The sequence below is a fragment of the Microbulbifer mixtoriginis (SeqCode) genome (assembly GCF_052466865.1).
Window position 1 is genome coordinate 4637929 of record NZ_CP174293.1, and the last position, 115343, is coordinate 4753271.

Sequence of the window (115343 nt, forward strand, 5' to 3'; positions counted from 1 at the left end):
CATATTCCTCCTGTATTTTTCTTTTCACCAGGCTCTTTAATAATTTTAGCAACTTGTGGATAACCCTCTGAGTGACCTTGAAAGAAGAAATAGTTCTGCTGAAGCTCCCCAAACAAGCTGCAGAACCTAACAAATGCCTGAGTATCCAGGTCCATATCTCGGATAACTAAAAGTTCATGTTCATGCCATAAATTTTTTAATGTTTGCTTAGTGTCCAGATCTAATTCAGAAATTTCTTTAGCGGAAATCTCAATACCAAAATTTCCTGTTAAATAGTTAAAATTCATAGAATGCTCTCTAATTGAGATGTTGTATATTGGGGCCAATTCACTAATTTTAATGCTTCTGGCAAATCGCCACTTGAACGCATTATTGCTGCCCTAGCTGAGCAAAAAGTCGCTGCTCGAATAATTTCCCTTAAACTATCCAGTTGGTCGCTGACATTATTGAGAGCTGTCATTCCGCAGGGAACCAAGTCCTGATTATTTCCTTCACACGAGAAACTCATCTGACGCACAGGTGTCGATCTGGCTTTTATTTCCTGGAACAGAGCCGACGATAACTGATGAATCCCTTTACAGTGGTTAAACGATTCAGCATTTAAATTATCCGGCAGTCCTCCATTCAAGCGATGATCCATCAAAATCAATATTTGTCGATCAAGCATTTCGGCTAAGCGATGGATAATTTCCTGCATAAATTCGGCAGAAGCTGCCAATCCAATCGCATAAAACAATCCACCATGCCATGGGCCTGACTCAAGAATTAGAGGGTTATCTGCAACAGCAGTGGCTTCGGAACGAATTTTTGCCTCTGAATAATCCAATAGATCAAGGCAGTGGCCTAATATCTGGGGAGCACAGCGAACAGAATATCGGGCTTGTAATAAGCTTTTTTCACCCTCAATAACTCTTGAGGAGCGCAGGTAATCACGTCGTAACTGGGTAAGTAATTGGCCAGCACGTGCATAACTGCCGTGCACCTCTCCGTAGCTCAACCCTTCGGAGAAGTGTTCATCTCCCGCCCCTATGGCCATGGAGGTTAATGCCACGGATTTGAAACAATCTCTTAATAGCTTTCTTAGCTGATAATCATGTTCAATAGCCCAGGAAGCCATCATAGCATTGGTATTTACAAGCCCAATGACATCACGGGGGCCTCTTGGCCCTTGTTCAAATAGTGGTGAAATAGCATGGGCCATGGAAATCAAATCACCACTGGCTCCAAGGCTCCCTTTTCGAGGTACCCTCGGAAGCGTTTCACTGTTGGCCAGCTTAAGAAGCGCTTGATAAGTGGAAGGATGGATACCAGATAAGCCGTGCGCTGTTTTTAGAGCCTGTAACTTTAATGCACGCCTGACTACCGATTTCGGTAATGGCGCACCAACACCAACTCTTAAGTACTCCAGAAGATTGACTTGTGTCTCTTTCCACTGATTTGGATCTAAGCGATTGCGTTCATTCTCTCCATAACTTGTGTGCAAACCGTAGATAGGGTTTCCATCATCTCCAAGCTGTTCCTGCAGTAATGCATAGGAGTGTTTAACTCTAGAAAGGTCTATGTCACTCGCAGTAATTGGATTATGTAAGTATCCCCACTCATACCAAGCATGTAGAGGAAAAGTTAAAACTGAATTGAAATTAGTTTCATAAGTTACCGCACTACCATTCGCTACCGCCGGATAGCTTAGAGATGATGTAGACACCCTGACTCCAGAAATAATTTGAATACTAGGAAGGCGAAGAAATTAGCATGGGAGTTGAAACTTGAAAAATAGATGTCGTCGCTGGTTGCCATAGGCAATATCTATGGCAACAAAATAAATGTCGATGTAGACTCAACTTAAACACACTGGCTTTTTAAGTGGCTAAATAAGTTATACCTATGTTTCCACACGCTGATGAACTCAATTATTTTATTGAAGTTGCTAAAACAAAAAATATCTCAAGAGCTGCAGAGAGATTAGGGATTCGGCAGCCGAGTTTAAGCGCGGCTATCAAGAGGCTGGAAAGACAGCTTGGTACAGAAGTTATCATACGAGAAAAAACTGGTGTGCAATTGTCTCGTGCAGGGTTAAGACTATTAAAAAGTGCTCAACAGTTACTTGATGATTGGGATGAGGTAAAGTACTCAGCGCTGCGCGAAAACAAAGAAGCCGTTGGTCACTTCACTATCGGGTGTCACAGCTCCATCTCTCTACATATGCTGCCTGAAAGGCTAGCCGGATTCATTGCTCAAAATCCAGGTATCGAATTAAGCTTCCAACACGCGCTTTCTCGGGAAATTGTCGAATCAGTGATCAGCTGGAAAATTGATATCGGCATCGTGGTAAATCCCGTATCCCATCCTGATTTGATAATAAAGCACCTCTGTCATGATATGGTGAGTTTTTGGCATAACCCTGAAAAAATACAATCTAGGGACGTATTAATTTATGACCCAGCGCTGATGCAAACAGACTGGCTGCTAAAAAACATGGAAAAAAATAACAAATATAAACAATATATTACTTCCTCTAGCCACGAACTGATCACAAATATGACACTTGAGGGAGTCGGGGTCGGTATTATTCCTGGTCGAGTTGCTCAAACAATTGGAAGAAATCAGCTTCAATGGGTTAGTAAAGACCAACCAGGCTTCAAAGATGAAATCTGCTTGGTGTATCGAAGGGAAATAACCCATAGCTTAGGTGCAGAGAAGTTAATTAAAGAATTTAAACTTACAAATTACAAAAAATTTGGTTAACAGAAGATATATTTAAACTACAAATTCAATTATTTTTGAACTTCATTTTAAGTTTATTCGCGATAAAATATTGCCAACCATACCGTCGCCTCATCAGAGGATGTCTCAATCACCCGGTGCTTTCTTCCAGCCTTTATCAATAAGCAATCACCAGACTTCAGCTGGCATATCTCCCCGCAGTCAAACTCCACCACACCATAACCACTCAGTACAAGCACCCATTCGTGTTCACTCTGATCATACCAACCTTCCTCCGGTGAAGACTGGCCGTATGAAACAATTCTTTCAATTCGTATAGCATCACTTTTTACAATGTCCTGGAAGTGCTCAACCTCAGTATTTTTCGGGAGGTTTTCTAGAATATTTATCATATTTACTCCTGCCAGCTAGAAAAGTGATCCATTAGATAATCAATGGCCATTCTCGCTCGTATTGGTAAAAAGCGGCGATTCTGATACACAATCCAGCTACTGGCTCCGCGCCCCCAAAAAGGCTCCAGTACGGGCTCTAATAGCTGTGACTCTATAGAGCGGTTAAAACTGCTTTTTGGCATATAGGCAATACCTAGGCCTTTTTCACATGCGTTAACCACTGTATGGGCATTATTACTTCTCCAGCGTCCATTAACGCGAATAGACTCCTCGGTGCCTTCTATATCAAATATCCAGTTCTCATTATTCGCAACAATACAACTGTGCGACTTTAAATCCTGTGGGTGGATTGGCCTGCCGAATTGATCAAGATATTCCGTACTGGCAACTGCCATCATCTGGCGGCCAGCCAGCTTGCGGGCCACCAGCCCAGAGTCCTCAAGGCGGCCATAACGGATCGCAAAGTCGATACCATCCTCTACAAAATTGGCCATTCGGCTGTTGAAATCGATATCGATCTTTAAGTCAGGGTGTTGTAAGGCGAAATTCATCAGTGCTGGAGCTACATACTGTTCAGCAAATAAACCAGCGCAGCTCACGCGCAACGTGCCACTCAGCTCATACTGCTGCAGGCTTAGCTGTTCATTGGCCTGCTGCAAACCCACAACCAGCTCTTTACAGCGCTGGTAATAAACAGCCCCAGCCTGAGTCAGACTGACCAAGCGCGTTGTTCTAGCCAAAAGAGCGCTCCCCAGGCGCTCCTCCAAGCGAGCCACCTGCCGGCTCACATGGCTGGTACTGCACCCCAACTGTTTGGCGGCCGCAGAGAAACCCTGGCATTCAGCTACAGCAACAAATTCGACTACACCGTCAAATGTATCCACACTTCACCATTATTGCTATTTAGCAAAAGTATTTCACAGAAATCTCATATTATCATCTTATCAGGGACAACCTAGAATCCTCCCCACTGAATGCTTAACACAGAGGACAGATTCATGAAGAAAGTACTTATTCCCGTAACCAACCATGCAACCCTCGGGGAAACCGACCAAGCTAATGGCACCTACTCCCCTGAGCTGACTCACGTCGTGCATGTACTTAAAGAAAATGGCATTGATTACGATATTGCCTCTATTAAAGGTGGCAAAGCACCACTCTACGGTACAGATATTGAAGGAGATGAGGTCAACAGCCAGGTATTGGCCGATGAAGACTTCCAGAACCGTGTCAACAACACTATTCCAGTAAACCAGCTGAATTCTGCTAGTTATGATGCGGTGTTCTACCCAGGTGGGTTTGGTCTACTTTCCGACTTAGCAAGCAATGAGGACTTTGCCAAGTTATCTGCAGAGCATTATGAAAATGGCGGCGTACTTGCTGCCGTGTGTCACGGACCAGCTGGCCTGCTGCCTATCACTTTGAGCAATGGTGAAAGCTTACTGGCAGCTAAGTCTGTGACTGCATTTACCCGGGAAGAAGAAATCGATTTTGGTACCATTGAAGATATCCCCTTTCTGCTTGAAGAGGCTATCAGCAGAAAATCTGCTCGATTTAACAAAGTGCAACCCTGGCAGGAATTTGTCATCGAGGATGGCCGTGTGATTACCGGTCAAAATCCAGCCAGTGCACATGCTGTTGGTAAAGCGATCGTTAAGCAGTTAATAAACTAGCCGTTAATAACGCATCAATAATGCTGGCGCAAACTGATGTTCCTGCGCCAGCTTTCCAAAACCTTTCAGCTTTCATTGTGGGCCAACACAACTCATCTACATGAGCAGTTATAGCCTTAAAACCCCTTCAGTGAGGTTCCAGCAGTGCCTAGCTCAATTCTTTATCCGTCGCTAATGTTAATTGCCGGAATCGGCATCCCGGTGATGGCCACGTTAAATAGCGGTCTAGGTGTGAAGCTTGGCAGCTCTGCTCTCGCTACGACGATTTTGTTTTTTGTCGGACTGACCATCTCTATTATTTACTTATTTAAAACTGAAGGTTTCCAAGTAGCCGGTTTTCACAAAGATATCTCCTGGCACCTTTATCTCGGCGGGATATTAGTTGCTTTTTACGTACTCAGCGTCACCTGGGTTTCACCAAAATACGGTGTTGGCAATACTATATCCTTTGTGTTACTCGGCCAGCTCTTTGCTATGGCCACCATCGACCATTTTGGCCTCTTTGGCGCACAACAAACCAGCCTGGACCCCAAACGAATCATTGGATTTATTCTAATGATTACAGGCATCTTACTAGTGGTAAAACGCAATTCATAAATATATCTGGAGATCAGACAATGCCCAATCTATATGTAATGGCAAAAGTGAAGTCTAAACTTGGAGAAACACAGAAAGCTAAGAACATTCTGACAAGACTGGCAGCGAACTCTGAAAAGGAGAGCGGATGTTTGAGTTATCAGATTTTATATTCGAGTGAGGAAACAGATACCTTTATGACGTTAGAGGTATGGGATTCAAAAGAAAGTGAAAGAAAACACTGGGATGAGCCCCATTTAAAAGAATCATTAAAAGAGTTAGAACCAATTTTAGCTAAAGAACCAAGAATCGAAAAATATCAGCATACTTCCGATTAAAAACATACGATTTTCTCCAGCAGAATAAATAATCATAGGCCCACAACAAAATTAGTGTGGGCCAAGGAGAATATTCAGAAAGTAACATGAGATACTTGAATCATAAAAGGGCAGTACATTTATAATGTTTCATCAGCAGTGAAAAAAAATCTATTCCCACTGAATTAAAAAACTATAAGGACCACTCCCCCCAAACGCTTGTGTCATTACTCAGGAAAATCAAAAACAGGATTGGTGGTCAACATTTCCGACCAACTAACACGCTCTGCTCGGTAAATCGTGCTATCGTACACTTTTAATTCCCACGCAGTTTCCGCTGGGCTAGTCGATGTTACCTCTATCAAGTAAGCATTGCGATCACTCCCCGTACTGATATCCGATGGGCCACCGGCACATAGTAATATATTTCCACCGGCAAGCTCATCAACATCACCCAATGATTGAGTATACTTGGGCGCTATGTATTCCCAGGTTTGCTCAGCACTCATTGTCGATGTATTGAGCAGAAACTTTACTGCACGGCTATTGTAGATATTGCCACTCAACTCAGCTTCATTTCTGTTATCGTAAATCAGAATTTCATGATTACTTGTCAACATTGGCGCATGCTGCGAAGCCATCCAGGAACCAGTATGTAGTGTAAAGAATTTATCCTTCAAATCGCTCTCAATATCTGAATCCCTCCCCATTATCCAATTTACCGCACCAGACTGATGATCAATACTGACCACCCAGCTCTGAGAGCGGCTAGAAAGTAAAATGGAATTATCCTGAGGAACATAATGCAGTGCATTAGAGTGGCTCCAGTCAAGGGCTCCGTTATCCAAAACCCTACTGGCCAAAGCACCGGGGAAACGGCTGGTATCCAAGTGATCAAATGCTGACCATCGCCAAACTGTGTTCCCTTCAGTATCGATTTCCAAAATGGCATCTCCTTGTAAAAAATGCTCACCAAACTGGCCCGTTTCATTGGTTAACACCAACAGATTGCCATTCTCCAGCAAATGGACATCGTGGTGATAACTCGGCAATTCGAAAGAGGACAACACCTCTCCGGAGAAGGAGATTACTCGGGCCTCCCCACTGAGTAATAAAAGTAAACGCCCATCCTGTAGGTTTCTCGCTACTGGGGCACCAGTTAATGGGACATCACCGTGCAGATACCAAACAACCTCTCCCTCTTCATCAAATCCCCAGAAAGTACTATCCCTCTCCGCTGATGGCGCGAAGATAGTGATGCCCCCCTCGGACTTAACCGTTTTCTTCAAAAGCTCAACAGCGGGGGCCCCCTCAGGCACCGACCCGGTTTTAAACTCTACGATTTCACTGTGAACAACCTCACCACTATCTAAAAGTGCAACCGCAGTAAATCGATAGGTAGTATCAGCGCGCAGGCCGACGACAGTTACTTCGTGGTCTGTGCCTGGCTCACTATAAGCTGTACGTCTTCGGCTGGTATCTGCAGATTTAAACCTTATTGCCACTCTCGCCGCTTCCGCAGTAATCACGCTGGCATTCACCATCAGATGGTTCTCTGGGTGAGCGCTGAGTACTAATTGAACAGCATCATCTTCCTGCGCAAAAACCTTAGGGACAATACCTGTTAAAAACAGTAAGAATACTGATTGAAAAACAGCCAACCTAATATATTTACTCATAGAGGGTCTCACAGTTTGTTATGAATACAACTGTTTAACGCAACCATTGCCTCCTGGTTTACAGAGAAATTGACTTTTCAAGAGACTGTAATCGATAGTAATGGATAATTATTGACTAAGCGCACCTAATGCTGCACTATGCGCCAAAATTGATAACTGGTACGCATTTACCAAACTTCAAAAAATGCATTACAGAATTTGATACTTCACCTCTCTGCCAATTCATCACCACAAAATACTCACCGCTGCCGACTTATCCAGGTAGGTGATCTTTTATATTGATGTAAGGATATCCTTTGAAAAGATTTATTCTCAGCTCCGTTATCGCTCTTTCCGCATCCAATACTATGGCAATGGAAAACAGCTTCTACCTTAAGTCATCTTATGGAAAGGTAGATACAGATGTTTCTTCACAAGAAGCTCAGGAGCTGTTCGGAACAAAACTCTCAGATCCTAACGGCTGGTCTTTAACACTGGGATACCGCTTCAATAATTTTCTTGCCATCGAAGGCGGCTATGCAGACTTAGGCGAGGCTGAAGCTAAGAAAAGTGATAATGATGTAATTCCTGACATGAACGGAACTTACTATTACGACTATAGCTATAAGGCCGTACTTAACGCCCAAACTAAAATGCTGGGCATGTTCCTCTCCACCGATGTCAGTAAAAATTTTTATGCTGGCATTCGTGCTGGATATCAAACATGGGATGCAGAATTAAAAAGAAAGGGAAATTTCAATGCAAAATATGAATGGAATGATGACTTCTCTCAAGTCTTTGATGATATTTCTTATAATGAAAGTTTAGCTAATAGTGAGTCTACTGATGGTAGCGACCTCTATTATGGTGTTTCCGCTGGTTGGAACTACAACAACTGGAGCCTAAGCCTGGAACACACTATTTTCGAAATGGATGAGCAAAAACCCAGCCTCTCCTCCCTGGGACTGACTTACAATTTCTAAAGACCGCTCTTACTTTTTCAGCAGCCATATTGGCTGCTGAATTTCTCTCTTAAAAATTCTAAAGCTACTTTATTCCAGAAAACAATACCTCAAACCAACGCAAGTCCTCCGGCCCCAATTGAGCCTTTTTGGCCAGTTTCTTATCTCGATACACACCCTTATATACATGATAAACTGCTCGCTCGGTCAACTCGCGCCAGTGTTGGCTATTTAGCTCAGGGATTGAGCCATCGGCTAAATTGGGATCGGTCAATGGGTCGTGCTGGGCTTCAGTGGTTCTCAGCGCTAATTCCAATTCTTGTAGAATCGGATTGATCACCTTGAGGGTATTCGATTCGGAAAATTGCTTGGCGACATCTTCCTCAGCTTGACGGAGTATTTTTTTACCTTGTAATTCCGATAGCTTTTCCCCGGCTGGGCGCAAGCCGAATTTATTGACCAGGCCACTCATACCGGGCAGCACCGCCTTGGCTGCCAGCCCGGCACCGATCAAGGGATTAAACACTGCGGCAACACCCCCAACTAACAGTATACCAACGGTCAATTTTCTATCGAGTTTGTCGATATCATCCGCCAGTCTTTCGAGAGAACTCTTTCCAGAATTTCCCCTTTCCAAGGATAACTCTACGGCGCTCTCCACCATAAATTTACGTAAACTCCCCTCATAATGGGAGTTGGGAAAGTGAAATATTCGGCGTTTGGGTAGATCATTTACCTCTGGGGCATCATCAGGCAAACAACGCATTGTGTGCAGAGTAAAGCCAGTTTGTGAGAGCTTATAGGGAATCACAAAGTAGTGCTTTTCATCGTATCTCTGCACAAAATTCTCACTGCGCTCCGCAGAAGAAAATATTGGCAGTCCGGCAACTACTTCTTGAAAAACTTTTAAACTGCCGGTGATTTCAGCTGGCACTTTACGGGAAAGGTCAACCAGGCCCTTCTTGCCTTTATCGAAATATTGTTTCATATCTATTGATTCACAGAGAAATCGAGAAAAACCTGGTCTGATCTGCAGTATCCGCATCCCCTCGGCCATCCCCCCCTGTGAAACACCTCCCTATGCCCTCTAATAAAAGCTTAACTACCTTAGTAAATGACGTCTTTAGTTTGCCTCAGCATAAATCCAGGCTTCTATACCAGATTTCAATTTGGCGGCAACCCGCTGATAGGCATCCACTTCATAGGCATCAGACTGAGCAAGCTCTTCGGCAGAGATTTCAAAAACTGTACCCTCAACCGTATCAAAAGAACGCCCTGTGTACTTCAGTATGGGGTGAAACTCCTTGCCGCTAGTTTGCACAACTTGTGGATCTATAATTCTTATTTCAGAAAGCTGGTAACCAATTAAAGTATCCTCAGATCCTTGTAACTTACGGCCAAAAGTCTCCAGTTGTACATTCTCTTGCTGAAGAGTGCCGTAGGAAAATAAACGCTCCATAAATTAACCCCTGATCCCGCTAGTGAATAGTTCACTAATGTGGCAAATCCGCTGGTACTTTATCGGCTAAAGACCCCGCTAAAGAAGTCTCTTTAAGATAATTCCTCAGATTGGAGCTCTAACGCCTATCAATCCCTTCGCAAACCATTCTTGCAAATGTCTGTGAGATTAATAACCAGCAATTCACTTATTCCTTTTTGATGTGACTGGCCCAAGACACGGACCTTACCATCCCTTGGACCTGCATTGGTGAAAACTTGTGCTAACCCATCCCGCAGCTGAGGCCGAGTATACGGGGAGCTGCTTTGGGGAAATCTCTGACCTGCGCCGTGCTCCTGATTGGGTGCTAGGGATATCGCACCCTGGCAGGCAATGGTTAGGCTCTAAATCCATGGTTGTTTACACGGCCCACTGGCAATAGAGAGGTGTGTAATGCATAACCGACCTTCGCTGCAAAACCATCAAACTATACCTAAACGACAGAAATCATCCCTACAAAAAGTACAAGGAGCTCTACGTAAAAACGCTTCGTTCGCCGCTGCGCTAATGGTTGTTGGATCGGCAATATTGGCCCCCCTGGCCTATGCTGCGGATTATTCCAATCCCTATTCCCGCCAGGGCTCAAGGTATGTCGCTCATCAGGGGCATGGAGGGCATTATGACCGGCACTCCAGATATAGCAGAGATTACAGGTACCGGAGAGAGTATAGGGGACACTCCCGATACAATAGGAATCAAAGGAGCTACTCTCGATACAGCAGGAACCAAAGGGCATATTCTCGATATGGCAGATACCAACAAGCTCAACCACAAAATAGCCGGCATATGTGGTTTAAAGGCCATGTACAAGGTACACCGCGTATTGTGATCGACTTAAGTGACCAGATGGCCTACTTCTATAAGGGAGGACGTCTCGCCGGCATGTCCCCGGTCTCTACCGGTAAACCAGGCCATCGAACTCCTACTGGTAACTTTCGTATTTCACAGAAGAAATACAGCCACCGCTCCAACCTGTACGGTCACTATATAAGCTCTCGTGGCCAAGTACTGCGCAGTAATGTGGATGTACGCCGCCATCGCAAGCCTGCCGGGTCTCGCTTCCGCGGAGCCTCAATGGATTACATGATGCGGATTAATGGCCCAGTCACCATGCATGCCGGTTATGTACCCGGTTACCCGGCCTCCCATGGCTGTATCCGCATCCCCTGGCATATGGCGAAGATTTTCTACCGCCACGCCAGAGTCGGCACAAAGGTATCTGTTGTGCCTTAGGTAAAATCTAGACACTTGTGAAAAGGCACCATAAAAAAGGCGGACTATTAAGTCCGCCTTTTTCTTTGCCTGGAAAAACATCTGCTATTGAGAGGCCTCTGCCCCCTCCCGCTTTGCGACTTCCATACGGGTGAAATACGCATGCGCTGCACGGTTTACATGCCGTGCCAGCAGTAATGTGGAAACCATAGTGGGCACAGCCATTACGGCGTACATGCCAATAATAATGCTGTTGACCGCGCTCAGAGAAGCCACCGCACCCAATACAATCAGTATCATATAGAGCCCGGTATAAAGGCCCTGCCAGCGGCCGCCAAAAAGAAAAACATAGCACTTCATACCGTAATACCAGCAGGTGACGATGGTGCTAAAAGCCAGTGGTAGGACCATTAGCAGTAGCAAAATTGGACCAAACTGCCCAAATACCTGAGAAAATGCCTGTGCAGTCAGGGTAACGCCGGCAATATCCCCTTCCTGCTGCCAAGCGCCAGTCAGTAGTATCACCAGGGCAGTGCAAGTGCAGATAACCAGTGTGTCTACAATGGGGCCCAGCATGGCAACCACGCCTTCTCGAACGGGCTCACGGGTTTTCGCTGCACCATGGGCTAAAGACTCTGTGCCTATACCCGCCTCATTAGAAAATGCGCCCCGGCTCACCCCTACTGTGATTACCGAACCCAGAGTACCTCCAGCAATAGCTTGACCGCTGAAAGCATCGGAGAAAATTAGCGCAAATGCTGCCGGTACCTGCTCCCAGAAGCTGGCAATTACCACAAGGGTCATGCCCAAATAAAGCAGCACCATGCCCGGCACTACTCTTGCGGAGAATTTACCGATACGCTGGATACGCCCGGCAATAACGTAGGCCGATGCAACAGCAATTAATAAGCCAATAACAAAATCAAAAGTGAGTGAACCTCCGGGTGCTACCCAACCCAAGGGCTCAGCAAAAGACTCGCGCAGTAGCTGCGTGGTTTGATTGGACTGAAACACCGGCAACATACCGCAGAGTCCCGCCACGGCAAACAGTACTGCCAGCGGCATCCAACGCTGGCCCAACCCCTCGCGAATAACATACATGGGGCCACCTTGCAGTTCCCCGGAGGCATCGCGACCGCGAAACATCACCGCCAGCGTCGCTGTATAGAACTTGGTAGCCACCCCCACCAGGGCGGTTACCCACATCCAGAAAATCGCCCCAGGCCCACCAATCGTAATTGCGATGGCAACCCCGGAAATATTGCCAAGTCCCAGGGTTCCCGAAAGCGCTGTGGATAGCGCTTGGCTGTGATTCACCTGGCCAGGGTCATTGGGGTCATCATATCGGCCACTTAAAAGCCCAATACTGTGCCCAAGATGGCGGTAGGGACGGCCACGAGAATAGATTAATAGCGCGAGGCCGCCACCAACGAGTAGCACTAATAAAGGGGGACCCCAGACAAAACTGGCAAAGGCCTCTAATGCCTGATCAATAGCAGGGAATATCGACATAATTTAATTCATTTCCGGTGAGATCCGCCCAGTCTAGGTACGCTCACACCAGACTGTCAAAATACAGCCATAAAACTCTGCAGCCCCATAAATGCGAAAAATTTAGAAAAACCTGGAATCCCGGCAATAAAAAAGCCCCAAATAGGGGCTTTTCTAACGATCTTTTACAACTTTTTATCAAGCTGTAGTAGTTGCCTTTAATGCGGGCTCGGGTTCTGAACTCTCCCTCACCAGCGCCACCGATATAGCGCCAAGCAACATACACACCCCCGCCAAAACAATGATGTAAATTGCCTGGTTTTCGAAAACTGTTTTCAATATCAAGCCAGCTACCAGGGCGGAAACAATCTGCGGGGCTGCGATAGTGAAATTAAAAATCCCCATATAAACACCAGTCTTATCCGCCGGCAGCGAGTCGGAGAGGATCGCATAGGGCATCGCCAGAATAGCGGCCCAGGCAATGCCCACACCCACCATCGGTAGCAATAATCCCAGGGCTCCACTGGGTACGGAAACTTCTGTAATCAACAGATTCACCTGTGTGGGCTCCCCCCCCTGGAAGAACAGGAAGCTGATGTATCCCAAACCGCCCAATGCCAGCGATAGAGAATAAGTGAGCTTACGCCCCAGCACCTGAGACAAACGGGCCAGGACAATAGAGAAGGTCGCTGCAAACAGGGAGTAAGCAGCAAAAATAATTCCTACCCAGTCACCGGCAGCACCCTTGGCGGCAGCGATATGCGCGGGAATTTCTTTGACGCTTTCCAGATAGGCGGGATCAAACCACTTGGCTTCCACTCCCCAAACGTGCTGAGTGATCGCGGGCGTTGTGTAAACCCACATAATAAACAGGGCAAACCAGGAGAAGAATTGCACCAGGGCCAGCTGGCGCATGGTGCGCGGCATTTTAATTAGCAGCTGGAAAAAACCGATCAAGCGCTTTGCCAGTGGGGCTTTTTGCTGTCTCTCCCGCTCCAGTTGCGCGGAGTCGAGACCTTTATAGGCATTGTACTGCTCCGGCGGATACTCCTTGGTGCGCAGCACAGTCCACAACACACTACCCAGCAGCACTGTGGCGCCGATATAGAAAGCCCATATAACGGAGGGCGCCACCTCTCCCGCACGGGCAGTATTTTCCAGACCAATCACATTGGTCAGAATAAATGGCAACATGGAGCCGAAGATGGCGCCAATGTTAATCAGCAAAGACTGTATCGAGTAACCCAGGGTGCGCTGCTCTGATGGCACCATATCGGATACCAGGGCGCGGAAAGGCTGCATGGTCACGTTAAAGGCCGCGTCCATCAGGGCCAACATAACGCCGCCAAAGATAATGGGGGCCACTATCGCCACCACAATCCCGGCATTGGGCATAAACGCCATCCCCAGGGCTGCGGCGATGGCACCAAAAAGGATAAAGGGGTTGCGGCGACCGAAGCGACTCCAGGTTCGGTCCGAGGCCGAGCCCACGATAGGTTGCACAATAAGTCCCATGAGCGGCGCTACTATCCAGAACAGGGAAAGAGAGTGCAGGTCCGCTCCCAGATCTGAAAGAATCCGGCTGGCATTGGCATTTTGCAGGGAAAAGCCAAACTGCACACCGAGAAAGCCGAGACTGACATTCCATACCTGCCAGAAGGGCAGACGGGGCTGTTGAATAGGATTGGGCTCTGATTGGCTCATAGGGTCACCGCATCTCTCGTTATGCTTATTTTGCCATTCTGACACGCCCACCACAGACCTCCATCCTCCCCCCAGCGGGGAGGATGCGGGCCAGATTCTGCGCTTTAGGATAAACTCAGGCCCAGCGTACGCGTCGGGCCAACACGAAACTGTGAATCCTAATCAAGCAACTGAAGTCCCGCGCGATGACCCTAAAACTCCCACTCCTGCGCCTGGCGTGCCTCGCAGCTACACTCTGCCTGAGCTCTCAATCCCTGGCCGCTGAACAGCGCAACTACCACGATCACACCATGAGCGAAGACTCACTAACTGTACAGACGAGTGAGGGCGAGGTCACCCTCACCCCGGTTGGTCCGTCAGCGCTATCGGTGCACTATCGCCGCGAAGGCCTGAAGCAGTTGCCCTCATTTGCGTTGACCACCGATTCTGCCGACCGATCCGAGGCGACGCTGGAGCAACAAGGGGACAAGCTCGTTTACCGTACTGGCTCGCTTACTGCGGTCATCCACAAATCTCCCTTCCGAATCGAGTACTTGCGCGGTAGCGAACAAATCCTGAGTGAAGAGCGTGGCTTCTTTGCCACCGAGACGATGCGCGGATTCCGCTTCGCATTATCGCCAGAGGAAAAACTGCTGGGCGGTGGAGAGCGGGTTATGGGGATGGACCGTCGCGGTCAACGCCTACCCCTGTATAACCGTGCCCATTACGGGTACACCACCGAATCCAACCAGATGTATTTTTCCCTGCCAGCAGTACTGTCCAGCAACAAATACATTCTGCTGTTCGACAACTCTGCCACCGGCACCCTGGATCTGGGCGCAAACGAAGAAGATATCCTGCAATTTGAAGCCGTAGCCGGGCGAACCGCTTACATCGTGGTAGCCGGTGAGACTTATCCACAGTTGCTGGAAAATTATGTATCCACCACCGGCAAACAGCCCCTGCCACCCCGTTGGGCCCTGGGTAACTTCGCCTCCCGCTTTGGCTATCACAGCGAAGCTGAAGTCCGCGCAACCGTGGATAAGTTTGCCGAAGAAGATTTCCCCCTGGACGCCCTGGTGTTGGATCTCTACTGGTTTGGCCCAGATATAAAAGGTCATATGGGCAATCTTGCCTGGGACAAGGAAGCCTTTCCCGAACCAGAAAAGATGATGGCCGACCTTAAAAAACGCGGCATCAATACCATCCTGGTGACAGAGCCTTTTGTCCTCTCCACCTCCGAACGCTGGCAGGAAGCCGTGGCGAATAATGCCCTGGCCAAAAACCTGGCCGGAGAACCCAAGCGTTTTGATTTCTACTTCGGCAATACCGGGCTGATCGATGTCTTCTCTGAAGATGGCCGAGACTGGTTCTGGAATATTTACGACGGGTTATTGGAACAGGGCGTAGCCGGCTGGTGGGGCGACCTGGGTGAGCCGGAAGTTCACCCCTCCGATACCGTTCACGCAATCGGTATGGCCGATGAAATCCACAATGCCTTCGGCCACGCCTGGGCGCAATTACTGCACGAACGCCAAACGGCAAAATATCCAGAGCGCCGCCCCTTTATTATGATGCGCGCCGGTTTTGCCGGCTCCCAGCGCTACGGCATGATCCCCTGGACCGGCGACGTCGCTCGGGAATGGGGTGGCTTACAGCCCCAGGTGGAATTGGCTCTGAGTATGGGCTTGCTGGGCTTTGGCTACACCCATTCAGACCTGGGAGGCTTTGCCGGCGGCGAGAAATTTGACCGCGAACTCTACATCCGCTGGTTACAGTACGGCGTATTCCAACCGGTTTATCGCCCGCACGCCCAGGAGCATATTGCCTCTGAACCGGTTTTCCACGATCGCCGCACCCGCGATATCCTGCGCGAGTATGTAAAACTGCGCTATCGCCTGCTGCCCTACAACTACACCCTCGCCTTCGAAAACAGCCAGACCGGCATGCCACTGATGCGCCCGCTGTTTTTCGAAAACGAAAGTGACCTATCTCTCCTGGACTACAAGGATGCCTACCTTTGGGGGCAGGACTTCCTCATTGCCCCAGTCGTGGAAGAAGATGTGGATGAGGTCGCGGTAAAACTGCCCGGCGGCACCTGGTTCGATTACTGGACTGATGAACAATATTCTGGCGATCAGGCCCAGGTAGAAGTGGACCTGAAAACTATTCCTGTGCTGGTGCGGGCCGGCGCCATTATTCCCACCATTGACGATGTCCACAGCAGTCGTGATTACTCCAGTAAAAACCTGACCCTGGACTACTACGCGCACCCATCAGCAGCAAAGTCCGAGCGCTATGTTTATGAAGATGATGGCGCTACCGCGCAGGCTTTTGAAAAAGGCAAATACGAGAAGCTGCATTTCTCAGCTGAAAACAAACAGCAGGGTTTAACCTTCGCCTTCAATCGAGAAGGAGACGGTTATACCGGTATGCCGGAATCCCGCAAGGTCAATTTAAAAATCCACAACTGGCAACAAGTGCCTGCGCAGCTCGATGTTACCGGCGAATCCCTGCCTATTTTCGACAGTGAAAAAGACTTTGCTCAGGCACCCCGTGGGGCCTGGTACAACAAGCGCAAGCAGCAACTGCTGGTTAAATTTGAATGGCACAAAGAACCGCTGAATTTAATGCTCAAAAATCAATAATTCAGCAAACCGCTGTTCACTGACAAAAAAATTTAAAGTCATCAGGAAACAATGAAGAAGTTACATTCCCTGTTTATTGCCAAACTCCTTTCGGCTTCCCTACTATGTGCTGCTCTATTCGGCACTGCCGGCTGCAGCCAGGAGAGCAGCCCGGAACAAATACAGCCCGCTGAAAAAGTTGCGGAGAAAAAAGCCGTTATCTACCAAGTGCTGCCGCGCTTATTTGGGAACACTAACAGTACCAACAAACCCTGGGGCACACTCGAAGATAATGGTGTAGGTAAGTTCTCCGACTTTACCCCAAAAGCACTGAATGAAATCCACGCGCTGGGCGCCACCCATATCTGGTACACCGGCGCCCTGCACCACGCGCTCGTTGGCGACTATACGGAATACGGTATTAGTAACGATGATCCAGATGTGGTCAAAGGCCGCGCCGGCTCTCCCTATGCCATCAAGGATTACTACAGCGTAAACCCAGACCTGGCCAATCACCCCGCAGAGCGATTACAGGAATTCCGCGCACTGGTGGAGCGCAGCCACGCGGCCGGCCTGAAAGTGATTATCGATATAGTGCCTAACCATGTAGCCCGCGCCTATCATTCTCTCGATAAACCCCAAGGCGTGCAGGATTTTGGAGCTGGCGACAACACCCAGGTCACCTACGCCCGCAATAACAATTTCTACTATGTGGTGGGCAAAGACTTCCGCGTGCCCGTTGCAGAGGACAGCTACAAGCCACTCAATGGCGAAGCTAATTATCTTGTCGATGGGCAATTTATAGAGAGTCCAGCCAAATGGACCGGTAATGGCGCGCGCAGTGCACAACCTGCCATGCACGACTGGTATGAAACCGTCAAAATTAATTTTGGCGTTCGCCCCGATGACAGCAAGAATTTTTCTGAGCTACCCCAGGAATATGCCAAGCGCGACTACCGGGCCCACGCCCAGTTTTGGGCAGACAAGAAAGTCCCGGACACCTGGGAAAAATTCCGCGATATCGCCCACTACTGGCTGGACTTTGGCGTCGATGGATTCCGCTATGATATGGCCGGTATGGTGCCGGTAGAATTCTGGAGCTACCTGAATTCCTCCATCAAAATGCGCAACCCCAACACACTGTTACTTGCCGAAATCTATACTCCGGAGCGCTACCGGGACTATCTGCACCTGGGCAAAATGGATTACCTCTACGATAAAGTCGGCACCTACGACGCTATTCGCGCGGTCATGGAAAACAAGGGCAGTACAGATAAAATCGCAGAGGTGCAGGCAGGCCTGGTAGATATTTCCTCTCATATGTTGCGCTTTATGGAAAACCACGACGAGCAGCGTATTGCCAGCCCACAATTTTCTGGCAACCCAGAGGCAGGCAAACCTGCAATGCTGGTATCCGCCGCACTCTCTCCAGCCCCTACCCTGGTTTACTTTGGCCAGGAGTTGGGAGAACCCGCCAACAAAGATGCCGGCTTTGGTAAAGCCAGCCGCACCACCATTTTCGACTACTGGTCAGTACCCAGTGTGCGCCGCTGGAATAATGAGGGCGCTTTTGACACTGCACTGCTGACAAAAGAAGAAAAAGAGCTGCGCAGCTTCTACCAGCGCCTGCTCAATTTCTCCAAGCAGAGCCCGGCCTTACTTGGCGATTATCTGGACTTGCACAGCTACAACCGCAAACAGGATAGCGGCTATGGGGAAAAACAATTTTCTTTTGCGCGCTGGAATAAAACGGAAAAACTCTTGATCGTTGCAAATTTTGATCGAGAGGCCAGCAAATTCGAACTGCTGATCCCCAATGAGCTACTTAAACAGTGGAAACTGAAAGACGGCAGCTATGCATTAGAAGGGCAGATCAGCAATGCGAAGCAACAGCTGGTTATCCAAAATGGCCAGGGGCGAATAACACTTAATCTTCCCCCCTTTGAAGGCCATATCTTCAAGCTTGACAGTTGACTAGCAAATACAAACTTTTATTACAGAAAACCCGGCTCAAAGCCGGGTTTTCTGTATCAATACTAGATAATATTCACTGGGCTACCAGACTATAAATCAAGGTCTGATCATTCATCTGCACCTTATAGTTCCCTGTAACAGAGGTGTAAATATCAGAACCACCCTGCTCCAAAGTTCCATCAGAGTCACTATCACCATAGTTTTCACTCCAATCGCCACTCACATCAAACTTAAAACGCTGCTGGGATTGACCATCGAAGTTAACTGAAATTTCCCAAAGGTTGTCCGCCACTAACTGCATAGCCTCAGCTCCCCAGTTATTTGGCGTTCCACGGAAGTGTAGAGAGGCAAAATTAGAGGTATGACTGCCGCAATCCACACAAGTCAGGGTATAACTAAGTGTTTTATCATTCACTTCAACAAGATAAGTACCAGCCACATTGGTATAAATATCATCGCCACCCTGTTCCAGAGAACCATCGGCATTGTTGTCCCCGTAATTTTCATCCCAGTTAGTGCTTACATCAAATTTAAAACGCTGGTTGCTACTGCCATCAAATGCCACTGTAGTACGCCAGATATTATCCGCTATCAGAGTCATGGCCTGGGTGCCCCAGCTATTGGGCGTTCCCCGAAAATGCAGTGCCGCGAAGTTCTGTGCATAACCTCCGCTGGGATCAGTCACAGTAATGGCCGCAGTGGCACTGTCAGTCAGGCCATCGTTATCCGTTACCGTTACGGTTTCTACATAGGTTCCAGCGTTGGCAAAACTCAGGGAAGTACTAGCGTTGCTGCCACCACTACTCCAGCTATAAGACACCACACTGCCATCGGTATCGTTAGAAGCGCTGGCATCCAACGTGATACTTTCATTGACCGCAACGGTTACTGCTGAGGGAGTGACAACCGCAACCGGTGCCTGCTGTGAGGAAACTTCAGTTAGGCTATAGCTCAGGCTCTGGTCGTTGACTTCGATTCGGTAATTACCGCTCACAGAAGTATAAATATCTGCACCGGTCTTATCCAAAGTACCATCGGCACCATCATCGCCGTAGTTCTCTGTCCAATCACCATAAATATCCAGCTTAAAGCGCTGGTCCGCCTGACCATCAAAGTTCACAACTAATTGCCAGGTATTTTCACTCACTTGTTCGAATGCTGTACTACCCCAGTTGTTGGCGGTACCGCGAAAGTAAAGGCTGGGAAAACCAGGTTCAGCACAATCGTCACAAGGCGTCGCCAATTGCCCACCATGAATTGCCGCGGCAGAGTTAGCAGTGACATTAAAGGTGGCATAGCCGCTACCATCTACAGTAATCACATCGCCACTGCACTCGTTATCGCCCGCCAACACATTGCAATAATCCCCTGCAGGCATGCCGGTGTATAGCGTCTGGTTCAGAGAGCCCCCCTCATTATTGATCACCACAAACCCTTTATCGCCACGGCCAAAGGCAATCTGGTTGTTGTCATTGTCCCACCAATTATTCATGGCAGTGCCATTGGTATAGTTACGAAAACCTACCATGTTGGCGATATTGCCCCAGCGATGCTGGCAGACCCAGGCACCATTTTGACAGTTATTCGGGCCACTGCTGGGAGGGCCAATGTCGGTATCGGTAAAGTTATACCCGGACATTACCTTGGGGTAGCCATAGGGATGAGCCAGCATAAAGACATTGGCCAGATTATATTTGGCTCCATCGTGATAAGTCAGATTCCCACCGCCACCATGGCCCCGCTCGCGATCGTGGTTATCAATAAAATGAACGGCATCACTGGAGGAGAGCAGTCCCCAGCTTTCACCAATAGTGGCAAGATTTTTAATCTGACCGTTAAAGTTGCTGGCTACATCGGTGCCATATTTAAATTCAGTAACCCGGCCTAGAAAGGTATAATTGTAAGGCTGGATTTCTGAGGCCTCACCGGCAGCACCAATAACCTCGGAAAAGACCCAGGGGTTGCCAGCCTGATTCACAATTGCCTGTAAATCACCGGGGGACATGTGCTTGACGGCATCAATACGGAAGCCATCAACTCCCATGCCTTTTAATTTACTCAGGTAACCAGCAAGTTTTCCCTGCACATAACTGGAGCCAGTATCCAAATCTGGCAAACCACTCAACCGACAGCTCCACACATGATTGGCATCATTGTAGTTATTAATGGTGCAATCGGAGTGATAGTCGTTATCAGAAAACTCCGGATGGTCCAGCAAGGTCCACTGAGTGCCTCCCCAACCGGTGCCACCGCCATTCCAGGCCGCCGTATGGTTAATTACCGCATCGGCGTAGACTTTTACACCTGCTGCATGACAACGATTGATCATGCTTTGCAGTTCCTGCTCAGTACCGCTGCGACTGGTTAAGTTGGTATAAGTCACTGGCTGATAGCGCGCCCACCAGGTGGACAGGCTGATATGCTCGTTGGGTGGAGATATTTGCACCGCATCAAAACCCTTAGGCCCGAGAAAGTTCTCACACTCACTGGCAATATCATTCCAGCTCCACTCGAATAAATGCACAAAAGCGGTACCGGCATTAACGTGGGCACTTGATAGTGTACCAAGTACAAGGCCTGTACTGGCCAGTAGCCTTTTTAGGGGAAATGAACTGTTCATTATTGCTTTCTCTTAGTCATCTTTTCGCTGTTATTTTTTATAAGCCAGGTATCTGCGCCCTCAATCACACAAACAGCGGATCAATGGGACTAGATTTCCTGAATTTGAATACCAAAGTCACCGATTGAGAAATAGCAAGCTCTGAAGCTGAGAAAGGTTCTTCCAACAAAGGTAAAAGAAGCCAAGGGCACAACAGTCAATATGAGGTTCAAATTGCCAGGCATCACGGCTAGGCTCAGCAGCCGGATACATCCAAGCGAAAAGCTGGTATCCCTGTGAGCAAATGACTGCCAGAGAATGACAGGCAAGGAAATAGATCAACCTAGTTATTGTTGTTATACCTAACTCAAAGAGTGCTTCTAACCTAGCGACTCTGACACAAGTGCCCACCCTCTCTGGGGTGTGACCTATTGCAGAGTAAAGAAATGGTACTAACGCACACATCCCCCTTCAGGGGGGGCGTAGTAGTTTTATCTGCAGGGATTTGAACTTAGTGACATGAGAAGCAGTGCGGTGCTCAAAAAAACAACAGAATTAATTTTTGGTGGCAGCTATTAAGTTAATGATGAATCAGTGAGGATGGAGGGCTTAAAACCCAGCATTTAAATCAAGTGACTTAAGCTGGTAGAAATCAACTTATGATAGCCAAAGTAATTATAGCCCTAGTTACACAAGGTTTGTTGTAGTCTCAAGCAGTATAGGGCTCTAACCTACCGCTTGTAGTCAGCCCCCAAAATCTTCAATTCTCTCTTTTTCAAGACCACCCTTCCTGCTTAATAATAACCATTGCTGTAGCACCTGAATAACTCAGATCCTTTTCACATAAGCGATCAATTTGACCAAGATTTTTAGCTCTTTGTGGCTGTTATTTCTGGATCAAGCCAGATACAAGAAAAAATAATTGAGATCAAAATCTTAAGCCAACAAGTAATTATTGGGGTAGCGGTCACTATAACTACCACTTCAAGTGTGACATTAGTGCCAATTTAATGTAAGTCACTGATTTAGCTCACTTTCCAGAAAACTGATGTAAAATTGCCCCCGGAATAATAATCAGGATAATGTGGTCGTGATTATCACTATATAAATCTTAAATTTCATTATGGTTATATTCGCTGTTACAAGAAAAGGCTACTTAGAATTAGAGCCGATAATTAAATCAGCCCTATATCCAGTATGGGTAGGGGGTGATGTGCTGAATGAACAGGAGCTAGATTCGCTACGTTCAAGTAATATTGATCTAACCAACTTCAGTTACACGATTGCCCCTTGCGATGATAGAGCTCTAGATGAGGCATTAATCACGATTGCAGAGCATCATCCGAATGAGCGGGTTTGGCTAGAGTGTTTGCCTAAAATTTAAAAAGCGGTTGAAGTTTCTGCATAATACGAGGCTGGCATGGCTTACGCTATGCTCCAGCCGCCCCTAACCCGAACGCCATAAATCATGAACAGGCTCAGCACACAAAACACCTAGAAATCTAACAAGTAATAGTGTAATCATGATCACTAGTTATCTAACAATCATAAGAAGTAGGTCGCTCATAAAATCACACCTCTGCTTTAAGGGGATATGATGCACGATGAGTAAATTTAAGTCGACTACCATCGCGATTTATGGCGGTGCTTTAGCATTAGTAATTGGACTCATTGCCTTTGCGTTAAATTGGAATGTCTGGGGCGGCGGTATGCCTGGGTACAAGATATTTCTATTTCCAGGAAACTTGACTCTTGTATATGTTTGGCACCCACTGCTAACTGAGGAAATAGATTTTTGGCCGAAACTCTTTCTCCATTCGCTAGGTCAATTTACAGTAGCATCTGTTATTGTTTGGTTAAATACTGTTACGATAAGAAAACTACTCGCTATTCGTTCCTTGTAATGTGCAGAAGTAACTTCGATCTTACAGGCCTGTACTCACTACGTTACAGTGGGTGTTTTACTCAAGTAGGGAAACATGAGAAAACTAATCTCCTCAGGTTCTCACCTGGAAAAGCCGATAGGCTTTTCAAGAGCGTGCCGAATTGGAAACCTAATTTCTGTTTCTGGTACGGCACCTATCAAGGATAGCCAGACAGCTTACATTGGTGATGTGTATGCTCAAACGAAGTACTGTCTGGAGCTTTCGATGAAGGCCATACTAGAAGCAGGTGGAAAACCGACGGGTATCATCAGAACCCGTATCATGCTTACCGATATATCCCGCTGGGAAGAAGCAGCAAAAGCACATGGAGAGCTATTTTCTACAATAAAGCCTGCTTGCACATTTGTTGAGGTAAGTCGCTTTATAGATCTGGCGTGGCTTGTGGAAACAGAAATGGATTGTGTATTGGGCCAGATATAAAAATTCGCTGAAGTACGCTCCACCCGTCAATGAACAAGTTTACGACGCGTTAATATTACCCGAACCGTCACCTTACCCCTGTATTAAGATTTTATATGAACTGGAAAGCACTAATAGAATTCGGAGCCCCTAGGCAATCTCATCAGCCGCCAATTATCAACTTGCTGATAGCTTCAGGTATATTTTTAGGGCTAATTCCTTGGCTTGTGCTGGATGGAAAATTCCTCCTAACAAAGGGAAATTTCCGTCCAGAAGAAATTCTTTTAACAGTCAAAGATCAACCTGTCTTTTTTTGGATTCTAGCCTTCTTCGCCTTCATTTGCGGTGTTGTGTGCTTGCTGTCTAGCGTCGGAGATTACCAACTGAATGTTAGAGCACAAAAACTTAATAATCGCAGGCAGTAAATTGGAGTTCTTACTGGCTCCTTGAGGACTGCTCAGGCAGCACCAGCGGTGAAAATTATAATGAGGAATGGAACTCTTGTATTAATTTGTTTGGCTCCACTTATAATAGTAGCCTCATATGTATTTTATGAGACAAATGACTGTATCTCTGAATCAAAGGCTGAAACCATCTATAATCTTGCACTGTAAAAGAAAGCCAAGGAAATTATCGCGAAGCCTATTAGCTATTCAAACAAATTGACATACATGCTTGTGATAACTACGAGTTGAGAAGTAAAGCTTTCGATAAAGCCAAGTGCCTAAGAATGTATTTAGACCATAGAACGGCAGCTAGTGATTCAAGTAAATCTCGAGTGTAGAAAAGAGGCACTCACTGCTCTGTGCTCCATTTCTATAAATTAATATTATCCTCCCCATTGTTTATAAAAAGGATTTATATCATTGAATGTTAACTTACGAGAAATAACAAGAGATAACTGGGTCGATATGATTGACCTTGACATCAAAAAAGAGCAGGAAAACTATGTAGCTCTTCCATCAGAAGCTATTGCCGCATCCAAGTTTTATGATCATTATATCAATCGAGGCGTTTATCTTGGAGACAAGCCCATTGGCTTTATCCAATATTACCCAAATCATGAGGATGGTAAACCAAACGAAATTTTTATAGATCAATTATTGATTGACATCAGCTTTCAAGGTCAAGGCTACGGTTCAGAAGCAGTGAAACTCGTATTAGCAGAAATAAAAAAACTTGAAGGCTTTGATTCTATATCCATTTGTTATGTTGAGGGACATGATATCATGAAACCTTTTTTCGAGCGTTTTGGATTTAAAGTCGTAGATCAGGATGAGTTCGATGAAACGATTATGGAGCTCCATTACACTTAAGGGCACTTCTTCGATATATATTTCAGATTGCGGCAGGGTTCATATTTAGCAGGTTAAACTGCTTAATGATTTTATAAACTGTTAAGGTATGCTGACTGGCCTATCAGTGTCAGATACATATTTTTATTTATAAAATATACGATAAAACCACTATGTAGAAGACTTCATATTTTAAATTCTAGTAGTTAGTAGACCATGAATTTATCCAAAAAATGTATCATCACTTATGGCACAGTAACTATTAAGAGAAACTCTTACTATGTTATCTTTATTGTTTTAGCAGGATTAAGCTTGCTAACTTTATATATCGCTAATATCACGCTGGATCTTGATCCTGAGTGGGTTGTTCTCTGTGTATCTTCTATATTGCCCTCCACCTTAATTGGCCAAAGGGGACAGCTCTTCCCTGTGCAGACAAAAATAGACTTTAATAGAGAGATAGTGTTCATGAGAAGACTAACCCCATGAAAATGGAAGCCCATGTGTAGATTAAAATGGGGCCTAAAAGACCTATATATTTCAAGCTATATTATAAACACTAAGCACACACCAGCCGCAAAATTTAATACACTCTGTCTCAAAGCAGGATTGCGCGAATATGTGTTATTTGAAAACATGGATGATTCGGCCATAAGAATAAAAGACAATATTTACGAGAATTCCCCCAATAAGAAAAAGCGTAAATAAACCCACATGGAATAACTTATCTGCCCACTAGTTAATCTCTGGAACACCTATAATAAACACCCCCAAGCACGCACAGCATAAGAAAAATGCTGCCTGCGTAGACCATTACTTCCAGAGGGGTTGGTGTTGCTTCGTAACCAGCTATAGCAAAGAGTAGCTGCCCGGGGATTGAGTCCTCCCTTAATAGTTGGGAGCTATCCCAAAGGGGCTCTTGCCCAGGCAGTAAATTTGCTTGAATAAATAATTGCGCGGCCTGTAGGATCATTCCGGCAGCCAAGATAATGAGTAATATACAGGAAATCCCCAAAGAATATTTGGCTGGCAGGCTACATAAAAAATAATAAAGCAATGCACCTAAGCTATAGCCGATACCAGCACCTAGCAATGCTCCGATTATTACGGAGGGTAAGAGTGATGGGTGCAGCCAAAAGGAAGTAAGGTAAACATAAACTTCTGACCCCTCTCGCATAATCGCGAGTGTGACAGCCAGTAGCATAGCGCCTAGTATGATGGATAAATGGTATTGCTGCTTACGCCAGTTAAGTAACAACAAGGCGGTGACTATTATTAATAATATATAGATTATGATTAATATTCCGGCATTCACCAGTTCCTGGCCTGTACCACTTATTGCCTGGGAGACTCGCGCAAGGTTTTCACCATAGACGATTGCAGCCAATCCACCGAGCAATAGCGCGATATAAAACCAGCGGGCGCGAAGATCCAGCATTCGGGTAGTTGCCAATAGCACACTGAGCAGTATCGCCACCTCCAACACTTCCCGCAGTACTACCATTACAGAGGTTAATAACATAAGCCTTTCGCTACTGTGCGATAATTTTCCCCTGAGCCGTTATGGGATGGAATTCACCAAAAAACAGATATTCACCTGCTGGCAAAGGACCAATAAATAGTACTGCCTTGCTATTGCCCATGATCACTTTCTTTCGGTTGAGCTGGTAACTCTCAAATTCTTCTGGGGAGGCATCTCGATTGTAGATCACCAGTTTAATCTCCGTATCAGCGGGTACTATCAGCTCTGAAGGGTTAAAAAGATGGTTGTGGATTTCTAATTTCACAGTGGGTTTATTAGTATCTGGAGCGCAGGCACTGAATAAAATTGAAACCAAAATCCAAATGCCGGCAGCCAAAGCACCGCTCTTTTCCTGCTTGTTATAGCTTTTTTCTCGCCTTTGTAAGCAACTAAGCATCCTTGCTCTCCCTTGCTTTTTTAAAACGCACAGTTATTGAAAGCCCATGGCCAAAATGCGACTGGCCGAGTTCGATTGAAGCTCCGTGAAGCCGTGCGATATGCTGCACAATGGAAAGGCCCAATCCGCAACCGGGGGCAGTGCTCTGGTGGCGGTCGCCCCCCACTCGATAGAACCGTTCAAAAACCCTAGGGTACTCTTTCTCTGGAATCCCCGGCCCGGAATCCTCCACTTGTAGAAGAATATCCCCTCTGATTAACCGGGTACTCACTTGTACATGGCCCTCCTCAGGAGTGTATTTCGCCGCATTGCGCAGGAGATTTTTTAAAAGAATAGTCAGTGCGAAACGGTCGCCACGCAGAAATACCCTACCGCCCAGCAGTTCTACCTGTTGCTTTCTCTGGGCAAAGATCGGGTATTCCTCTGCCAATACCTCTCGTGCCAGGGCATGAAGATTGAGTATTTCAAAGCGCGCCGGGTAGTGTTCCGGTGTAGTGCGGAATAAATCCAGCATTTGCTCTACCAGGTGCGCCATACGCTGAACACTATCTTCCAACTTAACCAGACTCTGGGGCATTACTGTTTGCCCTGCCCCCTCAAAATCATTCTCCAGATTATGCGCGTGTACCTGTATGGCGGCGATGGGCGTGCGCAGTTCATGGGCAGCATCGGCGGAAAAACGTCGCTCGCGCTCAAAAGAGGCCTGCAGGCGCGCGAGTAACGCATTAATGGATTGCACCACCGGGAGCAGTTCCTGTGGGGGGCTACCCTCTGACAGTGGTGTCAGGTCTTCGGCGCGTTTGCTATGCAGGTCTTCGGCGAGTTTGCGCAAACTGGAAAGGCCGCGCCCCACTACAAACCAAATCAGCAACCCGGCAATCGGTAGGCCCAACAGTATCGGTAGTACTGCGGCAATCGCCAATTTTTCTGCCAGTTGGTAACGCAGGTCAGATCTCTCGGCAACGATAATCCAGTGGCCATTATCGGGAAAGTATTCTGCGAGACTGCGCCAACGATAGCCCGAGAAATTTATTTCCTTAAAGCCAACGGCAAATTCACTGAGGGGTTGCTTCGGGGCATCGGCGGAGCGCACCAGTAATTTCTTATCCTCCGACCACACCTGCATCACCATAGCCTCGGGCTGGGCCACCACCCGCTCGGCCCCTGTTGCCACCGGCATATCTGCCAATAACCTGGCGGAGGCGCTTAATTGGCGGTCAAACAGACGCTGCGCTTCCGCCATGGTATCGCGGTAGCCGTGCAGCGCCGAGACAAAATTGACCAGCATGATGATGCTGAGCAACGCGATCAGCAGAAAAATACGGATAGATTTCATGCGCCGCCAGTCGCTTCCAGTTTGTAGCCAACGCCGCGAATGGTCTGAATAAACTCTGGATAGATTTTTTTGCGTAAATTGTGGATATGCACATCCACAGTATTGCTGGAAACCTCCTCGCCCCAGCTGTACAGCTTATCTTCCAGCTGTTCGCGACTGAGAATATGGCCCGGGCGCTCGGCCAAGGCGCGCAGCAGGCTGAATTCCCGTCGCGACAGTTTTATTTCCTGCCCAGCCCTGGCCACGGTATGGCTGGATAAATTAATGGCCACATCGCCAATCAGGATTTCCGCACTGAGACCGCTGCCACTGCGCCTTTCCAGAGCACGCAGGCGCGCCAGTAGCTCGTCTACCGCAAAGGGCTTGGTTAGATAGTCATCGGCACCGGCATCCAGGCCCTGCACTTTAGAGGGGAGATCATCGCGGGCGGTGAGAATCAATACCGGCGAGCGAATCGATTTTGCCCGCAACCATTTCAACACCTCCACACCATCCAGGTCGGGCAGGCCCAGATCGAGAATAATCACATCCGGTATCGCCGCCTGTGCCAGAGCAATGCCCTCACTGCCGCGGGCCGCGTGATCAACGGCATAGCCCCCTCTCTGCAGGGCGGTGACCATCCCCTCGGCCAGGGATTGGTTATCTTCGATCAGCAGGATGCGCATTGGCCTGGGCTCTTCAGCAATGAAAACAGGTAAGGAGAGCGCGGGCAACGCCCTCCCCCACCGCCAGAGCATAGTGCCTTTGCCGGGGCAGTGGGTGGCGTGGGAGCGGTTGTTGAATTGGTTGTTGAATGAGCAGGCCGGCGCGCTCAAAGCGCGCTGGGAGCCGTCTTATCCTGTACTGTTGGCGGAGTTTCCCCGCGGGCAAATTGGCGAACCAGGGGCAGTTTCTTTGCCAGCGCGCTATCTACCAGAGAGGGCAGGAGCGCATTGACCTTGATAAACAGGCGTTCGGGCCAGCCGATAAAGCGTCTGCGGGCGTGTTTACTCTGGAGCAGACGCAGACATTGGGCGGCGACAAATTGTGGCGAGTCGGACTTGTTACCGAGTGCCCGATTCAAGTCGTTGACTGCGTCACTGTTGAGAGGGGTATCCACCGCCCTGGGCGCCAGGTAGTGCACACGTACCTTACTGTCCGCCAACTCCCGGCGCAGGGTTTCAGTAAAGCCGTGCAGCCCCGCTTTACTGGCACCATAGGCCCCAAAGCCCGGATGACCGATATGACCAAAGGCCGAGCCGATATTAATAATCGCGGCGCCTTCGCTACGTTGCAGTATTGGCAGCAGGTCGCGGGTCAGCGCCATGGGCGCGATCAGGTTGGTATGCAGCAGTTGACTGAGTTCCGCGTCACCAATATCGCTGAGCAGGGAAAAGGATGCGATACCGGCATTGTTGATCAACACATCCACACCAGCCGGTAATTGCTTGCAGCTGCGCAACAGCTCGGCGCGAGCGGCCCCGTCACACAGATCGGCTACCAACACCTGGTGCCGGTCACTGTGAGGTAGCTCCGCTTTTATCTGCTGCAGGCGCGCGGCATTGCGCCCCTGCAGTAGCAGCCGGTGGCCCTGCTCGGCGAGCAGACGACTGATGGCACCACCAATTCCGCCGCTGGCGCCGGTGACCAGCACCGTGAGCGTTTCTTTTGCTGTCATATCAAGCGGCCTCCTGCACGTTAAAGGGGTTGTCCAGTTCGCGGAAAATATCCCCATACAGGCGGTACATAACCCGCGAGCAGTGTAGGATCGCGGCCTGGTCATCGGGATTATCGATACGATTCATCAGCCCCTTGAAGAAGTCCACATGGCCGATATCCAGATCGCCGTGAGAGAGCAGATAACTGAACGCTTTGTTTGGCAGTCCGTGGGTTTTCTGAATGGCGCGCGCGGCTTTAGTGGCCACGGCGGTACTGGTGCCTTCAAGCACATGCACCATGCCGAAAAAGCTGAGAGGGTTGCCGCGGGCGATATTGTCATAGGCGTAGGACACCATCAGTTCGGTACTCAGGTTGGGGCGGCCGTTGCGCACCGCTTCCGCATCGCCGCCACAGGCGGCAATATCGTTGAGCACCCACTCCTGGTGACCGGTTTCCTCCTCGATATATTCCGCAACCGCCTCGCGCAACCATTCCTGGTGCTGAGTCAGGCGACTACCACAGGCCATCAGCAGAGGCACCGTGTGCTTGACGTGGTGATAGGCCTGAGTGAGGAAGGCCACATATTCCTGCAAGGCAATCTCACCCCGTGCGGCGCGCTGGATAAAAGGTACCTCCATCAGAGACTGGCGGGCGTCGGCAGTTTGCTGTTCAAGAAGATTGTAAAAACTCATGAGGAGATACCTCCATAAAGGCTATCGATAGAATTTTGGAACTGCGCGGCGATACGATCGCGTCGCGGGCGGCCGTTGGCGGTGAGCAAGCCATCGGCAAACGTTAATGGCGCCGGCAGTGCGGTCCAGGTGCGCACCTGGGCGTAATCCGGCAATTTGCGATTCACCGCCTGCAACCAGCTGTCGAGCTGCTCGCGGCTGCTGCCGGGACGTGCAAAAATCAGGGCGGCACAGTGGGGGCGAGCGTCGCCGACCACCACGCACTGTTGCACTATCGGCTCCAGCAGTACCTCGCTCTCAATCCACTCCGGCGAGATATTGCGCCCAAAAGCGCTGATCAGGATGTTCTTGCAGCGCCCGGTGATGTGCAGAAACCCTTCTGCGTCTAACTCCCCCAAATCACCGGTGGCGAGCCACTGGCTTTCACCACCCTCGGCACTATCCAGGTAACCCAGGTAGCGGGGACCACGCACCATCACCTCGCCATCGCGAATGGCGATATCACAGTGAGACAAGGGCCTCCCCACACTGCCTGGGCGATCGGCGCCGGGCACGTTCAGCGCAACCACCGAGCCACATTCGGACAAGCCGTAGCCTTCATAAACCGGCAGGCCAAGACTGCGCGCCTGCAACAACAGCCGGTCCGAGACCTTACCGCCGCCCACGGCGACAAAGCGCAGTGAGCTCGGCGGCTGCCAGCCGTTGCGCTCACTGTGTTCCAGCAGCGCTTTCAGCATCTGCGGCAGCAGGATCACACTGTGGGGGCGATACTCATCGATACAGCTCGCCAGCTGGGCTACATCCAGCCCCGAGCTGCCACTGAGGCCCAGGCGCGCCGTAGTCGGCACCACCACCTCACCACCACGCAGCCAGCTACTGTAAGCCCCGGCCACGTTTTCCAGCAGGGTGGCCAGAGGCAGCAGGCACAGGTGCACACGATTGCCCTGAGGCTGCAGTTGCCGTGCCAGTACATTGGCGGTGGTGAACTGGGTTCGGGCTGACAAACAGACACCGCGCGGCGTGCCGGTCGAGCCAGAGGTAAAAGTAATTTTGGCAGTGTGTTCCGGCAGCGCCGCTGTCGCTTCCGCATGGATATCGATCAGGGCCATACCGGCCAACTCAGCCCGCGCCTGCCCCACCATTTCGAGCGCGGTAAAGCGTTCGCAGCTATCGCTCAACAGGGCCTGCATGCCACTCACGCGCAGGGTATGTGTCAGCTGCTGCTGGGAAAAGAAAACTGGCAGCGGCACCAAAGTGATCTGCGCTATCTGGCAGGCCAGATCCACCAACAACCAATTGGGACCATTGTCGGCGTAGAGCCCCAGCACGCGGATATCGCGCGCCTGCAGGTCCTCGGCGATTTCCTCGGCGGCCGCCAGCAGCTGCCCATAGCTGAATGTGCACTCCTCGCCCCGCAGCGCCAGCTGTTCAGGGTGATTCACAGCCTGCTGGCGAATTTGATCTATCAGTTGCATAGATTGGCCCCTCCCGCCGAGGTTGTGAGCACAGGCGACATGGCCTGCGCCGAAGGGCGACAGGCCAGCAGAGTCTCGCGGGTGCGAGGATTTGCCAGCAGGGCGCGGTGCTCGGCGACCATATCGATGGCGGTCACCGCCGGGGCCGACTCGTAATAACGACCCCACTCGTCCAGGTTATCCCCCAGACGCCGGCCGTCTGCTTCACATAAAACCGTCTGCCGACCCACTAATTTCTGCAATAGGCCACGCACTTCCGCAGTCGCGGTATAAATGGCCCAATGCACACCGGCGGCGGCAAATAATTCAAACAACATTAGGAACAGCATCTGGCTGCCACCGCGGCTGGTAGAGATCAAATTGCCGATTTCGACAATCTCCGTACGTTTTACCGAGCCCCCACTGAAGGCGGCAATCTCCTGTTCCACCGGATGGTCGAGATACTGTTCCAGGAATAGAGATCCGCTATCGGCGCGGCGTAGCCCGAGGGCACTACTGAACGCGCTCTCCTGCCAGGCGGATAACAATAGCGGGGCAAACTGGTTCACCTGCGCACCATAGGTATCGGCAAACTTCTGCGCGATAAATCCCTGCACCCGGCTGTGGCCTGCCTGCCCTATACGGGTCAGATCGAAATCCAGTTTGCGCCGCCGCAGCTTGCGCTTGGGCAACGCACTCTGGTCCAGGTATTGATAATGTCTTTGTAGCGCCATTGAAAACCCTCTTTGGGAGTGTCACGGCGAGAGTCTACGGAGACAAAATTAAGGCAAACTTAAGAAACGCTGGAAAAACTCGCCAAGTACCCCCCCCCCAGGCAGTGCTTGCCAAACCGGCGGCAGGTCTTGATCTGGCTCAATACGGACTTTCTCCTTTACTTCATCATGCGCCGCTAGCAAGGCCTATCTGGCGCGCTTTTCCTCGTATTGAGACGACAAATTCCCCGCGCCAGAGCCTCTCCGTGATAACTTAGACCCAGGAGTCAACTGCATAAGGCAGGGACCAGAAAGACCCATTGATCTGGAGGAAAGATGGAGCAGCAAAACACCGTATTCGTGGTCGTGGACCCCAACGATGACAGACATGTGGCCCTGGAACGCGCCCTGACCACTTCCCGCGGGCGCAAGCCCCAACCCCGTTTGGCAGTGTTTGTCGCGGTGGATGGCGAGGCAGTAGATACCCGCGCGGTGAACGACCACCTATTCCGCGATGAATCCTGGTTCCGCGAGCAGATCCGCGAACCTATCTCCGAGGCCGGTCTCTCCTGCGAGATTACTGTGTGCTGGTCCAGCGACTGGCAGGCGGCCATTGTGCAGGAGGCCAAGCGCTGCGATGCGGAAATGATCTACCTGCCAGTGCACAAGAAATCCAGCCGCCGCTTTACCTTCGCTGAATCCAAATGGCGAGTGCTGAAAACCGCACGCTGCCCGGTGGTACTGATTCGCCCCGGCGCCAAGGCCGAGCGCAAAGTGGTGCTGGCCACCGTCAACTATCAGGCGAAGACCCTGGAACAGCGCCAGCTAAACCGCCAGATCAGTGAGCGCGCCACCTATATTGCCGGCCACTACGGCGCCGAGCTGCACCTGGTAAATGCCTATCTGGACTCCATGCGCTATCCAGATCGCGGCGCCCTGGCCAAGCTCGCCGATAAAACCGGCGTACCCACGCACCGTATTCATGTGAAGCAGGGCTATACCAGCGATGTAGTGGAAGCGGTAGCTAAAGAAGTTGATGCGGATTTGGTGGTAATGGGCACCCTCAACCAGTTCGGTGAAACCGGCTCGCTGTTGCGCGGTAATACCGCCGAGCGGGTGATCGGCCAGTTGGACGTGGATGTGATGGTGTGCAACCAGTTCACCAACACGGAAGTGTAAATCCCGCTCGAAACTTCTGCGAAAGCCCGGCAATCATTTGCCGGGCTTTTTCTTTCTCGGGCCGGTTAAAAACCAGGACTACTTTGATTTAGCTGAAAGCAGCAACAGATCCCCACCGGTATTAAAAGTCACACTGCCACCCTCAACTTGTGCACGCTCACCGGAATAGTAATCTGTTAACACCGTACCATCGGTAAACACACCTTTTACAGAAATGCGCTTCTCCCCACGGGGCAGCTCCATTGCCACCACTACCGGCTGCTCCCCCGCTAAAGTGCGAGCAAAAGTGTAGGGGTTATCGGCGAGTTTCTTGTGCACACCAGCGCCCACGGCGGGGTGTGCGCGGCGGAACTGACCGAGCTTCTGCCAATGGGTGAGCAGTGCATGGGTTTCAGCTTTTTTCAGATCACCCCAATTCATGGGGCTGCGCATGGCCGCATCGCCAAAAGCGCGGGCATCGGTCATGGGGCGCGCCAGCTCATCGCCGTAATAAATTTGCACCGCCCCCGGTGCCAGCATCAGTTTACTGGCGGCAATGCGGGTCTGCTGGCGCTCGCGATCGAAGGAGTGGTGGTCGTCGTGAGAGCCCAGATAATTGAGCACCCCCAAGCCCTTTAACGCACCAGAATTCAATGCGCTGGAATAACTGGAGAAAATTTTCTCCGCGGGCTCGCCGGCCACCTGGGCAAAATCGAAGTTGATCAGACTATCGAAACCATACTGGTAAAAATCCACTTGTTGATCGCTGTAATCGTAAACACGACCAACGGTGGGACCATAGTTATTCACACCAAAGTGATAAACCTCACCCAGCATAAAGAAATCGCGATCATCGAGTTTTTGCTGTGGATGTTTTGCTTTCCACTCAGCCAGAGCCAGATCCGCCTCTTTTTTCAGAATTGCCCAAGCTTCGGGCTCGACATGTTTTACCGTGTCCACACGAAAGCCATCCACACCGTATTCCCGCACCCAATCGGTCAGCCACTTGATCAGATAGTACTTGGGCGCGCGCGGATAGCCGGTGCGCTCGAAAAATGCATCCAGCTCACTCAGTTCCTGTTGCAAGCGGCCCTCTCGCTGCCACTTATCCACAAGCTGCGGCGGCAGCGCCACGGGCTTATCGCTCTCGGTGAGGATATCGGTGAGGTTGGCGTGGATCGCACACTCCACATTACCGGCGTAATCAGACCAATCGCACTGCGCGCCTTTGCGCAACCAGCTGGCGGGCCACTCCGGGTCCTTTGCGGTTATCGGGCCGGTGTGGTTGAGAATCACATCGAGTAACACACGAATACCGCGCTTGTGCGCAGCCTCTATCAGCTCCGCTAACTCGGCCTCAGTGCCAAAGTTGGCATCCACTGCGGTCCAGTCTTTGGGCCAGTAGCCGTGGAAGGCATAGGTGCGCTTGTCAGAGTCATTGTGACCGTGGATATTCTCAATGACCGGAGACATCCAGATAGCATCTACCCCCAGATCGTTGAAATAGCCCGCCTCAATTTTTTCGATCACCCCACGCAGATCGCCACCGGCGAATCCGCGCAGATGGGCCCCGTCATCCTTGCGCCCGTAGGGAAAGTCATTGCCCTTATCGCCGTTATAAAAGCGGTCCGGCAACATAAAATAGATGGTAGCGTTACGCCAAAAGGGATCAATTGGCCCCTCGGCCGCCGCTGCCTGAACAGCTCCCAGAAACAGACCTATTAATAAGCTGGTAAATTTAACCATTGCTCTCTCACTTATTCGCCGCGCACATTTTCACCAGCCAACTCTAATCGGCAATGGGATTCCTACATCCTCCCAAGTGGGGGCGTAGCCAGTACTTGTTTTCGTCACTTTCGCAAACAGCAGACGCACAGGATTTTCGCAATAGGCAAAAAGCGAAGCAAATCCCCTTTGCGACCGGCTGCGGCGGAGAGTAAGGTAAAACCCAGACACCACGGAGAAACCGAAGGGCTTTGCCGTGGTCAAAGGGTCACATTCTGATAGCAGCAAAAGGAGGCAGGGAATGTCGGAACAACAGTCTAGGCATGGGTGGATCATCGGAATTATTGTGGTGATCGTCGTCGCCGCGGCAGCCTATTGGCTGTGGACTGGCGAGGAAAAAAAGAAAGAAGTTCCCCCTACCAAAATTATTGAAGAACCCCAAAGCACCCCGAAGCCAGAAACTCTGGAGCAACCCCAGGAACAGGCCACCACGCCTGAACCTCAGGAACCCGCTCCGGTGGAAGAGCCCAGCAGGGAACCACCGCCTCCACTCAATGAGAGCGACAAGGCCGCTTATGACGACCTGATGAGCCTGGCCCCAGACAACGCCCTGTCGCGCTGGTTGGTAAACGATGAGGTGATTCGCAAATGGGTGGCTGCGGTCAACTCCGGTGCGCGAGGAAACCTGATCCACAAGCACCGCCCACTGAAAACCATACGCGGCCCTATTGTTGTTACCGGCTCCTCGATAGAGGGCTACCAATTGTCGCCGGACAATTACCGTCGCTACGATAAGCCTGTGCGACTGTTCGCCTCAATGGATACCGATACCGCAGTGGGCCTTTACCAGTACTGGTATCCGCGCTTGGCGCAGGCCTATGGCGAGTTGGGCATGCGCAATAAAACCTTTCACCAGGTGGTGATTGAAGCCATCGATAAGGTACTGGCAGCCCCTGAAGTTGAAGGTCCTATCAAGCTGGTGCGCCCATCGGTCTACTTTAAGTTTGCCGATCCCAAGCTTGAAAAACTGCCCGGTGTACAAAAATTAATGATTCGCATGGGCCCGGATAATGCCGCGCGAGTGAAGGAAAAACTCAAGGAACTGAGGCAAAAATTGGAGGCCATGCCGGTTAAGCAGCCAGAACAGTCCCAATAATCTCTCAAAGATCACCGGGCCTTTACAGAGAAGGGCTCGGTGATACCGACTCTTCCACTTCGTCGTTTATACCCCCACACAGATCAACCTCTTACTCAATATATTCTGTCTCGGGCATAGGGTATATTTACCGGCACACTTGGCGGTTAACGGAGTACCGTCACCCAGCGCTGTTCCAAGATTTACAGGCAGCGCTTGAGAAGCTCAGGAGGAGCTACCGGTTTGCTGGGGCCAACCGGTAATTACCTGCATTTCAGCTTTAGCTCCCTCGGTATCCTAATCAGGGCTTATTAGCGCCCATTGCAAAACTATTGAGGCTCACCTTGAAATATCGCTTCCCCGGCCAACTGCTGGCCGCCGCACTCATCCTTGTCACCTCACTCGCACAGGCAGCCCCAGAACTCTTATTCAGTACTACTCCCGAGTGGGTGGAAATATTAGAACCAGTAGAGTCAAAACGCCCATCGCAAGGCAGTGTGCGGGTGCACCTATCCAACTCCCAGCTTCGCCACAGGGGAAAAGAGCAACAGTATTACTTTCAGATCGTGGTCGAACCCCTGAATCAGCAGGGGGTCAGTGAAATTGCCGAGCTGAACTTCAGTTTCTATCCGGCCTTCCAAAGGCTGCAGGTGCACGATATCAGTGTACAGCGTAACGGTGAGCATCTAGATCGCTTGCAAAAGGATGGTTTCAAGCTTTTCCAGTCTGAGCAGGAACTCTCCAATAAACTCTACTCCGAACAATGGAACGCGCTGTATATACTGGAAGATATTCGCCCCGGCGATATTATCAGCTACGCCTATACCATTGAGGGCAGCAACCCGATTTTTGCCCGTAGTGATTTTGGCCGTTTGTACCTCTCCTGGCCTCAGGCAGTAGATCGTCGTTTTGTAAAAATTAGCAGCGACAAGAAGCTCAATTACCGATTTAACAAGCGCGAATATTCTGTCCAGCAAAGTCACCTGCAGGACAATCACACCTATACCATCGATCTGCGCGATGTGGCCGGAGTGCCGATGGAAAGTGAATATCCATATTGGCACGATCCGCTCAATTATTTCCAATACTCCAGCTATGACAACTGGGGACAGGTTAATGACTGGGCCCAGAACCTTTATCAGATCGATCGCACACTACCGGAGTCATTAAAAAACAAACTGGATAACTGGCGAGCGCAGCTGGGGTTGGAGGCGGCAGTCAGCAAGGCGATCGAGTATGTACAGGAAGATATTCGCTATTTTGGCATTGAACTGGGTATCAATTCCCACCAACCCAGAACACCCCAGGAAACTCTGGAGAAACGCTACGGGGACTGTAAAGATAAGGCCCTACTGCTGACCAGTATGCTCGCCCACTTGGGGGTACAATCCTATCCCGCCCTCGTGTCCTCCTCCCGCGGGCGGGATATCGGCAAGGATATTCCCTCCCCGGAGACTTTTAACCATGTGATAAACCTGATCGAACTGAATGACCGGGAATACTGGGTGGATGCCACGGCTTCAGGCCAGGGGATTGATATAGAGAGCAAAGGCTTTTTCAACTATGAATTGGCACTCCCTATTGCAAAGCATACCAACGCGCTAAAAACCGTAAACCCAAGTACGGAAAGTGTTGCCAATCTAAGTGCTCGTATCGAAGAACAATACGATATCAATGCGGCAGAAAATCGTGCGGAGCTCCAGGTAAACTCCCGCTTCTCTCATCGTAAAGCAGAGCAGGTGCGCCAGTTCTTCCTCTCTGCAGACACAGAGCAAATCAAAAATAGCTACACCAATTTTATTGCCGGATATTATCCGGGAGTGAACACCAGCCCCGAGATCACCTACAAAGACAGCCTACAGGAAAACCAGCTAGTGGTATCCGAGCACTATCAAATTGGTGACTTTGCCCAGATAAGTTCCGCACGTAAGATATTTTCCCTGTATGGTTCCGCCTTGGTACCCTATTTATCCAAGCCTCAGCACCCCATTCGTCAGAGCCCGCTGGCCCTGACACACCCCGTGGATATTCAGCAGAGTGCAAGGGTGAATATTCAAGGGGAGTTGCTCTGGCAGGAGGAATTGGGCACAACCACGATCGATAATTCCTGGTTCAACTTCACTCGCAGCGCCAAACTGGAGAACAGTGCCCTCCAGGTGGTCTACAACTTTAAATCCAAAGTCGATCATGTAGAGCCACAGGAGGTGCCTGAATATTTAACCGAGTTCAATAAGCTCGACAGAGCGCTGCAATATAAATTCTGGGCCAAAGGGGAAGCTTCTTCCAAACGCAATAAGAGCCAGGAAATGAAAAACCTGATTAAATCTTTGATCAGGAAGTAAGCCATGAAGAAGCTGCTTTTTGTTCTCACTCTATTACTGCTGGCCTCCTGTGCCTCGCAATCAACAATACATACACCGGTCGATCCCTTACAGGACTTGACCCGACAAGTGGTACTCGCACCCGAATCTGTGCAATACCCCATTTATTGGAGCGAGTACCTAAAGTCTCCTCAATCTCTCAATTCACTAGAAGCGCAGGGGCGTTACCAGGCAGAAATGACTGCGCTAGAGACAGGCAAAAAAAGCTGTGCAGAGGTAAATTGGCAAGAAGTTACCCAGCTCAATAGTATTTCTCTGCTGCCGCACCTGAGTGCCACAGAGTGCTATGAGTCCATTGGTAATGACGAACTCGCCAGCTACCACCAAAATATTTTTAATTTTATTGCCAGAGGAATACTGTCAACGCGCAGAGGTGATACTTTCTATAGCGCTTATGAAGTGGCCAGCTGGGGCGATGCCGAAGACCTGCTCAATATTTCCGGTTTTGAAATACTCGATAGCTATTTTGAATTTGCCGCGAGTCGCAGTGGTCTATACCGGGTTTACAATGTACGAGACCCCAATAACGGAAAAGTCCGAAAAATTTATTTTGACAATAACCGTTTTCTACATCGCTTGCTCGATATCCAATACCCATTCGCGGGTCTCTCCGATGCCCTATATAAAAATATACTGCTACCTCTGGCAGATTCTGACTACTCTGCTCTACACGCTGTAGGCCAGGTTCAAGAAGCCGAAGGGAATTTCCAGCAGGCCGAACAAACGTACTTGAAAGCCATTGGCATGGGCTCGCTCACTGCCAATATCAGCCTTGGTAATTTGTGCCTTGAGGGTAACAGTACAAAGTTCGCAGTGGATGAATGCGCACAACTCTTTGTTGCCGCCGCAGACCTGGGGCTGCAGGAAGGCAAAATTATGCTTGCCTATATCACTACCATCGGCCTGGGAATAGAAGTAGACACGGAGTTGACCAGCCAGTTATTGGCAAGCGCAGCGGAAACCCTACAACGGGGCGAAGCCGAGTACGCAATGGCCTTGCTATTAGCATCTGATCAATACGATATGCCAAGAGCTGACTTGGCAGCACATTACCTGCAGCTTTCCGCAAAGCAAGGCTATGCCCCGGCACTACTAGAGCAGGCGGGCACCCACCTAAAAGATAAGCCTGGGCAACAGAAAATTTTCACAAACCTGATCAGCCAGGCGGCTAAAGAAAACTATCCTCCAGCGCAGTATTACTATGGCAAGTACCTGCTTGAAGTGACAGACGAAAATCAAAGCCATCAAGGCATGTATTTTCTACAACAATCCGCAGAGGCCGGCTTTCCCGCAGCCTTATATCTAAGGGGAAAAATTAAAGAAAATGGTCTCTACCAACAACCACAAGATGCACTTTCTGCGCTGAAAGACATCGAAGCAGCAGCCCTTCGTTGGCACTTGCCTGCACAATTACGTATGGGTCTATTCAACTCCAGAGGAAAAATTGTACGAACCGATCACGATCGTGCCTATGGCTGGTATGCCCTCTGTGCAAAAGTAAACAATCTCGATTGTGTAACCAACCTAGGTTATGCCTCCGCTCTAGGTGTGGGTGTTAAACAGGATTACCAGCGCGCAGCTAAAATCTACCAATATGCCGCAAGCCAGGGATCCACAAGAGCCAGCTACAATCTTGGTTTACTCTACCAAAATGGTCAGGGAGTGGGCCAAGATCTACAGCAGGCTAAGACTTACCTGACGCAAGCCGCCGAAGCAGGTTCTGTCGATGCAATGAATGCCCTCGGGCTTTTATATCTTTCTCAAGATACGGATCAGCTGAATTATGCTGAAGCACTAGCATGGTTTGAGCGCGCCTCTATACATAACTCTAAGTATGGTTTCTATAATCAGGGGCGCATGTATGAGAAAGGACTAGGCGTAGCCGCCAACAGTGAACGAGCCCTAAGTCATTACCGAAGCGCTTCCGAGCTTGGGCATACCGGCGCCTCCCTAAAACTGGCCAAAGCATATAGTGCGGGAGAGATCACAAATTATGACCTTAAAATGGCCCTGCATTATTTAAAATTGGCCACAGAACAAAGTGGCAACAAAACCATAAAAACGACTTTGCAAAAGTGTCAAAGATCACAATATTGCAACCAAATAGAAGTCGCAGAGTTAATAAGTCTCTTGTCTACTGAAGAATAGTCACTCAAAACACATCTAGAATAAGTGACCAAAAAGAGTTTGGTCACTTTACTCCCCTCTTAGAACATTATTGACACTCAAGTGAAGCATTGCATATTTCTTGCACACAAATTCAATTAAATGCATGAGTACAGACTCAGAACAAAATTTTATTTCGCGGAGTAATATGTGTTTTATTCATACTATGGATATCCAGAATTTACCCGTGTCATAGCTTTCCGTAGAAACCTCAAATATTTATCTGACTTCACAGAATAATAAGCTGGCCTCCCTATAATTCGGTCCGAATTATACCAAATGTAATCGAATCGATCGGGACAGACATGAACGAGCCATTAAAGTTACTTACAGCCATAAGTTTATCCGCTTTTCTTACAGCCTGTGGAGGGGGAGGGGGAGGCTCCGATAATGACAGTAACAATGGTGGCAACCCTGTAAGTGGTGATACAAGTACAGGCACAGACACAGACACAGACACAGACACAGACACAGACACAGACACAGACACAGACACAGACACAGACACAGACACAGGCACAGACACAGACACAGACACAGACAGTGATAAGGACTCACCAGGAGTGATCACTGGCGGTGAAGGGATTGTCACTGAAGATATAAAAACCTCAGCTTCCGGCCAGTTGAGTGATAGCTCTAAAGCCAATCAAAATTTTGAGGAATCAGATCTTCAGGGAAAGTATGGCAACCTCAAAGTTTCCTCAGATGGCAGTTGGAACTACTCTCTAAATAGTAAACTTGCTGATCCACTAAGTGCTAATGAAATTGCCACAGATAAGTTCACAGTTGGTTTTGGCAGTAACGAAGAAACCACTACCATAACCATATCCATAACTGGAACTGATGATCCCTATACATTTGATCCAGGTTCACCTCTCGCAAAAATGGTTGTAGATAGTAGGGAGCACGCTCAAGGAATTATGATAATAGAGGATATCGATGGCGATACTCCGAAATTTGTCGAAGGCACCTTCTCTGGCAATTATGGCGAATTTAAAGTTTCCAATAACGGAGGCTGGGATTACACTCTTAACAACAACACTAATAACCTGAAAGAAGGTGAAACAGTAGAAGATACCATCAAATTCCACTTAACGGATGGTATAGAGCAGTCGGTTACGTTTACTGTAGCTACTATAGATCCGACAGAGAGCAGCATTGTATTTATTCTAATGAACTTCTCCGATGGGGCTGCAACAGACCAAGGCGATCTTACTCATATAGCTAACACTGTATTCAATGATGTAGATTCACTCGATAACGCTTATAGAGAAAACTCTTTCGGACAACTCAAGTTCCTTCGCCATCGTGTCAAGGATAAGTCATTACAGCACTATTGTTACGGTGAGCAAGGCAAGGAAGAAACTTCACTGGATTGCATCGTCTTCGACATTCCCGATAGTGAAAATGGCGGAATCTTGAGTATAGAAAATGCTGTTGCCCGAGCACAGGCCGGCCAAGAAGGGGAGTATACAGATGGTGGCTTTGAATGGCGTGATAAGGCTTATCAATGGGCAACAGACAATCTTTTTGATGAGAATGGCAAACCCCTAAATCTGCGCAACTGGCGTCATCAAGTTTTTATTTACCCAAATGCATCTTACAGAGCAGGTCTTGTCGGTGCAGGCATCGCCAGTGTCGGAGGTGGTATGAGCCTGGTCGCTTCCTTCTCTGATCAAAATGTTATGGGACATGAATTAGGTCACAATATTGGCCTCAGCCATGCAGGCCTCGACAGTAATAATGATGGAGACACTAACGACAGTGGTGATAGCGAATACGGTACTGATGGCTCCCTCATGGGCAACCGATCCCAATCAAGATTATTTGGCAGTGCTCACCGAGAGTATATGAAATGGTATGATCTCTTTCCTGAGTACACCAAAACTGTTGAGCAAGTTGTCCCCTCCTCCCAGGATTTAGAATTAGAAGCCATTGAATTAACAGCCGGAGAGCTTTCCGGCTCTCTGCCTCAACAGCTAAAGATAGAAAGCGCTGGCAGCCAAAATGGCGGAAATCATTATTACGTCAACTATCACATAGCTCACGATATACTTAACCCACGATCACAATTTGAAGGTTCAGTAACCGTTCATTATCTTAATGGTAGAACATCCAACCATGTTGCTGTACTTAAACAACCAGGTGACAGCTTTACCGACTCAAAAATTGGGCTCTCAATTACATATAAATCTAAGAACTCTTCCAGTAAATCAGCTGTTGTTAATGTAAGCTATGGACAATAGTTTCTGAGCAACTTGACCTACTCCAATCAGAATGGTTATTAAAAGGATAAATATTATGTTAAGAATTTTTACACTGATCGCGGGGTTGACTCTCACTTTCTTTGCTCAAGCAGAAGAGGTTGTAACTGGAACCCTGGAGGAAATCATCTCTGAGGATTTTGAGACTGGGAAAGTAGAAAGACGCTTCGCCTTGAAAGATGAGCAAAGTGGCCACTACTATTTTATTGAAGTAGATGAATTAAAACGCAAGGGCATGAAATCTGGAGACCGAATAAAGATTCGTGGTGAGCGTGGCGAAAGGCGTATGCTACACATCAGGGAAACACAGAAACTTAAAGCCGAAGGAGAGGAATAATCCGGATGGCTTACCCTAACAGCAAACCAGTGCTTGAGTTTCTTTAGCAAATTATTTTTAGATCGTGAAAGTGGAATCGTAACCCCAAGCACTTACTTCTTATCGACTTTTAGCCCTGCCTATTGCAGGGCTTTTTACACTTCCCATTAATTCAGCCACCTCCTCCCAACGACAACAAATGAAGCTGCTGCAAATGAGACTTAAAATTAAGGGCGCAACGGCGATTAAAATCCTTGATCTCCTTAATTTTATATTTATGTGCGAGTTCATTCCCCGATCGTAATTGCTCCTGGCTCGGATAAACACCCTTCCCGGTCAACAGGCAATTCCAGGATACATTCGGGAAATAGACATCCAGTTTTTGATCCAGTAGCTCATCAGTAATATTCTTGCCTGCTATCCAGGACATCAAGATTGAACGCAGGGAGGGAGATATCTTTTCATTAGTGCCATTGGCAATCCAATAATCTGTATCTGTTCTCGAACTAATACGGTAGTGACAGACGATATAGTCCCGCACCGCATCAAAACGAGCGCTGATACGATTATTAAAGTCATCTCTATACTTATCTGTATGATCACCATTGTTATAGGCCTCTATAAAGCGCACAACAGTCTCCTGAACCATATCCAACGCCGTTGCCTCCAAAGGCTCAATAAAGCCCTGAGAGAGCCCCACCGCCAAGCAGTTCTTGGCCCAGTGTTGGGCAACCCGTCCCACCTTGAACTTTAATCTACGCGCCTCGACATCACTGTCCAACAACCCCAAGTGAGCGCGAAATTCCGTTTCTGCCTTGTCATCGTCGACAAAGCGAGAGCTGTAAACATAGCCGTTGCCATTGCGATTAGTCAGCGGGATTTTCCAGGCCCAGCCATATTTCATTGCAGTAGAAATAGTGTGCGGTGCATACTCCCTTTCCTGGTCTGTAGCAAATACAACCGCAGAGTCGTTAAACAGACTCTCAGCACTGCTGATAAAAGGAACTTTCAGGGATTGTTGTATAAGATTTCCACGGAAGCCGGAACTGTCCACATACAGATCCGCTTTGAGAACCTCACCGTCAGTAGTTTTCAGGTGATCAATATTCCCCTGTGCATCGAGCATGGCACCAGCCACTGTCGCCACCTTATAGCGAACCCCTTTTTTTTCGGCAACACGCCGCAGGAACTGGCCCAATAAACCAGAATCAAAATGGTAGCCATAGGCAATTTCAAAAGGGAAGTTTTCCGGCGCGACTGGAGATAATTTTTGCCGGATCATCTCAGTTGCTAGAAAGAAGTGGTCCGGGTGTCCCTCCAAGTCAACACCTTTCCTGCGCAGGTAACTATTATGAAAAAATGCCGGAATAGTAAATTGGTCCGGCTGGCCGACAAAGGGATGAACATACTCGGTAAAGCCCGGCTTAACCGACCAATCCCTAAAAGTAATTCCGACTTTGTAAGTAGCGTTGCAGGCAGGCATCCACTCCGATTCGCTAACCCCTATAGTCTCCATAAAACCTTTTAGTGGCGGAGTTGATCCCTCCCCCACACCGATAATCCCAATATCCGGTGATTCCACCAGGGTGATTTCAAACCCTTTATTCTGCCAATGGGTCGCCATCAGATTAGCGGTTATCCAGCCAGCGGTACCCCCGCCAAGAATAATTATTTTTTTGCGTTGATTGCTCATGGCGACTCTCAATAACTCGGCACCGCACTTATTGTCGGTCCCTTTAACATTTCAAAAAAAAACCGCCCGGCAAGCGTAGCTCAGCGGGCGGTCTCTTATCACATCTTCGGTTTACACCGAAAGAATCAGCGATACTTAGTAGCTATAGTTCAAGCCGAGGTAGAACTGACGCCCAAACTCAGTGTATTCACCGAGGACGCCATCTACTCCGTAGGATTTCACATCAGCTTCATCAGTAAGATTGTTTGCTGAGAAAATCACATCGATACCGTTATCAAATGCATAGGATATCTGTGCATCGACAGTGGTATAGGCTTGTGCTTCCACAGGTGTTGAGCTACCTGGTACCGGCATATTCAGGATAAATTCATCCCGATAGCGAACATTGACGTGGGAGCTGAAATTACCGATGTCCCAGAATACTGTAGTGCTCCAGACATTTTCAGAGAGGCCCGGCAACGGCAGGTTTTCACCATAGAGGTTACCGCCACTCACTTCGGTTTCACTCTCAGTATATGAATAGCTGGCGGTCATACCCAAGCCAGCCCAAATACCCGGCAGCTGATCAAAGGTTTTGGTACCCGCAAGCTCGATGCCTCGAATATAACCACCCTTGTCGTTGTTCACGTAAGTTTCGAAGGCGCCGGCTTCCAGACCAACGGGAATTTCAATACCCAGGGAATCAAACAGTGCCGTTCGATCAGCCTGGCTGTCCAGGTAGATATACTGCTTTTCTACCAGACTTTCGATATCTTTCCAGAAAATGGCTGCAGTTACCGCGCCGCCATCTTCGAAATAGTGCTCGTAAGCCAGGTCAAACTGGTTTGCACGGAAAGGATCTAGGTAGGGAGAACCCTTGGTCCAAACGTTGTACTCCGTAGCGCCATCGTTGTTAACACTGTTCCAGGAGCCAGCGCCGCCCTTCAGCTGCCCAACCGGCGGACGGCCCATCACTTTAGCTGCAGCAAAGCGAATGTAGTCCTGCTCGGTCAGCTCAAAGTTTAAGTTAAGGGAAGGCAGGGTGTCTGTGTATTCGGGGCCGTACTCAACATAGTCGTAGCTATCTGAAGTTACACCCACGTCATCAGTAATTTCGATACCATTGCCAGCACCCACATTTTGGATACCGCTGGACTTCACATCGGTTTCAACAACCCGTACACCGAAATTACCAGTTACTGGAATACTACCCAACTGGGTTTCGATATTGGCCATCAGGTAGTAGGCAAAAACTTCCTCTTTCACAGCACCGGACTCAACGAAAGTCCAGTCCTGGCTAAATACCTTTTTACCTTCGTAATTACCGGCACCAAAAATACTGGAAGCCAGGGCATCCATATCGTTGACTACGAATTGGGGTATCCCATTGGTAGATTCAATGCTGACATAGCCGTCCAGTAGTTGCGGCTCACAATCGATGTCGGACAGGTTATCCGCACAGTAGTCATTGAATTGACCATCGCGGCTACCATAAAGGAAAGCACCACGCTCAGAATCGAAAGTACGCTCAGAGACACGGAATCCAGTCTCTATAGAGGCAATGGCTCGCCACTCCAAGTCAAACTTGTAATCGAACTTGAAGGCTTCAACTTTATCGGTGTACTCGTGGGGGTACTCTTCGTAGCGCGACAAACGCATGGTATCCAGATCGGTGAAATCTACACCGGAGAAAACGCCTGAGGGAATACCATCACCATTAAGGGAATAGGCAAAGCTCTGCCCAGCAGCTTCTTCCCAGGTCTCTAAGTTCCCATTGTCATCGTAGGTCAGGTCATAAGCGTGCATGGATACAATCTGATCCTTGCGCGTCTTGGTGCCCTTACTGTAGGAGTAGTCAACGGCCAGAGTGTGGCGGTCACCAAAATTCCACTCCAGGTTCAGGCCAATACTATCGCTGTCCGCCTGAGTGGATTGATCCTCAGAGCGGGATTCAAACCAGGGGCTGGAATCGTAAACAGTTTTTGGATCGGTAATAATTACCGTTCCATCGGTAACCACTCCGCCGTTTACTTCGGTATCGGAAAGGGTATACATGTCTGTATTGGCCAGGCCACCAACCGTAATACCGTGGCGAGTATCCACACGCTCAAAGTCAGATTTGAAGTAATCCAACTGGGCCTTGAAACCATCGGTAGGCTCAAAAACGACGCTGGCCAGGTAACCATTACGAGTATCGGTACCATCACCGGACTGCCATTGGAATGCGCGCGGCAAAGCATCTGCGCTGCCGTCACCATCGTAATCGCTTGCCGGCGGTTCATAACCGATCTGGGCGTCTGCACCCGTGCGGGATTTTACAAAGCTATTCGGCTGTTCGAGGTGGGAATAACCCAGGGCTACGCCCACCTTGTCATCCATAAATTTACCCATGTACGACAGCGTGACGCGCTCACCGAATTCGTCGGCACCGACATCGTCTGCTGCGTCGTTAAACGACATACGCACATTGGCATTAAAGTTGTGTTCTTTCTCGGCGTCGAGAGGATTGGCTGTTTTCAGCTCTACAGAGCCCGCTACACCACCTTCGATATGAGAGGCTTTCGGAGTCTTGTAGACCGCTGCCTGATTAATCAGCTCAGCTGGGTACTGGTCAAAAGATATCCAGCGAGTACTTTCGGTATAACCACTGGTAGAGGCCTGCTCACGACCATTCAGAGTGGTCTGCAGGAAGTCGCCGTTCATACCGCGGATATTTAGCTGTGAGGACTGACCGTTGGATCGCACGGTGGTCACGCCGGGCAGGCGGCCCAGGGCATCGGCGATTGATTGGTCGGGAAGAGATGACAGAGCGCCCGCATCTACCACATCGGCCACAACATCGGCGGCGCGCTTGGCTTCAACGGAGTCCAAAACGCTGGTGCGAATACCGGTAACTGTTACTTCTTCCAGTGTTTCCTGCTCCTGCGCATAGGCCCCAACCGAGGTGGACACGGAGGCCGCGATGGCAGCAGATAGCAAAGTGGGTCTGAGCACCCCTTTACCTTTATTGGATAGACTCATCATCTTCTCCCTGGACTTATCGTTATGTTGAGACCCTGCATCCTAGGGCGGCCCCTAATCCATAACATCCTCCCCTGAGGGGGGAGGAGGTGGGAGAAACTGTGACTGCTGTCACGCAGCTATGCCGCTTAATTGTACGCGATAGAGTTAACGTAAAAGATACCTGACAGAAAAGGCGAAAAAGGGATTTATAGCTTCAACACTGTGAAACCTCCTGGAGGCTAGGAGTAAGGGGGTCCTGAGTATCCTCTCAACTATTTTTGTAGCGCCCCTGAAATGGTTGATCTCCTCTTTTCAGGGGCAAAATAGGCAAATCAGCCTTCTAACTGCACCGCAGCACCGATTAGAGCTTGGTAACCGGCATTCAAGGCATATACCGGCACGGCTTCCAGCCACGGTGCAACCCGACCCTTGTTAAGGAAGCGCTGTTCGAACTCACTTTCTGGCAGTAGCTCAGCGATCCGAGGCAGGATGCCCCCTCCCAGGAAAACACCACCGCGAGCCCCCATATACAGCGCAGCATCTCCCGCGGCACTGCCAAGGAAATTGAGGAAATCCAGCAGGGTTTCACGACACATAGGATCGGTATTATCCAGGCCACGGGCGCTCACATCCGGCGGTGTCAGTGCCTCAGGAGTACGGCCATTAAACTCACACACGGCTCGGTAAAGGTTCACCAATCCGCTGCCAGAAAGAACCCACTCATTAAAAACCGGACACCGGCTCTTCATCAGGATCTGTAGAAGTTGCAGTTCGCGTTCAGTGGATACCGTCAGGTTGGCATGGCCACCCTCGCCTGCAAGCACATGATAGCGGCCATCTGCCTCGGCTAGGCCTGCCACGCCAAGGCCGGTTCCCGGACCCAGTACTACCATCGGCGCACCCTGTGGACGAGGCACATCCCTCAGCACGGTATAATCGCTACTGGACAGGCGCGGTAGCGACTGAGCCAGCGCGGCAAAATCATTAATCAGCTCCAGATGGGGGAACTGAAATTCCTCGGCCAGGGCCGTTGCATCAATGCTCCAGCCCAGGTTCGTCATATAAACGCGCTTTCCAGAGGGAGTCTTCTCCAGCGGGCCTGCAGCAGCAATACACACTTTCTCTGGCCTGGGCTGATCGAGGCTATCGAGCCAATGCTGCAACGCAGCATCAAATCCTTCAAAGCGTTTGCAGTCCACTACTTTCAGCCCCTCTAGCTGATAGCCCTCTGCAATTGGCTTGGCTATCGCAAAACGGGCGTTGGTGCCGCCGATATCCGCTACGATACTCGTCATAGTTATCCCTGTTCAGATCCCCAAAAAAAAGGAATATAAGTTACGGTGTCAGAGAAGATATTGCCAGTCCCAAAAGTATTCCTACCGGACCATTCAACCCAAAAAGAAACCGGTTAACCCAGAGAGCCTCTGACATATTTGCAGTAAAATACCGAGTAACCACAATAATTAGACTGCAAGCTTTTGATTGGTCACAGGAAAGAGCTTATTTAAGTTTAAGCAAAACTTTAGCGCGCCTCTGGGGCTACCGCCTTCAGCGATGCAGCAAAATCTCGCATCTCCTCTTTACTGTAGCGACTCAAAACCCGCTTTTGCGATGCAGGCTGAAATTGAATCCCCACCCCTTGGCGTCTCGCCACTTGCGGCCGTACCGGACGAGGGCAAAATCCACCTCCACAATTGGGACAGACATTGCTCAAAATCTCCTCAACACAGGCCTTGCAAAAGGTACACTCATAAGTACAGATCATCGCCTCTACAGAATTAGGGGGGAGATCTTTATCGCAACTCTCACAATTCGGTCTTAATTCCAGCATTCTAGACTCCCTTTATTAGCTAGAAATTTTTGACAATAATCGTTTTCATTACTTACTGTTTATGTGGATAAATTCACCAATACGAAATTTTTAGGTGATTCATATTTCGTCATATCAGGCAAAGAAAAAACCACCCTTTTTTTTGCAAAAAATACAGACTGCTTTCCCAACCGGGACAAATAAGAACGTTCAAAGAAAACCGCCAATATTATCGCAAATTTTGCAAAAATAATGGTATAAAAATGACAATAAGTCGTCATAATCCGTCATATACGTGCGGAACGGAATACACAGCAGTTAATCTTTCGCTTCCCGACCTAGGCAATTAGCATCGCAAGGGCTAATCACAGTCGCACATAATCAAGAATAATATCTGGTAAAATGTGTTTTTTTCAGAAAGAAAAAGATTTACCTAAACACTACCTTCAGATTCCACAACCAGAATACGAGCCTCACCAACAGGATGAGCTACATGTTCCGTGCCCTCGGAAGCGTGGAATATATCACCAGGCCCAAGAAGTTCCGATTCAGTTCTACCTGCTACTTTGTAAAAAATTTCTACATGATCATCGAGAACAGCAAAGACTTCCTGGCCATCATTGATATGCCATATATAAGGTTTATTAGTCCAATGCAGTTTAGTGGTAATCCCGTTCATATTTGCTATCAGCTGCGATTCCCAGGGCTTGCTACCGGTAAAATCTCTGCTACGCACTATTCTCATAATGTTTATTCCAATATCGCTTTATAAAATTTCCGGCACCGTCATTTAGAGAATGGTAACTATAAGGCGGGTTCTTCAGGCGCAGGTGAAGTCATGACACCATTTTCATCAGTCTTTTTTTCTGCCAGCTCATCAACTCGCCTCACCCCAAAAGTCACCGTTGGTGGAATTCCCATCCCCAGATCGATATCCGCAACACGGTAATTGCATCCCCTGGCTTTGAGAATGGCATTCACCTTCTCCTGCTTTTCAACCGCTTTGATAACGGTATTGGCTATCACTTCATCACTGCTAAAAGCGGATACGGACTCATTGACCCTTTCACCGAGTTCCTTGGCTTTATCAAAAATACCCATAATTTTCTATTCATCCTCTATTCATTCGCGGCCGAAATCATAGGTTAATTATCTATTTTTAGGAACCGCAAGCGGGTAGCCTTGACTCCACCTCGGGGCCACAACAATCAAAGGTTAAGACGAGCTGGTCATTTACTTTGAGCAACCGATTAAAAGGGGCCCATTAGTCAGCACTCGGCCTTTGTACCGAATAAGCTGACCACCTATTCATGAACCGGCAAATCCGCTGGATTACTCATGACAAAACCTATTTACCCCTATAATTTTGAGACTCTCCCCCTCTCGTCTTGCCCCCCCCAGATTGATATGTCACTATCATTTTTTTGAGGTTTGGTAACGATAAATGAGTGGGCGCAAGCAGTTCGATGAGTCACAAGTACTAGACAAGGCCATGCGCGTTTTCTGGGAAAAAGGCTACAAAGCAACTTCCTTGTCGGATCTTGAATCGGCCATGGGACTGAATAAATCCAGTATCTACAACACCTTCCAAAGCAAGGAAGGGTTGTATGGCCGCTGTCTGGAACATTTCCACACCCAATACGCCTGCGATGCTATGGATACCTTGAACCACCCGGACTTCCGCACAGCCATGGGCGGCTTCCTGGAAATGCTTCAGTCTGGTATGGAAAGCTCTGAAACTCCTGAAGGCTGTATCGCTACTATGGCAGCAATGGAGGTGGGTGCCAGTGAAGGATTTCTCGCTGACCTGGTAGCCAAGGGTACCAATGATATGCTGAACCGGATCGAAACCCGTATGCAAAAGGCTATTGACGATGGCCAATTGCAGGCCGGTGTCGATTGTGCCGCCCTCGCCGCGATGGTTATGGCGGTAAGCCGTGGCGTAGTGGCCCTGAATAAAGGCACGGGCAGTACCACAGCAGGCAAAAACAGTTACCAACAGCTATCCACAATTCTGGACCAGTATACACTTCCCTAAAAAAAGCCCACCCCAAAACTTCTTGCCTCTTTGGGGTGGGAATGGGGGTATTCCTGTGAGAATTAACTTTTAAAAATAGCGACGTAATTCCAACTGAAAATAGTCGTCGTTGCGCAAATTGTAGGTAGGGTCTTCTTCATCGGCATTACCGAAAAAACGCGCTTCTGCTTCCATTAACCAGCGATCATTAAGTCGGTGGGTCAGTTCCAGATTGGAAAAACGACTACCGTTATCCAAATCGGTGCTTACGGCAAATAAAAGCTCCGTATCCTGAGTATTATTGAGAGCGTATCGCGCACCTATCGCAATGTCATTTTGACTGGCCGTAGACCAAGGTCCGGTACGATCATCAAATTGATACTCCATTAATACCCCAAGATCTGAGACCGTTTCGCCAATACCATAAAATGTATATTCGAAACCACCGACAGCCGCTGTCTGGCGATCTTCACCGCGAGGTTTAAATGAAATAGCTTCAAACTTCCACAACCAATCTCCACGGGTAGTTTGAATGTCCACACCCGTCTGATCGATCTGTGCATAGTAAGGCGCAAGCAAGCCATCTTCCGTAAGCAATAACAATGGATCCCGATTAGTACCGGAAAAATGGCTGAGGCCCAGGTCCCAATCTCCAAGTACATGGCTGTAACGCAAGGCCCAATCTATATGCTTCTCCTCCCGGTCAGATTGATAGACCGCAGCATCCTCATCCACCAGCAGCGGCGCACGCAATCGTCCTTCCCGGCCAGCAAATTGACGCTCGCGAAAACCCAGTAAACCGTACACTTCCAGTGTTCCCCAATCACGCTCCATCAGGAGGTTAATCATGGGTTGGCCCAGCTTGTCTTCACCGTCGATATTTTCCAGTGCATCATCCTGGTTAATCACATCCACCAAGTGCACGGTTTCAGTAACTCCCCAAAATACTTTGCGCACCCCGGCGTAAAGCTCGAAACTATCGTAAGCTTTCCACCAGTAAAGCTCGCCGAGATCCGCGTGATTGCGATCGCTATCCTCACTGTCCCAGCGCCCAAAGACACTGGCCACAACACGCTGGTTTCCATCGTCAAAATCCCGGTAGTACTCGAGATTTAAAGACGCAGAAAGACCGGCATCACTTTGTGCTGAATCCAAAGGGTCTGCGGTGAATGCGCGGGCCTCCAGGCCCGCATAACCGCTCAACTCATCCGCTCCAGCCGTATGACTCAGCGCCGCCAATAGTGGCAACAAAATGAGTATTTTTTGGTTAACCATGGGCGCAATCCCTATTTCGCCCTGGAGAGACTATTTTTGGTGAAGTCGCGATCGGTAAAACCATTGCCAAATACCCAGTCGCCATACAACAACTCCGTGGATTTACCGGTCTGGTGATTAACCATTTCCATTTTATTGGCTCGCCAGTATTGATCGCCGTACTGGTTGTAGTCGGAAATCGTAAGGGTCTTCATCAGGTCCCCTTTTCGATCATAGTAATCCGTTCTCCATGCGCGGTACTCCTCTGTATCAACCCAAAGGTGTTGAATGGAATAACCAGATTTAGGATCAACCGGATCCAACTCCAGAACAAAGTGATCGCGGCCATCGAAAGACTCGTTGCGTAAATATTTGTAGGTGTACTTCTCCACCTCCTGTGAGGCGATATCTTCATAGGAGAATTCACTACCCATAAATGGGCCAGACTTGTTGCTGGAGGAAATACGCTTTACTCGCTTTAAAGCAGGTAAATAGAGCCACTGATCATCGGAGCCCACTTTATGGGTAAAGGACAAAAATGCTGTACCCTTTACATCCCGAGGGTTGTCAAAAATCACCAGGGATTTATCACCGTCGTTTTTCTGCTCCAGAGTTTTAGTGCGCATAGCCCGCACACTCTCCTCACCATATTTATTGCGCAGGGTCATTGTAAGGCTGTTGCTAAGATCACCGAATCCCAAGTCGCGGCGGTCCGCCTCCTTGGCAATTTCCAGACCTTTTTCTGCGGCCAGGTCCAGTTCACTGGCAGAAACAGAGAAAGCTGCCAGAGCCAGGGCACCTGCTAGGGCCCGTGTCAAAAACGGTTTATTAGAGCGGCTGGGTTGCATAGTTTTGCTCCTTATTTTCAATAGGGGTAATAGCGGGGTCGTATGCCTTGGCATCGAGCTTCATCAAGAGAATCGGAAGAAGTAGGAAATCCGCCAGCAAGGCCATCAAAATGCAAATTGCGGTCAGAAGTGCCATGGAAGAATTCATACCGAAGGAGGACTGGGCCAACACCATAAATCCGACAATCAGAATGACTGAGGTCACAACTATCGCTACACCCACTGAAGAGAAGGCGTAACGCAGTCCGTCCTCCACGTTATAGCCTGCACGGCGCTGGCGCAGGTATTTACTGAGGAAGTGCACTGTATCATCTACCACAATACCCAGTGCCATACCGGTCACCATAGTGACAGCCACATTGACTTCAGCTACCAGTGCACCCCAGAGGCCAAATGCCAGGCCGGCCGGCAACAAATTGGGAATTAAGCTTAAGAAACCGAGTTTGACACTGCGCAGGGCAATACCAATCAGTGCAGAAATTAACACCAGCGCAACCAGAGTGCCCACCAACATGCCCTCCATATTGCGCTCGGCAATATTGGCAAACATGATCGCCGGACCTACGCCATAGGCAGTTACACCAATGTTTTTCTCCAGCCAATTACTGCCGGCATCAGCTACCACTTTGAGTTCTTTCGACTTGAGATTATCGAGAGTTACAATAATCTGCGTCGACGACTTAGCCACATTCAGCTGATTATTTAAATCCAAGCCATAGGGGAGAGACAGCTCGTACAGTAACAAATACTGGGCTGCCAATTCCTGCTCTTCAGGCAACCTGTAGTAGGCAGGATCGTCAGCATGCAGATTTTTGTTCAAGCGCTTGAAAGTATCGCCAATGGTATTGACATGGCGCACCCCAGGCTGGGCCTGCATCCACTCAGTGAAACGCTCCAGATTGGCAAGAAACTCCGGATTGCTAACACCATTGTTGTCACCGGATTCGATCGAGTAAATCAGCTGGTAAATACCAGAGAGGTTGTCATTGATATAATCTGAATCAGTTCGAAACTCCACAGACTCATCAAAGTAACCAACAAAGTCATCATTAATCTCATTGTTTGGAATCATTGCCAATAATCCCAACGAGACAATTACTCCCGCCAGTAGTATCGGGCGCTGACGGCGAATCACAAAATCTCCCAGAGTATCCATGGAGCGTCCAATTTTGGATTCACTGGCGCGACTTTTGGCCGGCAGTATCGCCATCAATGCAGGCAGTAAGGTAACCGATAAGAAGAATGCCACCATCACACCCATCGCGGTAATATTACCCAGATCGTGGAAGGGAGGCGCATCGGAAAAGTTCATCGACAGAAAGCCAATGGCGGTAGTGATCGAAGTTAAGAACACAGGCCCCATGTTGAGCTGCAAGCTCTCTTTAATTGCATCGTGCTTGCTGAGTCCACGGCGCATTGCAGCAAACAGACTCACCAATATATGTATCGAATCCGCCACTGCGAGAGTCATAATAATGGTGGGCGCAGAAGCGGATGGCGGTGTCAATTTAACACCGATAAAACCGGCCAAACCCATGCCTGCGGCCATGGAGAAGACGATAACCAACAGCGCTGCAAAAGTCGCACTGAAGCTCCGCACCAACAAAAATACAACTGCAATAATCACCAGGTACATGAGCGGAACTAAGGTGCTCATATCTGACTGAGAGGCCTCAAAAAATGCATTACTCAGTAAAATAATACCGGTCGCATAGACCTCTACATCGTATTTTTCTTCAATCTCTTCCATCAATGCCTGTGCAGCTTCAGCCGCTTCAGGGGTTTCATGCATGGATTTTTGTGGAAGCTGGAAGGTGATATTTATCCCTGTAACGGAACCATCACTATTTACCAGGCGCTCCTTCAAGGTGGGATCTGCCAGCGCTACAGCCTTGATAGAGGCCAGGGTTTCTGCATCTAAATTGCTGGCATTTTCCACCAAGTCCTGTACCAGGAGATCATCTTCCTCGGCAATGGTGTGCTGGAAGTTGGTAATTGAATCCACCCGCAGCGCATAAGGTAACAACCAGGATTTCTCCGTCATCTCCTCTACGGCTGCCAGGGCATCATTGGAAAAGGCATTTCCGTCTTTAGGCACTACCGCAAACAGAATATTGTCATTCTTGGTGTAAGTGCGCTGGATTTGCTCATAAGCTTGTAGTTGAGGATTAGCTTCACTAAAGAATGCCCGGTAATCATTGTTGAAACCCAGAAATCTTGCTCCGCTTACCGCAAAGAAGGCTAACAGTAGTGCGCCAATGGCTACCAGCCATCGATATCGAATAAGCCAATCCGCATAACGGCTGACCCAATTCGAGGGTAATTGGGGGGATGACATTAAATCAGCTCCTTCAAACAACTTGATAGAAAATAATTAATCAACAACCTAAGCAAATGGGTATTTACTTACGGCCACAGAATCCCGTAGTAGCCAATATGATCAGCTACAAAATTTGATAAAAAGGCACACTAATGCCATCAGCCAAACCGTAAATATGGCCGAGACATCAATAAGAAATCATCACTTTATACGCTATAAGAACCACTTATTTTTAATTAGCAGTAATCAATCATTAAGCAGAGCTTACTCTCCCCAATACAGAGGCGATTGCCGAAGGGTTTCAGAGTTAAGAAAATATCTAATTTACGTCGATGTAAATCTAACAACAAATAGAATAATTATTTATATATGCCTAAGACATACAGATATATTAGTAACCTGCCTATTATTATCACTATAAATTAACTCGTTAATTATCCTCTAAGAAAAAAATAGAGCACTCTACAAGTTAAATCATTCTGATTTTTCCCAATCATTACTTTAATCGCGCATTAAGGTCCAAAATGATTGGTCAGCAATACAAATAATCTTGGACCCCGCAGATATTGCTCGATATTCCATTGTGCCTACTGAAACAGAGCACAACAGCTTGCCAAATCCATGACCAATCAGTATCACCCAGTCTCGTGAAAATCTTGAGAACCTCCTGTCATCCTCATTGCCCTGTGGTTACAGCTCTTTCCACAATCTATGCAGAACATCTTGAACCGTTCGGTTCATCATGTCAACAACGGAATTTCAAAATATGTAAAGGCAAACCAGCTCGAGGGAGTCGGTTGCGCAAAATCTGGGTTAGAATCGGGCGACGATAATGAGAATGAAGGAATTGTGCTGTGAAAAAACTGCTCCTGCCCATCGCAATCGGTGCATCGTTGCTGGCTACCCATACCTTTGCAAGCGACCCTAAGCCTCAGCAATTGCTGGAAAATACTGAGTCCAAAGTAATTGAGTGGCGTCGCCACCTGCACCAGAACCCAGAGCTGGGCAATCGCGAATTTGAAACAGCCAAATATATTGAAAAACACCTACGTGCACTGGGCCTTGAGGTTGAAACCGATATCGCCCATACCGGCCTTGTGGGCTTTTTGAGAGGCGGCAAACCGGGCCCAACTGTTGCCTTGCGCGCGGACATGGATGCTCTGCCAGTCACCGAGAGAACCGATGTGCCCTTCGCTTCCAAAGCCAGAACCACTTACCAGGGTAAAGATGTTGGCGTTATGCATGCCTGTGGCCACGATACTCATGTGGCCATGCTGATGGGCGCTGCCGAGGTCCTGACAGGCCTTCGCGATGAGCTGGCTGGAAACGTCTTGTTTATATTCCAGCCTGCAGAGGAAGGCGCACCGGACAATGAAGAAGGTGGCGCAGAGCTAATGCTCAAAGAGGGCATTTTCAAGAAGTACAAGCCGGACGTGGCCTTTGGCCAGCATGTCACTTCCTCACTACCCACCGGTGTCATCGGCTATCGCTCGGGCCCGCTTATGGCCGCTGCCGATGAGTTCCGTATTACTATCAACGGCCGCCAAACCCATGGTTCACGCCCCTGGAGTGGAGTGGACCCTATTGTCGCCGCTGCACAAGTCGTAATGGGCACCCAAGCCATTGTCAGCCGCCAGATCGATATCACTAAAGAGCCCGCAGTCGTTTCCTTCGGACGTATTGACGGTGGTGTCCGCAACAATATCATTCCCGACAGTGTCTATCTGAACGGCACCATCCGTAATTTTGATATGGATAACCGTGCAGAAATTTTCAAACGCTTAAAAACCACTGCTAAGTTAATTGCTGAAAGCTCCGGGGCAAGCGCGGATGTGGAGATTCTGGAGGGCTATCCGGTAACAATAAATAATGCAGAGCTGACAGAAATGGCCCTGCCTATTTTGAGGTCTGTTGTTGGCGAAAAGAACGTAATCGAAATCCCGAAAATTACTGGAGCTGAGGATTTCTCCTACTACGCTAATGAAATCCCAGGCTTATTCTATTTCCTGGGGGTAACTCCAAGAGATCAGGATGCCAGCCAAGCCCCAAGCAATCACTCACCGCTTTTCTATGTGGATGAAGATGCTTTGCGTAAGGGTACTGAAGCGCTGACCCTGTTAACTTTGGATTATATGGCAAACTATAAAAAACAATAAAATAAAAAGGGCCTCTTTCGAGGCCCACAACAACAATTGTTCTTAAATTTTATTCAACCAGAAGCATAATTATACTTCTATTAATATCTCCCTGGTCATCCGTCACCGTCAACTGAAATGCTAAAGAAGTATATTCCTCATCACTTTTGTTAGGAGCAATAAATGTTGTTATCGCTGCACTAGCATTTTCTAGTGAAACCTCTGGCCCACCAACTTGCTGCCATTGGTAACTAATTATAGTTCCATCTTCATCTATGGAATTAGATCCATCCAGGGTGACAAGACTATTTTGTTTTACATTTAGTGGGGTAACGATTTGCGCCTTAGGGCTAGAATTACCAACTATTCGGATCGCTAAAAACCCCACCCCGGTATAACCATCATCATCTTTCACACTAAGAGTTACCATTATCACTCTCTGTGTATCAGCAGCAATCTCAGGAGCAATAAAGCTGGCGGTTCCGTCTGGATTATTATTTATCTCCAAGCCTGACGCGCTCCAATTGTAACTTACGATTTTACCGTCTGAGTCATAGGATTCTCGACCATCCAATTGAACTAACTTCCCAGGCTTGACCTCTTGAGGCTCCCCAGGCACAACTATAGGAGCCTTCAAACCCTCCGCTATAAAAGCGATTGTTCTTTTTGATTTCTGCCCACCATTATCTTCTACTTCAACCTCAAATACATAACCTTTCAGTAACCCTAATGGCCCACCAAAGACAGGAACGGTAAAAGTAGCAACCCCACGTTCAAGTTGCATTAACTCAACAGGATCACCACTCAACTGAGCCCAGCGGGCACTTACAATTTCTCCATCCATATCAAAGGATTCACTGGCGTCCAGCCTGACACTTTGCCCAGCTTTTATCGTTCCGATATTCTCAACCACAATAACCGGTGCCAAGTTAGTTCCCACACGTACTGTGCTTTGATCGGTACTGACAATACCATGATCGTCCTCAACCTCAAGCTCAAAAACCAACTCTTGCACTATGCCTTTTTGCTCAGCTGGAGCAATAAAGTTCACCACCCCATCCCCCGAGTCCATCAAGCTTACAGGCGCTCCAGAAAGTTGCTTCCAATGATATGCAACAATATTTCCATCAGGATCTGAAGACTGGCTACCGTCGAGCACAACCAGGGAGCCTCCATCAACAGATTGATCACCTCCAGCAATGGCTTGAGGCGGCTGATTTAATACTGCCAAACTCCCCTTTAGAGTTATTAGTCCCTGTTGAGGATTAGCGATAACAATATCAACGGCCCCATCACTATTTATATCTCCCGTAGCTATACTTTGTGGATTGGAATAGTTACCAACAGGAATATTTATCTCGTATTTAGAAGCCTCCAAATCCTGGATAAAATCTCCATAAGCGGTCAGGGAAAATCCCTCCTTGGGCAGCATTAATACCCTAGCAGATTCTTTATCTTGCAATAATTTAGTTAAAATTGGTCCAGGATTATTTTGTGTGGAGAAAAAAACAGGGATTTGCAACTTACGTTCACTATCCTGAAAAAAAACTGCCAAACCGGCTCCTGTAGCGCTATCCTCGAGAGAAACAACCACATCATTGAATCCATCGCCATTGATATCTCCTGTCGAAATACCATTAGCCTGAACCTTACTACCAAAATCATAATAGGCAATTTGGCTGCTAAACGGATTAGACTCCATTACCGCCAACTTTGTACTCAGCGGTTGCTCACTGAGCATCACAATATCATCGACATAATCCCTGTTGACATCCCCCAGAGTCAGCAAAGCGGATTCATGGCCCATCACAAAACTCAGACTTCTTACCTGACCAAAGGGCTGGGGTGCCTGGCGAATACTCTCAACACCATCGCTGGTTTTACTGATCCCAACAATCTCATTGACTCCATCTCCCTTTAGATCTCCAATAGCAATATTGGTAGCATAGCTGGAGAGGTAAGTTTCTCCGGCTGTCAAACCTCCATCTTCAGTTTGTAAAAAGGTTTCAATTTTTTCACCTGCAAACCCAATAGCAATATCCTTGCGACCATCACTATTGATATCACCCACTGCGAGAGACTTCGGCAAGCTCTCTGTCTCACTGGACAGAGGGTAATTTACTGCGTCTTGTAACTGTCCAGCCTGATTCTGAAGAAAGACTTTTAATTGGAAGTCATTGTCTGGATCAAAAGCCTGGGAAGTAATAATAGCCACATCATCTCGTCCATCATTATTCAAGTCAGCTACGGTAACAGCTTCAGCTCTGGAACCTATTGAGTAAATTTCGGCAGGCTGGAATTGAGCCTTACCACTTGCATTACTGGTCAGCAGTAACACAGTAGAAGGAAGAACGAAAAACTTTGAGAGCAACTTCAATTTCACAACATATCCTTGTGTAAATTTTCTTAAATAAGCAAATTTAACTTAACACAAATTTCTGAGAGCAAATGTGATCAATTATGGAATTGATATATCCAAATTAGCCAAAAATAAGCAGACACTGGTTCCAGCTTTTAGTATGGATAATACAAATCACAATAATAATATAAGAATAAAAATAACAACTTCACTCACAAAAAAAGATAAACTTTTCTCAAGCATCGCTGCTGAATAAAACGATAAAAGTAAACAGACAGTGAAAGAAAATAAAGGCGAAAAAAAAGCGGCCTAGGCCGCTTTTTTTACCAACTACTCAAAATGCTAAGCGCTTTCCGAACGCCCTCTGCTGGGGCGGCGTCTCGGAGCTCTCTGTGGTTTTTGGCCATCACTGCGACCCGATTCAGCGCTGCGAGCCCTGCCAGTACCGCCGGAGCGATTTCCATTGCTTCCTTTACCTGCGGTGGCATTGCTATTGCGACCACCGGTTCCACGTCCTTCTGGTTTACCGCGACCACTTCCGCGATTACCACGGCGCTCATCGCTATTGCCACGAGCATCTCGTCCGCCCTCATTATTTCGGGAACCTACAGGGCGTTTACTGGCGCCAGGTTTTTGCTGGCCGCCACGCTTGGGGTTGCCAGAGGCTGGCAACTGATGATCTGGCTCAAAGTCCTCGATTTCCTCGCGGGGAATTGGCTTACCAATTAAGCGCTCGATATCGCGAAGCTGCTTAATTTCATCGGCACTAACAAGGGATACAGCTTGCCCCTGGGCGCCCGCACGTCCTGTACGACCGATACGGTGAACATAATCTTCAGGAACATTGGGCAAGTCGAAATTTACCACCTGGGGTAATTGATCGATATCGATACCCCGTGCAGCAATGTCTGTCGCAACGAGGATCTGCACCTTACCGGCTTTAAAATCTGCCAGAGCCCGGGTTCTGGCATTTTGGCTCTTATTACCGTGAATAGCCGCTGCCAGGATGCCATCTCCTTCGAGCTGTTTCACCAGCCGATTGGCCCCATGTTTGGTACGGCTAAATACCAGTGCCTGATGCCAGCCATTCTCTCGAATCAGGTGACTTAACAGTTTTGTTTTTCGAGCCTTATCCACAGGGTGGAGCTTCTGTCGTACTGTTTTGGTAGTGGAGTTTCGCGGGCTGACATCAATCTCCAGCGGATCCTTCACCAGACCTTTGGCTAGCTGGCGAATCTCAGGAGAAAAGGTTGCCGAGAAGAGTAGATTCTGACGCTTGGCCGGTAAGATCCTCAGCACTCTCTTAATGTCATGGATAAAACCCATATCCAACATGCGGTCTGCTTCATCTAAGACTAAGGCTTCCAGGCGATCAAAGCGGATTGCCCCTTGATTGTGCAGGTCCAATAGACGACCAGGGGTCGCCACTAGAATATCGGCACCGCCTCGCAGTCGGGAAATCTGGGGATTGATCTTCACTCCACCAAAAACTACCGCATGACGCATTGGCAGGTACTGGCTATAGCTCTGCACATTATCAAACACCTGTGCGGCCAGCTCGCGGGTTGGGGTGAGTACCAATGCGCGCACCTGCCCTTTTCTGGCACGCTCTCCCTGGTTTAAGCGGTGCAACAGCGGCAATGTAAAACCGGCGGTCTTACCCGTGCCCGTCTGGGCTGCAGCCATAATATCACTGCCCTTCATTACCGCCGGAATGGCCTGGGCCTGGATTGGCGTGGGCTCAGTATAGCCCTGCTCTGCAACGGCACGGGCAATCTCCTGGGCAAGGCCCAGATCTTCAAACAACATAAATAACCTCAAACTGCGCCCTGGGCGCAATCAAACACATTCGCACCACGAAGGAGCAAATAGAAAAATCGGAGTTGGCATCCAGAGCAAGTGAGGCTCGATGCACACAGCCGTCAATTCACCGGCCAGCCGGCGCGCGGCATTCAGTAGAGGGTTCCGGGAAGAATTTAGAAAAGTTCACGGGGGGATACCGGTAGATCACCGGCCTACAAATGACGCAGCTGAGAAAAATCAGCTACAGCACTATACCATAATGAAACTGACTGTATAGTTCTCTCGGCTAAAACTGCTCTTCATAGGCATAGACAAAGGGGTTGTTGGGGACCCAGGCCAAGCGAGCGTAACATAGTTCCACGTTCGCAACTTGAGCGTCTATCTTTGTGATATCCAACCCCCGTTGCGAACCAAAGATGATGCAGCCAGGTGCTGCCGGGATACTCACAGCCATGTCAGAAAATAGCAATGTCAGTAATGAGCACCAGATAGAACTAATTACTCTCGGTAATGGGCGCAGGGTATCAATACGCCCCATCTGCCGCAGTGATAGCCAACTGGAAAAAGAACTGATAGAAGACTTATCTCCAGAAACCCGGCGAGACCGCTTTATCGGCGGCAGCTGTAAAGCTAGCCAAAAGCTGATTGAGCTACTCACCGATAACGACCATCAAGTTCATGAGGCCTTTATTGCACTCTGCACCAGCGACCATGCGCAAAGAGCCGTAGCTACCGCACATTACGCCGTAGATGCAGACGGGCTAGCCTGCGAATGCGCAGTTGTGGTCCGCGATGATTGGCAGGGATTGGGGCTAGGTCGATTAATGTTAAAGCGTCTGATCGACTGCGCAAAAGAGCAAGGCTTACAGCAAATTTATTCCATTGAGTCAGCCGACAACAAACGCGTGCAGACATTTGCCCGTTCGATGGGATTTGTTTGTAAAGCCGATCCAAAAGACTACACCCTATTAACTTATACACTCGATTTGCAGGCTGGCCGACAAGCCAACGGCTTTGATGCGGCCTCCAGGGAGGCCGGAATTAACCTAAATTAAATACACTCTTAACATTCATGGCGGTTAGCAAAGGTTATTTGTCTGCCGCCATTCTCTAAAAACCAAACAATTTCCTTTTGCGAGTTCACAATCTCCCCTTACCTTATCAACTTCACCCGTAAGTGACCCTCCAGTCGGCACATTCATAGATCTATTTAACTACTGGCAAAGTCGATCGGGCACAACGCCGGCTGTAAAAGCTTTAAACTCTCCTAAAGCAATCAAAGAAAAAGTGAAACTTTGCTTACACAAATCTTAGAGAAATGAGCAATTGCCAAAAGTTGAATCAATTTAGCCTAACCACAGGTAGTGCACCGCTACTAATACAACGTAATTCTTTCACTTTATTTTTTTGATTCAACTAGATTTTAGCGACAATTTATGCCTATGAAAATGAAATCAATAAAACTATTTCTGACTATATCAATTTGTTTACTTATATCATCTTGCGCAGTTAACATCAGAGATTATATTGCAAGCTCAAAAAGCTTCCCTTACGATCATGTAGTTTCAAATGAGCAGATAAAATCATGGGGATTCCATAAAAATAATTACTGTGACAAGCTAAGAAACTTGTGTATTAGCTATTTCTCTGCTGATCCCCTTGAAAAAGGTAAAATTAAATACTCCATAGAAACTGACTCTGGCGATCAAACCAGCCAAGTTAATCTATCTATAAATAAAGAAGCCCTAAACAAACATTATTCTGGGACCATCATTCTTTTACATGGATTCCGAATCTCAAAAGAATTCATGCTTCACTCAGCATTATATTTTCGTCTCCTTGGATTTCAGGTAGTTATTCCAGACCTGCTCGGCCATGGTGAATCTGAAGGCCGTAAGGAATATGGCGTTGGTGATAGTGAAGTGATTAACCGGTTAATTGACGAGCTTATCCATAAAGACCTGATAGAAAGTAAAAACATTTATCTTCTTGGAAATTCCATGGGGAGCCTTACTGCGGCGAGAATCACTCAATCTCGACAAGATATCAGCGGCCTAATATTACAAGCCCCCATGTTGGAATTTGACCAGGCTGTTTATAATTATGCCCAAGAGAATTTTCCCCTACTTAGTAGAGCATTCTCTGAAAAAGAAATAAAAATAGGAGCGTCAATGGCGCTAGAGGAAGCCAATATAAGCCTACTGGAAACACAAATTGAACCTTTACTAACCAACACTCCTGTGCCCGTGCTTTTATTTGCTTCCAATACTGACCCAATTTCACCCTATGATCACTTTCAAAACCTGCATCAGGACCATATCAAAATAGTGCTCCTGAAAGATAGAAATCACCCGAGTATGGCGGTTATTGGGGAAATTGAGCATAGCGCTCTACAGGATTGGCTTCCCAAGGCAAGTAATATCACTATTCAATACCATTAAACCTATTGGCCTAGTATAGGGAGTAGCAAGGCGAAACTCACTAGTTCGGCCTTGCTAAAAAAGACAATTAGCTATTCCTTGAAAAATATCACATTTCAGTTGAAGAAATCTTCACAAGCTAAGGGGCCGCTAAACTCTAAAAGCCCCTGAGGCATTGTAATTTTTTCAACTAGGTTCCCTTTTTTATAGAGAGAGAAGGTTACGTTAGCCTGCATAGATTTCATATATACTTGGCCTCTACCAAAAATTACATCTGAGGGGAAGTCTTGAGAATAGAAACTATCAGGGTCAGCCTTCGCCTCAACGACTAACTTATAGTTAATTTTATTAAACTCAACATTGGCATATCCCTCGCAAGCATTAGATTCCCGTTTAACAGACAGGCCATTAAATGCAGGATAAAAAATTAGATCGTAATCACTACTAATATAACGACCTATCCACATTTCGATATTAGTATCATTAACCTTTCCTCCTGTAAACATAAAATATAACTCTTCAGACAAGCCCATTGTGTAAACGATGCCAGAGCTCGACTCTTTATCAAACCAACCTTTATCAAGCTGGGCAAATCCCAGGCCCATTAATGCAACATTTCCATTAGAGAAACTATATTGGATTGGTGTACCCATAGTATAAACAAACCATTCAGGACCAAAGTTGATAATTTCCTTTAGAATTCCCAATGGTGACCGACCAGGATTATTACTATGCCAATAGTAATGGTGATCTCCATTCCAACGCATAGTAAAATCGAAATAATCATAATTAATATCTATATGATTTTCATCAGCAACTATTAACCCAGGAACTTCGTAATAAAACTTATCCGGATTATTAGGATCCACCAAAATAACCTCATCATGGAATATATCATACTTAACAGTTGACCCGTTTATCGGAGAGAAAGCCAAGTGTATATAAGCTTTAGGTTTTGGAACTTCAAAATCTGGTGCAATATATGTCTGCAAGCTTACTTTGAAATAGCCAACATCCGGCACAGCAATATTGTAAAACCATTGTTCTGCCCAGGTTTTATCTGACGTAGGTGTATGGGCTCGGAGATCCTCCAAAGTGGTTGCCGATAGTAAGGAGCTGAAAGATCCAAAAAGAAATAAAACGAATACCTGAAATATTTTTCTATAAGACACCGTCTACCCTCTTTCTTAAAATAAATGAATAGAAAACCTCACAAAATCACTACAAACCTACAGAGAGGGCATACTAACAGCATGATTACGGACAAAGCTTGAAAACAAACAGGCTATTTTTCAGGTTGAGAAGGTGCGCACAAAAATTCTATATTGCAAACAAAATCTGGAAGCTCATCAGATAAAACCCTTATCGATATTCACCCCGAAATACACTATAAAACAAGGCTGATATGCTTCATCTCAAGAAGCGGCGTAAAACACCTCTTTTTTCACTCAGGCAACGCCTAAACTGTCTGACAATTTCCCACCGGTTACTGGTAAGGCAAATAATATGAATAAATCCATCCCTTCACGCCTTCCTCTATTCATTGACGGCGACTGGGTGCAGTCCACTACCAAGGAGTGGTTGGATGTGACAAACCCCGCCACAGGTGAGGTTTTAACCCAGGCCCCCTATACCACTGAGGCCGAGCAACTCCAGGCAATCACCGCCGCCAAGCAGGCGTTCATTTCTTGGCGGAACACCCCAGTTCCTACTAGAGCACGCATTATGCTCAAGTACCAAGCTCTCCTGAAAGAGCACCAAGAGGCCCTGGCCGAGATTCTCGCAGAGGAAACCGGTAAAACATTTGAAGACGCCAAGGGGGATGTTTGGCGAGGCATTGAGGTGGTTGAGCATGCCGCAAATATTGCTACCCTGCTAATGGGGGAAACCGTTGAAAACGTTGCCAGTGCTATAGATTGCTATTCCTATATTCAACCCATTGGCGTCTGCGCCGGTATTACGCCATTCAACTTTCCCGCAATGATACCGTTGTGGATGTTTCCGCTAGCGATTGCCTGTGGTAATACCTTTATTCTTAAACCTTCTGAACAAGACCCCATTACACCTTGCAAACTGGCTGAATTATTTGAGCAGGCAGGAGCACCCAAAGGGGTTCTACAAGTTATCCATGGTGGTCGCGAGCAGGTAGATTTCTTACTAAAAGACCCGGATATTAAAGCTATATCTTTTGTCGGCTCCGTGCCAGTTGGGCGCCATATCTATCAGACAGGCACTCAATATTTAAAAAGAGTACAGGCCTTTGCCGGGGCAAAAAACCACATGGTAGTGATGCCGGATGCAAATAAAAATGCCACTATTAATAATATCATCGGCTCTTCTGTAGGGGCTGCCGGTCAGCGATGTATGGCTATTTCGGTTGTGGTATTAGTGGGTGAAGCGCAAAGTTGGATTCCTGATATACAGGATGCGATGGCAAAGATAACACCCGGGCATTGGAAGAATCCACAATCCGACTACGGCCCCTTAATTTCACCTGCTGCAAAGGAACGTGTGCTGGGTTATATCGAGACGGGCAAAAAAGAAGGGGCGAATTGCCTTCTGGATGGTTCAAAAATTACAGTGGATGGATATCCCCATGGTAACTGGGTTGGCCCTACATTATTTGCCAATGTTACTACCGAGATGTCAATTTACACTGATGAAATTTTTGGGCCAGTGTTATGTCTGGTGAATGTAGATCACCTAGATGATGCAATAAAACTGGTGAATGACTGCCCTTACGGCAATGGAACTTCCATATTCACTGCCAGCGGTGCAGCGGCACGTAAATATCAGCACGAAATTCTTGTGGGCCAGGTAGGAATCAATGTGCCTATCCCGGTTCCATTACCTTTCTTTAGTTTTACTGGCTGGCGCAGTTCATTTTATGGGGATCTCCACGCCTATGGTAAGCAGGCCGTGCGTTTTTATACCGAAACAAAAACCATCACAGCCCGCTGGTTCGATTCAGATATTGAACACGCTGAACAGGCAAATATGACGATACAGTTAAAGTAACTGCACATACCAATAAAATTTAATTTTTTGGATACTGCCATGAATAAAATCACAGCCTTCCTTGGTCTGGGGCATATGGGTGCCCCAATGGCTTTTAACTTAATCAAAGCTGGATTCCGTGTAAGAGGTTTCGATCCAGTAGAGGAGTTGCTTCAGAAATCTGTAGAACAGGGAGTTGAAAAATGTTCATCAGCAACAGAAGCGGTGAAGGGAGCAGATTTTGTTATTAGTATGTTACCCAGCAGTGCTGCGGTAGAGAGCCTTTATATTGAAAAAGATCATCTGCTGGAAGCTATCGAAGAGAGATCCTTAATTATTGATTGCTCCACAATTTCAGCAAGCAGCTCAAAACGCCTACTTAACGCCGCACGAAATAAAGGCCTTCATGCAATAGAGGCTCCTGTTTCTGGCGGAGTCAAAGGGGCCGCTGCCGCAACTCTCAGCTTTATGTGTGGCGGTGAGCACGAGGATGTCGAGCGAGCCAAAACAGTTCTACAGCATATGGGGGGCAACGTTTTTTTTGCAGGCCCTGCCGGAGCTGGGCAAACGGCAAAGATCTGCAACAATATGTTGCTGGCTATTCATATGATTGGCACCGCCGAGGCACTCCAATTGGGTGTGAATAACGGCCTGGATCCCAAAGTGCTAACCGAAATCATGGCGAAAAGCTCAGGCGCCAACTGGTCCCTACAAACTTATAACCCTTATCCCGGTGTTATGGATAGTGTGCCCGCTAGTAATCAGTATCGCGGAGGCTTTAAAGTGGGGTTGATGTGTAAGGATCTGGGGCTTGCTCAGCAAGCCGCCGACAATAGCAAAAGCTACACACCGCTCGGCTCACTGGCCAGAAATCTATTTGGCTTACACAGTCTGAAGGGCAATGAAGAACTGGATTTCTCCAGTATCCAAACAATTTTCAGGAAGGAGGCCGACCAATAGCTAGATTGTTCAGCCTCTTTCCCGATCTAACTCATCTATCGATCCTGGCCTGTAGCGGCTATCTGCACTTCTCGGATATTCACATGCTGGGGCTGGCTGTACATAAACAACGCCGTGCGAGCGATGTCCTCTGCATTAATGGCGCCACCTATGGAGGCCTTCCACTCTTCGTAAGCTTTGATAATCTCTTCAGAAGTGGTATGACTCAGTAGCTCTGTCTCCACAGCTCCTGGGCATAGGGCCATAATACGTACTCCGCTTGCGGCAACCTCTTCACGCACGGTTTCGCTAATCGCCGACACTGCGTACTTGGTTCCGCAATAGGCAGCATGATTGATAAATGTCTTCACGCCGGCAATCGAGCTGATATTGAGGATAGTACCGCGACCACGAGACTTCATATCGGCCAAAACAGCCTGCATGGAGTTCATCAAGGCGAGCACGTTGACATCAAACATCTCCCGCCACTCTTCAGCACTCTGGGTCTCTAAGTTCCCCAACAACATCTTACCGGCATTGTTCACCAAACAATCTACAGGCCCATAAAGAGTCTCAGCCTCCTGAATTGCTGCAGATAACGCAGCAGGATCGGTGACATCGACCTGTCTGCAGAGGGTGTTCGGTAAATTCATCGCTTCTAATTTTTCCAAACGACGCGCCAATAGCAACAACGGATGCCCGGCATCCGACATATGCTGAGCTATTGATGCTCCAATTCCAGAGCTGGCACCTGTTATTACAATCAATGGCTTAGACATACTGACTCTCTCTTCTGCAATCAATGATTAAAGACTACGGGATAACCCTTTTGTATCGGCAGTATAGAATTTAGAATTACGTCTATTAACTCAACTAATGTGAAATCATTGTTTGGAATTAATGAACAATATCTCTTGGCGAGCCATACGCGCCTTTATTGCTGTGGCTGAGCGGGGCAGTTTTACTGCTGCTGCGGATCATACAGGTTTCTCCAAAGCTACACTCAGCCAACAAGTCTCCGAATTAGAGTCCACCCTGGGTGTTCAACTGTTACACCGCACTACCCGCAAGCTGCGACTTACTGAGGTCGGTGAAGGCTATTACCAGCGATGCAAGCAGGCAATACAGCAACTAGATAGTGCCGCAGAGTGGGCAACACATGCCAAAGAGGAAATAAAGGGGAAAATTCGTATCAATGCGGTGGGTGGGATTATCGGCGAGGAGATCATTACCCCCCTAGTCATTAAGTTTCAGAAAACTTATCCCGAAATACAAATACAGCTGGATTTTTCCAGTGTGCGTGTCGATCTCATTGAAGATCGTTACGATTTAGTAATACGTATGGGGCAGCTGCCAGATTCCACCCTCGTAATACGCAAACTGCACAGTATCAAAACCCGCTATGTTGCGAGCCCGGATTTTATCAAAATGCGTGGCCCAATTCTAAAGCCCATGGACCTCTCGAAAGTACCCCTAATTTACGGCAGTGTTAACCAGTGGGTGCTGACGCGTGGTAAGACCAGGCATAAGATTGAGGTGGAACAGGGTATCAAAATGGTCAGCGGCCGGGCGATGCACCTTGCAGCACTGGCAGGACTTGGTGTAACTCGCCTGGCAGACATCTACGTCCAGGCAGATATCGAAAAAGGTAAATTACAGGAAATTTTGCCTGGGTGGTCAGAATCCACCCAGCTCTCTATGGTTTGCCCCCCGCTGCGCCATCAATTAGTTCGCGTACGTAGCCTGATGCAATGGCTAAAAGACCACTTTTCCAAAGAATATGGACAGCTACTGAAAAGGGAACCAGCAGAAGACTAATAAACAATAAAAGATATGAACCTATATACAGTAATGCTTACAAACACTAAGCAATTTCATCCGTCCTTTCCTGCTCTTTTTTCAAAATGTCTGCGGGGCTTTCAGCGCTGTTACTATACTCAGGTTCTACCACTTCTTGCCTTTCAGTATTAATGAACGGGTAAATACAAAAGACCAGTGCCAGGAGTACCCAAAAAGCCGTTGCCTGTGCCATAGGCACAGTTAAATAAAGCCAAAATACCTTTTCACCTTTTAGCGCTGCATTAATATAGACCGCTGAGCCACCAAACCCCACCAATACGGGGCTTATATAGGGAATAAAGTTGATCCAGTACCCCTTTAAATCCTTGGCCATACGCTCACACCAGCGAACCATAAAAGGCAAAGGGAAATTAGCAAGAATGATTCCCAGTAAAACTTCAAGAAGCCCAACATTCCAGCCCAAGAGGAAGGCCAGATAAGCAAAGACCAGTATATTCAGGGTAATGCAGAACCATAAAACACCACGAAAATAAGCCACGCTATAAATCCCTTTTAAAAAATCTTCTGATTATTGATCATATCACCATTAGCTCCCAATATCCTTGAGAGAGAAAAAACCATAGAGTTAATCTTATACATTGAATAAAAATATTATTAGACTATCTAGAACAACCCAGGCAAGGATCCTTGCAGCTGTTCAATAGCATCCAGCTCTTCTTCTGTTAAGGCTTTATAACCCCGCAAATAGGGCCAACCATAGCCCCAACGGAATGAGGTTGGCAAGAATAGCGTCCCGCCAACTCTAACCCCTACCAGCAACAACAACGCAATTTCCCTCTCCCCAGTTTTGGCAACACAAACTTCTAGGTCACAATCAGCCTCTTGCCGCTGCGAATAGCTTTCCCCCTTCCAATAGGCATGATCATGGGCATAGCAGCAATCAAGCCATAACTCACTCTGTTCAAGAGTGCCATCAGGAAAGATACTGCAACCATCGGAATGAAACTCCTGTATCTTCACAGCGGACAAGGGAATCACTTTTTACTGACTGCATTGGGTAAAACTAAATCTACTGGCTTTCTAGAATTTACATAATCACGGAATTCAGGAGCTACATATTCAGATCGCAACTCCCATATCCTCTTAAAGGGAATCATCGATAAATATGCAGTATATTGACGAGTCATTGAGTCCCAGATAGTAAAATCCAGCCTGTTTGCCTTATATTGAAAATAGGCCTCCTCCCAAATTTTAAAAAAACGATATACAAAACCAATGATTCTCAAAGTGTCAGCACTAGATAACGAATCAAAATCCTTCATCGCCTTCGCAAAAACATCTGCCATCGGACCTTCACAAATTGCCGCCACAGCTTCTCGATGAGCAATAGATATCTCATGCATAGAAGCAATTTTGGATTCTTTATTCTGAACTCTTATTAAAGTAGCAAGATATACTAAGGACGCGACAACTGCGAAGGCTCCAACAAGCTCGCCAACAGCACTTAAAGTATCCCACACCATAATCCGACTCTACCCCATCGAACAAGACGGTAATTTAAATAACTTTTAGAACCAACTCTTAGCTCTTACAGGTATACCAACAGATAACGCTCTACTACCAAAAGTATATAATCACCTAACTTAGAACGTTTATTTCCTCTTTATAGGCGTCTGGAAGACTGACAACCTCTAAGAAAACATGAAGATGGTTAACGTATCCAAAACTCTAATATTGTTGTCATCTAACAGATCTCACCAATCAGAAACAAATACTTATACGCCTGAGCACCCTATATACAACCAGCAAACGACATAACCTTTAAATAAAAGCAAAAATAGTCCCTCCGCCATTAAATTTCAGAGATTTCAAATTAGTAAGTAAAAGTATCCACCAAGGATAAAGCGAGAAGGGAGAGGTGAAGCATATCAACCTAAAAAAGTCGCGGCATATTTGTTAAACATATTTCTATGCCGACAGAAAAAAGAGAGGAGAATGAAAGATGAGTTGTGAGCAAAATGACAAAGGCATCTCGCTCAGTTGCAGCTACCTAGCCGAGAATTTTCTTCACGTGTCTTCTAATTTTTCTGTGTACATTTCTATCATCAGCGATAGAACTCAGGAATTCCTTGTACTCACTTTTATTAACCGTACCTAGAGCTTTGCAATACCAGGCAAGTGTATCGATATGTAGTTTGTCTACAGGCTGCCTAACATCCTTTTCTACTGCCTTGTAAAACCACTCCTGAATTACGGTTTCAGCAGCTCCATCGCGGACAACTTCCTCAGCGGCAAACCGCTGCATGATCATATCGTTACTATTGAGCAAATTTAGTAAGCGTGTAGTATGCAAGCTATTAGTAGCTACATGGCCTTCCATATTCTGCATCAATGCATTGCGCTTTTGATAAAAACTAAACTTGGTCAGCACATGCTTCGCTCGATTTCTAATCGCACGATTACCACTTTCACGCATTATCTTATTGATAGTGGGTGAATATTTTGTATTTCCAGATGATGAAAGTGTACGTAATAAATTGACGATTTCACTAATCACTTGCTCATCGCGTTGAGCAACTGTCATATTCGCCTGGTGTTTTTCCAGGAGAACCTGTTCAGCCACATCAAATAAACGTTCATCACTTAACCCAGATCCTGTAATACGATTAGCAGCTTTGGTTAAGACAAAGTTATCTTCGCCTTTTAGTTCTGCTATAAAATTATCTATTTCCTGATTAAGTAAAGACTGAATATCTTTTGCCAACCCGGTTAAAGGAGAAACGGAAAAAATAAAAAAAATAAATAAATGACTTAATTTCACAAAACACCTTCCATAGAACTTTAAATTGTTGCCCTAGTAAACTAAGGCAACCTAAGAAAAATAGATCAGAGATTAATTAGGGCTTAACCCACTTCAGCCAGATTCCCTTTACTTTCCAGCCACTGCTTGCGATCCCCGGCACGCTTTTTAGCCAGGAGCATATCTAGTAGTTGATTACTGTCATCTCCTGAATCTATGTAAAGCTGTACCAGTCGGCGGGTATTGGGGTCCATGGTGGTTTCACGCAACTGCATGGGGTTCATTTCACCCAGACCTTTAAAGCGAGTCACCTGTATTTTGCCCTTTTTCTTTTCTGCGCTTATACGATCGAGGATTCCCTGCTTCTCCGATTCATCCAGCGCATAGTAAACATCTTTACCGATGTCTATACGGAACAGTGGCGGCATGGCGACATAGACATGACCGTTAGTTACCAGCGGGCGGAAGTGACGTAAGAACAGGGCGCAGAGTAGTGTGGCGATGTGTAGGCCATCGGAGTCGGCATCGGCGAGGATACAGATTTTGTTGTAGCGCAGCCCTTCCAGGTTATCACTGCCTGGATCAACACCCAGCGCCACGGCAATATCGTGCACTTCCTGGCTGGCGAGAATCTCAGCGGAGTCCACTTCCCAAGTATTCAGGATTTTACCGCGCAGCGGCATGATGGCCTGGAACTCGCGATCCCGCGCCTGCTTGGCGGAACCACCAGCGGAGTCCCCCTCCACCAGAAAGAGTTCGGAGCGGGAGGTATCGGCGCTGGAACAGTCCGCCAACTTGCCCGGCAGCGCGGGCCCCTGAGTGACTTTCTTGCGCGCGACTTTTTTTGCTGAGCGCATGCGTTTTTGTGCATTGCCAATGCACAACTCGGCAAGCTTATCACCCTCTTCCGTATGTTGATTCAACCACAGGCTAAACGCATCCTTGGCCACGCCAGAAATAAACGCGGTGGCCTCACGGGAGGAGAGGCGTTCTTTTGTCTGCCCGGAAAACTGCGGGTCTGCCAGTTTGGCGGAGAGTACGTAAGAGCACTGCCCCCAGATATCCTCAGGGCCCAACTTAATACCGCGAGGTAATAAATTGCGGATCTCACAGTACTCACGCATGGCATCCAGAAGGCCCGCGCGCAACCCATTCACGTGGGTACCGCCCTGGGCGGTAGGGATCAGGTTAACGTAAGATTCGGCGGTAATCTCACCGCCCTCCGGCAGCCATTGCACTGCCCAGTCTGCTGCTTCGGTAGAGGCGGCAAAGCTACCCACAAAGGGCTCGACCGGCAAGATTTCCCAGCCTTGATTGGCAGCGGCGAGGTAATCTTTGAGACCGTCCTCGTAGTACCACTCGTCTGATTCACCGTCCTGCTCATTAATAAAAGTGACCGTCAGGCCGGGGCACAATACCGCCTTGGCGCGCAGTAGGTGACGCAGTCGCACCACGGAGAATTTTGCGGAATCAAAATACTTGGGGTCGGGCAGAAAGCGTACACTGGTGCCTGTGGTGCGCTTGGCACAATTACCGACAACCTCAAGATCCGAGGCCTTTTCCCCATCTTTGAAACCGATTCGGTGCACCTTACCATCCCGCTGGATGGTCACTTCCAACACTTTGGAAAGAGCGTTGACTACAGAAACACCCACACCGTGTAGACCACCGGAAAACTGGTAATTTTTGTTGGAGAACTTACCACCAGCGTGCAGGGTGGAAAGAATCACTTCAACACCAGGGCGCCCCTGTTCCGGGTGAATATCCACCGGCATACCGCGACCGTTATCGCTAACCGAGAGCGATTGGTCTTTGTGCAATACCACTTCAATTTTTTTCGCGTGCCCGGCAAGCGCTTCGTCGACACTGTTGTCGATCACTTCCTGGGCGAGGTGGTTGGGGCGGGTGGTATCTGTGTACATGCCCGGGCGCTTTCGCACCGGGTCCAGCCCTGTGAGTACCTCAATATCTTCGGCGGAATAATTGGCCATAATTGTTATAAATTACTGCTGGTTAAATAGAAATTCGACAATGGGATCGCAGTAACGCGCGAAGCCCTGAAAGCTGTGATCGCCCCCCTCCTCGACAGTTTGACGCTGCCCTTGATAGAAAGACTCTGCATCGCGGTAATCGAGGGTTTCATCGCCTCGCTGTGCCAAAAGCCAATAGCGGCTCAGCAGTGGACTGGGTATCTCTGCTTCCAATTGCGCCATGGTATCAACGTCCGCACCGCTTAGGCGATACTCCTGTGACTCACCACTGTAGGGTTGTAACACCTGGCCGACGTAGGCCGGCATAAAGCGAGATGGGCGAACGGCCGGATTGATCAACACCGCTGGCAAATGGTAACGCTCGCCTAGGTAGGTACACCAGAATCCCCCCATAGAGCTACCAACCAACCCTATTGGGCCACACTTGTCTGAGTCAAAGAAGCCATCCAATAGGCGCAGCAATGATTGCTGAGCACTTCCTGGATAGGGGGAGACTTGTGGCGCACAGAAAATGATCTGTGGGTGGTCGGCAGCCAACCGGTCCCGCATCAGCTGGCATTTAAAGGACTGAGGCGATGAAAGAAAGCCGTGCAGATAGATCAGCAGCGGCCTTCCGTTGAGATTTTGTGTTTGCATAGTCGGGGATTATAGCGCCCCACGGCAGCAATGGGGTTGGCCTCCTCACAGTTCCTGCTCTTCCAGAGACCGATTACAGCAGCGATCTGTTCAAGCTAGCAAAAGCCCGGCGAATATCCACACGCATATCTGACCAAAAGGTAACACTGGTGAAACGTTCCAGCCGTCCACCCGGCCCAGAGGAACCGAGATTCTCACCAATATCCCGCCGATCGTGAAAATGCATTACTGCGCTGCCGTTACGATCGTACAAAGTACCTACCAGCTGTGCGTAGGCGCTCTGCTCTGTATAGACACGCCAAGTCCAGGGAGATGGATCTAGCGGTGCAGCCAGGGAAAAATCTTGCAGTGACAGGGATAGGGTGTAGTCGGCTTCCGCCTGCTCCGACACTTGCTGGGCATTGCGCGGTTTTAGCAGCTTATTACTAAAGCTCTGCGCCAACAGTGTATTCAAACGCTGTAGATCCCTCTGGTCCAGCTCGTAATCTTTTTCCCGATATTGGCGCCTGGGCAGGGAAGAGAATCGCTTGGTGTAGTCAATTTGAACCGGTGCGATATAAACCTTAGCGCCACTGAGATCCAAGGCGAAAGCTGCCGCGACTTCATCGAGCTGGCTGGGGCGTGCTTCCAGGCCATCACTGCGATCCTGTAAAGTGGACTGCTGACTACAAGCCGTAATCAATAATAAAAATGCGAGGAAAGGTATAGAAAATAATTGTTGCATTTACAAGCTCCTGAATTTCCGAAAAATATACATTCGGCGAGAGGCTCCCAATCACATTATCTATCACCGTTAGGCTTCAAACCTCGGCAATTCTAGAAACCACACTTGAATACTTTATTGGCTCACCTTTCACCACGCTTTTCCCATATTCAAAAATCACCGCTCAATACAGGTAATCTCATTGTACGGGGAGGATAGGGGAAAAACACAAGGGATTGGTTAAGAATGGTTTTATTTGGTTTTTTGCTAAAAAAGAGAGGGGAAAATACATTGTGCTCAGGTCGCACAAAATAGGAATGGTTGTTACCAATAGGCAGTGACCTGTTTGCTGTCTATTCCGAAAGCATTACATTCTTTACTGGGGAGCCAATAGCAAGGAGGAAGACTTGAGAGCTTTAGTGAAAGTACCGCTGCGAATTCGCAGCGGTTTGACTTAAATCAATAACCGGATGAGGCGAGATCGACACAATACTTGGAGATAGCCACCCGCTCCACACCGGTTTCGTAGGAGCCATCGCTATACAGTTCAAACCAGCGGTAGCCGGGCATCTCTTCGTCGACAGCGAAGGGGCCACTGCCGGGAGTAAACTGTACCGAAGTAGAGGGAGTGGCATGCAGACCGAGATGGCCTCGGTTGCTGTCAAACTGCTGGTGTACATGCCCCCAAACCAAGGCTTTTACCTGGGGGGCCTGATCAACTATATGCAAAAATGTCTCACAGCCTTCGCGCAGCATATGGCCATCAATCCACTTACTCCCCACAGGGACCGGCTGGTGATGCATCATAATAATCACCGGGTGATCGCGAGTCTCCCAAAGGAGCATCTGAAGGCGCTCCAGTTTCGCGCTGTCTAAGCCGCCACAAATCTGCCCTGTCACACTGGTATCCAACAGCAGCAGGCGCCAATCCCCCAAGGAGACCAAATCGATACAGCGGTTGGGGGCCAGTTTTTTCATGCGGGTACTCACATCGTGATTGCCGGGCAGCCAGTACCAGGGCATGGAAAGTATGCGGGTCTTTTCTAAGAATCGGCAGTAGGAAGCCTCAGAACCATTGGCGCTGATATCGCCAGTGGCGACCAGAGCCCGGGCATGGGGCTGCCGGCTTTGGAGAGAGGTCAAAACTTCATCGAGGGTGTGGCCGGTATCCAGACCCAATAATTGATAATCGGGCCTGCTGCCGATATGTGGATCTGTGATCTGGATAAGACGGTGCGAAGTCACCCCCAGGGGTGAATCCGACTTGTTGTGCTCGCGAATCACTTGCTCACCTTGTGTTCACATCCGTGTGTTCTGCAGCAGAATTAAAATTTCTGGCCATCCAACACCAGTTCAAATTCTGCACGACCATTTGCAAGACAGTACTCCAACCATTCACCAAGGAAGCGATTGGCTTGGGGTCTCTCATCTGCATGCTGCATACGGGGATTGGGATAGGCGGTATCCACTCCTTTACCACCCACCGGCCCGCGACCATTGGCTTTAATCACCTCCGCCATACACGCATCGTGGTAGAGGCGTACAGTCAAGTCGGGAGGTTCCAGCCATTGGCACTCGTTAAGATTTACCTCCGCCGCCAGAGACACCTCCGTGGTATATCTGGAGCGCTCCACTACTCTCAACACCAGAGTGCCGCCCGGCAACTGGTAGCGCCAAAGCGCTCTTTGTGAAAGCTCAGGCAACAATTTGCTCAAGCGCAGGTAGTTGGCGTCACAATCGGCATGATAAGACGGTAGATCGACTCGATACACCGCCCTAGCGTTGCCATTTGGCGACATTTTCAACTTCCTTTGCTGCCGCGCCTTCGCTTCTTCCAGTAGAGCCATTATCAACACTCCAATTCATTGGCCGCCGTGACTCAGATCTCAGTTTGCTCTATACGCAGGTAACATTGCGTAACGCAAGTGACGGTCAGGCAGTTGGCCTGTGTTTTGTTAATTTTGCCCGGTTCAACTGCAGCCACTGCATACAAATAATGGTGGCCGAATTATCGATAGGGTTCTCTCCTGGAGCATAGTCCCCCGCCATGGCGGCGAGTACCGAGTCCCTGGAAAACACCCGCAAGCGGATATCTTCGTTTTCCTGCTCCAAACCAAAGTAACCTTCCGCACAGTTCAAGTCCACCAGCGCACAGTACAGATGTAGCCGTTCGGAGCTTCCGCCAACACTGGGCATATAACTGTGGATAAAGTGCAACTCCTGTACTTTGAGCCCCGCTTCCTCCAATACTTCACGCCGAGCTACATCTTTTAGGTCTTCTCCGGCTTCCACCATGCCGGCAACCACTTCCAGACACCAGGGGCCTGTCGGCCGCTCTAGGGCGCCAATACGAAACTGTTCGGTAAGCGCAACAAGGTCTCGCTCAGGGTCGTAGAGCAATACCCCTACTGCCGGACCGCGTACAAACAGCTCCCGGGTAAAGATTTCACTCCAGCCACCACGAAAAAGGCGATGGCGCAGCCGTAGCCGCAACATGGAAAAAAATCCCTTATAAACCGTTTCCCTGGAAACAACTTCTACAGAATCTGCGGAAAACTCTGGGGACAACCCCTTTTGACTCTTCATTTTTGACATTAGTTCGCTGACCTTCTGCGCGAGTGGGGTCTGCATACTCGAACACTATATGAGCGGGATGCAGCTGTTATACTCTGCGCCCACCGTACCAGCCCCTCTAGCAAGCGGCCATACGTAATATCTTCCTGGATTTTTTTAGAGACCGCACCACCATGAGAGTGCTCAATATCGCCTACCAACAACTGCGCCGTTACGGTAAGACGCGGGTTAGCTGGGCGCAGAAACTGACTTTTGGCCTGATCAAAAACGATCACTATACGCAGGTGTTCAGCGACCGGGATGTGGCAGCTTTCGAAGCGCCCTTCGGAATCCGCGACCTGGGGGTGAGCAAAGCCAATCGCCGCCTGTTAGAAACGGTTGAAGCATTTGAGCCCGACCTGATCATCGCCGGCCACTGCGACATGATCAGTAACGACACCCTGAAGGCGATCAAGCAACAACAGCCCAATTGCCTAATCGCACACTGTAATAACGATCCACTGTTCGTGCCCAGCAATGTTGAGCGTATCAAACACCGCGCCGAAGTGGCCGATGCCATCTTCGTCTCCACCGGCCGTCGCGAACTGAGTATTTTTGAGGGCATTAACGCCCGGGTTTACCATATGCCCAACCCGGTCGAACCCTCTATCGAAAACCTCAATAATGCCGAACGCACTGATCTGTCTATTGATCTGCTGTTTTGTAGCAACAGCAATGATTTCACCAAGCGCTTGCAAATGGTGAAAAATCTCAAGGATACCCTGGGAGATTCACTGAACTTCAAAACCTACGGCAGCTTTGGTGAAGCACCAGTATGGGGACGAGACTACGATCGCGCACTCGCGCAAACTAAAATGGGACTAAATTTTAATCGCCAAGACACCCATTATTGGTACTCTTCTGCGCGAATGGCCCAGCTTGCCGGTAATGGTATTTTGCAATTCACCAGTGACAAGCTGCACTTCGACGAACTATTGCCCCCAGAGAGCGTGGTTTACTTTTCTGATGAGCAGGACCTGTTGGAAAAAATCCGCGAGTTCCATAGCGACGATGCCAAGCGCCGTGCTTGGGCAGCTAAAGCCCGGGAGTTTTTCCACACCGAAATGAACTCGAAACTTTACGCCCAATACATTGTTGAGGCCACCAGCCTGCAACCCTTTAGTCACGACTACGCCTGGGCCCGCGATATCAACCTGAATGGCTCGCTGAAATAACGGGCCACCGGAAGAATTACACAGAATACGTTGGATTTATGAGTAACAAGCCAATTCGAGTGGCGCAGGTCCTCGCCGGTGCCGAGCACGGCGGTGCGGAAAATTTTTTCGTGCGCCTGGTGAGCGGTTTGAACCCGCGCACTGAGATTAATGAGAAAGCCTTTATCCGCAACCACGATCACCGTGTGCAAGCGCTGCGTAACAATGGGGTTGAAACCGAAGGTTTTAAGTTTGGTGGCAAACTGGATTTTCTAGGCCGCAGAGTTTATCGCGAGGCACTGAATAACTGGCAGCCGGACATCGTTATGACCTGGATGGGGCGTGCCACTATTATCACTCCCAACTCAAAAAACTATCTACTGGTCAGCCGGCTCGGCCATTACTACAACCTGAAGTACTATCGGCACGCGGATTATTGGATCGGTATCAGCAAGGGTATTTGCCAGCATATGGTTGATGGTGGTATTCCCAGGGAGAGGATTTTTCATATCCCCAATTTTGCCGATGAAACTCCGGTAGAACCGCTACCACGCAACAGTTTCGATACGCCGGAAGACAAGCCCCTCATCCTCGCTGCGGGCCGCCTGCACGTCAACAAAGGTTTTGATGTCCTGCTGCACTCTCTAGCGCAAATACCCAATGCTACCCTGTGGCTCGCCGGTGCAGGTCCAGAAGAGGCCAACCTGAAAGCCCTATGCCATAAACTCGGCCTGGACCAACGCGTACGCTTCCTCGGTTGGCGCAACGACGTTACCACCCTGATGCGCACCGCAGATTTGTTCGTATGCCCGTCACGGCACGAAGGGCTGGGTTCAATTGTGATGGAGTCATGGGCACACCGCTGCCCCATTGTCGCCACCAATTCCCAAGGCCCGGGGGAAGTCATCAGCGATGGTCATAGCGGCCTGATCACTCCTATCGATGATGCTGATGCCCTGGCCAAAGCCATCCGCTCCGTGCTGGATAATCCAGAGTTGCGCCAGAGCCTGATCGAGAATGCTGCGGAAGTGTATGCGAATGGCTACTCGAAGCAGTTTATCGTGGACTCCTACATTGAGCTCTACAACACCCTGATGCAACGTGGGCGCCCCTAGCCCTTAGCAAAAATTGCAGACTGCCTTCAAAGTATTTTTTGCAGCCCTGCCTGTGCGGACCGTAAAAAAACAGGCCAGTAAAAAATAGTAACTGGTAGTTTTCTGATATTTGAGGGGTTTCGCCGGCCAACGGCCGGCGATGAGGAGTCAGTTGGAGGGATTATAAAGAGCCGATAATTTTTCAGTTTACTGGTAGGCCTGAGGCAAATCCCTCAACAACTCATACACGCCCCGTGAGATCAGACGCTGGCGCTGCTCAATACTGTCTGGGCGAGTCAGGAGTTCACTGGCCCTGCCCCCCCAAATTATCGCGCCGTCGGGGCGACCAATCCCCACGCTCATAATCACTAGCGGAGCATCGGTGAGCGGCGGCAGCTCCACGACATCCTGGGGTGCATTGCTATCAAACTGCTTGTCCCAGCTTGGGTCTCGTGTATCGCCGGAAAAAAATTCATCAACCACAGCCACCTGATAATCCACGACCATATCTGCATTCTGGTCTTGAGCCACCTCTCGATAGCCGCGCTGCTGTAATTGCGCCGCCACTGAGTTGCGCATCTCCTCGTCTAGCTCTACCAATTGTGCTGAGGCATCCGCATCATTGAGTGGCGTCACTCCCCATTTATAGGTAGAAAAAGCCACCGGTTGAGCCCCCGTACTCACCCGCTCCACTTGCATTTCCTGGCACCCGGCCAAGAACAGCAGAGTCATTAATCCCATGGTTATATAACGCATAAATGCTCCTTACCTTGTTATTTATTTGACCGGTTCCGAATAATTATAAAGCTCTATTTTGGGGCTCCACTTATACCACTTGGGTTCCGCCCGTGGGTAGAGTGGAAAGTGGCTACCGGATTCCACTTCGAACCCCATAAATGGCGGCTCGGGCGTGGCGAAAGCAATGCCCCCTTTAATTAGAGCCTGAGCAGACTCAGTATTAACATTAAGACCACTTTTCAGCCCAAAATTCACATCCACACCACTGGCGTTCCAAAAAACCGTATGCTCACGCACCAACGGGCGATACTCTGGCTCGATGTGCACAAAGATATATACCCGGTCCGCCCACTCTCCCAGCTCAAAGCCAGTAACCTCCCCCACTTGCACCTGCCGATAATAAACGGGGCTGCCGGCCACCAGAGAACCGCGCCTGGCTGCATCGAGTATTACCGTCAGGCCGGGTCGACTCATAGTTTCGGCAAGATCCTCCTTCGGGGCCTGAAGCTCGGCGTAGAACTCTGTCTCCGGCGGCCCGCCGCCGGGCTCCAGGGCGAGGTAGCGGCCGGTAATCAGTGTGTCCAGGTGCGCGACTTTACTGATACCAATCTGCGGGGACACCACCCAGATACGAGTGCCGGCACGGGCAAAATTGCCACCGCGATGGTAGAGCTTTGCTCGTGCCTGAACTTCACCAAGATCCCTGCCGAGGCGCAAGCGGGTTATTTCTCCAATTTGCACACCTTTGTAACGCAACGGAGCCCCTTCCTTAAGCCCCTCAGCGCTGGGTAAATTAATACTGATTTCAATCCCCTCTTCCATCGCCGCTTCGCGACTGCGATACAGAGGAAACTGATCGCCATTTTGCGCAGGTCCACCCTTTTCGTACTCCCCACCCCGGATGCCAAAAGCAACACCACCACGCAACAAAGACATCAACGAATCCGCCTGTATTTTGATGCCACTGCTCAGGCTCGCACTAGCGCGCAATCCACTGATATTCCAAAAGCGGGCACCTGGCCTAACCAGGTGTGCATAGCGCGGTTCAATCACCACATACACTTCTACGCCTTCGCCATCTCTGCGCAATTCCATCCCCTGTACCTTGCCCACTTCGATTCGGCGAAAATATACGGGGGCACCGCGCTGCAGTGAGCCCGGGTTGCGGGAAGTGAGGCGTAAATGCAGTCCAGGGACCCTAGGGTCCATTTGTGGTGCCGAAGCGCGCGCGGAAAAAGTGCGCTGAGAACGCTTCCCCCGGCGCAGATCTACCTCGATACGGTTACCCTGAATTAATTCATTCAAGCCGCCGCTAAAATCAAAAGTGGGCGGCGCCAACCAGAAGCGAGTATTTTCACTGAGCAGGTCATCGGTCGCCGGGTCCATCAAGACACGCACTTCCATTCCATTCATACTCTTGTTGGCTTTAGCGCGACTAACCTCACCCACTTTGATGCCCTGGTAATACACCTTGGTACTACCGGGTGTCACATCGACACCTCGGTCAAAATTTAAAGTGACGGCAATGCCCGCATCTGCGGCAGCGAAGTTTTTATATAATTTAAATTCTGTGCCATTGACCGCCAATGGCGACTGGCGCTGGGATTCCGGCGTGTAAAAACTGACACCACCGGCAAAAAGAGCGGCGAGAGATTCCAGATTGATACTGATACCGCTGATCCCTCCTTCAATCGAAATCCCGGAACTATTCCAAAAGCGACTGCCACGATGTACCAAATAGCCGTACTCGCGCCGGATAAATAATTCGATACTGACTTCTCTGCCATTTTCGTCGAGACTGTAATCGGCCACCTGCCCCACACGTAACTGACGGTAGTACACCGGTGAGCCCCGGCTGAGGGAGCCGAGGCGGCGGGATTTCAGTACCACGCGTAAACCGTCGCCGCGTATAAATGCCGGTGGACGATCCAGAGCGACAAACTCCCGCTTACGCTTGCCACTGCCGGACTCCACCGCAATGTAATTACCCGATAGCAAAGTCTCCAATCCGCTGATACCGGTAATGGAGAGCTCCGGCTTCACCACCCAAAACTCGGTGCCCTCGACCAGCAGGTACTCGGCACTGCGGTTAAGACTGACTTCAGCCAAAACACCGTCGGCACCATTTAATTCTTTGGCATTGGGTACCAGCCGCACATCCTGCACTATGCCGATATCCACACCGGAATATTTCACCACCGTTTTGCCTTTCACCAGACCATCGCCGGAGTGAAACAGGATGCTCGCGTGCACATCTCCCTCAGCCATATCCTGGTAAAGTAACCAGGCGGCAATCAAACCCGCTACCAGGGGCAATATCCACACAAGCGGCAGGCCGCGACTCCTGCGCACTTGTCCCCGCTGAGGACCTTCATAGGCGCTGGGTTCTATGGTGTCATTATCCACTGGCGTATTGTCAGCCATTCTCCGCCGCACTCCTGTGAGCCGTTTCCGGCTCTACTGCGGTTGCATACAGATCGCCATCATGGGCATCCCATATTAGGCGCGGATCGAAAGAACGCGCCGCCATCATGGTGACCACCACCACCGAGGCAAAAGCGGTACTGCCCGGCCCTGCTTCCACTCGGGCGATAAATCCCATGTCCACCAGCGCCGCAAGAATAGAAATCATAAACAGGTCCAGCAGCGACCAACGCCCGATTCCGGAAACCACCCGATATATTTTCATTGCCTGAGAGGGCACAAAATGCAATCGCAATTGGATCTGTACCAAGAGCAGTACCAATCCCAGTAGCTTCATTACCGGCACGGCGATACTGGCCACAAAGACAATGAGAGCGATGCCCCACATACCGCTGTTATACAGTTGCATAACACCGCTGATAATTGTGCTGGGTTCACCGGCGCCAAGGTAAACAACACTCATAATCGGCAGGATATTTGCTGGTAGTAACAACAAGGCACCGGTGATTGTCAGTGCCCAGGTAAGCATCAAACTGCCATCAATGCGTCCATAGACACTCGCACCACAACGAGGGCAGCGGCAGCGCCCTCCCCGGGCCGGTAAAATAATCAGCTGGTGACAGCTCAAACAGCTGCTCATTCCATTTTGGAGGGCTTTCTGCGGGGCACTCATGTGGCCGCCTCACGCAGGACACGCCGCAGCGCAATTCGCTGCCAAATGGCATTTTGGTCGAAACTAAGAGAGGAGAGGTTTGCCACTAACATCATGGCACCAAAGCAGTAGAGCCCAGGCTCCACATCCATTTTGCCCAGGTCTCTCAATTTAATTAATGCCACCAGAATACCCAGCATATAGACATCCAGCATGCCCCACTCTTTGATGTGTTGATACCAGCGCACGGCAAAGGCAACCGCGCGATCCAAAAGTCTCCAGGCACTGCCACAGCAAATAAATAACAACAACAGAAATTTGCCCAGGGGCGCCAGCACGCTGCAAAATAAAACCAGAGACGCCAGCCAGATAAATCCTGCTTTGTATAGAGAGTGAACCCCGTTCAATAGGGTATTATCGGCACCAAAAGAGAAAATTGAGAATTTGAGTAATGGCAGGCTGGCAGAGGGAATAAATAACAACAGCCCGGTGAGACTCAGGGCAATAGTGTAATAGACACTGTGATTACTATTGCGGTGCAACGTGCAGCGACACCGGGGACAAACCAGCTTTTGACCGGGCGGTGCCACACTGCCGGTCAATAACAGGTCGCACTCGTGGCAGGCACGCTGCCAGGGTATTGGCTCTTTGATGCGCAGCTGATCCATGTGCCAGAGGTCCTTGCCTTATTCTGCACAATTTTTGCCGCATCCAAATACTTCCATGGCGCGTCTATTGCAATGTAGGGGCATTGCCCTATTCAATGCTGCCCTGATACTGCCAGGCAGATACCGGTAAACGCACATTCGCGTCGGTTTAACGAAGATATACCAAAAAGCCGAAAGCGTCGCCTCGACGCTTAGACTGGCCGCGGGTACACTCTCGCGACTGCTAATTGGGGAGACTGGCAGCAACATCGGACCATGCGAGCCAAGGGAACCCACCGAGAACCAAAACTCGAGTGCCGCTCCAGAGAACTGACAGAAGCTTGAAGACCGCACCCGCCACAGGAAGTTGAAACAGATGAAAAGAAGTAACCGCAAAGCGCCGAAAGGCCGCCAGTTGCGTCCACTGAAGAAACTAATCGCCGCCACCCTGCTGGGCTTCGGCGCCATGCAGGCCCAGGCCGACACCCTGTGGGATATTTATATGCAGGCGCTGGATAACGATCCCCAGCTGGCTGCAGACCGCGCCGCCTACCATGCTGGAATTGAGGCAAAAAATCAGCTGCGTGCGCCCTTGTTGCCGCAGGTGAATGCACAGATCCAGGCGGCAAGAAATCACGAGTTCAGGCAATTTGGAAATTCAGAACCTGTTGATGAAAACGACGACAACAATCTTGAATTGGTCGATTTCCTCCAACGGGATACAGGTACTTTTGACGACAGAACATATAATGCGAGCCTTAGCCAGGCGATATTTGATGCCCCCGCCTGGTTTGGCTATCAGCAAGGTAAGAAACTAACCGAACAGGCTACGGCAGAGTACAGCGCCAACCAGCAGGATATGATGATCCGCGTAGCCACTGCCTACTTCGATGTATTGCGCGCCTATGATGTACTGGAAGCGGCCGTCTCTGAAGAAAAAGCTCTGGCAAAGCAGCTGGAACAAACCCAGCAGCGTTTCGAGGTGGGGCTGACGGCAATCACCGACGTCTATGATTCCCAAGCGGCTTTCGATAGCTCGGTTGCCCGCCGCTTAACGGAACAGGATAACTTACTCTCTTCCTTTGACGCCCTCTCGGTACTGACCGGTGGCTATCACGATGAGGTAGCCCCTTTGATAGAGAGCTTTCAGGTAGCGCCGCCAGTACCGTCAGATCGAGCCGACTGGGTCGATTTCGCCCTGGCAAATAACTTTACCCTAAAAGCCGCAAGACTAAACGCCGAGGCAGCCCGCTACAATGCTCGCTCTGCCGCCAGCCAGCATCTGCCTACGCTTACAGGCTCTGTCTCGTACAATAAGTTCACCTCGGAAGGTGATCAAAGAACTAGATTTTTATTTGATGAACCTTTTAGGGAGCGGAATCGATCTACGGTATTTCCACGAGATCAGGATTTTCGCGATACTACCGCCGCGATTACCTTAGATATTCCCATTTACACCGGTGGCCTGATTAGCGCCAATCGCCGCGAGGCGCGCAACCTGTCCTTCCAGGCCCAGGATCTGCGCAACCTAACCGAGCGCAACACCATCCAGTCCACCCGTACCTTACACCGTGCGGTAGTGACCGATGTTTCCCGGGTGGCGGCGCGGCAACAGGCGGTGGTCTCCGCCAAGAGTGCACTGGATGCCACCCAGGCCGGCTATGAGGTGGGCACACGTAATATCGTCGATGTGTTATTGGCCCAACGGACCCTGTTCCAGTCTCAGACGGATTATGCCAACGCCCTCTACGACTACATCATCAACAGCCTGAACCTCAAGTTGGTGGCGGGGCTATTGTCGCCAAAGGATCTGCAAGAATTGGATAGTATGCTGAATCCAGCACACAATGTGTTCCGCGTAGGCGAGTCCAGTCCTCCCGGTACACCAGCGCCTTCTAAGTAAGCGCATATTTATCAGTAGTACCTCTATCAGTGAGTGGACTCTGATCCACTCACTGATCTTTCAAATCAGGCATCAGACTCTCAATTTCATCCAGCAGACGTCCTAAAGCGCCACTATTTTCCTGTGCCACCACTCTGGCATTCTGCCCTGCAGCCATACGTTGGCGATCATTTTTCAACCAAAGATCCAGCTGTTCAGCTATGCTCACTGCATCTTCGGCAATCACCATGCCGCCAGCGTCCTTTAGCAATTGGGCAACGGTGGAAAAGTTATGCAGGAAAGGCCCGCATACCACCGGGACCCCCCAGGCTGCTGGCTCAATCATATTGTGTCCGCCCACAGGAACCAGGCTGCCACCCACAAAGGCCATATCACTCGCGCCAAAGAAGCGCAGCAGCTCTCCCATCGTATCCCCCAGGAGTATTTGATCACAGACAGATGGCGCCCGCCCTTCACTGCGCCTAACCACCTGGAAGCCCCTTTCCTGACAGAGCCGTGCAACACTTTCAAAGCGCTGTGGGTGTCGGGGAACCAACACCAACAGCAAATTTTCACTGGTCTTTAGCAATGCCCGATAGGCATCCAGAATAATTTCATCCTCACCGGCATGGGTACTGGCAGCCAGCCACACCTTGCGCCCCTCAGATCCACGCCACTGGTGGGCCAGGGCCTGGGCCTCACTGACCAACCCTAAACCGATATCCAGATCGAACTTGATATTGCCACTGGCCAGCACCCGCGGCGCCGGCAAGCCCAACTCTACAAAGCGTTGAGCATCCACATCATACTGAGCGACGACCTTATCCAGATTTGCCAGCATTGATTGGGTAAATCTTGGAAACTTTCCATAGCCGCGCGCAGATTTCTCGCTGAGCCGGGCGTTGGCCAGCAGCGTCGGTATATTGCGCTTTCTGCAAAAGTGCAGGAGATTCGGCCACAATTCAGTTTCCACAATGACAAGCATATTCGGACGTAAAGCCTGCAGGAATGGCGTCAGACACTCTGGCAGGTCGTAAGGCAGGTAGTAATGCAGTAAACGGCCGCCAAGAATAGGGCGCAGCGCCTCAGTCACCCGCTCAGAACCTGTGGGGGTGCTCGTCGTCACCAGCCACTGCCACTGAGGGTAGCGAGCCGCCAGCTGGGTAATCACCGGTATCGCCGCCAGCGTTTCCCCCACAGACACTGAGTGCACCCAGAGTAAAGGCGCAGAACTAAGGCGCTTCGGCACTTTTCCCAGGCGCTCAGCCAGGCGCAGCCGATACTCGGGCTGGCTGCGGCCACGCCACCACAGACGCAGCAAAATAAGTGGCATCGCCGCTCGAAAAATAACGTTATACAGAACTCGCATCGACAAAAGTGCTTCACGGGGAGAAAACAAATACTGGTAAGGCGTACCACCAGCTGTACTGGTTCAGGCTTCACTGCATATAATGAGATCCCTGCCAGGAAGCCAAAACCTGGCCATCATATCATTGGCAGAACATTTTCTTCTTGGTCACTCGGAGCTGGTCACTTGAAAGTTGTGCAACTACTGCCCGCCTTAAACTCGGGCGGAGTTGAGCGGGGAACCCTGGATTTTGCCCGTGCACTGGTCCATGCCGGCCATGAATCCATTGTCATTTCCAGTGGCGGCCGTATGGTGGAGCAGCTACAGCATGAAGGCTCACAGCATATCACCCTGCCAATCCATAAAAAGTCCCTCACCAGCCTGCTACAAGTGCGCCCTTTGCGTAATCTGCTGCAGAAATTAAATGCAGATATCTTGCACGTTCGCTCCCGGGTGCCCGCCTGGCTTACTTACCTGGCCTGGAAAAAAATGCCCGTGGACAAACGTCCCCGGCTGCTGAGCACAGCGCACGGGCTCTACTCGACCAACCGCTACAGTGCGATCATGGCAAAAACCGAGCAGGTTATCGCTATCTCACAGTGCGTAAACGATTACCTGCTGGAGAACTACCCTAATGACCTACAGAGGCCCCCTCAGATTGTCTATCGCGGGGTCGATACCAAAGAGTTTCACCCCCAAATTTGTCTCCCAGCTGACTGGATGGAGCGGACTTGTAAGGAGTTTCCACAGCTCCAAGGGAAACGCTGGTTGTTATTGCCGGGACGCTTGACCCGCTGGAAAGGTCAGGAAGATTTTATTGAGCTAATTGCTAAACTCGTCCCCTTAGACCCCCATATTCATGGAGTAATCCTCGGTGGCAGCGAAGCGAATAAAGCCCATTACGAAGAAGAACTAAAAGAAAAAGTACGAAATCTGGGGATAGAGGATCGTGTCAGCTTTGTTGGGCATCGCTCTGATATTCGCTACTGGTACAAGCAGTCCGATTTGGTTTTCAATCTCTCACAACGCCCGGAGCCATTTGGCCGCACCGTTATCGAGGCCGCCGCAATAGGCACACCGATTATTGGTTATGATATCGGCGGCCCGGCTGAATCCCTGCAAGCCTGCTTCCCACGGGGACTGGTCAATAAAGGGGACCGACAAATGCTCCTCAAGAAGACCCTGGAGATACTAGACACTCCTCAACAAAGACCCCAGCTCACAGAAGCCTTTACCTTAGAGCGACAAGCCGCCCACACCATGGAAATCTATCGCACTATGCTTAACAACAATAAGAGAAATATGGCGCCATGATAGATTTGAACAATCGTGAACCCTTCGCCAGTGGAGGCAATCGCTTTTGCTATCAGCATCCGCAGGAGCCTCACTTGTGCGTCAAAGTGATGCGCCCTGGACGCACTCAAATACTATTGGATAGGGCCCCCTGGTATAAGCGTGGACGCGGCCTGGATAGCTTTGACGATAACTTACGTGAGCAGGAGGGCTATAGCCAAAGTGCCCTTCAACGGGGTAGCGCCGGACTGTGGCAGCACCTACCCCGCTGGTATGGAATCCAGCAGACCAGCCTCGGCCCCGCCGCAGTGACCGATATGATCTTAGATGAAAGCGGAACTCCGGCACCTACCCTACGCCAATATTTAAACAAACACGGCCTGGATGAAGAGGTGCGTATTGCACTACAAGAGTTTGCCAGTTGGCTCTTGGAATACGGTGTACTGACCAAAAACCTGATCGCGCACAACCTAGTCTTACGCCGAGAAAACGGGCGTTTGCAGATTTATCTTATCGATGGCCTGGGCTGCGCCTCGTTCCTGCCACTACCGAAATTTTCCAGTTTCTTTGCCAGGCGTTATATCCACCGCCGTATCCAACGTATGTGGTTGCGCGTGGAATGGGAAGTCTCCGACAAGAAGATACCCTGGCGAAAGTTTGAAGCCCGCGGCCTGAAAGGCTAATTGGCCAATAGCCCACAACGGCGCAATAGTGCCCTGGCACATAAAAGGTACTGATCCAGAGGCTGGCGAGGCGGCTGCGCTAACACTTCTTCCAGGTGTTCACTGACGACCCCCTGATCGATCAACCTCTGCACCGCAGCTCGGACCTTATTGGACTTATCCCGGCCGGGAACCCGAATTACCCCCACCCTCGCGCGGCTCTGTAAGGACTCAAACAGCATGGAAACACTATCTTCGCTCACCCAAATCTGCTCAGTCGTGGCCATCTGCTCCTGAATCCAACCGGGAGGACATGAGCGCCAATCGATAAAGCGGGCATTGCCCTCGGACAAGGCTTCCAATGTACTCCCTGGCGTTCGGCGGCTATTGGAAATCTGCCAATCAAGAGGTTGTCTTATCAATGGCTCTATCTGTGCCCGGATAGCCTGAAGATCCCAGGAGTAGTGTTTACTCGGTCCACCGAGCAAAATTAACCCCTTTCCAGCCTGAGGACCAATATCGGGTAGAGGCTCCGTTAGGGCACCCTGGCTTAGGATAATGTTCTCCAGAGGTGGTGGCCGATCGTGCTCCGGCACAATCGCAAAATCAAACCAGCTAAAAGGTAGCTGCGGCAGATTTATCGACACTGCGCGACCACCGTAACGGCGGCGCGCGGCCAACATCGGCATACGGCTCTTGCGGCCGGTTCCAATTAGGAAATCCGGTTTAGGCAGCTGATCGAGTTGTTGTGCCCGCCCCATGAAAATGCGCGAAGCGCTCAACTCTGCAGGGATATCAAAACTCTGTACCTGCCCAGCAAAACTTTTACCCAGGCCACAAACCAGCGCCGCACTCTGTTTCTCATGCGCCCGGTTACCATCGAGAAAACGCCATACCTTCAGCTGCAAAGCCAATGAACCCCTGCCAGTAAAAGGCCGCAAGCATAGCTTATTGCCCACTTGTCGGCGAATATAAGAGCATGGGATATGCCAATTGCGCCCCAAGGCCTAGGGGCAATATCTGGTACACTAGCGCGCATATTTTTGGGCGGCAAAGCCCCTCCAGTGACAGGTAATGGGATACTCATGAATGTAACGGTATTTGGCAGCGGTTACGTCGGCTTGGTTCAGGCCGCAGTTTTGGCTGAAGTTGGCCACAATATTTTGTGCATTGATATCGATGAGAAGAAAGTCGAAGATCTGAAAAAAGGGATCATCCCCATCTATGAACCTGGCCTATCCCCGCTGATTGAGCGCAACTTAAAAAATAGAACGCTGAATTTCAGCACTGATGCATCACAGGGCGTAGAGCACGGGGAAGTCATCTTTATCGCCGTCGGAACCCCTCCTGACGAAGACGGCTCAGCCGACCTTCGCCATGTGCTGGCAGTGGCCGAATCTATCGCCACTTATATGAGCGAAACCAAGGTGATCGTCAATAAATCTACAGTCCCCGTGGGTACTGCAGATTTAGTTAGTAGGGCCATTGCTGATCGACTGGCTACACGTAATGCCGAAGATATCCCTTTCGAAGTCGTTTCAAATCCAGAATTCCTTAAAGAAGGCTCTGCAGTGAGCGATTGCATGCGACCAGATCGCATCATTATTGGTACTCGCAGCACCTCCGCAGAGAATGCACTGCGTCAGCTCTATGCGCCATTTAACCGAAACCATGAAAAAATCATCACCATGGATGTTCGCAGTGCGGAGCTGGCCAAATACGCAGCTAACTGCATGCTGGCCACCAAAATCAGTTTTATGAATGAGATGGCACAAATCGCCGATCATGTGGGCGCAGACATCGAGCAGGTACGCCAGGGTATTGGCTCTGACCCCCGCATTGGCTACCAGTTTATCTACGCCGGTATCGGTTACGGTGGTTCATGCTTTCCGAAAGATGTGAAAGCATTAATTTCTACAGCAACTCAAATGGGGGTATCCCCAGGTATTTTGAATGCTGTGGAGGAGCGTAACCAAACCCAGAAAAGCTACCTGCTACAAAAAATCACAGAGCATTTTGGCGAGGACCTGAAAGGAAAAACCTTTGCTTTGTGGGGGCTTGCCTTTAAACCCAATACCGATGACATGCGCGAAGCGCCCAGCCGTACCTTGATGGAACAACTCTGGCAGCTCGGTGCAAAGGTTCAAGCCTTTGATCCTCAGGCAATGGAGGAGTGCCAACGGATATACGGTGTGCGCGAAGACATGCAACTCTGTGGCACTAAGGAAGTTGCGTTGTCTGGGGCAGATGCCCTGATTATCGCTACCGAGTGGCAGCAATTTAAGGCCATTGATGCTAAGGCCGTTACCAAGGCGTTAACTAATCCGGTTATTTTTGATGGCCGTAACCTCTATGAACCCCAACACATGGCCGAGAGCGGCATGGACTATTATTGTGTGGGACGCCCGAAAGTATAAGTGCCCTACAAGGCATTGAGGGGCTTAGCCCCTCAGGTTCTCTCTTAGAGATTCCGGCCAGGTTCAGGCCTAAATTCACTCCTGCAGCGAAAAATATGGGTAGCAATACCAGCAACCACTATGCCAAAAATAAAATGGCCACTGGAGTAAAAAAGATAGGATTCAAAGCAATTCGCAATCAGCCAGAGAATCATAAAACCGATATAAAATAAGAAGAAGTCGCCAGGTAAAACACCCCTGCGCCAGCTTTTATAAGCCAATATGAATACCCAGCAGTTAAGGACTCCCCATACCAACGCGCCCAGAACTCCATAGTTCACCAGTAAATCAAGATAACTATTGTGTAGATGCCCAATAGTATTTTTGAACTCCGATGGCATACCTTGCAGATTTTGAATAACGAGACGTCGACCTTTACCGCCCCAGCCAAGCAATGGGCGCTCAGCTATCCAATTCATCGCAGCATGCCAACTATGGATCCTGACACCGATACTAGAATAGGGAATCGAATCAAGATTACCTGAAAGCAAAGCATCAACGGTGTTCCTCTCGAGCCCGAGGCGCTTGCTCACCACATCCCCAACTTTCACCCAAAGGGCGACCATGGCCACACCGATGACCGTCCCCCAAGCGATTAAACGCAACCAAACTCCCTTACCCTGCTGGCGAAGAACTATAAACACACAAACGATTAAGAGAGTGAAGAGAGATACGGCCAAAGCAAACCAAATCGCACGAGTCTGTGAATAAAGCACGGCCAGAGCACATATACCAACAGCAACAGCCCAGGCTAAGCTCGATATGGATAACAGTCCTGTATACCTAAATAAGCGACGAGAGAAAACGGCTAGGCCCAACAGTGCAACACCAAAAAGAATGGCGGTATGCTGGGCATTATGGAAACCAAATTCGACTCGCTGCCCCCTAGCTCCATCTATCCACTCAGCAAATCCCCCTCCCGCTACCCAGGGTGCCAAAAGCAGAGCAAGTAGTGCCGTCAACCAGAGAATTAAAGTATTGCGAGTACTGCCGCCCAACCAGCAGGCTATGGCAGCGAATACAAACCACTGCCCCAGGCGGTGGAATTTCGGGGAAGACTCGGCCCATTCTGGGTATGCCATTAACATACCAGCCCAGGACAACATCTGAACTAATAAAGCAGCAGCGAAGAACCATCCGACTGGTGAGTTGAGCCAGTTTCTTCCACGGGTAAAAAGTACCCAAAAAGTAAGAACAATAAATAGAGTTTTAGCGGTATCTGCAAAATCGCTCCCCAAAGGAAATAGTGCTGCATATAAAAGCAGCAGAGCGCCTCCTAGCATTTGCAAGTTTGTAGATACATCGATCAGCTCATTGCGCTGCCAAAATTGAGCAAAAATGCCTTTCCAATCCTTCGCAAAGTTTTTAATTGGTAACACCAATAACTCCCACAGCCCTTAATGACTTATTTACCAGCACCCCATTAAACAGGGGTAAAGATTGAATTCGCTATGCAACGCTTTCGATTCACACCAAGTCTGCAATGGGCAGACACCTATTGAGTACAGAGGGATAATTTACTTGAGCATTCTACGAGAACAACAGGCAGGGTACTACTTTCCCCTGGAGACTGGTCAGGGAAGGCACTTTAAAGTGCCCTCCACCTGAAATTGGGAGGATCTGAACTTAGCCCAAATCTGGTGAGTTAGGCTACAGCAATATGGCTTGTGTCATGAAGGCCGGTGTCATCTACATCACTCAGCCAACCCCGGTGCGCGGTACTGCGACCGTGTACTACATCAAAATAAAGTCCCTGCAAACGACCGGTGATTGGGCCGCGGCGACCACTGCCGATGGAGCGACCATCGAGCATACTGATAGGCAGCACCTCTGCGGCGGTACCCGTAAAAAAGGCCTCATCGGCGATATAAACCTCATCGCGTGTAATACGCTTCTCCACCAACCGGTAACCGCACTCCCTAGCCAACTCAATCACCGTATCCCGGGTAATGCCATCCAAGCAGGAGGTCAGCTCCGGGGTATAAATAATCCCATCCCTGACGATGAAAAAGTTTTCCCCACTGCCCTCGGCCACATAGCCCTCTGGATCAAGCAATAACGCCTCTTCGCAACCGTTGCGAATCGCCTCCTGCAGGGCCAGCATTGAGTTGATGTAATTACCGTTGGCCTTCGCCTTGCACATGCTGATGTTGACGTGGTGACGAGTATAAGAGGACGTATTGACCTTGATGCCACGCTCCAATGCCTCTGGGCTCATATAGCTGGGCCACTCCCAGGAGGCGACGATTACGTGGGTACTAAGCCCCTCTGCACGCAACCCCATCCCCTCAGAGCCGTAAAACACCATTGGGCGCAAATAGGCGTGCTGGAGATTATTTTCCCTGACTACAAGACGCTGAGCCTCATTCAGCTCATCCGCTTCATAGGGCATAGGGATATTCATGATCTTCGCGGAGCGAAATAAACGACGGGTATGATCCTGCAGGCGAAAGATACTGGCTCCGCGATCGGTTTCATAAGCGCGCACTCCCTCAAAAACACCCATGCCATAGTGCAGGGTATGGGTTAGGACGTGCACACGCGCATCGCGCCAGGGAACCAACTCACCGTCAAACCAGATAACGCCATCGCGGTCGGCAAAAGACATAGGGCAACTCCCACTAATCCTGAAAAACAGTTTAATCGGGCAGCAGGACCAAGCCGGTTTTAACCGAGTAATTGCTGCCAGTTTGTTAGAACGGTCTTTCTTTCCGCTGTGAAACGGTCATCGCTCACTGTCCCTGGCAGTTGTTGTAGTGCCAGGCGATGACCTTCAGATCGGTAGGCTTTGTAGGCGTCGATCAGATGCTCGACCTGTTTGGCCGGCATCAGGCCCGCGTCATTCAGACTTTCGAGAATGCGAATGTTATCGGTGTATCGCACGATCGAGGGCGCAGTTTGCGCCCAGGCCAGAGCAGCATATTGAACCAAAAATTCAATATCGACAATACCGCCCGGGCCGTGCTTGAGGTCGAAATTTTGATCATTGCTTTTATCCAGGTGAGAGCGCATTTTATCGCGCATCCCTACCACTTCCTCGCGCAATTTCCCCTCATTTCTGGGCTCGCAAAGCAATTTCAGGCGCAGGGCCTCAAAGTCCTTGCAGAGCTGTTCGCTACCCGCAACCGGGCGGGCGCGCACCAACGCTTGATGCTCCCAGGTCCAAGCACTCTCGCGCTGGTATTTTTCAAAGGCTTTCATTGAGGTGACCAACAGGCCCGAATTGCCCGAAGGGCGCAAACGGGTATCCACCTCATACAGCGGTCCGCTCAGGGTACGGGTTTGCAGGATATGAATCAGGCGCTGCGCAAGGCGGGTATAGAAGCGCAAATTGTCGATACTGGTTGCGCCGTCGGTAGCAAGCTGGGAGTCCGCATCGTGCACAAAAACAATATCCAAATCGGAGCCGTGGGATAATTCCAGCCCCCCAAGCTTACCGTAGGCGACAATGGCAAAGTGCATATCTTCAGCTGTGGCGCCGGCCGGCTGTCCATATTTATCCACCATTTGCGCCCAGGCTAGGCTGAGTGACTGCTGCAATATGCCTTCCGCCAGCCAGGTGAGAGAGTCGCTTACCTTCATCAGCGGTAATGCCCCGCTGACCTCTTGAGCGGCAATACGCAGACTCTGGCTCTGCTTGAAATAGCGCAGTGTTTCCATCTGCAGCTCCAGATCTGCTGGATCGACACGCAACAGTTCGCGGCGAAGCTCATCGGCAATATCTTCAGCCGTGGCCGGTGCCAGCAGGCGGCGAGAATCCAGTAGTTCATCCAACAGGATGGGGTGACGCGCCAGCTGCTCGGCGATTCGTGGGCTGGCACTGCACAGTTGTACCAGCTGGCTGAGTACTGGGGGGTTCTCATTGATAAGCACCAGGTAAGCGCTGCGGCGCAACACTGAGCGCACCAGGGGGAGTACCCGACCGAGCACCAACAATGGTCTTTCCTGCAAACTGGCTGCGGCCAGCAACAAGGGCATAAAGTGATCCAGGCGCTCACGCGAAGATGCTGGCAGTGCCACTACCATTGGAGAGTGATTGAGATCCCGCAGCAACTCCAGAGCCTCCGGCGCCGGACTGAAACCTGCATTCTCCAGGGTCTGCAGATTGATCTCTTCACTACTCTCATCGCCACAGCTACTCCACAATCCCTGCCACTCTTCCGCCACATGGGGCTCGGCAATCTCCTCCGGCGGTGCAATAACCGTGTCGAACTCTCGCTCCACCACATTGCGAACGGCAGCCAATTCCCTGGACAACTGATCCCAGTTGTCGCGACCTAGGGCGAATGCGAGCCGCTCGCGTTCTGCTGGGTCCTGCGGCAGCGCTTGGGTCTGCTGGTCTTTATAAGCCTGCAAGGCGTGCTCCACCCGACGCAGCAGCAGGTAGCAGTTGCCCAACTCATCGGCGACACCAGGTTCCACATGGCCGTCAGCTTCCAGCAAAGGCAGGATTGTTAACAAATTGCGCTCTCGCAACGCCGGCACACGTCCACCGCGGATCAACTGGAAAGCCTGCACGATAAACTCCAGTTCGCGAATACCTCCGCGCCCCAGCTTGATATTGTCAATCAACCCACGGGCGCGTACCTGTCGCTGAATCAGCGCTTTCATCTCGCGCAAGGCATCAATAGCACTGAAATCAATATAGCGACGGTAAGTGAATGGCCGCAACAGCTCCATCAACTCGGCGGCAACGCTTTGATCGCCGGCCACCGGACGCGCCTTGACCATGGCGTAACGCTCCCACTCGCGCCCCTGGGTCTGATAATAATCTTCCAGAGCGGCAAAATGGCTCACCAATGGGCCGCTGTCACCATAGGGGCGCAAGCGCATATCCACACGAAACACGAAGCCCTCCGCCGTGATGGCATCCAGGGATTTAATCAGACGCTGACCCAAGCGCTGGAAAAACTTCTGGTTTTCCACACATTGATCGCCATCGGTATGACCGGGGTCGGGATAGGCGAAGATCAGATCGATATCCGAGGAGAGATTCAGCTCGCGCGCGCCCAGCTTACCCATACCCAGCACCACCAAAGACTGAGCCCTCCCGCTTTTATCCCGGGGCTCACCATAACGCTGTGCCAGCTGGCGGTGGTGCCACTGCAAAGCCGTGCTAATAGCGAGCTCTGCCAGCTCGCTGAGACGCAGGCAGGCCCTGGGAATATCCCACTGGCCGGCAAAGTCTCGGAAAATAACCTCGGCGGTCGCTCGGTTGCGCAGCTGACGCAGGGCCAGATCTAAAGTTTCATCGCTATCAAAGCAAGGCAATTGCAGGCCCAGATCATCCTGTTGCAGTAGTTCCAAGAGGAAATCCGGTTGGCGGCAGCACTGTCGATAAAAGAACTCAGAACCGATAAAACTGCGTGCCAGTGCCAACCCAAGCGCTTTCTCTTGTAGCAACGCCTCTGCCTCAGCCGCCAATGCCGGGCCCGCCGCCTCGCGCCAGTCTTGCCACAGACTCTGCAGTTGCAGGCGCAGGGGTTCGGGGCAGATGGCGCTATCAATCATGGGAAATCGATCCTTATTTCCAAAAGTGGAATTCTGCAGGGGCAGCTCTCCCGCCCCACAATTTTTAAACTCAAACTACTTGGGGAATTTGGGCCCAATTAAAAAGCGATATCCGGAGGCGGTGCCACACGCAATACTTCCGCCACCGTAGTCAGGCCAGTAGCCACCTTCTTGGCCCCCGACAGACGCAGACTGTTCATACCCTCGCGCATAGCCTGGCGACGCAGCTGTTGTAGGTCGCAATCGGGGGTGACGATGGTCTGCACCGCTTCGCTAAACGGTAGGATTTCATAGATCCCCTGGCGGCCCTTGTAGCCAGTGTTACGACATTCCAGGCAGCCCTCGGGGGCATACACTTTTTCGGGTAGAGGCGCTTTCCATGGGCGAACCAGGGAATGCCAATCCGCCTCATTGATTGTGCCTTCACGTTTGCACGAAGGACAGAGAGTCCGCACCAGGCGCTGGGCCATAACACCGAGGATGGTGGACTTAAGCAGGTAGTGAGGCAATCCCAAATCTAACAGACGAGTAACCGCCGTGGGAGCATCGTTGGTGTGTAGAGTGGAGATCACCAAATGGCCGGTGAGCGCTGCCTGTACCGCCATCTGCGCGGTTTCCAGATCGCGAATCTCCCCCACCATGATGATATCCGGGTCCTGGCGCATCAGGGTACGGATGCCCGCGGCAAAATCGAAGCCGATAGAATGGTGGACCTGAGTCTGATTAAAACTCTCCTCCACCATCTCGATAGGATCTTCCACGGTAGAGACATTCACTGCACTGGTGGCGAGCTGCTTGAGGCCGGTATATAGGGTAGTGGTCTTACCCGAGCCGGTAGGGCCCGTAACCAGCACAATGCCGTTGGGCCGCGCCAGCATCGTCTGCCAGCGGGCCAAATCGGTGCCGGAGAGCCCCAGGTCACTGTAAGAGCGCGCCAGTACCTCGGGATCGAAAATACGCATCACCAGCTTCTCGCCAAAGGCGGTGGGCAGAGTGGAGAGGCGAAGCTCCACCTCGCTGCCATCGGGCCGTTTGGTTTTTATGCGGCCGTCCTGAGGTTTGCGCTTCTCCGCCACATTCATTCGTCCAAGGATTTTTAGACGACTGGTTACCGCCGCATTGACCTGATCGGGCAGTTCATGGATCGGATGAAGCACCCCATCGATACGAAAACGAATACGCCCCACCTGACGCCGCGGCTCGATGTGAATATCACTGGCGCGTTGATCGAAAGCGTGCTGTAACAACCAGTCGACGATATTAACGATATGCTGGTCATTGGCCTCCGGGTCTTTAAGGCTGCCCAACTCCAGCAGCTGCTCAAAATTATTCGCCGCAGAGGTACCCTGCAGTCCACTGGCGCCAGAAATGGAATTCGCCAGGGAGTAAAACTCCACACAGTAACGCTTGATATCTGCAGGGTCAGCCACCACCCGCCGCACCCGACGCCCACTGGTATGTTCCAGCTGCTCCTCCCAACCGTGGGTGAAAGGCTGGGCCGTGGCAACGGTTAACTCTTCTGCACCAGCCTCGACACACAAAATCTGGTGGCGCTTGGCGAACTGGAAACTCATTACCTCGGTTACCGCGCTCACATTCACTTTGAGCGGGTCGATATGATAGAGGGGGTGGTCTGCACACTCCGCCAGCCAGGCACTGAGTAGCTCGTCGCCCAGTAAAGTGCCTGGGCTCTTCTGGCTGGCCAGATCGCAGCTGGCGATATAGCTGAGCGGATGCATCTGTGCCTGCTCCGCAGTGCGCGGAGTACCCACAATACGGTTCGCATCCAGCCTGCTCACGTAGCCCTGGGCAACGAGGTCCTCCAGTAATCCACGCAAATCCAGCAACCTGTCCGCCGCTCTACTCTCTGTCATCGGCATGCCCCCTTATTCTCATATGACGACGCATTGTAGCCCTATCAATCGAAGCCGACAGTGCATCGTTAACGCACTAATACCGAAGTGGCTCCGATTGGGGTACCATGCCGCCGTTTCGCACCCTGAGCAATGGAGCTAACCATGGCCCTGTCGAATATTGCCAATTTGTTTGGCCGCTCACCGATCAAGCCGATCGAGAAGCATATGGCTACGGCCCACGAGGCTTCAGCCGACCTGATCCCCTTCTTCGACGCCCTCATCAAAGGCGACCTGAAAGAAGCGGAGCAGATTCAATTGCGTATCTCTGCAGCAGAGAATCGCGCCGATGACATCAAGAGAGACCTGCGTCTGCACCTGCCAGACAGCCTGTTTATGCCTGTCTCCCGCTCCGACCTGCTGGAGCTGCTGCACGCCCAAGACGAAGTGGCCAACACAGCGCAGGATATTGCCGGGCTGGCGGTCGGTAGAAAAATGCAGGTCCCTGAGAGTCTGCAGTCTCTGATGACCACTTTTGTAGAGAGCGCCGTGGCCACTTCCGCCCAGGCCCTGCGCGCGATCAATGAACTGGATGAGTTGCTGGAGAGCGGCTTTGCCGGGCGCGAGGTGACCATCGCCAAGCGTATGACCGAAGAGCTGGATGAACTGGAGCGTAAGTCGGATAAATTGGAAGTCGAAATTCGCGCCTCGCTGTTCACTATTGAAAAAGACCTACCACCGGTGGATGTGATGTTCCTCTACCGGGTAATTGAATGGATCGGCGAACTGGCCGATCGCGCCCACAGCGTGGGTAACCGTTTGCAGTTGTTGTTGGCACGTTAGGGGGTTCAACGTGGAAATTCTTAGTCAATATGGCCATATTCTGTTGATATTGGCCTGTGTCGCGGGCTTTTTTATGGCCTGGGGTGTTGGTGCCAACGATGTCGCCAACGCCATGGGCACTTCAGTCGGCTCGCGAGCACTGACTATCAAACAGGCGATTGTCATCGCCATGATTTTCGAGTTTGCGGGCGCCTATTTAGCCGGTGGTGAGGTAACCGCCACAATCCGCAAAGGCATTATCGATTCTGAAATCTTTGCCTCGCAGCCCGAACTGCTCGTCTACGGCATGTTGTCCGCCCTACTCGCCGCCGGCACCTGGCTACTGGTGGCCAGTATCCTCGGCTGGCCGGTATCCACCACCCACTCCATTGTCGGCGCTATTGTCGGTTTCTCCGCAGTGGGTATCTCCCCCGATGCGGTGGCCTGGGGCAAGGTGGGTAGCATTGTAGCGAGCTGGGTAGTCTCCCCGCTGCTGGCAGGTACTATTTCCTTCCTGCTGTTCCGCAGCGTGCAACGCCTGATCCTCGATACCGAGGATCCATTTGCCAACGCCAAGCGCTACATTCCTTTTTATATGTTCGCCGTGGGCTGGATGATCGCTATGGTGACCCTGACCAAGGGTCTGAAGCACGTTCTCAAAGACGCAGATATCAAGCTCAGTTTCCTGCAGGACGCCGGTATTGCCGCGATTGTAGGTCTGTTGGTCGCAGGCGTTGGCGTCACCATGCTCAAGCGTATCAAGCGTGACACCTCCATCGAAGCAGAAAACCGCTTTGCCAATGTGGAGCGTGTCTTCGCTATCCTGATGATTTTCACCGCCTGTGCCATGGCCTTCGCCCATGGTTCTAACGACGTGGCCAATGCCGTTGGTCCACTAGCGGCGGTAGTCAACACCATCCAAGTGGGTGCGGTAACCGCCAAGGCAACCATGCCTTCATGGATTCTGTTGCTTGGGGGCCTGGGTATTGTGGTGGGCCTGGCCACCTATGGCTTTAAAGTAATGGCGACTATTGGCCGTAAAATTACTGAGCTAACGCCCAGCCGCGGCTTTGCTGCAGAACTCGGCGCCGCTGCTACCGTGGTTATGGCCTCCGGCACCGGCCTGCCCATCTCCACCACCCATACCCTGGTGGGCGCGGTACTGGGTGTTGGCCTAGCCCGTGGCATCGGTGCGCTGAACCTGCGTATGATTACCACCATCGCCGCTTCCTGGGTAGTTACCCTGCCCGCTGGCGCTGGAATTGCAATCCTGTTCTTCTACTTCTTCAAGGGATTGTTTGGCTAATTGCGGCTGCGCAATATCCATCAAAAAGGGAAGCTCAGCTTCCCTTTTTTATTTCAAGCGAACCGCTCTTGTTCTGCTACCTGGCCAGAGCCCCCCCCTCATCGCCCCCTCATCACCCTCTCAGAAACTGAACTAAGCTGTCCCAGATCTATCCGAAACCGTCCCGCCCGCCGAGTAGCGATCACCGGCTGAGAATGAATATCGCCACATGACGACACGTGACACTACACATTGGACCGTTGGCACCTACCTGGCACAGCGCTTGAAGGATGTGGGTATTCGCCACTATTTTGCCCTGCCTGGCGATTACAATCTGGTATTGCTCGACCAGCTACTGCTGGAGCCAGACCTGAAGATGATCAGTTGCTGCAATGAGCTGAATGCAGGTTATGCCGCTGACGGCTACGCTCGGGCAACCCAGGGACCCGCCGCAGCCGTGGTCACATTTTCTGTTGGCGGGCTCAGCATGATCAACGCAGTCGCAGGGGCCTATGCGGAGGATCTCCCTCTGATTGCCATTTCCGGGGGTCCAAATACCAATTCGGAAGCCGAGTGGGAGTACCTGCACCACACTCTGGGCGAAGTGAGCTACAGCTATCAGCGCGAGATGTACTCTTACGTCACCGCCGAGACCGTAATCATCCACCACCCCAAACTGGCACCGGCCGCTATAGATCGCGCACTGGACACCGCCATGTTGCGGCGCAAACCAGTGTATATAGAGGTCGCCGCCAATGTCGCCAATGCCCCAACCTCGGCGCCAATTCCGCGCGGCTTTGCCCGACGCCCTACCAGCGATCCCGACTCCCTCGCCGCCGCTGTGAAGCATATCGTCGATTTCTTAAATGGTGCCGAGCGCCCGGTTTTAATTGCTGGCAGCAGGGTGCGTGCAGCCAGTGCGCAAAAAGCCCTGTGTGATCTGGCCCATAGCTGTAAATATGGTCTCGCCTCAATGCCCGATGCCAAGGGTCTACTTCCCGAGACCCTTGAGAGCTTTATGGGTATCTATTGGGGCCCTGTGAGCACCCCTGGATGCAGTGAGATTGTGGATACAGCAGATGCTCTATTATTTGCAGGTCCCCTGTTTACCGATTACACAACAACGGGCCATCAGCTGTGTTTTCAGGGTGATAAAGCCATCCTGGTGCAACCTACTTCTGTTCAACTGGGGGACACCTGCTACAGCAATGTGCATATGAGGGATCTGCTAAATGCCCTTGTAGGACAACTAAGTGCAAACGATGGGGCCTTGAAGGCCTACCACAGGGTGAGCAGCCCTAAACATATCCCCAAACCCGGTAAACCCGACACACCACTCACCACTAGACAACTGTTCGCACGAATACAGAAGCTGCTCGATCGCAAAAGTACCTTACTGGTGGAGACTGGGGACTCCTGGTTTAACGGTATGGAGCTTTCATTGCCCGAGGGAGCACAGTTTGAGATTCAGATGCAATATGGAAGCATCGGCTGGTCTGTGGGAGCCAGCCTCGGCTACGCCCTCGGAATGAGCAAAGGGCGCCTGATCTCCTGCATTGGCGACGGCTCCTTCCAGCTCACTGCCCAGGAAATATCCACCATGATTCGCTACGGGGTTAACCCGGTTATTTTCCTGATCAACAATGGTGGTTATACCATTGAGGTGGAGATCCACGATGGCCCCTATAACACGATTAAGAATTGGGATTACGCCAAGCTGATCGAGACTTTTAGTGCAGGGGAAGGCAACGCCTGGGGGTGTAGGGTCACCACCCAGGGCGAGCTGGATCAGGCAATCACTGAGGCCAAGAAGCGTAGTGGCCTGTGCCTGATCGAAGTGCTGATCGACCGCAACGACTGCAATGTAAACCTACTGCGTTGGGGCAACCAAGTTGCCCGCAATAACAGCCGGGCGCATCGTAGTATATGACAGCCATTCCAAACGGTGAGGGCGATGTTTTTGTCCCCCATTTTCGATTGAGCAAGCTTCATTGAACGCTACTCATCGCAGTAAGTGGCAACCCCTTCCATTTATTCTTCTCCCGCGCAATACTCACCAGCCACTAGCTATTTGCCGCATATCATCCGTTCCCGAGAAAGCATTCCCATGCCTTTATTGATCCTTGTCACCCTGCTCTGGGCCTTTTCTTTCAGCCTGATCGGAGTTTACCTCGCCGGTCAGGTCGACAGTTATTTCTCGGCGATGACTCGGGTTTTATTGGCCGCTCTGGTATTTCTGCCCCTGTTAAAGTGGCGACGCTCTAGTGCTCGCGACGCCATTGTTCTAATGGCCATTGGTGCCTTACAGCTGGGGGCCATGTACCTTTTTTACTATCAGTCATTCCTGCTGCTGAGTGTGCCTGAGGTGCTGCTGTTTACCATATTTACCCCTCTATACATTGCACTGCTTTATGATCTGATTGAGCGACGCCTATCACTGTGGAATTTGGCCATCGCAATGCTGGCAGTCTGCGGGGCGGCCATTATCCGCTGGGACTCCCCTAGTGGCGATTACTGGTTAGGCTTTGCCGTGGTTCAGGGGGCCAACCTGTGTTTTGCCGTCGGCCAGGTTGCTTACAAGCAATTTATGCAGCGGGATCAATCTCTCCCGCCCAGGCAGACATTTGGCTGGTTTTTTCTAGGTGCGGCAGTCATTACGGTATGCGCATGGGCTTTTTTGGGCGAGCCCAGGTATCCACAAACCCTAACCCAATGGGGAGTATTGTTGTGGCTCGGCCTTGTGGCCTCCGGCCTCGGTTATTTCCTCTGGAATAAGGGCGCCACCCTAGTCTCCGCGGCGACTCTCGCGGCTATGAACAATGCCCTGGTACCCGCCGGCCTACTGGTAAACCTGTTAATCTGGAACCGCGATGCGGATATTCCCAGACTCGCTCTGGGTGGATGCGCAATCGCACTGGCGGTTATCCTCAACGAGCGACGCAACAAAATAGGGGACAATTCCCATGGCGCCTATCGCAGTACCTGAGTTAAAGACCCAGCTTCGACAATTAATCGCCTGCCCCAGTGTCAGCGCCACCGATCCAGCGCTGGACATGGGCAACCGCCCGGTGGTGGAAAAACTCGCAGACTGGCTCGATACCCTAGGGTTCACCGTGGAATTGATGCCCCTGCCAGACAGCACGAATAAAGCCAACTTGATTGCCACCCTCGGCGCACATGAGGGCGCTGAAGGCGGCCTGATCCTTTCCGGACACACCGACACGGTTCCCTTCGACGATGGGCGCTGGCATTCAGACCCGTTCATCCTGCAGGAGCGCGACAATCGCCTCTATGGCTTGGGCACCAGTGATATGAAAAGCTTTTTCCCACTGGCCATCGAAGCCGCCCGTAGCTTTATCGATAAACCTCTGCGCCAGCCCCTGACCATTCTCGCTACCGCCGATGAAGAGACCTCAATGACCGGCGCCAGAGAGTTGGTCAAAGCAGGGCGACCGCAAGGACGCTACGCGGTAATTGGCGAGCCGACTGGCTTGCGCCCGGTTCGCATGCACAAGGGTGTGATGATGGAGGCCGTGCGTATCACGGGACAATCGGGGCACTCCTCCAATCCTAGCCTCGGTGCCAACGCCCTGGAGGCTATGCACTTGGTTATTGGGGAGTTATTACGTCTGCGCGGGGAGTGGCAGGAAAAGTACAATAACCCCGGATTTGTCGTCCCCGTACCTACCCTCAACCTTGGCTGCATCCACGGTGGTGACAACCCCAACCGAATTTGCGGCCATGCGGAATTACAGTTTGACGTACGCCCACTACCCGGTATGTCACTGCTGGAATTGCGCCGTGAGTTAAATACAAGGCTGCAGGCATGTATCGACAACAGTAGAATTCATCTCGATATGGTTTCTCTGTTTCCCGGTACCGAACCCTTCGAACAGGATCCTAATTCTGAGTTGGTCAAGGTTGCGGAAAAGCTCACCGGTTACAGCGCCCAGAGTGTCGCCTTCGGCACTGAAGCCCCCTACTTGAAGAGCATGAATATTGACACTATCGTGCTTGGCGCCGGTGATATAGATCAGGCTCACCAACCGGATGAATACCTGGAGCTCGATCGTATAGAGCCGATGGTAAAAATATTGCGCAACCTGATCGGACGCTTCTGCCTCTAAACCATTCAGGCCAGCCTGGCTTCAGTTAAATTTTTATCCGCCCCTTACACAAGCAAATATATCGACAGACGGAAAGGTATTAGTGACCGACGAGAACGCCTCCCTCAATTGGTTCCGCCATGCGGCGCCCTATATCAATGACCTGCGCGGTCGCACTCTGGTAGTCGGCATTCCCGGCGACGGGCTCGAACACAGCAACTTTCGCAACCTGGTCCACGATCTTGCGCTGCTCGCCAGCCTTGGAGTCCGCCTGGTAGTGGTGCATGGCTGCCGTGCACAAGTCAACCGCGCCCTGCAAGAGCGCGGCATTGAGGGCCGTTTTCACGGCAACAAGCGTGTTACCGACCGGGAAAGCTTGGAAGTGATAAAAGCCGCAGTGGGCAGATTGCGCTTCGATATCGAAGCGGCCTTTTCCCAGGGGCTCCCCGACTCCCCCATGGCGCGCTCAGCGCTGAAGGTAATTTCTGGAAATCTGGTTACTGCACGCCCATGCGGCGTTCTGGATGGTGTCGACCTGGGCTGGACCGGCACAGTGAGGCGCATGGAAGTCAACACTATTGAACAGGCACTAGACCAGGGCGCACTGGTGCTACTATCCCCCCTGGGGACCTCTTTGACCGGCGAACTATTCAATATTAATTACCTGGACTTAGCCGCAGAGGCCGCTAGAGTCCTGCGAGCCGAGAAACTGGTGCTGTTCCGCGAGCCGGCGCAATTGATGCTTGATGGTAATCCAATCAACGAGCTCAGTATTGTTCAGGCCGAGCAAGCCGCCACCCGAATACAGAGCAAAACCCTGCAGTGTGCCATTCAGGCCTGCAATTCAGGTATAGCCCGGGTCCACCTGCTCAGTTACTGCCAGAATGGTTCTCTGATCCAGGAGCTTTTTCGCCGTGAGGGCGCCGGTACCATGATCTACCGGGATAGCTATGAAGTGGTGCGCCGGGCGCGAATCACCGATGTGGGGGGGATTCTCGGCCTGATTCGCCCACTGGAGAAGCAGGGCGTTTTGGTAAGACGCTCACGGGAAAAGCTCGAAGCCGAGATAGATCATTTCACCCTGGTGGAGGTCGATGGTACACCCGTAGCCTGTGCCGCTCTCTACCCTATTGGAGACGACAGCGACGATACTTCTGCCGCTGAGATTGCCTGCGTGGCAAGCCACCCAGATTTTCGTGGCGGTGGGCGCGGCGCTAAGCTGATGCGCCACCTCGAACGCCAAGCCCGAGCGGTCAATATCCGCGAGCTCTATGTGCTCACCACCCAAACCGAACACTGGTTTATCGAACAGGGGTTTGATCAGGTCGGGGTAAGTGATCTGCCTGCCTCACGAAAATCCCTGTACAACATCCAGCGCAATTCACGCATTCTGCGCAAACAGCTCGGCCAGGACGGTACGTCTTAACTCTCTCCTATCGCAATACCTATCCTAGTAAGTAGCGCAGTGGATCCGCACTGCGCGAAAACATCCCAGATATAGGCTTTTTTTGCTAAGCTGACGCTCTAATTTACACAGCCGGATGCTTGTACCATGCCCAGATATCGTTCCCGTACCTCCACCGCCGGACGCAATATGGCCGGTGCCCGAGCCCTGTGGCGTGCCACAGGTATGACCGATGCGGATTTCCACAAGCCGATTATCGCCATCGCCAATTCATTCACTCAGTTTGTACCCGGGCACGTACACCTCAAAGATATGGGGCAGCTGGTGGCAAGGGAGATCGAGCGAGCCGGCGGTGTCGCTAAGGAATTCAATACCATCGCCGTAGACGATGGTATCGCCATGGGCCACGATGGCATGCTCTACAGCCTACCCAGCCGTGAGATTATCGCCGACTCGGTGGAATACATGGTCAACGCCCACTGCGCTGATGCCCTGGTATGTATATCCAACTGTGACAAGATCACTCCGGGCATGCTGATGGCTGCCCTGCGCCTGAATATCCCGGTTATTTTTGTATCCGGCGGACCAATGGAGGCTGGCAAGACCAAACTGGCCGACCACAAGCTCGATCTGGTGGATGCCATGGTGATCGCCGCCACAGATACAGCCTCTGACGAAGAGGTTGCGGAGTACGAGCGCTCTGCCTGCCCCACCTGCGGTTCCTGCTCCGGCATGTTCACCGCCAACTCCATGAACTGTCTGACTGAGGCGTTGGGCCTCTCACTGCCAGGCAACGGCACCCTGTTGGCCACCCATGCTGACCGCAAAGAATTGTTCCTGCGCGCCGGACGAGAAATCGTCTCGCTGACCAAGCGTTACTACGAAGAAAATGACGAGAGCGCCCTGCCTCGCAATATCGCCAACCGCGCAGCCTTTATGAATGCCATGGCTCTCGATATCGCCATGGGCGGCTCGACCAACACGATATTGCATCTACTCGCCGCAGCCGAGGAGGGCGATATCGACTTCAACTTACAGGATATCGATCGACTCTCCCGCGAGGTGCCGCAACTGTGCAAAGTCGCACCTAACACAGAGAAGTACCATGTGGAGGACGTCCACCGAGCCGGTGGGGTAATGGCGATTCTCGGCGAATTGGAATCTGCTGGGTTAATTGATGCCTCCCTGCCCACCGCCTACGGTGGCTCATTAGCGGATGCACTAAGGCAATGGGATATTTCTCGCACCGATCAGCAATCGGTGCATGACTTCTACCGGGCTGGTCCCGCAGGTATTCCCACACAGACCGCATTTAGCCAGGCCTGTCGCTGGCCAACTCTGGATGCCGATCGTCAGCAAGGGTGCATTCGCTCAGCCGAGCACGCTTATTCTGCTGAGGGCGGGCTGGCAGTTTTATTCGGCAACCTGGCCCCTAATGGCTGTGTAGTAAAAACCTCTGGTGTGGACGAGACACTGTGGCAATTTGAGGGCCCGGCCCATGTTGTCGAGAGCCAGGAAGAGGCGGTTGCCCATATTCTCGAAGGTAAAGTACAGAAAGGCCAGGCGGTAATTGTTCGCTATGAGGGCCCTAAAGGCGGGCCCGGTATGCAGGAAATGCTGTACCCCACCAGCTACCTAAAATCCAAGGGCCTTGGGGAACACTGTGCCCTGATTACCGATGGACGTTTTTCCGGGGGCACCTCTGGCCTCTCTATCGGCCACGTTTCTCCAGAGGCTGCATCTGGAGGGAATATCGCCCTGGTACAGGATGGCGATCCAATCCGAATCGATATACCAGCGCGCAAAATTGAGATTGCCCTCAGTGAAGAGGAACTTGAGAATCGCCGCCAGGAAATGGAGAGTCTAGGCCAGCAGGGCTGGAAACCCCAAAAAGAGCGCCCCCGCAAAGTCAGCAAGGCCCTAAAAGCCTATGCATTACTCGCCACCAGCGCTGATCGCGGTGCGGTAAGGGAAATTGATTAAGCAGATATACAGAAAATAGAAAACGGCCCAAACGGGCCGTTTTTTTATTGTGCAAGTTTATAGGTGATCCGATTGCGAACACCATACCGCTCGACGGGGTGGCCATCTTCCACTTGTGGCTGATATTTAAACCGCTCTGCCGCAGCCTGTGCCGAACGATTAAATACATTGGTTGGATTGCCGGCGCTGTCATAGCCAGCAACAACACGCACATCGCGCACCGCACCGGTTTTGCTTATCGTAAACTCCACAACTACATAACCTTCTATACCTCTGCGTATAGCCGTGCTCGGATAACGCGGTGTAGCCTTATAAACAGGCACAGGCTCTCTCGATACGATAGCTGGATTATTACCAGTTTCAGTAACCGGAGGAGTAATCGTTGGGATGGTATTTATAGTCTCCACTTTTCTAATCGTCTCAGTACGCTCAAGCGGTGGCGGAATATCCTGAGGGCTTGGCGGAGCCTGATACTCTTGCTGGGTAACCACTTTCTTGTCGGTCATATCTATAGGTTGAATCGTCGGTAACGGCTTAGCCACCGGTTCCACAAAATTTGTGGAGATCAACTGACTCATTGCAAAAATCAAACCGAGAGTAATCAGGGCTGCGTAGGCCAAGCCTTTAGCATAACCAGCAAGCAGGTGGGTAGGGAAAAAATCGGGGCTGGAAAATGGCGTGCAAGCTCTATCCATAACACCTCTCCTATTGTTATTAGGGTGCGTAAAAGGCATCTGAATGCCGAAATGGAAAAAGCTGATCAGCTGACTTTAATCATTAGCCAATTCACGAAAAAATGCAAATAGTTCGTAAATACAGGTTATAGCAACATTTAATATTACAGAAAGAGGAAACAGAGGCATAAAAAAAGCCGCACATCTCTGTACGGCTTTTCTGGGATTGAAAAGTAACTAAGCGATTAAATTGCTAATTGCTTTTCCCTCTCCTGCTCACCCTTGACAAATTCCATCCACTGCTTGGCAAACTTCTCAGAGCGCTCATCTTTCGAGGCTTCTCTAAGACTTTTTATTGCCGCGTCATAGCGCTTCAGGTTGGCATTGGCCATCCCCATTACCACATGCAGGGTGTCAACACGCTTGATCTTGCCTTTTTGTAGGGCCTTTTTGCCCATAGATACGGCCTTCTCATTCTGGTCTAAGTCCAGATAGATACCGGCCAGACGCGAGTAGATATCCCCCTTATCAGACAATTGAGCTGCAGCTTCCAGCTGGGGAATCGCTTTTTGCAGCTCCTGAGCCATCTGATACGCCTGAGCAAGTGTTTCCAGGTTCTTGGCTGTACGAGGGATCTTCTTCTCTTGGATACCTTTGGCAATCACCTTGGCACCTTTATAAGGCATTTCGTGCCCCATAAAGAGATAACCCATGTTCAACAGGTCCCGATCCTTCTCCAGCGCACCTGCCAGATAAGCGGCTTCCATCATATGCAGCTGATCTTTTTCTCGCTTCAGCTCGCCATACATAGCCGCCAGTGTTTTGTAGTACACAGGCTTGGGATAGTGCTGTACCAATTTCTCCAGAACGCCGGCTACTTTTTTATAGTCATTGCGCTCAAAGTACACGTACTGCTGAAGACCGTACCAACCTTCCTTGGGCACCTTGCCTTCTTTCTCATACATGGATACCGCAATATTGATATCCGCCAGTGCTTTGCTCTTATTACCAACCTGATTATAGGCCTGGGCACGCAATGCATAAGAGTCGGCAGTTATACGGTCAGAAACCTTAAACCACTTATTCAGGTAATTAATCGCCTGCTTGTAATCCTCGGTAACAAAGTAGAGCTGCGCAAGGGTAAACAAGGTTCCCACTTCAAGTGCAACCGGCAGGTTTTTTTCGCCCTGGTTTAGCACTTTCTTAAAGTAGGGAATGGCCTCTTTGTAGCGCTCGGTACTGTAGTAAACCACACCGAAGAAATTGTACATCTGAGCTATCTCATAGCCGTTGTACCGTTTCTTACTCGCATCCATCTCTTGAAGTGCAACTAAAGCGCCCGCCCAATCTTCTGCATCAGCAGCTTCCTGGGCTTTCTCCAACTTTTTATACGCGGCTTCGCGCATAGCCGGTACTTTGCGGCTCTTCTGGTTGCTGGGCTTTTTTTGCTCCTGCGCCTGGGCAGAGGCGAAAGGTGCGGAAACACCCGCTGCTTCAAGCACGGTAACACTGAGTGCTGGTGCCAAGACCAGGGGCAATGCTACTGAGGTGCGCAGCGCGAGCTTGGACAAACTTTTGCTAATGCTTGTCAACTTCATAGTGCTTCCTCCTTAGTCCTTAGCCATATTAAAGCTGATCTTAGTCCGCACATTCGGGACTTCGGTCGGCTTGCCATCAACTACCCGCGGCTTGTATTTATACTTCAGCGCGGACTTGAGTGCGGCCCTGTTAAAAACAGAGGTGGGCTTGCCATCCAGGGTAAAGGCTTCGATCACAATAGGATCGCGCACAGAACCATTGGTGGTCACCGTATACTCTACGATTACATAGCCTTCCATACCCCGCTGAAGTGCACGGCGTGGATACTGGGGCTGAACCTTAACGATGGGCAGGTAGTCACCCTCACCAAAGCTAAAACCAGACAGCTTGACACCGCCAGACGCCTTGGGCGCAGAGATACTGATACCGCCATCGATGTCCGGCTCCTCAAACTCCGGCTCAGGCATTTCCGGCGGCGGAGTTTCAGGATCCTCCGGTTTCACCGGCTTGGTCGTGTCGTATTGTGTTTCGATCTTCTGCTCAGGCATCACCACATCGGCAACTTTGAACTGCTCCTTTTCCTCTGGAGCGCCCATATTTGCCTGAATCAGCTGATGCATGGTGAAGATGAGGCCAAAGGTTGTGGCTACTGCCAGCGTACCTGCCCCAAGAAGTCTTACCGGATTCATAGCTGTTAACTCTTTTCTGTCGCGACCGAAACTTTCTTGATACCAATCTTCCTGGCTGCTTCCGCAATCAGGGCGATCTTTTCAATACTCGCTTCCTTATCGGGCTGAATCACCAACCACCCTTTCGGGTTTTCCGAGTAGAGGCGCTCCAGGACAATTCTTACCTGGCGCTCATCAACTTTCTCTTTGGCAATCCAGATCTCATCACTATTGTTGATCGCTACCAGAATAGAGGTGGCTTTGAGTTCTGCGGTTGTCGCTTCCGGCTTAACAACATCAGCACCCGGTTCCTTAATAAAGGTCGCAGTGACGATAAAGAAGATCAGCATGATGAACACCACGTCCAGCATGGGCGTGAGGTCAATAGCGCCGGCTTCTTCTTCTGCCGTATTTTGTCTTTTGCTCATAGCAACTCTCTTAGCGAACTTTCTCGCCAGGGGCCCTCAGGGAGCGCCCCTGGCGAAAATTTCTGGCTTGGCTAAACCTTCACAGCAAATAAGCTGGCCTATTCGCTGATGTGTGCTTAGTGATCCATGGTCAGATGATCTTCCAACAACTGGGTCTCACGCTCGGCCTTACGGGCGAGGTAGGTGTTGGCGAATACTCCGGAGAGGGCCGCAACCATACCCGCCATCGTCGGGATAGTTGCCATGGATACACCACTGGCCATCTGCTTAGCGTCACCGCCACCGGTAATTGCGAGAACATCGAACACGTTGATCATGCCCCAAACCGTGCCCAGCAGCCCGAACAGGGGCGCTAGGGCAACACAGGCCTGGATCATGTCCATATTGTCCTGAATCTTCTCGGAAACCCGGGAGATCATCGCGTAGCGGATCTGGTGGGAGGCCCAGGATTTGCGCTCACTGCGCTCTTCCCACTGGTCTACCGCACCCTGAACGTCACTCTTTAACGCTTTGTTAAAGTAGAAAACACGTTCAAAAATCAGCGTCCACATAAAGAAGGTCAGGCCGGCGATCAGGAACAGTACTGGCCCGCCCGACGCCATAAAGGCGTTGACGGCGGCCCATGCGTCGATTAATGCGTGCATGTTGCCGCCTCCTCTTATTTACGCTCGGCGTT

Annotated in this window: 97 protein-coding genes (2 of these 97 only partly in view); 39 read left to right on the plus strand and 58 right to left on the minus strand. The window is 49.9% G+C overall.

All coding sequences use genetic code 11. The features are described 5' to 3' along the window. Both ACJJJA_RS20705 and ACJJJA_RS20710 read right to left on the minus strand, forming a co-directional pair. Positions 1-287, minus strand: the 5' portion of a protein-coding gene (locus tag ACJJJA_RS20705; RefSeq protein WP_444903264.1) for a TauD/TfdA dioxygenase family protein. Its footprint begins 574 nt before the window's first position; 287 of the gene's 861 nt are visible here — the first part of the coding sequence; the start codon lies at positions 285-287; its stop codon lies beyond the left edge, outside the window. Continuing rightward, a complete protein-coding gene (locus ACJJJA_RS20710) occupies positions 284-1705 on the minus strand; it encodes an aromatic amino acid ammonia-lyase (protein WP_444887316.1) in 1422 nt (473 codons plus the stop codon). The genes ACJJJA_RS20705 and ACJJJA_RS20710 overlap by 4 nt, the downstream gene beginning before the upstream one ends. Before the next feature lie 179 nt (positions 1706-1884). On the opposite strand from ACJJJA_RS20710, the gene ACJJJA_RS20715 reads away from it, so the two are divergent. Beyond that, positions 1885-2745, plus strand: a complete 861-nt coding sequence (locus ACJJJA_RS20715) for a LysR family transcriptional regulator (protein WP_444887317.1) — start codon at positions 1885-1887, stop codon at positions 2743-2745. Positions 2746-2798: 53 nt separating this feature from the next. On the opposite strand, the gene ACJJJA_RS20720 is transcribed toward ACJJJA_RS20715, so the two are convergent. Both ACJJJA_RS20720 and ACJJJA_RS20725 read right to left on the minus strand, forming a co-directional pair. Beyond that, entirely contained in the window at positions 2799-3116 is a 318-nt protein-coding gene (locus ACJJJA_RS20720) for a cupin domain-containing protein (protein WP_444887318.1), read from the minus strand. 2 nt (positions 3117-3118) lie between these two features. Then, on the minus strand, positions 3119-4000 hold the full coding sequence (locus ACJJJA_RS20725; protein WP_252083465.1) for a LysR family transcriptional regulator: 882 nt from the start codon (positions 3998-4000) through the stop codon (positions 3119-3121). A gap of 114 nt (positions 4001-4114) precedes the next feature. Here ACJJJA_RS20725 and ACJJJA_RS20730 point away from each other — a divergent pair, with 114 nt between their 5' ends. The 3 genes from ACJJJA_RS20730 to ACJJJA_RS20740 all read left to right on the plus strand — a co-directional run bounded on the left by ACJJJA_RS20730 (position 4115) and on the right by ACJJJA_RS20740 (position 5703). Then, positions 4115-4789 (plus strand): type 1 glutamine amidotransferase domain-containing protein, encoded by a 675-nt coding sequence (locus ACJJJA_RS20730; RefSeq protein ID WP_444903265.1) that lies wholly within the window; start codon positions 4115-4117, stop codon positions 4787-4789. A gap of 174 nt (positions 4790-4963) precedes the next feature. After that, positions 4964-5386, plus strand: a complete 423-nt coding sequence (locus tag ACJJJA_RS20735) for a DMT family transporter (RefSeq protein WP_444903266.1) — start codon at positions 4964-4966, stop codon at positions 5384-5386. A gap of 20 nt (positions 5387-5406) precedes the next feature. After that, positions 5407-5703, plus strand: coding sequence for a putative quinol monooxygenase (locus ACJJJA_RS20740; protein WP_444887319.1), 297 nt, complete (start codon positions 5407-5409; stop codon positions 5701-5703). A gap of 206 nt (positions 5704-5909) precedes the next feature. Here the strand turns inward: ACJJJA_RS20740 and ACJJJA_RS20745 are convergent, their stop codons facing one another. Then, complete coding sequence (locus ACJJJA_RS20745) at positions 5910-7361, minus strand: aryl-sulfate sulfotransferase (RefSeq protein ID WP_444887320.1); 1452 nt, start codon at positions 7359-7361, stop codon at positions 5910-5912. Between the two features lie 296 nt (positions 7362-7657). Between ACJJJA_RS20745 and ACJJJA_RS20750 the strand changes: the two genes are divergently transcribed. Continuing rightward, positions 7658-8323, plus strand: a complete 666-nt coding sequence (locus tag ACJJJA_RS20750) for an outer membrane beta-barrel protein (RefSeq protein ID WP_444903267.1) — start codon at positions 7658-7660, stop codon at positions 8321-8323. 64 nt (positions 8324-8387) lie between these two features. Here the strand turns inward: ACJJJA_RS20750 and ACJJJA_RS20755 are convergent, their stop codons facing one another. Beyond that, entirely contained in the window at positions 8388-9290 is a 903-nt protein-coding gene (locus tag ACJJJA_RS20755; protein WP_444903268.1) for a hypothetical protein, read from the minus strand. Between the two features lie 135 nt (positions 9291-9425). Next, positions 9426-9761 (minus strand): gamma-glutamylcyclotransferase family protein, encoded by a 336-nt coding sequence (locus ACJJJA_RS20760; protein WP_444887328.1) that lies wholly within the window; start codon positions 9759-9761, stop codon positions 9426-9428. A gap of 628 nt (positions 9762-10389) precedes the next feature. On the opposite strand from ACJJJA_RS20760, the gene ACJJJA_RS20765 reads away from it, so the two are divergent. Beyond that, positions 10390-10629 carry a hypothetical protein gene (locus ACJJJA_RS20765; protein ID WP_444903269.1) on the plus strand — a complete coding sequence of 80 codons (240 nt, stop codon included), beginning with the start codon at positions 10390-10392 and terminating at the stop codon, positions 10627-10629. Further along, on the plus strand, positions 10626-11033 hold the full coding sequence (locus tag ACJJJA_RS20770; protein ID WP_252083479.1) for a L,D-transpeptidase family protein: 408 nt from the start codon (positions 10626-10628) through the stop codon (positions 11031-11033). The genes ACJJJA_RS20765 and ACJJJA_RS20770 overlap by 4 nt, the downstream gene beginning before the upstream one ends. Positions 11034-11117: 84 nt before the next feature. Here the strand turns inward: ACJJJA_RS20770 and ACJJJA_RS20775 are convergent, their stop codons facing one another. Together ACJJJA_RS20775 and ACJJJA_RS20780 are read right to left on the minus strand one after the other, a co-directional pair. Beyond that, positions 11118-12524, minus strand: a complete 1407-nt coding sequence (locus tag ACJJJA_RS20775; RefSeq protein ID WP_444903270.1) for an alanine/glycine:cation symporter family protein — start codon at positions 12522-12524, stop codon at positions 11118-11120. Positions 12525-12701: 177 nt separating this feature from the next. Further along, positions 12702-14207 (minus strand): MFS transporter, encoded by a 1506-nt coding sequence (locus ACJJJA_RS20780; protein ID WP_444903271.1) that lies wholly within the window; start codon positions 14205-14207, stop codon positions 12702-12704. A 185-nt stretch (positions 14208-14392) separates the two neighbouring features. Between ACJJJA_RS20780 and ACJJJA_RS20785 the strand changes: the two genes are divergently transcribed. Beyond that, positions 14393-16834: a glycoside hydrolase family 31 protein gene (locus tag ACJJJA_RS20785; RefSeq protein WP_444903272.1), complete on the plus strand. Its 2442-nt coding sequence runs from the start codon at positions 14393-14395 to the stop codon at positions 16832-16834. 51 nt (positions 16835-16885) lie between these two features. After that, the gene (locus tag ACJJJA_RS20790; RefSeq protein WP_444903273.1) at positions 16886-18787 is read left to right on the plus strand and encodes an alpha-amylase family protein; all 1902 of its coding nucleotides are present in this window, start codon (positions 16886-16888) and stop codon (positions 18785-18787) included. A 73-nt stretch (positions 18788-18860) separates the two neighbouring features. On the opposite strand, the gene ACJJJA_RS20795 is transcribed toward ACJJJA_RS20790, so the two are convergent. Then, positions 18861-21407 (minus strand): alpha amylase C-terminal domain-containing protein, encoded by a 2547-nt coding sequence (locus tag ACJJJA_RS20795; protein WP_444903274.1) that lies wholly within the window; start codon positions 21405-21407, stop codon positions 18861-18863. A 1583-nt stretch (positions 21408-22990) separates the two neighbouring features. Between ACJJJA_RS20795 and ACJJJA_RS20800 the strand changes: the two genes are divergently transcribed. From ACJJJA_RS20800 to ACJJJA_RS20815, 4 genes are all read left to right on the plus strand, one after another. Next, positions 22991-23290: a hypothetical protein gene (locus ACJJJA_RS20800; protein ID WP_252083485.1), complete on the plus strand. Its 300-nt coding sequence runs from the start codon at positions 22991-22993 to the stop codon at positions 23288-23290. A gap of 75 nt (positions 23291-23365) precedes the next feature. Next, positions 23366-23752, plus strand: a complete 387-nt coding sequence (locus tag ACJJJA_RS20805) for a Rid family hydrolase (protein ID WP_444887334.1) — start codon at positions 23366-23368, stop codon at positions 23750-23752. Positions 23753-23847: 95 nt separating this feature from the next. After that, positions 23848-24156 (plus strand): hypothetical protein, encoded by a 309-nt coding sequence (locus ACJJJA_RS20810; RefSeq protein ID WP_252083487.1) that lies wholly within the window; start codon positions 23848-23850, stop codon positions 24154-24156. A 441-nt stretch (positions 24157-24597) separates the two neighbouring features. After that, positions 24598-25047, plus strand: a complete 450-nt coding sequence (locus ACJJJA_RS20815) for a GNAT family N-acetyltransferase (RefSeq protein ID WP_444903275.1) — start codon at positions 24598-24600, stop codon at positions 25045-25047. A 718-nt stretch (positions 25048-25765) separates the two neighbouring features. Here ACJJJA_RS20815 and ACJJJA_RS20820 read toward each other — a convergent pair. The 8 genes from ACJJJA_RS20820 to ACJJJA_RS20855 form a co-directional block, all read right to left on the minus strand. Further along, the gene (locus ACJJJA_RS20820; protein ID WP_444903276.1) at positions 25766-26548 is read right to left on the minus strand and encodes an FTR1 family protein; all 783 of its coding nucleotides are present in this window, start codon (positions 26546-26548) and stop codon (positions 25766-25768) included. Between the two features lie 10 nt (positions 26549-26558). Next, on the minus strand, positions 26559-26945 hold the full coding sequence (locus ACJJJA_RS20825; protein WP_444887337.1) for a cupredoxin domain-containing protein: 387 nt from the start codon (positions 26943-26945) through the stop codon (positions 26559-26561). Next, entirely contained in the window at positions 26938-28281 is a 1344-nt protein-coding gene (locus ACJJJA_RS20830; RefSeq protein ID WP_444903277.1) for an ATP-binding protein, read from the minus strand. The genes ACJJJA_RS20825 and ACJJJA_RS20830 overlap by 8 nt, the downstream gene beginning before the upstream one ends. Further along, on the minus strand, positions 28278-28994 hold the full coding sequence (locus ACJJJA_RS20835; protein ID WP_444903278.1) for a response regulator: 717 nt from the start codon (positions 28992-28994) through the stop codon (positions 28278-28280). The genes ACJJJA_RS20830 and ACJJJA_RS20835 overlap by 4 nt, the downstream gene beginning before the upstream one ends. A 98-nt stretch (positions 28995-29092) precedes the next feature. Continuing rightward, entirely contained in the window at positions 29093-29938 is an 846-nt protein-coding gene (locus ACJJJA_RS20840; RefSeq protein ID WP_444903279.1) for an SDR family oxidoreductase, read from the minus strand. A 1-nt stretch (position 29939) separates the two neighbouring features. Then, on the minus strand, positions 29940-30611 hold the full coding sequence (locus ACJJJA_RS20845) for an iron-containing redox enzyme family protein (protein ID WP_444903280.1): 672 nt from the start codon (positions 30609-30611) through the stop codon (positions 29940-29942). Beyond that, the gene (locus tag ACJJJA_RS20850) at positions 30608-32086 is read right to left on the minus strand and encodes an AMP-binding protein (protein ID WP_444903281.1); all 1479 of its coding nucleotides are present in this window, start codon (positions 32084-32086) and stop codon (positions 30608-30610) included. The genes ACJJJA_RS20845 and ACJJJA_RS20850 overlap by 4 nt, the downstream gene beginning before the upstream one ends. Beyond that, a complete protein-coding gene (locus tag ACJJJA_RS20855) occupies positions 32077-32799 on the minus strand; it encodes a thermostable hemolysin (protein WP_444887343.1) in 723 nt (240 codons plus the stop codon). The genes ACJJJA_RS20850 and ACJJJA_RS20855 overlap by 10 nt, the downstream gene beginning before the upstream one ends. A gap of 315 nt (positions 32800-33114) precedes the next feature. Between ACJJJA_RS20855 and ACJJJA_RS20860 the strand changes: the two genes are divergently transcribed. Further along, the gene (locus ACJJJA_RS20860) at positions 33115-33957 is read left to right on the plus strand and encodes a universal stress protein (protein WP_252083498.1); all 843 of its coding nucleotides are present in this window, start codon (positions 33115-33117) and stop codon (positions 33955-33957) included. A 78-nt stretch (positions 33958-34035) separates the two neighbouring features. On the opposite strand, the gene ACJJJA_RS20865 is transcribed toward ACJJJA_RS20860, so the two are convergent. Beyond that, the gene (locus ACJJJA_RS20865; protein WP_444903282.1) at positions 34036-35682 is read right to left on the minus strand and encodes an alpha-amylase family glycosyl hydrolase; all 1647 of its coding nucleotides are present in this window, start codon (positions 35680-35682) and stop codon (positions 34036-34038) included. A 280-nt stretch (positions 35683-35962) separates the two neighbouring features. Here ACJJJA_RS20865 and ACJJJA_RS20870 point away from each other — a divergent pair, with 280 nt between their 5' ends. From ACJJJA_RS20870 to ACJJJA_RS20890, 5 genes are all read left to right on the plus strand, one after another. After that, positions 35963-36817 (plus strand): DUF3014 domain-containing protein, encoded by an 855-nt coding sequence (locus ACJJJA_RS20870; protein WP_444903283.1) that lies wholly within the window; start codon positions 35963-35965, stop codon positions 36815-36817. Positions 36818-37140: 323 nt separating this feature from the next. Beyond that, positions 37141-39138, plus strand: a complete 1998-nt coding sequence (locus ACJJJA_RS20875; RefSeq protein WP_444903284.1) for a DUF3857 domain-containing transglutaminase family protein — start codon at positions 37141-37143, stop codon at positions 39136-39138. Between the two features lie 3 nt (positions 39139-39141). Then, on the plus strand, positions 39142-41325 hold the full coding sequence (locus ACJJJA_RS20880; protein ID WP_444903285.1) for a hypothetical protein: 2184 nt from the start codon (positions 39142-39144) through the stop codon (positions 41323-41325). A gap of 581 nt (positions 41326-41906) precedes the next feature. Continuing rightward, positions 41907-43589, plus strand: coding sequence for a VCBS domain-containing protein (locus ACJJJA_RS20885; protein WP_444882932.1), 1683 nt, complete (start codon positions 41907-41909; stop codon positions 43587-43589). A gap of 55 nt (positions 43590-43644) precedes the next feature. After that, positions 43645-43944 carry a hypothetical protein gene (locus tag ACJJJA_RS20890; protein WP_444882933.1) on the plus strand — a complete coding sequence of 100 codons (300 nt, stop codon included), beginning with the start codon at positions 43645-43647 and terminating at the stop codon, positions 43942-43944. A 151-nt stretch (positions 43945-44095) separates the two neighbouring features. Here ACJJJA_RS20890 and ACJJJA_RS20895 read toward each other — a convergent pair whose 3' ends face one another. From ACJJJA_RS20895 to ACJJJA_RS20920, 6 genes are all read right to left on the minus strand, one after another. Then, entirely contained in the window at positions 44096-45616 is a 1521-nt protein-coding gene (locus tag ACJJJA_RS20895) for a tryptophan halogenase family protein (RefSeq protein ID WP_444882934.1), read from the minus strand. 135 nt (positions 45617-45751) lie between these two features. Next, the gene (locus tag ACJJJA_RS20900) at positions 45752-48619 is read right to left on the minus strand and encodes a TonB-dependent receptor (RefSeq protein ID WP_444925250.1); all 2868 of its coding nucleotides are present in this window, start codon (positions 48617-48619) and stop codon (positions 45752-45754) included. 311 nt (positions 48620-48930) lie between these two features. Beyond that, positions 48931-49893, minus strand: coding sequence for a glucokinase (glk, locus tag ACJJJA_RS20905; RefSeq protein ID WP_444882936.1), 963 nt, complete (start codon positions 49891-49893; stop codon positions 48931-48933). Positions 49894-50120: 227 nt separating this feature from the next. Continuing rightward, a complete protein-coding gene (locus ACJJJA_RS20910; RefSeq protein ID WP_444882937.1) occupies positions 50121-50429 on the minus strand; it encodes a DUF1272 domain-containing protein in 309 nt (102 codons plus the stop codon). 412 nt (positions 50430-50841) lie between these two features. Continuing rightward, a complete protein-coding gene (locus ACJJJA_RS20915) occupies positions 50842-51153 on the minus strand; it encodes a cupin domain-containing protein (protein WP_444903286.1) in 312 nt (103 codons plus the stop codon). 59 nt (positions 51154-51212) lie between these two features. Further along, on the minus strand, positions 51213-51509 hold the full coding sequence (locus ACJJJA_RS20920; RefSeq protein ID WP_444882939.1) for a hypothetical protein: 297 nt from the start codon (positions 51507-51509) through the stop codon (positions 51213-51215). Between the two features lie 343 nt (positions 51510-51852). Between ACJJJA_RS20920 and ACJJJA_RS20925 the strand changes: the two genes are divergently transcribed. After that, positions 51853-52446: a TetR/AcrR family transcriptional regulator gene (locus ACJJJA_RS20925; protein WP_444903287.1), complete on the plus strand. Its 594-nt coding sequence runs from the start codon at positions 51853-51855 to the stop codon at positions 52444-52446. 69 nt (positions 52447-52515) lie between these two features. On the opposite strand, the gene ACJJJA_RS20930 is transcribed toward ACJJJA_RS20925, so the two are convergent. Genes ACJJJA_RS20930 through ACJJJA_RS20940 form a run of 3 tightly spaced genes read right to left on the minus strand, consistent with a single transcriptional unit; the run spans position 52516 to position 56865 of the window. Beyond that, positions 52516-53700: a hypothetical protein gene (locus ACJJJA_RS20930; RefSeq protein ID WP_444903288.1), complete on the minus strand. Its 1185-nt coding sequence runs from the start codon at positions 53698-53700 to the stop codon at positions 52516-52518. 11 nt (positions 53701-53711) lie between these two features. Beyond that, complete coding sequence (locus tag ACJJJA_RS20935; RefSeq protein WP_444887356.1) at positions 53712-54527, minus strand: outer membrane lipoprotein-sorting protein; 816 nt, start codon at positions 54525-54527, stop codon at positions 53712-53714. Further along, the gene (locus ACJJJA_RS20940) at positions 54508-56865 is read right to left on the minus strand and encodes an efflux RND transporter permease subunit (RefSeq protein ID WP_444903289.1); all 2358 of its coding nucleotides are present in this window, start codon (positions 56863-56865) and stop codon (positions 54508-54510) included. The genes ACJJJA_RS20935 and ACJJJA_RS20940 overlap by 20 nt, the downstream gene beginning before the upstream one ends. Positions 56866-57701: 836 nt before the next feature. On the opposite strand from ACJJJA_RS20940, the gene ACJJJA_RS20945 reads away from it, so the two are divergent. Beyond that, on the plus strand, positions 57702-59003 hold the full coding sequence (locus tag ACJJJA_RS20945) for an amidohydrolase (RefSeq protein WP_444887357.1): 1302 nt from the start codon (positions 57702-57704) through the stop codon (positions 59001-59003). 49 nt (positions 59004-59052) lie between these two features. Here ACJJJA_RS20945 and ACJJJA_RS20950 read toward each other — a convergent pair whose 3' ends face one another. Both ACJJJA_RS20950 and ACJJJA_RS20955 read right to left on the minus strand, forming a co-directional pair. Next, positions 59053-61365 carry an FG-GAP repeat domain-containing protein gene (locus ACJJJA_RS20950; RefSeq protein WP_444903290.1) on the minus strand — a complete coding sequence of 771 codons (2313 nt, stop codon included), beginning with the start codon at positions 61363-61365 and terminating at the stop codon, positions 59053-59055. A gap of 318 nt (positions 61366-61683) precedes the next feature. After that, the gene (locus ACJJJA_RS20955) at positions 61684-63150 is read right to left on the minus strand and encodes a DEAD/DEAH box helicase (RefSeq protein ID WP_444887359.1); all 1467 of its coding nucleotides are present in this window, start codon (positions 63148-63150) and stop codon (positions 61684-61686) included. Positions 63151-63596: 446 nt separating this feature from the next. Here ACJJJA_RS20955 and ACJJJA_RS20960 point away from each other — a divergent pair, with 446 nt between their 5' ends. Both ACJJJA_RS20960 and ACJJJA_RS20965 read left to right on the plus strand, forming a co-directional pair. Continuing rightward, positions 63597-64199 carry a GNAT family N-acetyltransferase gene (locus ACJJJA_RS20960; protein WP_444887360.1) on the plus strand — a complete coding sequence of 201 codons (603 nt, stop codon included), beginning with the start codon at positions 63597-63599 and terminating at the stop codon, positions 64197-64199. Between the two features lie 381 nt (positions 64200-64580). Further along, a complete protein-coding gene (locus ACJJJA_RS20965) occupies positions 64581-65585 on the plus strand; it encodes an alpha/beta hydrolase (RefSeq protein WP_444887361.1) in 1005 nt (334 codons plus the stop codon). 95 nt (positions 65586-65680) lie between these two features. Here the strand turns inward: ACJJJA_RS20965 and ACJJJA_RS20970 are convergent, their stop codons facing one another. Next, positions 65681-66736 carry a hypothetical protein gene (locus tag ACJJJA_RS20970; protein ID WP_444887362.1) on the minus strand — a complete coding sequence of 352 codons (1056 nt, stop codon included), beginning with the start codon at positions 66734-66736 and terminating at the stop codon, positions 65681-65683. Positions 66737-67070: 334 nt separating this feature from the next. Here ACJJJA_RS20970 and ACJJJA_RS20975 point away from each other — a divergent pair, with 334 nt between their 5' ends. After that, positions 67071-68582 (plus strand): CoA-acylating methylmalonate-semialdehyde dehydrogenase, encoded by a 1512-nt coding sequence (locus ACJJJA_RS20975; RefSeq protein WP_444887363.1) that lies wholly within the window; start codon positions 67071-67073, stop codon positions 68580-68582. A gap of 39 nt (positions 68583-68621) precedes the next feature. After that, on the plus strand, positions 68622-69521 hold the full coding sequence (mmsB, locus tag ACJJJA_RS20980) for a 3-hydroxyisobutyrate dehydrogenase (protein ID WP_444882951.1): 900 nt from the start codon (positions 68622-68624) through the stop codon (positions 69519-69521). A gap of 35 nt (positions 69522-69556) precedes the next feature. Here the strand turns inward: mmsB and ACJJJA_RS20985 are convergent, their stop codons facing one another. Continuing rightward, positions 69557-70279, minus strand: a complete 723-nt coding sequence (locus ACJJJA_RS20985; protein WP_444903291.1) for an SDR family oxidoreductase — start codon at positions 70277-70279, stop codon at positions 69557-69559. 121 nt (positions 70280-70400) lie between these two features. Between ACJJJA_RS20985 and ACJJJA_RS20990 the strand changes: the two genes are divergently transcribed. Beyond that, positions 70401-71318 (plus strand): LysR family transcriptional regulator, encoded by a 918-nt coding sequence (locus tag ACJJJA_RS20990; RefSeq protein ID WP_444903292.1) that lies wholly within the window; start codon positions 70401-70403, stop codon positions 71316-71318. A 46-nt stretch (positions 71319-71364) separates the two neighbouring features. Here ACJJJA_RS20990 and ACJJJA_RS20995 read toward each other — a convergent pair whose 3' ends face one another. From ACJJJA_RS20995 to ACJJJA_RS21040, 10 genes are all read right to left on the minus strand, one after another. Next, on the minus strand, positions 71365-71673 hold the full coding sequence (locus tag ACJJJA_RS20995; RefSeq protein ID WP_444887365.1) for a hypothetical protein: 309 nt from the start codon (positions 71671-71673) through the stop codon (positions 71365-71367). A 290-nt stretch (positions 71674-71963) separates the two neighbouring features. Beyond that, the gene (locus tag ACJJJA_RS21000; RefSeq protein ID WP_444887366.1) at positions 71964-72338 is read right to left on the minus strand and encodes an FAD-binding oxidoreductase; all 375 of its coding nucleotides are present in this window, start codon (positions 72336-72338) and stop codon (positions 71964-71966) included. After that, positions 72335-72823: a hypothetical protein gene (locus tag ACJJJA_RS21005; RefSeq protein WP_444903293.1), complete on the minus strand. Its 489-nt coding sequence runs from the start codon at positions 72821-72823 to the stop codon at positions 72335-72337. Before ACJJJA_RS21005 ends, ACJJJA_RS21000 begins: the two co-directional genes overlap by 4 nt. Positions 72824-73350: 527 nt before the next feature. Next, complete coding sequence (locus tag ACJJJA_RS21010; RefSeq protein ID WP_444903294.1) at positions 73351-74121, minus strand: hypothetical protein; 771 nt, start codon at positions 74119-74121, stop codon at positions 73351-73353. Between the two features lie 83 nt (positions 74122-74204). After that, positions 74205-76091, minus strand: coding sequence for a DNA topoisomerase IV subunit B (gene parE / locus ACJJJA_RS21015; RefSeq protein WP_444887368.1), 1887 nt, complete (start codon positions 76089-76091; stop codon positions 74205-74207). Positions 76092-76103: 12 nt separating this feature from the next. Further along, positions 76104-76727, minus strand: coding sequence for a YqiA/YcfP family alpha/beta fold hydrolase (locus tag ACJJJA_RS21020; RefSeq protein WP_444903295.1), 624 nt, complete (start codon positions 76725-76727; stop codon positions 76104-76106). Between the two features lie 73 nt (positions 76728-76800). Further along, the gene (locus ACJJJA_RS21025) at positions 76801-77451 is read right to left on the minus strand and encodes a hypothetical protein (RefSeq protein ID WP_444887370.1); all 651 of its coding nucleotides are present in this window, start codon (positions 77449-77451) and stop codon (positions 76801-76803) included. A 438-nt stretch (positions 77452-77889) separates the two neighbouring features. Continuing rightward, positions 77890-78714, minus strand: a complete 825-nt coding sequence (locus ACJJJA_RS21030) for a phosphodiesterase (protein ID WP_444887371.1) — start codon at positions 78712-78714, stop codon at positions 77890-77892. Between the two features lie 41 nt (positions 78715-78755). Further along, positions 78756-79277: a DUF1249 domain-containing protein gene (locus ACJJJA_RS21035; protein WP_444903296.1), complete on the minus strand. Its 522-nt coding sequence runs from the start codon at positions 79275-79277 to the stop codon at positions 78756-78758. An 85-nt stretch (positions 79278-79362) separates the two neighbouring features. After that, the gene (locus tag ACJJJA_RS21040; protein WP_444903297.1) at positions 79363-80061 is read right to left on the minus strand and encodes an NUDIX domain-containing protein; all 699 of its coding nucleotides are present in this window, start codon (positions 80059-80061) and stop codon (positions 79363-79365) included. Positions 80062-80177: 116 nt separating this feature from the next. Here ACJJJA_RS21040 and ACJJJA_RS21045 point away from each other — a divergent pair, with 116 nt between their 5' ends. Both ACJJJA_RS21045 and ACJJJA_RS21050 read left to right on the plus strand, forming a co-directional pair. Next, a complete protein-coding gene (locus ACJJJA_RS21045) occupies positions 80178-81218 on the plus strand; it encodes a glycosyltransferase family protein (protein WP_444887373.1) in 1041 nt (346 codons plus the stop codon). A gap of 38 nt (positions 81219-81256) precedes the next feature. Continuing rightward, positions 81257-82312 (plus strand): glycosyltransferase, encoded by a 1056-nt coding sequence (locus tag ACJJJA_RS21050; RefSeq protein WP_444887374.1) that lies wholly within the window; start codon positions 81257-81259, stop codon positions 82310-82312. Positions 82313-82498: 186 nt separating this feature from the next. On the opposite strand, the gene ACJJJA_RS21055 is transcribed toward ACJJJA_RS21050, so the two are convergent. Genes ACJJJA_RS21055 through ACJJJA_RS21070 form a run of 4 tightly spaced genes read right to left on the minus strand, consistent with a single transcriptional unit; the run spans position 82499 to position 86773 of the window. Beyond that, complete coding sequence (locus ACJJJA_RS21055) at positions 82499-83047, minus strand: DUF4136 domain-containing protein (protein WP_252083548.1); 549 nt, start codon at positions 83045-83047, stop codon at positions 82499-82501. A 21-nt stretch (positions 83048-83068) separates the two neighbouring features. After that, complete coding sequence (locus tag ACJJJA_RS21060; RefSeq protein WP_444882965.1) at positions 83069-85453, minus strand: PqiB family protein; 2385 nt, start codon at positions 85451-85453, stop codon at positions 83069-83071. Beyond that, on the minus strand, positions 85446-86126 hold the full coding sequence (locus ACJJJA_RS21065; protein WP_252083550.1) for a paraquat-inducible protein A: 681 nt from the start codon (positions 86124-86126) through the stop codon (positions 85446-85448). Before ACJJJA_RS21065 ends, ACJJJA_RS21060 begins: the two co-directional genes overlap by 8 nt. After that, positions 86123-86773: a paraquat-inducible protein A gene (locus tag ACJJJA_RS21070; protein ID WP_252083551.1), complete on the minus strand. Its 651-nt coding sequence runs from the start codon at positions 86771-86773 to the stop codon at positions 86123-86125. The genes ACJJJA_RS21065 and ACJJJA_RS21070 overlap by 4 nt, the downstream gene beginning before the upstream one ends. 355 nt (positions 86774-87128) lie before the next feature. On the opposite strand from ACJJJA_RS21070, the gene ACJJJA_RS21075 reads away from it, so the two are divergent. Further along, positions 87129-88655 (plus strand): TolC family outer membrane protein, encoded by a 1527-nt coding sequence (locus ACJJJA_RS21075; protein ID WP_444887375.1) that lies wholly within the window; start codon positions 87129-87131, stop codon positions 88653-88655. 49 nt (positions 88656-88704) lie between these two features. Here ACJJJA_RS21075 and waaA read toward each other — a convergent pair whose 3' ends face one another. Then, on the minus strand, positions 88705-90003 hold the full coding sequence (waaA, locus tag ACJJJA_RS21080; RefSeq protein ID WP_444905269.1) for a lipid IV(A) 3-deoxy-D-manno-octulosonic acid transferase: 1299 nt from the start codon (positions 90001-90003) through the stop codon (positions 88705-88707). Positions 90004-90177: 174 nt separating this feature from the next. Here waaA and ACJJJA_RS21085 point away from each other — a divergent pair, with 174 nt between their 5' ends. Both ACJJJA_RS21085 and ACJJJA_RS21090 read left to right on the plus strand, forming a co-directional pair. Next, positions 90178-91296, plus strand: coding sequence for a glycosyltransferase family 4 protein (locus ACJJJA_RS21085; protein WP_444888951.1), 1119 nt, complete (start codon positions 90178-90180; stop codon positions 91294-91296). Next, complete coding sequence (locus ACJJJA_RS21090) at positions 91293-91958, plus strand: YrbL family protein (RefSeq protein ID WP_444887377.1); 666 nt, start codon at positions 91293-91295, stop codon at positions 91956-91958. Before ACJJJA_RS21085 ends, ACJJJA_RS21090 begins: the two co-directional genes overlap by 4 nt. On the opposite strand, the gene ACJJJA_RS21095 is transcribed toward ACJJJA_RS21090, so the two are convergent. Next, positions 91955-92845, minus strand: coding sequence for an ELM1/GtrOC1 family putative glycosyltransferase (locus tag ACJJJA_RS21095; RefSeq protein WP_444903298.1), 891 nt, complete (start codon positions 92843-92845; stop codon positions 91955-91957). The two genes, ACJJJA_RS21090 and ACJJJA_RS21095, sit on opposite strands and share 4 nt — an antisense overlap. Before the next feature lie 177 nt (positions 92846-93022). On the opposite strand from ACJJJA_RS21095, the gene ACJJJA_RS21100 reads away from it, so the two are divergent. Further along, entirely contained in the window at positions 93023-94354 is a 1332-nt protein-coding gene (locus ACJJJA_RS21100; protein ID WP_444882970.1) for a UDP-glucose dehydrogenase family protein, read from the plus strand. A 44-nt stretch (positions 94355-94398) separates the two neighbouring features. Here the strand turns inward: ACJJJA_RS21100 and ACJJJA_RS21105 are convergent, their stop codons facing one another. From ACJJJA_RS21105 to tfpB, 4 genes are all read right to left on the minus strand, one after another. Then, positions 94399-95772, minus strand: coding sequence for an O-antigen ligase family protein (locus ACJJJA_RS21105; protein WP_444903299.1), 1374 nt, complete (start codon positions 95770-95772; stop codon positions 94399-94401). A gap of 266 nt (positions 95773-96038) precedes the next feature. Then, positions 96039-97001 carry a branched-chain amino acid transaminase gene (locus tag ACJJJA_RS21110; RefSeq protein ID WP_444899651.1) on the minus strand — a complete coding sequence of 321 codons (963 nt, stop codon included), beginning with the start codon at positions 96999-97001 and terminating at the stop codon, positions 96039-96041. A gap of 59 nt (positions 97002-97060) precedes the next feature. Then, the gene (gene glnE / locus ACJJJA_RS21115) at positions 97061-99904 is read right to left on the minus strand and encodes a bifunctional [glutamate--ammonia ligase]-adenylyl-L-tyrosine phosphorylase/[glutamate--ammonia-ligase] adenylyltransferase (RefSeq protein ID WP_444903300.1); all 2844 of its coding nucleotides are present in this window, start codon (positions 99902-99904) and stop codon (positions 97061-97063) included. A 98-nt stretch (positions 99905-100002) separates the two neighbouring features. Further along, positions 100003-101778, minus strand: coding sequence for a type IV pilus assembly ATPase TfpB (tfpB, locus tag ACJJJA_RS21120; protein ID WP_444903301.1), 1776 nt, complete (start codon positions 101776-101778; stop codon positions 100003-100005). A gap of 144 nt (positions 101779-101922) precedes the next feature. Between tfpB and ACJJJA_RS21125 the strand changes: the two genes are divergently transcribed. The 7 genes from ACJJJA_RS21125 (at position 101923) to ilvD (ending at position 111358) form a co-directional block, all read left to right on the plus strand. After that, on the plus strand, positions 101923-102600 hold the full coding sequence (locus ACJJJA_RS21125; RefSeq protein ID WP_444887384.1) for a TIGR00153 family protein: 678 nt from the start codon (positions 101923-101925) through the stop codon (positions 102598-102600). A gap of 10 nt (positions 102601-102610) precedes the next feature. Beyond that, positions 102611-103885: an inorganic phosphate transporter gene (locus ACJJJA_RS21130; protein WP_252083562.1), complete on the plus strand. Its 1275-nt coding sequence runs from the start codon at positions 102611-102613 to the stop codon at positions 103883-103885. A 208-nt stretch (positions 103886-104093) separates the two neighbouring features. Beyond that, positions 104094-105794 (plus strand): thiamine pyrophosphate-binding protein, encoded by a 1701-nt coding sequence (locus tag ACJJJA_RS21135; RefSeq protein ID WP_444903302.1) that lies wholly within the window; start codon positions 104094-104096, stop codon positions 105792-105794. A gap of 177 nt (positions 105795-105971) precedes the next feature. Next, positions 105972-106850: a carboxylate/amino acid/amine transporter gene (locus ACJJJA_RS21140; protein WP_444903303.1), complete on the plus strand. Its 879-nt coding sequence runs from the start codon at positions 105972-105974 to the stop codon at positions 106848-106850. Then, on the plus strand, positions 106828-107991 hold the full coding sequence (gene argE / locus ACJJJA_RS21145) for an acetylornithine deacetylase (protein WP_444887387.1): 1164 nt from the start codon (positions 106828-106830) through the stop codon (positions 107989-107991). The genes ACJJJA_RS21140 and argE overlap by 23 nt, the downstream gene beginning before the upstream one ends. A gap of 82 nt (positions 107992-108073) precedes the next feature. Next, positions 108074-109396, plus strand: a complete 1323-nt coding sequence (gene argA / locus ACJJJA_RS21150; protein WP_444899645.1) for an amino-acid N-acetyltransferase — start codon at positions 108074-108076, stop codon at positions 109394-109396. A 126-nt stretch (positions 109397-109522) separates the two neighbouring features. Continuing rightward, positions 109523-111358, plus strand: coding sequence for a dihydroxy-acid dehydratase (gene ilvD / locus ACJJJA_RS21155; protein WP_444899644.1), 1836 nt, complete (start codon positions 109523-109525; stop codon positions 111356-111358). A 44-nt stretch (positions 111359-111402) separates the two neighbouring features. Here ilvD and ACJJJA_RS21160 read toward each other — a convergent pair whose 3' ends face one another. The 6 genes from ACJJJA_RS21160 to ACJJJA_RS21185 form a co-directional block, all read right to left on the minus strand. After that, on the minus strand, positions 111403-112053 hold the full coding sequence (locus tag ACJJJA_RS21160) for a TonB family protein (RefSeq protein ID WP_444903304.1): 651 nt from the start codon (positions 112051-112053) through the stop codon (positions 111403-111405). A gap of 224 nt (positions 112054-112277) precedes the next feature. After that, positions 112278-113630 (minus strand): tetratricopeptide repeat protein, encoded by a 1353-nt coding sequence (locus ACJJJA_RS21165; RefSeq protein WP_444903305.1) that lies wholly within the window; start codon positions 113628-113630, stop codon positions 112278-112280. Positions 113631-113642: 12 nt separating this feature from the next. Continuing rightward, entirely contained in the window at positions 113643-114260 is a 618-nt protein-coding gene (locus tag ACJJJA_RS21170) for an energy transducer TonB (protein WP_252083570.1), read from the minus strand. Positions 114261-114265: 5 nt separating this feature from the next. Next, entirely contained in the window at positions 114266-114667 is a 402-nt protein-coding gene (locus tag ACJJJA_RS21175) for an ExbD/TolR family protein (RefSeq protein WP_444887391.1), read from the minus strand. 116 nt (positions 114668-114783) lie between these two features. Then, positions 114784-115311, minus strand: coding sequence for a MotA/TolQ/ExbB proton channel family protein (locus ACJJJA_RS21180; RefSeq protein ID WP_152455321.1), 528 nt, complete (start codon positions 115309-115311; stop codon positions 114784-114786). A gap of 14 nt (positions 115312-115325) precedes the next feature. After that, positions 115326-115343, minus strand: partial view of a MotA/TolQ/ExbB proton channel family protein gene (locus ACJJJA_RS21185; RefSeq protein WP_444882981.1) — the end only. The gene runs 1353 nt beyond the window's last position; the window shows 18 of its 1371 coding nt (coding positions 1354-1371); the start codon falls outside the window, past its right edge; the stop codon is at positions 115326-115328.

Excerpts from the sequence above, each read along its gene's own strand:
- ACJJJA_RS20715 (WP_444887317.1), top strand. The coding sequence starts at position 1,885 with ATGTTTCCACACGCTGATGAACTCAATTATTTTATTGAAGTTGCTAAA.
- ACJJJA_RS20720 (WP_444887318.1), bottom strand. The coding sequence starts at position 3,116 with ATGATAAATATTCTAGAAAACCTCCCGAAAAATACTGAGGTTGAGCAC.
- ACJJJA_RS20730 (WP_444903265.1), top strand. The coding sequence starts at position 4,115 with ATGAAGAAAGTACTTATTCCCGTAACCAACCATGCAACCCTCGGGGAA.
- ACJJJA_RS20735 (WP_444903266.1), top strand. The coding sequence starts at position 4,964 with ATGTTAATTGCCGGAATCGGCATCCCGGTGATGGCCACGTTAAATAGC.
- ACJJJA_RS20740 (WP_444887319.1), top strand. The coding sequence starts at position 5,407 with ATGCCCAATCTATATGTAATGGCAAAAGTGAAGTCTAAACTTGGAGAA.
- ACJJJA_RS20745 (WP_444887320.1), bottom strand. The coding sequence starts at position 7,361 with ATGAGTAAATATATTAGGTTGGCTGTTTTTCAATCAGTATTCTTACTG.
- ACJJJA_RS20755 (WP_444903268.1), bottom strand. The coding sequence starts at position 9,290 with ATGAAACAATATTTCGATAAAGGCAAGAAGGGCCTGGTTGACCTTTCC.
- ACJJJA_RS20760 (WP_444887328.1), bottom strand. The coding sequence starts at position 9,761 with ATGGAGCGTTTATTTTCCTACGGCACTCTTCAGCAAGAGAATGTACAA.
- ACJJJA_RS20765 (WP_444903269.1), top strand. The coding sequence starts at position 10,390 with ATGTCGCTCATCAGGGGCATGGAGGGCATTATGACCGGCACTCCAGAT.
- ACJJJA_RS20775 (WP_444903270.1), bottom strand. The coding sequence starts at position 12,524 with ATGTCGATATTCCCTGCTATTGATCAGGCATTAGAGGCCTTTGCCAGT.
- ACJJJA_RS20780 (WP_444903271.1), bottom strand. The coding sequence starts at position 14,207 with ATGAGCCAATCAGAGCCCAATCCTATTCAACAGCCCCGTCTGCCCTTC.
- ACJJJA_RS20785 (WP_444903272.1), top strand. The coding sequence starts at position 14,393 with ATGACCCTAAAACTCCCACTCCTGCGCCTGGCGTGCCTCGCAGCTACA.
- ACJJJA_RS20790 (WP_444903273.1), top strand. The coding sequence starts at position 16,886 with ATGAAGAAGTTACATTCCCTGTTTATTGCCAAACTCCTTTCGGCTTCC.
- ACJJJA_RS20795 (WP_444903274.1), bottom strand. The coding sequence starts at position 21,407 with ATGAACAGTTCATTTCCCCTAAAAAGGCTACTGGCCAGTACAGGCCTT.
- ACJJJA_RS20800 (WP_252083485.1), top strand. The coding sequence starts at position 22,991 with ATGAGTAAATTTAAGTCGACTACCATCGCGATTTATGGCGGTGCTTTA.
- ACJJJA_RS20805 (WP_444887334.1), top strand. The coding sequence starts at position 23,366 with ATGAGAAAACTAATCTCCTCAGGTTCTCACCTGGAAAAGCCGATAGGC.
- ACJJJA_RS20810 (WP_252083487.1), top strand. The coding sequence starts at position 23,848 with ATGAACTGGAAAGCACTAATAGAATTCGGAGCCCCTAGGCAATCTCAT.
- ACJJJA_RS20820 (WP_444903276.1), bottom strand. The coding sequence starts at position 26,548 with ATGTTATTAACCTCTGTAATGGTAGTACTGCGGGAAGTGTTGGAGGTG.
- ACJJJA_RS20825 (WP_444887337.1), bottom strand. The coding sequence starts at position 26,945 with ATGCTTAGTTGCTTACAAAGGCGAGAAAAAAGCTATAACAAGCAGGAA.
- ACJJJA_RS20830 (WP_444903277.1), bottom strand. The coding sequence starts at position 28,281 with ATGAAATCTATCCGTATTTTTCTGCTGATCGCGTTGCTCAGCATCATC.
- ACJJJA_RS20840 (WP_444903279.1), bottom strand. The coding sequence starts at position 29,938 with ATGACAGCAAAAGAAACGCTCACGGTGCTGGTCACCGGCGCCAGCGGC.
- ACJJJA_RS20845 (WP_444903280.1), bottom strand. The coding sequence starts at position 30,611 with ATGAGTTTTTACAATCTTCTTGAACAGCAAACTGCCGACGCCCGCCAG.
- ACJJJA_RS20850 (WP_444903281.1), bottom strand. The coding sequence starts at position 32,086 with ATGCAACTGATAGATCAAATTCGCCAGCAGGCTGTGAATCACCCTGAA.
- ACJJJA_RS20855 (WP_444887343.1), bottom strand. The coding sequence starts at position 32,799 with ATGGCGCTACAAAGACATTATCAATACCTGGACCAGAGTGCGTTGCCC.
- ACJJJA_RS20860 (WP_252083498.1), top strand. The coding sequence starts at position 33,115 with ATGGAGCAGCAAAACACCGTATTCGTGGTCGTGGACCCCAACGATGAC.
- ACJJJA_RS20865 (WP_444903282.1), bottom strand. The coding sequence starts at position 35,682 with ATGGTTAAATTTACCAGCTTATTAATAGGTCTGTTTCTGGGAGCTGTT.
- ACJJJA_RS20870 (WP_444903283.1), top strand. The coding sequence starts at position 35,963 with ATGTCGGAACAACAGTCTAGGCATGGGTGGATCATCGGAATTATTGTG.
- ACJJJA_RS20880 (WP_444903285.1), top strand. The coding sequence starts at position 39,142 with ATGAAGAAGCTGCTTTTTGTTCTCACTCTATTACTGCTGGCCTCCTGT.
- ACJJJA_RS20890 (WP_444882933.1), top strand. The coding sequence starts at position 43,645 with ATGTTAAGAATTTTTACACTGATCGCGGGGTTGACTCTCACTTTCTTT.
- ACJJJA_RS20895 (WP_444882934.1), bottom strand. The coding sequence starts at position 45,616 with ATGAGCAATCAACGCAAAAAAATAATTATTCTTGGCGGGGGTACCGCT.
- ACJJJA_RS20900 (WP_444925250.1), bottom strand. The coding sequence starts at position 48,619 with ATGATGAGTCTATCCAATAAAGGTAAAGGGGTGCTCAGACCCACTTTG.
- glk (WP_444882936.1), bottom strand. The coding sequence starts at position 49,893 with ATGACGAGTATCGTAGCGGATATCGGCGGCACCAACGCCCGTTTTGCG.
- ACJJJA_RS20910 (WP_444882937.1), bottom strand. The coding sequence starts at position 50,429 with ATGCTGGAATTAAGACCGAATTGTGAGAGTTGCGATAAAGATCTCCCC.
- ACJJJA_RS20915 (WP_444903286.1), bottom strand. The coding sequence starts at position 51,153 with ATGAGAATAGTGCGTAGCAGAGATTTTACCGGTAGCAAGCCCTGGGAA.
- ACJJJA_RS20920 (WP_444882939.1), bottom strand. The coding sequence starts at position 51,509 with ATGGGTATTTTTGATAAAGCCAAGGAACTCGGTGAAAGGGTCAATGAG.
- ACJJJA_RS20925 (WP_444903287.1), top strand. The coding sequence starts at position 51,853 with ATGAGTGGGCGCAAGCAGTTCGATGAGTCACAAGTACTAGACAAGGCC.
- ACJJJA_RS20930 (WP_444903288.1), bottom strand. The coding sequence starts at position 53,700 with ATGGTTAACCAAAAAATACTCATTTTGTTGCCACTATTGGCGGCGCTG.
- ACJJJA_RS20935 (WP_444887356.1), bottom strand. The coding sequence starts at position 54,527 with ATGCAACCCAGCCGCTCTAATAAACCGTTTTTGACACGGGCCCTAGCA.
- ACJJJA_RS20940 (WP_444903289.1), bottom strand. The coding sequence starts at position 56,865 with ATGTCATCCCCCCAATTACCCTCGAATTGGGTCAGCCGTTATGCGGAT.
- ACJJJA_RS20955 (WP_444887359.1), bottom strand. The coding sequence starts at position 63,150 with ATGTTGTTTGAAGATCTGGGCCTTGCCCAGGAGATTGCCCGTGCCGTT.
- ACJJJA_RS20960 (WP_444887360.1), top strand. The coding sequence starts at position 63,597 with ATGTCAGAAAATAGCAATGTCAGTAATGAGCACCAGATAGAACTAATT.
- ACJJJA_RS20965 (WP_444887361.1), top strand. The coding sequence starts at position 64,581 with ATGCCTATGAAAATGAAATCAATAAAACTATTTCTGACTATATCAATT.
- ACJJJA_RS20975 (WP_444887363.1), top strand. The coding sequence starts at position 67,071 with ATGAATAAATCCATCCCTTCACGCCTTCCTCTATTCATTGACGGCGAC.
- mmsB (WP_444882951.1), top strand. The coding sequence starts at position 68,622 with ATGAATAAAATCACAGCCTTCCTTGGTCTGGGGCATATGGGTGCCCCA.
- ACJJJA_RS20985 (WP_444903291.1), bottom strand. The coding sequence starts at position 70,279 with ATGTCTAAGCCATTGATTGTAATAACAGGTGCCAGCTCTGGAATTGGA.
- ACJJJA_RS20990 (WP_444903292.1), top strand. The coding sequence starts at position 70,401 with ATGAACAATATCTCTTGGCGAGCCATACGCGCCTTTATTGCTGTGGCT.
- ACJJJA_RS20995 (WP_444887365.1), bottom strand. The coding sequence starts at position 71,673 with ATGGCCAAGGATTTAAAGGGGTACTGGATCAACTTTATTCCCTATATA.
- ACJJJA_RS21005 (WP_444903293.1), bottom strand. The coding sequence starts at position 72,823 with ATGGTGTGGGATACTTTAAGTGCTGTTGGCGAGCTTGTTGGAGCCTTC.
- parE (WP_444887368.1), bottom strand. The coding sequence starts at position 76,091 with ATGGCCAATTATTCCGCCGAAGATATTGAGGTACTCACAGGGCTGGAC.
- ACJJJA_RS21020 (WP_444903295.1), bottom strand. The coding sequence starts at position 76,727 with ATGCAAACACAAAATCTCAACGGAAGGCCGCTGCTGATCTATCTGCAC.
- ACJJJA_RS21025 (WP_444887370.1), bottom strand. The coding sequence starts at position 77,451 with ATGCAACAATTATTTTCTATACCTTTCCTCGCATTTTTATTATTGATT.
- ACJJJA_RS21035 (WP_444903296.1), bottom strand. The coding sequence starts at position 79,277 with ATGGCTCTACTGGAAGAAGCGAAGGCGCGGCAGCAAAGGAAGTTGAAA.
- ACJJJA_RS21040 (WP_444903297.1), bottom strand. The coding sequence starts at position 80,061 with ATGCAGACCCCACTCGCGCAGAAGGTCAGCGAACTAATGTCAAAAATG.
- ACJJJA_RS21045 (WP_444887373.1), top strand. The coding sequence starts at position 80,178 with ATGAGAGTGCTCAATATCGCCTACCAACAACTGCGCCGTTACGGTAAG.
- ACJJJA_RS21050 (WP_444887374.1), top strand. The coding sequence starts at position 81,257 with ATGAGTAACAAGCCAATTCGAGTGGCGCAGGTCCTCGCCGGTGCCGAG.
- ACJJJA_RS21055 (WP_252083548.1), bottom strand. The coding sequence starts at position 83,047 with ATGCGTTATATAACCATGGGATTAATGACTCTGCTGTTCTTGGCCGGG.
- ACJJJA_RS21060 (WP_444882965.1), bottom strand. The coding sequence starts at position 85,453 with ATGGCTGACAATACGCCAGTGGATAATGACACCATAGAACCCAGCGCC.
- ACJJJA_RS21065 (WP_252083550.1), bottom strand. The coding sequence starts at position 86,126 with ATGAGTGCCCCGCAGAAAGCCCTCCAAAATGGAATGAGCAGCTGTTTG.
- ACJJJA_RS21070 (WP_252083551.1), bottom strand. The coding sequence starts at position 86,773 with ATGGATCAGCTGCGCATCAAAGAGCCAATACCCTGGCAGCGTGCCTGC.
- ACJJJA_RS21075 (WP_444887375.1), top strand. The coding sequence starts at position 87,129 with ATGAAAAGAAGTAACCGCAAAGCGCCGAAAGGCCGCCAGTTGCGTCCA.
- waaA (WP_444905269.1), bottom strand. The coding sequence starts at position 90,003 with ATGCGAGTTCTGTATAACGTTATTTTTCGAGCGGCGATGCCACTTATT.
- ACJJJA_RS21090 (WP_444887377.1), top strand. The coding sequence starts at position 91,293 with ATGATAGATTTGAACAATCGTGAACCCTTCGCCAGTGGAGGCAATCGC.
- ACJJJA_RS21100 (WP_444882970.1), top strand. The coding sequence starts at position 93,023 with ATGAATGTAACGGTATTTGGCAGCGGTTACGTCGGCTTGGTTCAGGCC.
- ACJJJA_RS21110 (WP_444899651.1), bottom strand. The coding sequence starts at position 97,001 with ATGTCTTTTGCCGACCGCGATGGCGTTATCTGGTTTGACGGTGAGTTG.
- glnE (WP_444903300.1), bottom strand. The coding sequence starts at position 99,904 with ATGATTGATAGCGCCATCTGCCCCGAACCCCTGCGCCTGCAACTGCAG.
- tfpB (WP_444903301.1), bottom strand. The coding sequence starts at position 101,778 with ATGACAGAGAGTAGAGCGGCGGACAGGTTGCTGGATTTGCGTGGATTA.
- ACJJJA_RS21125 (WP_444887384.1), top strand. The coding sequence starts at position 101,923 with ATGGCCCTGTCGAATATTGCCAATTTGTTTGGCCGCTCACCGATCAAG.
- ACJJJA_RS21135 (WP_444903302.1), top strand. The coding sequence starts at position 104,094 with ATGACGACACGTGACACTACACATTGGACCGTTGGCACCTACCTGGCA.
- ACJJJA_RS21140 (WP_444903303.1), top strand. The coding sequence starts at position 105,972 with ATGCCTTTATTGATCCTTGTCACCCTGCTCTGGGCCTTTTCTTTCAGC.
- argE (WP_444887387.1), top strand. The coding sequence starts at position 106,828 with ATGGCGCCTATCGCAGTACCTGAGTTAAAGACCCAGCTTCGACAATTA.
- ilvD (WP_444899644.1), top strand. The coding sequence starts at position 109,523 with ATGCCCAGATATCGTTCCCGTACCTCCACCGCCGGACGCAATATGGCC.
- ACJJJA_RS21160 (WP_444903304.1), bottom strand. The coding sequence starts at position 112,053 with ATGGATAGAGCTTGCACGCCATTTTCCAGCCCCGATTTTTTCCCTACC.
- ACJJJA_RS21165 (WP_444903305.1), bottom strand. The coding sequence starts at position 113,630 with ATGAAGTTGACAAGCATTAGCAAAAGTTTGTCCAAGCTCGCGCTGCGC.
- ACJJJA_RS21170 (WP_252083570.1), bottom strand. The coding sequence starts at position 114,260 with ATGAATCCGGTAAGACTTCTTGGGGCAGGTACGCTGGCAGTAGCCACA.
- ACJJJA_RS21175 (WP_444887391.1), bottom strand. The coding sequence starts at position 114,667 with ATGAGCAAAAGACAAAATACGGCAGAAGAAGAAGCCGGCGCTATTGAC.
- ACJJJA_RS21180 (WP_152455321.1), bottom strand. The coding sequence starts at position 115,311 with ATGCACGCATTAATCGACGCATGGGCCGCCGTCAACGCCTTTATGGCG.